Annotated in this window: 66 protein-coding genes and 3 pseudogenes; 29 read left to right on the forward strand and 40 right to left on the reverse strand. The window is 54.2% G+C overall.

Features of this window, described 5'->3' with window-relative positions:
• Window positions 1-615: 615 nt before the first annotated feature.
• The 3 genes from FN828_RS12005 to FN828_RS12015 all read right to left on the reverse strand — a co-directional run bounded on the left by FN828_RS12005 (window position 616) and on the right by FN828_RS12015 (window position 5,497).
• A complete protein-coding gene (locus FN828_RS12005) occupies window positions 616-1,920 on the reverse strand; it encodes a glycosyltransferase family protein (RefSeq protein WP_185959004.1) in 1,305 nt (434 codons plus the stop codon).
• Window positions 1,921-2,014: 94 nt separating this feature from the next.
• A complete protein-coding gene (locus FN828_RS12010) occupies window positions 2,015-4,438 on the reverse strand; it encodes a glycosyltransferase (protein WP_142493723.1) in 2,424 nt (807 codons plus the stop codon).
• Between the two features lie 6 nt (window positions 4,439-4,444).
• On the reverse strand, window positions 4,445-5,497 hold the full coding sequence (locus FN828_RS12015; RefSeq protein ID WP_142493724.1) for a class I SAM-dependent methyltransferase: 1,053 nt from the start codon (window positions 5,495-5,497) through the stop codon (window positions 4,445-4,447).
• 701 nt (window positions 5,498-6,198) lie between these two features.
• On the opposite strand from FN828_RS12015, the gene FN828_RS12020 reads away from it, so the two are divergent.
• The 7 genes from FN828_RS12020 to FN828_RS12050 all read left to right on the forward strand — a co-directional run bounded on the left by FN828_RS12020 (window position 6,199) and on the right by FN828_RS12050 (window position 18,407).
• Window positions 6,199-11,523 carry a DUF4214 domain-containing protein gene (locus FN828_RS12020; RefSeq protein WP_142493725.1) on the forward strand — a complete coding sequence of 1,775 codons (5,325 nt, stop codon included), beginning with the start codon at window positions 6,199-6,201 and terminating at the stop codon, window positions 11,521-11,523.
• A 123-nt stretch (window positions 11,524-11,646) separates the two neighbouring features.
• Window positions 11,647-12,426, forward strand: coding sequence for a SapC family protein (locus FN828_RS12025; RefSeq protein WP_268987210.1), 780 nt, complete (start codon window positions 11,647-11,649; stop codon window positions 12,424-12,426).
• Between the two features lie 110 nt (window positions 12,427-12,536).
• The gene (locus tag FN828_RS12030) at window positions 12,537-12,770 is read left to right on the forward strand and encodes a DUF6447 family protein (RefSeq protein WP_142493727.1); all 234 of its coding nucleotides are present in this window, start codon (window positions 12,537-12,539) and stop codon (window positions 12,768-12,770) included.
• Between the two features lie 235 nt (window positions 12,771-13,005).
• Window positions 13,006-14,736, forward strand: a complete 1,731-nt coding sequence (locus FN828_RS12035; protein WP_142493728.1) for a type I secretion system permease/ATPase — start codon at window positions 13,006-13,008, stop codon at window positions 14,734-14,736.
• A gap of 65 nt (window positions 14,737-14,801) precedes the next feature.
• On the forward strand, window positions 14,802-16,091 hold the full coding sequence (locus FN828_RS12040) for an HlyD family type I secretion periplasmic adaptor subunit (protein WP_142493729.1): 1,290 nt from the start codon (window positions 14,802-14,804) through the stop codon (window positions 16,089-16,091).
• Window positions 16,092-16,284: 193 nt separating this feature from the next.
• Window positions 16,285-17,946 carry a hypothetical protein gene (locus tag FN828_RS12045; protein ID WP_142493730.1) on the forward strand — a complete coding sequence of 554 codons (1,662 nt, stop codon included), beginning with the start codon at window positions 16,285-16,287 and terminating at the stop codon, window positions 17,944-17,946.
• Between the two features lie 152 nt (window positions 17,947-18,098).
• Window positions 18,099-18,407 carry a helix-turn-helix domain-containing protein gene (locus tag FN828_RS12050; protein ID WP_142493731.1) on the forward strand — a complete coding sequence of 103 codons (309 nt, stop codon included), beginning with the start codon at window positions 18,099-18,101 and terminating at the stop codon, window positions 18,405-18,407.
• Window positions 18,408-18,490: 83 nt separating this feature from the next.
• On the opposite strand, the gene FN828_RS12055 is transcribed toward FN828_RS12050, so the two are convergent.
• Window positions 18,491-18,973 carry a hypothetical protein gene (locus tag FN828_RS12055; RefSeq protein WP_142493732.1) on the reverse strand — a complete coding sequence of 161 codons (483 nt, stop codon included), beginning with the start codon at window positions 18,971-18,973 and terminating at the stop codon, window positions 18,491-18,493.
• A 201-nt stretch (window positions 18,974-19,174) separates the two neighbouring features.
• Between FN828_RS12055 and FN828_RS12060 the strand changes: the two genes are divergently transcribed.
• Both FN828_RS12060 and FN828_RS12065 read left to right on the forward strand, forming a co-directional pair.
• Window positions 19,175-20,593, forward strand: coding sequence for a glycosyltransferase family 4 protein (locus tag FN828_RS12060; RefSeq protein WP_142493733.1), 1,419 nt, complete (start codon window positions 19,175-19,177; stop codon window positions 20,591-20,593).
• Window positions 20,594-20,668: 75 nt separating this feature from the next.
• Window positions 20,669-21,922 (forward strand): glycosyltransferase family 4 protein, encoded by a 1,254-nt coding sequence (locus tag FN828_RS12065; RefSeq protein WP_142493734.1) that lies wholly within the window; start codon window positions 20,669-20,671, stop codon window positions 21,920-21,922.
• A 5-nt stretch (window positions 21,923-21,927) separates the two neighbouring features.
• Here the strand turns inward: FN828_RS12065 and FN828_RS12070 are convergent, their stop codons facing one another.
• On the reverse strand, window positions 21,928-22,845 hold the full coding sequence (locus tag FN828_RS12070; protein ID WP_142493735.1) for a glycosyltransferase family 25 protein: 918 nt from the start codon (window positions 22,843-22,845) through the stop codon (window positions 21,928-21,930).
• 121 nt (window positions 22,846-22,966) lie between these two features.
• Here FN828_RS12070 and FN828_RS12075 point away from each other — a divergent pair, with 121 nt between their 5' ends.
• On the forward strand, window positions 22,967-24,760 hold the full coding sequence (locus FN828_RS12075; protein WP_142493736.1) for an ABC transporter ATP-binding protein: 1,794 nt from the start codon (window positions 22,967-22,969) through the stop codon (window positions 24,758-24,760).
• A gap of 11 nt (window positions 24,761-24,771) precedes the next feature.
• The gene (locus FN828_RS12080) at window positions 24,772-25,239 is read left to right on the forward strand and encodes a bactofilin family protein (RefSeq protein ID WP_235891473.1); all 468 of its coding nucleotides are present in this window, start codon (window positions 24,772-24,774) and stop codon (window positions 25,237-25,239) included.
• A gap of 20 nt (window positions 25,240-25,259) precedes the next feature.
• Here the strand turns inward: FN828_RS12080 and FN828_RS12085 are convergent, their stop codons facing one another.
• Window positions 25,260-28,205 carry a DUF4214 domain-containing protein gene (locus FN828_RS12085; RefSeq protein ID WP_142493737.1) on the reverse strand — a complete coding sequence of 982 codons (2,946 nt, stop codon included), beginning with the start codon at window positions 28,203-28,205 and terminating at the stop codon, window positions 25,260-25,262.
• 849 nt (window positions 28,206-29,054) lie between these two features.
• Window positions 29,055-30,380, reverse strand: a complete 1,326-nt coding sequence (locus FN828_RS12090) for an RNA-guided endonuclease InsQ/TnpB family protein (protein ID WP_328592210.1) — start codon at window positions 30,378-30,380, stop codon at window positions 29,055-29,057.
• Here FN828_RS12090 and tnpA point away from each other — a divergent pair.
• The 3 genes from tnpA to FN828_RS12105 all read left to right on the forward strand — a co-directional run bounded on the left by tnpA (window position 30,339) and on the right by FN828_RS12105 (window position 32,490).
• The gene (tnpA, locus tag FN828_RS12095) at window positions 30,339-30,800 is read left to right on the forward strand and encodes an IS200/IS605 family transposase (protein ID WP_142493739.1); all 462 of its coding nucleotides are present in this window, start codon (window positions 30,339-30,341) and stop codon (window positions 30,798-30,800) included. The genes FN828_RS12090 and tnpA overlap by 42 nt on opposite strands.
• 1 nt (window position 30,801) lies before the next feature.
• Window positions 30,802-31,191, forward strand: a complete 390-nt coding sequence (locus tag FN828_RS12100; RefSeq protein WP_185959006.1) for an NYN domain-containing protein — start codon at window positions 30,802-30,804, stop codon at window positions 31,189-31,191.
• An 873-nt stretch (window positions 31,192-32,064) separates the two neighbouring features.
• Entirely contained in the window at window positions 32,065-32,490 is a 426-nt protein-coding gene (locus FN828_RS12105) for a helix-turn-helix domain-containing protein (protein ID WP_185959007.1), read from the forward strand.
• A gap of 182 nt (window positions 32,491-32,672) precedes the next feature.
• Here the strand turns inward: FN828_RS12105 and FN828_RS12110 are convergent, their stop codons facing one another.
• The 5 genes from FN828_RS12110 to FN828_RS12130 all read right to left on the reverse strand — a co-directional run bounded on the left by FN828_RS12110 (window position 32,673) and on the right by FN828_RS12130 (window position 38,600).
• Window positions 32,673-32,804 (reverse strand): helix-turn-helix domain-containing protein, encoded by a 132-nt coding sequence (locus FN828_RS12110; protein ID WP_142493742.1) that lies wholly within the window; start codon window positions 32,802-32,804, stop codon window positions 32,673-32,675.
• Between the two features lie 39 nt (window positions 32,805-32,843).
• Window positions 32,844-33,221 (reverse strand): hypothetical protein, encoded by a 378-nt coding sequence (locus FN828_RS12115; protein ID WP_142493743.1) that lies wholly within the window; start codon window positions 33,219-33,221, stop codon window positions 32,844-32,846.
• Window positions 33,222-33,534: 313 nt separating this feature from the next.
• On the reverse strand, window positions 33,535-33,732 hold the full coding sequence (locus FN828_RS12120) for a helix-turn-helix domain-containing protein (RefSeq protein WP_142493744.1): 198 nt from the start codon (window positions 33,730-33,732) through the stop codon (window positions 33,535-33,537).
• Between the two features lie 88 nt (window positions 33,733-33,820).
• Window positions 33,821-36,619, reverse strand: a complete 2,799-nt coding sequence (locus FN828_RS12125; protein WP_185959008.1) for a sensor histidine kinase — start codon at window positions 36,617-36,619, stop codon at window positions 33,821-33,823.
• 217 nt (window positions 36,620-36,836) lie between these two features.
• Complete coding sequence (locus tag FN828_RS12130; protein WP_142493746.1) at window positions 36,837-38,600, reverse strand: DUF262 domain-containing protein; 1,764 nt, start codon at window positions 38,598-38,600, stop codon at window positions 36,837-36,839.
• Window positions 38,601-38,811: 211 nt separating this feature from the next.
• Here FN828_RS12130 and FN828_RS12135 point away from each other — a divergent pair, with 211 nt between their 5' ends.
• A complete protein-coding gene (locus FN828_RS12135; RefSeq protein WP_235891474.1) occupies window positions 38,812-39,090 on the forward strand; it encodes a helix-turn-helix transcriptional regulator in 279 nt (92 codons plus the stop codon).
• A gap of 1,399 nt (window positions 39,091-40,489) precedes the next feature.
• On the opposite strand, the gene FN828_RS12140 is transcribed toward FN828_RS12135, so the two are convergent.
• From FN828_RS12140 to FN828_RS12150, 3 genes are all read right to left on the reverse strand, one after another.
• The gene (locus FN828_RS12140) at window positions 40,490-41,785 is read right to left on the reverse strand and encodes a hypothetical protein (RefSeq protein WP_142493748.1); all 1,296 of its coding nucleotides are present in this window, start codon (window positions 41,783-41,785) and stop codon (window positions 40,490-40,492) included.
• Between the two features lie 219 nt (window positions 41,786-42,004).
• Window positions 42,005-42,199, reverse strand: a complete 195-nt coding sequence (locus FN828_RS12145) for a Flp family type IVb pilin (protein WP_142493749.1) — start codon at window positions 42,197-42,199, stop codon at window positions 42,005-42,007.
• Between the two features lie 510 nt (window positions 42,200-42,709).
• Window positions 42,710-43,030: a hypothetical protein gene (locus tag FN828_RS12150; protein ID WP_142493750.1), complete on the reverse strand. Its 321-nt coding sequence runs from the start codon at window positions 43,028-43,030 to the stop codon at window positions 42,710-42,712.
• A gap of 373 nt (window positions 43,031-43,403) precedes the next feature.
• On the opposite strand from FN828_RS12150, the gene FN828_RS12155 reads away from it, so the two are divergent.
• From FN828_RS12155 to FN828_RS12190, 8 genes and pseudogenes are all read left to right on the forward strand, one after another.
• Window positions 43,404-46,835, forward strand: coding sequence for a glycosyltransferase (locus FN828_RS12155; RefSeq protein ID WP_235891475.1), 3,432 nt, complete (start codon window positions 43,404-43,406; stop codon window positions 46,833-46,835).
• Window positions 46,832-49,357, forward strand: a complete 2,526-nt coding sequence (locus tag FN828_RS12160; protein WP_185959009.1) for a DUF3131 domain-containing protein — start codon at window positions 46,832-46,834, stop codon at window positions 49,355-49,357. Before FN828_RS12155 ends, FN828_RS12160 begins: the two co-directional genes overlap by 4 nt.
• A gap of 79 nt (window positions 49,358-49,436) precedes the next feature.
• Window positions 49,437-51,353 (forward strand): acyltransferase family protein, encoded by a 1,917-nt coding sequence (locus FN828_RS12165; RefSeq protein ID WP_142493752.1) that lies wholly within the window; start codon window positions 49,437-49,439, stop codon window positions 51,351-51,353.
• Between the two features lie 135 nt (window positions 51,354-51,488).
• A complete protein-coding gene (locus FN828_RS12170; protein WP_142493753.1) occupies window positions 51,489-51,725 on the forward strand; it encodes a type II toxin-antitoxin system CcdA family antitoxin in 237 nt (78 codons plus the stop codon).
• 83 nt (window positions 51,726-51,808) lie between these two features.
• Window positions 51,809-51,958: pseudogene (locus FN828_RS12175) on the forward strand (transposase domain-containing protein); the annotation flags it as partial.
• Entirely contained in the window at window positions 51,955-52,557 is a 603-nt protein-coding gene (locus FN828_RS12180) for a plasmid pRiA4b ORF-3 family protein (RefSeq protein ID WP_142493754.1), read from the forward strand. The pseudogene FN828_RS12175 and the gene FN828_RS12180, both read left to right, overlap by 4 nt.
• 358 nt (window positions 52,558-52,915) lie before the next feature.
• The gene (locus FN828_RS12185) at window positions 52,916-53,890 is read left to right on the forward strand and encodes an NAD(P)H-dependent glycerol-3-phosphate dehydrogenase (protein WP_142493755.1); all 975 of its coding nucleotides are present in this window, start codon (window positions 52,916-52,918) and stop codon (window positions 53,888-53,890) included.
• A 167-nt stretch (window positions 53,891-54,057) separates the two neighbouring features.
• A complete protein-coding gene (locus FN828_RS12190; RefSeq protein ID WP_142493756.1) occupies window positions 54,058-55,629 on the forward strand; it encodes a choice-of-anchor L domain-containing protein in 1,572 nt (523 codons plus the stop codon).
• A 2-nt stretch (window positions 55,630-55,631) separates the two neighbouring features.
• On the opposite strand, the gene FN828_RS12195 is transcribed toward FN828_RS12190, so the two are convergent.
• The 22 genes from FN828_RS12195 to FN828_RS12305 all read right to left on the reverse strand — a co-directional run bounded on the left by FN828_RS12195 (window position 55,632) and on the right by FN828_RS12305 (window position 78,838).
• Window positions 55,632-56,027 (reverse strand): VanZ family protein, encoded by a 396-nt coding sequence (locus FN828_RS12195; RefSeq protein ID WP_142493757.1) that lies wholly within the window; start codon window positions 56,025-56,027, stop codon window positions 55,632-55,634.
• Between the two features lie 178 nt (window positions 56,028-56,205).
• Window positions 56,206-58,047: a dihydroxy-acid dehydratase gene (ilvD, locus tag FN828_RS12200; RefSeq protein WP_142493758.1), complete on the reverse strand. Its 1,842-nt coding sequence runs from the start codon at window positions 58,045-58,047 to the stop codon at window positions 56,206-56,208.
• A gap of 170 nt (window positions 58,048-58,217) precedes the next feature.
• Window positions 58,218-59,639 (reverse strand): mannose-1-phosphate guanylyltransferase/mannose-6-phosphate isomerase, encoded by a 1,422-nt coding sequence (locus tag FN828_RS12205; protein WP_142493759.1) that lies wholly within the window; start codon window positions 59,637-59,639, stop codon window positions 58,218-58,220.
• A 15-nt stretch (window positions 59,640-59,654) separates the two neighbouring features.
• Window positions 59,655-60,617, reverse strand: a complete 963-nt coding sequence (fcl, locus tag FN828_RS12210) for a GDP-L-fucose synthase (RefSeq protein ID WP_142493760.1) — start codon at window positions 60,615-60,617, stop codon at window positions 59,655-59,657.
• Window positions 60,617-61,741: a GDP-mannose 4,6-dehydratase gene (gene gmd, locus FN828_RS12215; protein ID WP_142493761.1), complete on the reverse strand. Its 1,125-nt coding sequence runs from the start codon at window positions 61,739-61,741 to the stop codon at window positions 60,617-60,619. The genes fcl and gmd overlap by 1 nt, the downstream gene beginning before the upstream one ends.
• A gap of 416 nt (window positions 61,742-62,157) precedes the next feature.
• Window positions 62,158-63,405: a capsule assembly Wzi family protein gene (locus tag FN828_RS12225; protein WP_185959010.1), complete on the reverse strand. Its 1,248-nt coding sequence runs from the start codon at window positions 63,403-63,405 to the stop codon at window positions 62,158-62,160.
• Window positions 63,406-63,448: 43 nt separating this feature from the next.
• Window positions 63,449-64,375: a UDP-glucose 4-epimerase GalE gene (galE, locus tag FN828_RS12230; RefSeq protein ID WP_142493763.1), complete on the reverse strand. Its 927-nt coding sequence runs from the start codon at window positions 64,373-64,375 to the stop codon at window positions 63,449-63,451.
• Window positions 64,306-64,773, reverse strand: coding sequence for a hypothetical protein (locus tag FN828_RS12235; protein ID WP_142493764.1), 468 nt, complete (start codon window positions 64,771-64,773; stop codon window positions 64,306-64,308). Before FN828_RS12235 ends, galE begins: the two co-directional genes overlap by 70 nt.
• A 284-nt stretch (window positions 64,774-65,057) precedes the next feature.
• On the reverse strand, window positions 65,058-66,236 hold the full coding sequence (locus tag FN828_RS12240) for a nucleotide sugar dehydrogenase (protein WP_142493765.1): 1,179 nt from the start codon (window positions 66,234-66,236) through the stop codon (window positions 65,058-65,060).
• Between the two features lie 31 nt (window positions 66,237-66,267).
• Entirely contained in the window at window positions 66,268-67,134 is an 867-nt protein-coding gene (gene galU, locus FN828_RS12245; protein ID WP_142493766.1) for a UTP--glucose-1-phosphate uridylyltransferase GalU, read from the reverse strand.
• A gap of 14 nt (window positions 67,135-67,148) precedes the next feature.
• Window positions 67,149-67,517, reverse strand: a complete 369-nt coding sequence (locus FN828_RS12250) for a MarR family EPS-associated transcriptional regulator (protein WP_142493767.1) — start codon at window positions 67,515-67,517, stop codon at window positions 67,149-67,151.
• Window positions 67,518-67,742: 225 nt separating this feature from the next.
• Entirely contained in the window at window positions 67,743-69,905 is a 2,163-nt protein-coding gene (locus FN828_RS12255) for a polysaccharide biosynthesis tyrosine autokinase (protein WP_235891476.1), read from the reverse strand.
• A 66-nt stretch (window positions 69,906-69,971) separates the two neighbouring features.
• Window positions 69,972-70,409, reverse strand: a complete 438-nt coding sequence (locus FN828_RS12260) for an arsenate reductase/protein-tyrosine-phosphatase family protein (RefSeq protein WP_142493769.1) — start codon at window positions 70,407-70,409, stop codon at window positions 69,972-69,974.
• A 7-nt stretch (window positions 70,410-70,416) separates the two neighbouring features.
• Window positions 70,417-71,478, reverse strand: coding sequence for a polysaccharide biosynthesis/export family protein (locus tag FN828_RS12265; protein WP_142493770.1), 1,062 nt, complete (start codon window positions 71,476-71,478; stop codon window positions 70,417-70,419).
• 357 nt (window positions 71,479-71,835) lie between these two features.
• On the reverse strand, window positions 71,836-72,672 hold the full coding sequence (gene kdsA / locus FN828_RS12270) for a 3-deoxy-8-phosphooctulonate synthase (protein WP_142493771.1): 837 nt from the start codon (window positions 72,670-72,672) through the stop codon (window positions 71,836-71,838).
• A gap of 2 nt (window positions 72,673-72,674) precedes the next feature.
• On the reverse strand, window positions 72,675-73,466 hold the full coding sequence (locus FN828_RS12275) for a 3-deoxy-manno-octulosonate cytidylyltransferase (protein ID WP_142493772.1): 792 nt from the start codon (window positions 73,464-73,466) through the stop codon (window positions 72,675-72,677).
• Window positions 73,463-74,434, reverse strand: coding sequence for a KpsF/GutQ family sugar-phosphate isomerase (locus tag FN828_RS12280; protein ID WP_142493773.1), 972 nt, complete (start codon window positions 74,432-74,434; stop codon window positions 73,463-73,465). The genes FN828_RS12275 and FN828_RS12280 overlap by 4 nt, the downstream gene beginning before the upstream one ends.
• A 52-nt stretch (window positions 74,435-74,486) precedes the next feature.
• A complete protein-coding gene (gene rfbA / locus FN828_RS12285; RefSeq protein ID WP_142493774.1) occupies window positions 74,487-75,365 on the reverse strand; it encodes a glucose-1-phosphate thymidylyltransferase RfbA in 879 nt (292 codons plus the stop codon).
• Window positions 75,362-76,210: a dTDP-4-dehydrorhamnose reductase gene (gene rfbD, locus FN828_RS12290; RefSeq protein ID WP_142493775.1), complete on the reverse strand. Its 849-nt coding sequence runs from the start codon at window positions 76,208-76,210 to the stop codon at window positions 75,362-75,364. The genes rfbA and rfbD overlap by 4 nt, the downstream gene beginning before the upstream one ends.
• Window positions 76,207-77,259 carry a dTDP-glucose 4,6-dehydratase gene (gene rfbB, locus FN828_RS12295; RefSeq protein WP_142493776.1) on the reverse strand — a complete coding sequence of 351 codons (1,053 nt, stop codon included), beginning with the start codon at window positions 77,257-77,259 and terminating at the stop codon, window positions 76,207-76,209. Before rfbB ends, rfbD begins: the two co-directional genes overlap by 4 nt.
• Window positions 77,256-77,825: a dTDP-4-dehydrorhamnose 3,5-epimerase gene (gene rfbC / locus FN828_RS12300; RefSeq protein WP_142493786.1), complete on the reverse strand. Its 570-nt coding sequence runs from the start codon at window positions 77,823-77,825 to the stop codon at window positions 77,256-77,258. Before rfbC ends, rfbB begins: the two co-directional genes overlap by 4 nt.
• 20 nt (window positions 77,826-77,845) lie before the next feature.
• The gene (locus FN828_RS12305; protein WP_142493777.1) at window positions 77,846-78,838 is read right to left on the reverse strand and encodes a replication initiator protein A; all 993 of its coding nucleotides are present in this window, start codon (window positions 78,836-78,838) and stop codon (window positions 77,846-77,848) included.
• A gap of 455 nt (window positions 78,839-79,293) precedes the next feature.
• Between FN828_RS12305 and FN828_RS12310 the strand changes: the two genes are divergently transcribed.
• Genes FN828_RS12310 through FN828_RS21005 form a run of 3 tightly spaced genes read left to right on the forward strand, consistent with a single transcriptional unit; the run spans window position 79,294 to window position 82,187 of the window.
• Window positions 79,294-80,688 (forward strand): AAA family ATPase, encoded by a 1,395-nt coding sequence (locus tag FN828_RS12310; protein WP_142493778.1) that lies wholly within the window; start codon window positions 79,294-79,296, stop codon window positions 80,686-80,688.
• A 59-nt stretch (window positions 80,689-80,747) separates the two neighbouring features.
• A complete protein-coding gene (locus tag FN828_RS12315; RefSeq protein ID WP_142493779.1) occupies window positions 80,748-81,803 on the forward strand; it encodes a ParB/RepB/Spo0J family partition protein in 1,056 nt (351 codons plus the stop codon).
• 57 nt (window positions 81,804-81,860) lie between these two features.
• Window positions 81,861-82,187 carry an IS1096 element passenger TnpR family protein gene (locus FN828_RS21005; RefSeq protein WP_185959011.1) on the forward strand — a complete coding sequence of 109 codons (327 nt, stop codon included), beginning with the start codon at window positions 81,861-81,863 and terminating at the stop codon, window positions 82,185-82,187.
• Between the two features lie 8 nt (window positions 82,188-82,195).
• Here the strand turns inward: FN828_RS21005 and FN828_RS12325 are convergent, their stop codons facing one another.
• Window positions 82,196-82,489, reverse strand: a complete 294-nt coding sequence (locus tag FN828_RS12325; RefSeq protein WP_142493780.1) for a helix-turn-helix domain-containing protein — start codon at window positions 82,487-82,489, stop codon at window positions 82,196-82,198.
• The gene (locus FN828_RS21010) at window positions 82,486-83,001 is read right to left on the reverse strand and encodes a type II toxin-antitoxin system RelE/ParE family toxin (protein ID WP_268987208.1); all 516 of its coding nucleotides are present in this window, start codon (window positions 82,999-83,001) and stop codon (window positions 82,486-82,488) included. Before FN828_RS21010 ends, FN828_RS12325 begins: the two co-directional genes overlap by 4 nt.
• On the opposite strand from FN828_RS21010, the pseudogene repC reads away from it, so the two are divergent.
• From repC to FN828_RS12345, 3 genes and pseudogenes are all read left to right on the forward strand, one after another.
• Window positions 82,915-83,121: pseudogene (gene repC / locus FN828_RS12335) on the forward strand (replication initiation protein RepC); the annotation flags it as partial. The gene FN828_RS21010 and the pseudogene repC overlap by 87 nt on opposite strands.
• Before the next feature lie 64 nt (window positions 83,122-83,185).
• On the forward strand, window positions 83,186-83,461 hold the full coding sequence (locus FN828_RS12340) for a ribbon-helix-helix domain-containing protein (RefSeq protein ID WP_142493782.1): 276 nt from the start codon (window positions 83,186-83,188) through the stop codon (window positions 83,459-83,461).
• Window positions 83,448-83,801: a type II toxin-antitoxin system RelE/ParE family toxin gene (locus FN828_RS12345; RefSeq protein ID WP_142493783.1), complete on the forward strand. Its 354-nt coding sequence runs from the start codon at window positions 83,448-83,450 to the stop codon at window positions 83,799-83,801. The genes FN828_RS12340 and FN828_RS12345 overlap by 14 nt, the downstream gene beginning before the upstream one ends.
• Window positions 83,802-83,904: 103 nt before the next feature.
• On the opposite strand, the pseudogene FN828_RS20870 reads toward FN828_RS12345, so the two are convergent.
• Window positions 83,905-84,078 (reverse strand): annotated as a pseudogene (locus tag FN828_RS20870) (tyrosine-type recombinase/integrase); the annotation flags it as partial.
• Window positions 84,079-84,311 lie beyond the last annotated feature (233 nt).

The raw sequence follows: 84,311 nt of genomic DNA on the forward strand, positions 1-84,311 counted from the left end.
CTTCAATGCGGGGGGTGTCTTCGTGTGCGTCCATAAGGACACTCGTTAAACCCTCGCGAAATCAGCCCGCCAGACGGCCCTCGGCGTAAGCTTACGTTGTTCGAGTATTTCACGGTGAATATGGTTAGGAAGAGCGGTGTCCGGAACCAGTATTGGGGATGAGGACTCACGGACACTGCTCAAAGCGACCTACATATAGGGACTCGTTTATTACGTAGGCGGACCTTCGGCCCCGATTTATGAGAGAGCGAGGCAGAAGAGCCTCACAGGTGTTGCAGATAGGAACTGCTGGGTAAAGGTTACCCTCTGTGGTGTGTGCAAAATCTTTGCACACGGTGTCTTGGCAGCAACATCCTAAGCCTCGGGCAAGTGGACCACTTACCCGAGGCTTAGGTGGTACATGTATGCGTACCAGTGAACACTTCTATGAGATTCTGAATGCGGATCGGCTGGTTGTGGGCGCTACAGGTCAAACGAGGTAATAATTGACCGGTTGGCGAGGGTCACAAAGCCAAAAGCAACAGGCTCCAAGTGCGTTCGCTGCAGTGCAGTGATGGTCTCTATTGATAGGTTTGGCAAGCAGAATGCAGGATTGATAGATTATGTCGAACGCCTTCAATCAATTTCTGCAAGGACATTGCGAAGAAGCTCCTGACTGGCGACAGAGTGCTGCAATGCGTTGTGCGCGGCTTGCCCGAGAAGGGCTTGTCTTGCATCTTTGGAAAAGTTGCTTGCGACATAGGCAATCGCTTCTGCGTATCTTGCCGGTGTATGATATTGTTCCAGATGAGTGCGTCCGGCGGCTCCGATCGCGTGACTGATTTCACGGTTTTCTGCAAGACGTCTGACCAGTGCTTGTAAGTTGTTTCGTTCGTCGTCCAGAGAAATTTTGAATACGGTTTCTGTGGGAAGAGAGCCATACCAGCCTAAGTCGGAGACAACTGCAGCTGCCGAGGCATTCCAGATACGTAGCTGGCTGCCTGATGCCTCACCCATTGTCGGGTATCGTAGATTAAACACAAGATGTGCGGAGGCTAACGCCGCATCAAGCTGACGCTCTTCTACAAAGCCTCGGATTTTTACACATTCTTCCAATCCGAGGGCGTGGATACGGTCGTTGATGTGAGTTGGGTTCCAGACATTTCCCATGATATCGAATTCGAATGGGATTTCGTCACGTAAAGGGGCGAGTGCTTCCAGGACCTGTTCCAGACGCCGATTTGGGCCAATGTAGCCAAACTGTACAAACTTTAGGGGGCCAGTGGTGTGACGGCGTGGGGAGGGGGCTCTTTTGTGGGGTTGAAAGGGTAAATCAAGAAGATAGGCGGGTGTTGTTGCCTTGCTCCGAACGGCTTCGAAAGCGGCCGGGGTATGAGCGAGGACTGCTATCGCATTTTTGAGTGTTAATTCAAATCCGGGGGCGAGAGAGGCTACGTCCAATGCGCGCACTTTGCCATCAAATAGCTGTGCTGCAAGGTCCCGTCCCCGATCTCCATGCCAAAGCTCCATATCTTGTAAATATGCCTCTTTGTCGAACAACCCATTGAGAATGGCTTCGTAGCAAAGCTCCTGAATTGCCAGATCATGCAAGACAATAATGGAAGGAATGCGTCGGGCGAGCCGAAGCAGGCCGCTGTGAAACACCCAAGAGTTTCCGATGTGGATAAAGATTGGATCCGCTGCGTTCTTGATCGTTCCGGCCGAAGCAAAATCCTTCGGGGTAATGGTGTCCGGATCTAGCCGTCGGACCTCGCAATATTGCTCCAGATTTCGATCCCACCGCTCAGCATCAGTCCAGAGGATCAGATCGGTGCGTGCTGATAAATCTGGGAGAATGCGCTGTGTGTAATGGGCGATATCCGTTTCTGCCGGAGGGAGAGGGGAAACCCAATGTACCCGTGGTTTGCTGCGGTCGCTCATGGAGCGGATTCCTTTACATTAGGGGGGAGAGGCCCTGGCGTGGCGTTCTTTAATGTTGGTACTCTCAGCTCGGAAAAAGATATGTGCTTTCTTGCTAGGCACTCGTCGTGGGAACGGAACGCACAAGGTGCAGAAATGCGCTTTCTGTGCATGGCAGAGTGATGGGGGCGGCGCGCCCGCTGCCTGTGAAAACACCGACACCTTGCTGAAAAGCGTGGAGTCGGAGCAGGCCGCTGGCGGTGTTCTGGTCTGCTGGGAGCAATCTGATGGAAAAATCCCTCATCTCATTCGGGCCAATCGGGCTTGTGAATGGCTGGAACAAGTGCTGGTGGCGAAGATCCCCATTAGGATCGATCCATTCGGCGAGCAGGCACGTTGCGCGGTCCCCTTTGATCGGCCACCAGGCAGAGGATTTGTTTTTCAACCCAAGATGCGTCAGCCCGGTTTTCTCCTCCGTGTCGTAGTGACTGAATTCGGCTGACATAAGTACAGGATTGCCATGATAGAAGTTTTCCGGTGGGGTTGTAGGCTTTCCCACTTTACGTGCGAGATAGAAGATGGTTTCGCCACGAAGTGTCAGGTCGTCGCCGCGAGATTCCAGCATTTCCGCTGTGGCGGGATCGACATTGCGGTCGTAGACATCGAATGTGTTCAGGCGCTCCATTTCAAAGCCAGCGGCTTCACCAAGGCGCACCAGCTCTGGCGGGGCGTATTCACGGTTGTGGCGGCCATAGACGCCGCCTGACGGTACGAAAATTCCAAATGAATATGGCGCGATGCCATTGAGCATCTTCCAAACCCCGCGATGGCTGACGACATTTGGTGTCGTCAGCAGCAAATAGCCATTGGGCTGTAAGACTCTCGATGCTTCGGAGAAGAAGAAATGAGGGTCAAGCGCCAGATGTTCCAGGATTTCCATACCTGTTACCAGATCGAAGCTTTCGTCGTCGTAGGGCCACCGATCTCGTTCGCTGTTGGCCGGTTCCAACCTGATATCAAAGTTTGGATAACTGGGACTGCGGCTTTCGATGTGTTGACGGTAGGGGTTGGGCCCTTCCCATAGACCGCACATTTCAATGTCAGGGAACTTGTTGGCGAGCATGGCCTGAAAGACCAAAGGTGGGAAGACGCCAACATCCAGAGCTCGCTTGGGGGTTGTGCTCTGCAACATGTTTAAAGTGGTTTCGAAGCGGGTCCAGTGCGCGCCAAGGTAGCCTGCAAGGCCCGGATCGACAGGGGTTTCGGGTTTCCCTATTTGCTTGGGGAGTTCTTCGAAGGCATAGGCGCTCAAGACATCCGTGATGGATTTGAAGGGGTAGCCCGTTGGTGGCGGTGGGGGAGCAATAGCGGCTTGGAGTTTTTCCACTGCAGCATCTTGCGGGTCCCGCTGCTCTGGCTCCTTGGCTTCCTCAGCGGTTGCTGAGCTGGCTGTAAGCGGCAGTTTGGATTCTTCGGGCAAGGAGTTCGCGTGGCCAGTCAGCGTTCTGACGATATGCTCCCAATGGATGTTAAGAGCATGGTAGCGGGTATGTCCTTTGAGGCCCATTTGCTCTGCGTCCGTGCCGCCTTCCATGACCTCATTGAAGGCGAGTGCGAGAGATCGGGGCGTTGGGTCTGCAATCAGACCGTTCTCTTTGTGGGTGATGAATTCCAGAGGGCCGCCGGCATCGCTGACCGTGATAACAGGCTTTGCAGAGAGCATAGCCTCAAGCGTGATATAGCCATAGTCCTCGTCTTGGGGGACAAAGACGACGGCTTTCGCTCCTGCGTACTTTTCCAGAAGCGTGTCATCATCTACTGGACCCAGCCACTCCACCTGGCTCGATATTCCGAGCTCCAGAGACATTTTATAGAGCTTTTCCTGATAGGCGGGGTTTTCGGGCACGCCAGCAATGACCAAACGCATTTTTGATCGCGTTTCTGCCAAGGCCCGGAGGATCAGTTCGAGACGCTTTGAGGGATTGATTCGTCCGGGAGCGAAGAGGTAGTCACCATAGCTTCCCATGCGCATCAAATCGGCAAGTGGCGGGGGATGATAAAGCGCGGTGGATGCGATCCCAAGAAACTCCTGCATCCGTTGGGCGACATTCTTTGAATTCGCATAAATGGGATGGGGGCTCTGCGTGAAGGCCAGTCGATCTTCTTCGTGGATCAATTGCCTAAGGGCACCGCCTTGATCATCGTGCAGAAGATCGGAGTTGCCTAGTTTCCACTGATCATATGCCTGACGGTGTTGGTGGATGATCCAGAATAGCTTGTTAGGATGTGGTATAAGGTAGGCGGGGAATTTCAACCCGATCACCATGTCCACGGGAACCCCTTCGACTTCGGAAAGGTCGAGCATTTTTGCGGCCAGAATGTTGCTGGCGAGTGTTTTTCCCGGATACCACTTAAAGGGTAGTGTGATCTCGACGGCCTCGTGGCCGTATTGATTTAAAGCAGCGCAAAGACTGGCCGCGTGACGTTCCGCTCCACCGTTGACAAAGGGAACTTGTGTTCTCAGGATACCGATACGCATCACTTGTTACTCCTTGCAGGGTTTTGTCCCCAGAATTGCCAAGTCTTGGGGGCCAAACAGCAAAAATGCCAGTTCGTCATTAAAATCGGGATTGGCCAGAAATTCATCCAGTCGCTCATGGGGGCTCAATTGTCGGATGTCGACGGGATGATAGCCTGCGGTTTCAAACAAGACGCCCAATACCTGCTCCGGCATTGGCTTGAGGTGTGTGGGGTCAGTGTGGAAGGTTGTCGCGCCGACCAGAATATTTCGGGTATTGGGAGTTTCGAAGAGCAACAATCCTCCAGGAGCGAGAACGCGCATTGCTTCGCGTGTTATCCAGGCAACCATGTCGAAGGGCAGGTGTTCTATGACATGATGTGCGGAGATGACCGACAGGCTGTTGTCTGTGGCAGCACTCAGGAAATCGAAGACATCAGCAAGCTCTACGTTGAGGTCTTGTGTGCGTGCATCTTCTAGTTGAGCTGCATTAATGTCGATGCCCTTGGCATCAATATCCATATGTTTGAGCAATTCAAGCCATTCGCCGCGCCCGCAACCGATATCCAGCGCAGGCATTCCATCCGTTCTAGCAATTGCGGCCTCCACATCAGGCAGGTAAACGCGCAATCTGTTCGCGATTTCCTCCCGTGACCCGCGATACTTTTGCTCCAGGCGATAGTAGAAGGTGTCCTTGAAGCTGGAGAAGCCTTCTGCCGTCAGAGCACTATGAGGGGTGTGGATGGTGGTGGTCGGGCTTGCGCTATGCGCCGGAGCGATTGCGAAATAGGTGTCGAGGCGGCGGGTAATGTCGCTGATGCTGCGAGCCAGAGCGGCATTCTCCCCTGATGCTCTGCCAGCCTCAATTGAGACGCGTTTGTCCAGATCGTGTTTCAGCCATTCTAGTTGGCCGCGTAGTTCGTCTATGCTGTGTTGCAGGGATCGACCGTGGCCTTCAGCATGATCGAGGCGTTTCTCAACATCGCCGAACATCCGAAATGATTGTTTGGCCATCCATTCGGTGCGACCGAGCTTGAAGAAAGCCGTGATGTAGCGTTCGAGGCGTTTGAGGGGCTTCATTTTGGCTCTCCTGTTCCCCGCTGACACCGGGGATGATTTCTTTATGCGTCGTGTCTGCCCCTTTCGTTGGGGGGGCGTGGCCAAAGCCTGTTTGGGGAGTGGGGCCTGCAGGCGTTCCGCCATCTTGGGGTGATAAGCATCTACGACAGAAGGAGGGAGCGCGTCATTGTCCGATTGGGCAGCCTGTTCGGGTGGGGGCACGGTCATTCCTCTCGCCGTTCTTGCTATCGCAGGGGTGTATCGTCGCTCTTTCGATTAAATGACGCGTAACGCCCCGGCAAGGGTGTGGCGGATATTGTGCTGTCTAGGATGTGGTTTCTCCGCGATGTGTGGGGAGTGGAGGGTACTCGAGGGTGTGGGTTGTGGTCGCTTGGGGGGGGAAATCGGCCAGCCTGAGCGTGAATCTGGGAGAGGCTTGCCTCTGCAAAAGTGGCGTGGCCGAGGTTCTTTTTTCTGGGTCAGTTGCAGGAAAATCACATAATTCCGGGAGATGATGAGATATCAAAATCATTTATTATCAAATGGTTATTTAAACTCTCATCGGTATATAATTTACTATACAAAAAGCTTGTTTGATTATCTTTCGATAGGTATAACGTTGGTGATCTGCGCCCGCAAAGGGCTTCTTGTGCTTTGTGGGCGCAGAAGAGTTGAGAGATCTTTAGGGGCAATGCCGCTCCGAACGATAGAGGAAGGTACTCATGGCGTATTCTCTTGCTAGCCTATCCGCCGGTCAGGCGATTCAGGCTATTTACATTGGCTATTATACACGTGCGGCTGATCCGTACGGCTTCGAATTCTGGCTGGACCTGTATCAGGAGCATCTGGATGGCGACGCGGATGGCGACGCTGGTCTGAGCTTGGCCGGGATTGCAAATGATTTTGCGACCCAAGCTGAGACCAAGGCAGCTTATCCCTTCTTCGAATCGCCGAACCTGGCTTCCGCGACCAACTTCATCACTCAGGTTTACCTGAACCTGTTTGATCGTGTGCCTGATCAGGCTGGTCTGGATTTCTGGGCGGGCGTTCTAAGCGCTGGCACTCTGCCGACCGGTGAGATCGTAATGGCGATCATCGAAGGTGCAGTTGGTGGCGATATCGACACCCTGAGCAACAAGATTGAAGCCGCAACCTACTTCAGCCAGCAGGCTGCAGAAAACGGTATCGGGACTGAATCAAATCCGATCACCAATGACCCGGAAGCAATGGCTGCGGCCAAAGCTGCCGTTGATGGTGCCGGCAATGACGGCTTCGGCGCGGACGATCTGGCTGCTTCGAAAGCAGCGACCGATGCCTTCATTGGTGACTACGGCGTTGTGACCCCTGATGATGAGACCTTCATCCTGACCAGCACCACTGACGTGGTTGTCGGCGGTGACGGCAATGACACCATTCTGGGCAACGAAGCGACGCTTAACAACAGTGACGATCTGGACGGTGGCGCTGGTGACGACATTCTGAAAGTGTCGGTTTCGGCTGGTTCGGGTGATCTGTTCGTAGCTCCGACTCTGTCGAATATCGAGACTGTTGAAGTCAATGGTCCGAACATTGACTACACTCAGGACATCACGATTGATCTGTCGAATGCTGATGGTTACTCGACCCTGCGTTCGTTCCAGACCACTGTGAACGCTCCGTTCACGCCTTGGATGCCGGTTGTTGCATTCCGCGACATTCAAAACGTTAATGGCACCGATATCGAAATTATCGATACCGATGTTGATCATCTGTACACCTACGACACCAACGCTTACGCGACTCTGGGTGGCGGCTTGGATGATGCAGCTGACATTCTGGTGCAAGAAGTCGATGGCTCGGATATCATTCTGGCCAACGAAGATGGCGGTCGCTCGGACGTCGATATCGTGAACCTGACCTCGCTGGATCGCAGCCAGGTGAACTCCACGACCTTCAACTACATCCATCGTCTGGAAGTTGGCGCGTCCTTCAACGAGTTGAACGTGACCGGCGATGCCGACTTGGAAATCGAGCATTTCCTAGATGAAAACCTGAACGATGTTGATGCATCGACTCTGGATGGTGACTTCATCGTTGACCTGATCGGTCAGGGTGAGCGCGTTGCGCTGCCTGATGTTGGCGATCCCCAGACTCTGTTCAACGTTGTTGGCGATCTGACTGTTCTGGGTTCCATGGGCGACAACCGTGTGGATGTTTCCGGTGACACCAATGGCACTTTCATCTTCCAAGATGGTGATGATGTGCTGCGTGTGGGCAATGCCTCGGACACCGGCTATCAGCGTCAAGACGTTTTCGGTCATCTGAACGTTGCTACTCAGGGCGGTGATGATACCGTTGTTCTGAATGCAACTGGTGTACAGCAAGTTCTGCTGGGTGATGGCAATGACGAACTCTACGTCAATGGCAATGTCGACGATCTGAGCACCACTGCTTACAATGATGGCCAGAGCTTCATCGATGCCGGTGCAGGTAACGACTACGTTGATCTGGATGGCCAAGCTGACATCTTCACCAAAGACGTCGAAAATCTGGACAACGATTACCAAGTTCTGCTGGGCGACGGTCACGACACTCTGGTTGCAAACCAGGGCGGCGACCACATCGTTGATGGCGGTGACGGCGATGATGACATCATCATCAACGGCAACGGTGATCAGGTCGTTACTGGCGGTGACGGCGATGACCTCGTCAATATCATGGGTGATGGCGATCAGACCGTTGACACGGGTGCAGGTGATGACCAGCTGTTGATTGCTGGTGATGGCGATGCGTCTGCGGGTGGTCGTTTCGGTCACATCATCTCGATGGGTGACGGCAATGACACGGGCACCATCCTAGGTGATGGCGTGCATGACATCGACCTCGGTGCGGGTGATGACTGGTTCTACATTGAAGGTTCGCGCGTTCCCGACAACAACATCGATAATACCATCGAAGATCGTCAAACCACGATCAATGCTGGTGACGGCGATGACTATGTTGGCGTGAACGGCGATCACTTCTTGTTGGCTGATCTCGGCGCCGGTAACGACGCTATGGAGCTGAATGCTGATGAGCTGTCGGCTGATGATGCTATCAACGGCAACGAAGGCATCGACACTCTGATCCTGCATAACTCTGAACGTACTCTGCAGGGCGGTCGCGTTGGTGCATCGGAAACGAGCAGCACGCAAAGCATCGAGATTTTTGATCTGCGTGAGGCCAACTTTAATTTGCGTCTGACGTCGGACAATTTCGACACCGCTCAGGACAAGCATATCACCGTGCAAACTACGCAGGCTGATGAAATTGGCCTACCGGCTATTCCCGTTGGGAATGGTAGCTTTGCGTATCTGAGCAATGGTATGTCGCGCGCGGATTACAACTCGATTGCGACTCAGTACTTCAACTACAGTGGCAACAGCCTGAATGACTACCTGCTGGCAAATGGTGTAAGCTCGATTCACTTTGTGGATGAGAATGCCGATGGCGATGCCGATGTCGTAAGCATGTCGGGGCAGCAATTTGCGGCTGGTGACAACACCGATACCGTAGACTTCTATGCTGAAGTGGCTGGTTCCCAGACTGTTGACATCACTGATGTACCGCTGAGCATTGGTTCGGGCCGTTCGTTCGAACTGCAAGGCGGCAACATTCGTGACATCATCGTTGCGGACGACGCGTCTATTAATGGCCGTTTGATCCTCGACTATGATTACAGTGCTGATACTAATCACTCGGCTCTGGACACTCTGCAAGTGATCGACGGTGCCCAAATCACCGCCGCAGATTTGCGGAATGTGAATGGTCTGGAAATCATCGAGCTGATGTCGGCATCGAATGACTCTCAAATCTGGGACATTGAGCTGAATGATCGTGTGATCAACCAGACCACCGGTAACGCACCGCTGATCATTCGAGTTGACCCCGATGTGCCGGAAGGCAGTGCGGTTCATATCCAACTGGATCCGAGCATTTGGAACAACTCCGCAACCAATGACGTGATCATTGAAAACGTTGCGAATGCCGAGATTTACATCGATGGTGTTCTGGTGACGGAGCCTGATTATGGTGTGACCGACTACAACCCGAGTGGTTTGGCGTCGATCATGGTTGTGCAGCGTCTGGTCTTCACTGAAAACACCGATAGCTTGGTAGGTCGTGATGATGTGTCCGATATCTTCTGGGCTGATAGCCTGAGCGAACTGCAAGATGCAGATAGCGCAGATGGCGGTATCGGTGGTCAGGACGTCCTGTATCTGGACAACGTCACGGTTTCCGACCCGGACGAGTCGTTCCACAGCCAGATCAATTCCCCTGAGTTGGTTGGCTTCGAAGAGCTTGTCTTCGACACCGGTATGAACGTTGAGATGGAAGGTCTCGGCGGTGCTCTGACCGGTGGTGACAGCGATCTGAACACTGTTCGGACCGGTGCTGGCAACGACAATCTGGAAGAAATGGAAGCAATTGGCTCGGATTGGGATGAAGGCTACTTCCTGAACGGCGGCGACGACTTCTTCGAAACCGAAGGTGACGACGGCGACTACTATGTCGACGGTGGCGCTGGTGACGATGTGGCTGAAGTGGAAGATGACGACGATATCATGGCAACTGATATCGAAACCATCTACCTCGAAGGCAACGCCGATGCCGTGGTCCGTACCATCATTGGTACAGATGGTAACACCATGACCATCACGGGTCGTCCGGATACCAACAACAACAACTATGTACAGTTGGATTCGGATATTATGGCTGCCGCTGGTGGTCTGGCGACGGTTCAGCTCTTTGATATCGAGGAAGTGGTCGATACCGGTAACAACAACAACAACATCGTTCTGGACAATGATCGTCAGGGTCCAGATGGCGATGCCCTCGTTGTTCTGAATGGTGGTAACGATAACCTGACCGTGACCAATGTTGATGAGCTCGAAGTTAGCGCTCAGACAGGTACGAAGACTGTTAATGTGGGTGGCGGTATCGCCTCCAACGTTGAGACCTTCTCGTATACCGGTGGTACTGGCGTATTTGCTGGTGTTGACAATGTTACCTCGGTGACTGACGACGACACCAACATTTCGACGGGTGATCTGGCTGACACCATCAATGCAACCACGACGCAGGATGGTGACGTGACGATTGATGGTGGTTCGGGTAACGATACCATCACTGTTGATGCGGACGGGTTTGCTTCTGTCATGGGCGGTAGCGGTGACGACTCGATCTCCGTGTTCGCTGAAGACGGTGCAATCGTCAACGGTGGCTCGGGTGATGATGTCATCTCTGTTGAAGTGGCTGCCGGTTGGACTTCGGCAAATGCTGAGGTCAACGGTGGTGATGGCGATGACTCGATCACGGTAACTGTCCGTGGCGATGAGACTTCGTCCATTGATACTGGTCTGGGTATCGACAACGTTACGCTGCTGGATGATGTAAACGGTGGTGAAGATAGCATTATCTTCGGTAACATTGTTTACGATGCACAGCAGGAAGTGGCTGCCGGTACGACTCAGAACTTCACGCAGCACGGTGTTGACGATGCCGGTTATACCGGTTCGGCAAACGACGGTGTTGACGTGATCACTGGGTTCAACATGGAAGGTAGCGGCGCTGGTGATGAGGATATCCTCGACTTTAGCGCATTTGTGACCGACGATGAACCAGGTCTGAGCAACGATGATGACATCGGGTATGGTGATTGGACTGGTGGTAACATCAGCAATGTCAGCAACATCGATTATGACTTCTTCATCATTCCCTTCATTGATGAGTACAAGGAAGTTGCTGTGGTCGCTGTCGATGATGGTTTCGTGCTCGATGCAAGCCACATTGTGGAAAGCGGCTCTGGTGATGCAGGTATCGAAGTCTTTGACGATGGTGCCCGCGTTGTGATCACCGCCTACGATACCGACAATGATGGTGCCTTCGACACCGCAGACATCTACTATGTCCAAGACGTCGACCAGGATGCTGGTCAGGCTTGGGCCGTGGATCACGTGGCTACCGTCGAGTTCGCCACCGAAATCGGTGCGATCACTTCGATCGACGTCGACAACTTGAACTTCTAATCTATGAGGTGCGATCCTCCCTTGTGGGGGTCGCATTCATAGGAGAGAATTGGCAAGGCCCCGCTGGAAAGTGGGGCCTTGCGCTTGAATATAGGGAGAACTGTTTTGTTAAATTTCCCATCTGTGGCAATATCCCATGCCGTCCACGCGGATATGTTTTTCGTGCCACGTACTGACTTCAAACCGTTTTTGGCGACAACATCATTTCCAGTGCTCATTACTGAGCTGGCGTCCATTATTGGACAATATGTGTTGGCTTTTCGTAAAGGGGAGGCCGGGTTTGAGCCTATTGTGTTGACGGATATTGGTTTTGGGAGGAACCTTTATGTCCGTCGCGACGGGAAGTGGATGTCGCGCTATCAGCCGCTTTGTTTGCAGGGATATCCATTTCGGTTGGAACTTTCTGAGCAAGGGAAACAGTGTTTGCATCTTGCCAAGGAGCACCTTGTTTCCGCATCGACCCCCGAAGGGCATCCTATTTTTGATCAGGATGGGGAGTATACAGAAACTGTTCAGAAGTACTTCTCGATATTAGAAAAGATGGAAGTGGCTCATCAGAGGACACTACGGGGATGCCATATCTTGGAACAGGAAGGCTTGTTTGCCGAATGGGATCTCAAGATACGTATGCAACAGGATACAGATCCTGTTGGAATTCCTGGATTGTACAAGATTGATCCTGAGCGACTTTTGAGTTTGTCGGGACAAAAGCTCGCATATCTCAAGGATAACGGTATTTTGACCTTTGCTCTGTCACAACCCATGAGCATGAAGCATGTCAGTATTTTGATGGAGCGAGCTTCTTATCTGATGCGTCAGGAGGCTGGGGAGCGGAAAGTAACGCGGCCATCCGGGCCCAAGCCAAGTTTCGATCTGTCTGATGATGAAATGATCAGCTTTTGACGGTAGCGTCCTCTTGTCTCTTTGTTCAGATGGCACTTGGCTTGTCGCATCTGAAAGAATAGACCCTTGTTTTGAGAGATTTGGCATACTTTTGATGAAAGGCAAGGAAAATGGCTAAAGCAGCAAAACCCGGTAAGACAGTACGCACAGTGAAGATTGATGGTGTGGATTATGAAGCAGATCAGCTGTCGAAAGATGCGCGTCAGCAAATCGTGAACCTGCGCTCCACGGATCAAGAAATTCTGCGTCTTGAGCAGCAGCTGGCAATTTTCCGCACGGCTCGTGCAGCCTACGCGCAGGCTTTGAAGACGATGCTGGCAGAGAAGCCTGCAACCGAACATTGACAGATTAGAGGCCAGCTTTGACACGCGTCAAAGCTGGCCTGCTTTGGGTAAGAAGAGCGCACTCTCTATCTCGAACTTTGGGGGTGGCACCAATGCCTCACCAAAGATGTGGCAAGTTTTAGCCTATATACAGAATGGCGTAGATCATATATGGCTCTGGCACCAGTGAGATGCTGGTGCTCGGCCGTTAAAAATATGGTATCTTGAAGTACAGCGTGTACTGGAGCAGGGGCGTATGGCAGAAAAAAATTCATTGAAAACAGCATACGGAAAATTCAGAGCTGCATTCATAGCCACGATGGTTTTCAGCTTTTTTCTGAACCTGTTGATGTTCGTGGGACCGCTCTACATGCTCCAGATTTATGATCGGGTGTTGTCGAGCCGGAACGAAACTACCCTGCTTATGCTTACGATCATTGCTGTCAGTTTGTTGATCAGCTTCGGGGTGCTGGATTTCATCCGCTCCAAGCTCTTGATCCGGGCTGGCATGCAGTTCGATGAGGTTCTGGCAAAGCCGGTTTTCCATCGCGTGGTAAAACAACAGATTGCAGCCCCAGGGTCGGGTGGGCATGTGGCCCTGACCGATGTCGATAAGGTCAGGGAATTTTTGACGGGTCAGGGTATCATCTCATTTTTCGATGCCCCTTGGGTGCCATTGTTCTTGGCTTTGTGTTTTGCATTCCATCCTTGGTTGGGATTGGTGGCAACAGGCGGTGCTGTTGTGATTTTCATTCTGGCTTTGCTGAATGAATTTGGCACGCGCAAGCTTTTGCAATCAGCCGGGCAATCGGGACAGGGTGCGCGGCATTTTGCATCCACGACCACACAGAATGCCGAAGTTATCCGTGCTATGGGAATGGAAGGTCCGCTTTCCAAGCGTTGGCAGGACCAGCATGACAAGATGCTGGCTGATCAGGCCGTTGCGAGCAGTCGTGGCAGCATGGTTATGTCATCCTCTAAGTTTATCCGTATGACATTGCAGGTCATGATCTTGGCGACTGGTGCTTATTTGTCGTTGATGCGGGAAATTTCGCCGGGGATCATGATTGCAGCATCCATCATCATGGGGCGGGCACTGGCACCGGTTGAGCAGTCTGTAGGGCAATGGAAGCAATTTATTGCTGCACGACAATCACATCGCCGGTTGACGGCGCTTTTTGATAGTTTCCCTGAGGATAAGGCTCGGACAGCGCTGCCAACACCGAAAGGCAAAATTGACGTTGAAAAGCTGATTGCATTCCGCCCCGGTACCCGTGAAGCGCTGTTGAAGAGCGTAAGTTTCAGTCTGGAACCGGGTGAAGTGCTGGCTCTGATCGGACCGAGCGGCTCTGGCAAGTCGACCTTGGTGCGGCATCTGGTTGGTGCGGTCCAGCCTGCAGGTGGCACCGTGCGTCTGGATGGCACTGAAATCGGTCATTGGGACACTGAGCAACTGGGCGCGCATTTGGGGTATCTGCCGCAGGATGTGCAGCTCTTTGCGGGAACTGTCGCGGAAAATATCGCGCGCTTTCAGGATGGTGCCAAGGATGCCGAGATTGTTGCGGCCGCAGATCTTGCGGGTGCACATGAGATGATTCAGAAGTTGCCCGATGGGTATGAGACGAGTGTTGGTGTTGGAGGCGGATCGCTTTCTGGTGGGCAAAAACAGCGTGTGGGTTTGGCACGTGCTGTATATGGTATGCCCAAGCTTATTGTCTTGGATGAGCCGAATTCAAATCTTGATAGCCGGGGCGAGCAGGCTCTGCTCACCTGCATCGCGGAGTTGAAGGCACGTGGCGCTACGATTGTACTGGTGACACATAAGACCAGTTTGCTTTCGGTATCGGATAAGACGTTGATGCTGGTTGATGGGGCCGTTGAAAAATTCGGTCCTACAACAGAGCTTTTTCAGCCTAAGGCTGAGAAGAGCGCTGTTGCCGATACGCCTGTGGGTCCGCAGCCTGTTCTCAAACTTCAGAAGACCTGATCGGGCGTGGATATGGCCTTCGGCCGAACATGTCTGTGTTGCGTAGAACGCGAGGAGAAGCCTGAATGAAGGGCAAGAGCATACGGCCTGTCGTTATTGCAGGCAGCATTGTGGTGTTTCTCACATTTGGAGTTCTCGGAGGATGGGCCTCCGTTGCTAAGCTCGATAGTGCTGTCGTTGCTCCGGGCACCATTACTCTCGATAGCAATCGGAAAGTCATCCAACATCTGGAGGGTGGGATCGTCGAGGAGATTTTGGTGCGTGAAGCGGATCAGGTGAAGCAAGGAGATGTTTTGCTGCGCCTGAACAATATTGAGGCGCGCTCAAATCTGGATGTGATCCAATTGCGCCTTAGTGTGGCGCGCATCACGGAAGCGCGTTTGTTGGCGGAGCGGAACGTCGAAGAGGACGTGCAGTTTCCTGAAGAATTCTCGGGTGATCTTTCCACAGCAGTGAAAGCGGCGCTGATGGATCAGCAGGAGTTGTTCGAAGACCGTCGCAATATTCTGCAGTCTCAGGTTGAGATTTTTGAGAGTCGTATTGCGCAGACCAAAGAGCAGATCGATGGTCTGGGTATGCAGAAGTCTGCACTCGAAAGGCGTCTGGAAAACTACCAAAGTCTGGTAGAGCGCATGACAAGCGGCGAGGAGAAGGGGCTGGTACAAAGCAACTTGCTTTCACAGCGGCGTGATGAGTTGATCGATATTGAGGCTAATTTGGGGCGCATCGTATCTGAGATTGCTCAAGCCAAAAATGCGGTGAGTGTGACCGAGCTGGAGCTTTTGCAAGCCAAACAGCAGTATCGGGAACGTGCGAATACCGACCTGGAGAAGGTTCGGGCGGAGATTTCCGAGTTGAAAGAGCGCGGAAAAGTCGTCGAAGATGTGTTGTTGCGTACTGAGATTGTCGCACCGGAAGCCGGAAATATTCAGAATCTGAAGGTGCATACACTTGGCTCGGTCATCCGCCCTGGTGATATCTTGATGGAGCTTGTGCCTGATGATGATGAGATGATCATTACGGCTCAGGTTTCACCGACGGATATCGATAACGTTCATCCGGGTCTGATAACCGAAGTGCGTTTTTCGGCATTCAAGACGCGCCTTACGCCGATTGTGCTGGGTAAGGTTGAGACCGTCTCAAGAGATGTGATCACACCCTCAAGTGGTGATGCACCGCCTTATTATCTGGCGCGGATCAAGGTGCCGGATGAGGATATTCCGGAGGATATCCGTGATCGGATTACGGCAGGGATGCCAGTGGATACTGTGATTGCGACCGGGGAGCGCCGTGTGGTGACATATCTTGCTGCGCCTGTAATGGATGCAATTCGAAAGAGTCTGATTGAGGAATGAGGCAAATCGTTGCCGATAGTTTGAAGAACTAGGCGGTGGAAGATTAATGTTGACTGGCCGGTATGTCGTAATTGCTTTATACTTCCGGCCTGTGGATAAGTATGGTTCGGTCCATGTGATAGGGACTGATCGTCCGTGAGGGAAATTCTACGCTTCGATATAGAGCGTGGTGGGTTGAGAGAAGCAGCAGCAGATGACGAAAATTCTGACGTTCCCAAAACAACGGGTCGCTTCCTATGCCTCTCAGCAGACTGCTGAGAAGGCTGACCTTGTGGTTTTTGACGATGATGGGCTGCTCTCATTTTCCAGACCGGATCAGTTGCACAAAGATGTTGCGCCATCCCGTTATGTTTCGTCGCGGGATTGGTCTAATCAGGAACTGGCAAGTATCTATCGGGTCAAACACCTTCTGGATGCGGCACATATCCAAACAGAACTTGATCGTGGTGTCAGTGATGAGGGTGATCCATGGTGCGTTTTTTGCACGATGGAAGGAGATGTTTTTATCCACCTGAGCCGGATCGATGGGTTGTATTGGCTGGATAGTCCGAACCTGACGGCTCCGCTGAATGGTCAATCCTTTGACGATCTCGTCAGCGGCTTCACGAATTCCAAACGGGTTGGCCATCTCTCTGATGAGGCAGAGGGGCCTGCAAAGGTTGTCCGTTTGCGTAGCAGTGACGCGCTTTATTTGCATCCGTCTGTGATGCTCGCGGCGCTGGTCTGGAGCCTGTATTTCGGCTCTGAAGATCTTCTGGTTTTTGGTGCGAAGCACGACGTGGAGGAGACTCCAAATACAGATATGGTTGAGCCATGGTTGGCCTCGTTCAATGCGGAGCATGAGAAGGGGGGGCTTCCTAAGGAGCTGATGCTTGACAAGGGAGAGCATGGTCTATGGTCCGGTGCTCAGGAGGGCGATGAGCATAAGGCGCTGGCATCCCTTGGTGGCCAAGCTCCTATTAGCATGATGTTGGGGCTCGGCTCGATTGCTGTTGCCAGCGGGTTCATCTTGGAAAGTCACTGGAAGGCCGTGATCCTTGCGGTTCTGCAGGTTGGCGTAGGCGTGTCCCCCGAGGATGCGGATATCCCTCCTGCCGCTGCGGTGTTGGCCCAATCAATCGGGGCGATTATGGATTTCGTGTCGCCGGATGTCGCGGCGAGGTTTGTCGCAGACGGCGGCGCGGATAATCTGAATCCGGTTGAGGCGGCGCATGCCGATGCTCTTTTCGCCCAAATCGCCCAGCTTGTCGGACTTTTGGAGCACCAGGTGATTGGTGCCTCGGAGACCGCAGCTCCGGCGGAGATGGTTGAGAAATTAGAGGGGGTTGAAAACTCTCTGGAATACGCTGTTTTGGATGGCAGTGGCGATGAGGTCTTTCCTCATGCGGCATCTGTTTCAGCACAGAGCTTGATTGAGGTTTCCAAGTCGGGGATCATTGTCAGCCTGATGCGCGATATCTTCAGTGATGCTGACGTTGCGCCACTCGAATTCGGCGGGGCTACTTATTTGTCCGATTTTGCTGGGACTGATATCAGTCGTGAAAGCCTGAATCTGGTTGAGCAAACCATCCTCAGTGTGGACACTGGCAGTGCGCGTGGCGGCGCGGATGTTGTTGATGCGGCATCCGCCTTTGCCGCTTTCGATGCGCTGGCCAAGGAGTTCGTGTATAGTCAATTGGCACGCTCCGATGATATCAAATTCGTCTCCAGCGTGAGCGAATTGGTGTTTGTTGATCTGGCCGCTTACGCTGATACTGGCGCTGAAGTGACCTCAATGGTCTGGGATACGGGAGATGGGGGAACGGTTTCCTTCATTGGTCTGAAAGCCGATTTCATGGAATTCGGCTTGATTTGATCGATTGGTCGCCCTGGTCAATAGGGGTTTGGCCTCTATCCTTATGGGGCGTTGCACTTCAGAAGCCAGTAGTGTACAGTGCTTTACTGAACGTATATCTGCCATAGGTTCTCTTGTCCGAGAATCCTCATTCGCTGCCCGCGAGGATGACAATGTTAGCTGAGACGCATAAGACATCGCCGGAAGAATTGAAGGAACAGCGCGTAGCGCTGGGAACGTGGATGCGCGAACTCAGGGAAGACCGCGGTCTGTCCCAGCGTGATCTCGCGGATCTGCTGTCTTTGGATTATTATACGTTCATTTCGCAGTTGGAAAATGGGCGTGGGAAGATTCCGACGCATCGATATGCAGAATGGGCGGCTGCTCTTGGGCAAGATCCGAAGGTTTTTGTGAAAAACCTGCTTAAGCATTACGATCCCATGACGTATCAAATCCTCTTTGATGAGGAAGATGCCGCGTAAGCCTGAGCGGAGGACATAACTTTCCATCTAGGCTTTGTCCCGCCTTCAGGATTGAAGGCGGGTTTTTATTTTTCAGGCTGACTTCAGGAGGCGTCGGCGTAAGCTGCATTCTTCACGATCAGATCCCGATACACCAGATCGGCCAGAATTTGCATCAATCGCGAATACGCATCGTTCTTCAGAGATTCCAGCGTTTCTGCGGGAATGTTATAAGCTGTAAAATTTTCTGCGGACCCGCCATAGAGTACGGTCTGGTCTGACATTGAAATGACCTTGTAATCCACCTTTCCAACCAAATGGGCGCGATAGCCCTGAAGCATGCTCTGCTCGTAAACGTAGAGGGTATATTGAAGCATTTTATCTGGTGCGCTTGCGCGCCCGATATGCGTTTCCAGATTTTGCACGAACAGATATTCATTTCTGTTGGCAGGTTCTTGAACGGTTATACCCGAGAATTGCTGCTCAATCTGAGAATTGGGGCCATACACAGGTGTGAAGCCGCAGGCTGATATTGCCGGAATCCAGAATAATACTGCGATCAATCGTAAAAGGGTTTTGTTGTTCATCGTTCCTCCCTTTGTGTGCTGGTGCCCGGTCGCGTACTGGAGGCTGTCCTTTGGGCCCTATCGCGACGGGGGTATGACACAAGGCTATGACTTTGAAGACTTGAAGCCACTGAATGTAGTGTGGTGGTTTGGTATTTACCCTATAGGGTGTTGCTCTTAGAAGGCCAAGATGCGGCTGTTTTCCATAATACGGGCTAGACCATGACACAGTATTTTTTCGATGTCACCGATCTGCGTCGATATCTCAAGAGTAATGCCCGGCTGTCTGGTATCCAACGCGTCAGTGTGATGACGATTGCGAAAGCGGCGCAGCAGGTTGTTGATGCGCCGATTTGGCTTGCCTATTCGGATCGCCGCTCCCGGTCGTATAAGGCCATCTTGTTGCCAAGGGAGATGGGGGTCGATCTTACCCATATCGAAACGCTGTGCGACCTTCTTGGTGTCGTGCGGGGCCCTCAGGCGTTGCCAGCTATGGGTAAATATACGGAACGGCCTCTGAAGCGTCAGTTGTATATCTGGAAGAGAGATCTCTATGCAATCTTTGGACACAAAAGCCATTTTACGCGGAATGGGCTAAGCGCTCAGGAATGGCGCGCGGCGCGGCGCGGCAAGAGGGCAGGCGCTGTTGCGCGTGTGGGTCAACCCAGAGATTTCGGCAATGTCGCTAAGCCAGGGGATCAACTGATCGCACTTGATAATGTCTGGTTTCCATCTGATTTAGAGCCGTTTTTGGTTCAGGCACATGCGCGGGGTGTCGAGGTGTCTGTGCTTTTGCATGACCTGATCCCCCTTGTGGTGCCGCAATATACCGAAGGTGATATTTGTCGCCGTTTTGCGGCCTGGTTGGAGCGTTCAACCGGTTTTGTGACTCATTATCTCGCCAATTCGCGCAGTACAGGCCGGGATCTTCAGGAATATTTAGAGAGCCGATCAGCCACCCAGAAGGTGACGGTTGTGCCGCTCGCCCAGTCCAGATTGTCCGGGGCTGTGACTGTTGAGGCTCCCGATATGCTTCACGAGAGATATGAAGCCTACCGGTATGGGGCTCAGATGCCAGATTATCTGCGCAGCATTACCAAGACGGATTATGTCCTTGTGGTCGGGACGATGGAGGTTCGAAAGAACATCTGGCGTGTTGCGACGGTTTGGGACCGGTTGCGGCGGCAGGGGGAGAGGGACTTACCCAAGCTGGTTTTCGCGGGCCGCCGGGGCTGGCTGATCGACGATTTCTCGGCGCTGATGTCTGCGACGGGCAATCTGGGAGGATGGGTGGAAATTGTTGAATCTCCAACGGATTCGGAGTTGGAATATTTGTATCGCAACTGCCTCTTTACAATCACTGCGAGCTTTTACGAAGGGTGGGGGCTGCCGATCGGGGAGAGTTTGGGTTACGGAAAGACGGCGGTTGTCTCCAATACGTCCTCAATGCCTGAAGTGGGGGAAGATATGGTGGAATATTGCGATCCACACAGCCTCAGCAGCATCGAGACGGCCTGTGTGAACCTCCTTGAAGATTTGGATTACCGAAAAGCTTTGGAAGCCCGTATCGCACAAACCGAACTGCGCAGTTGGGATATGGTGGCTTCAGACTTGCTGGCTGCGGTTAGAAAGCCTGAATAGTATCCGAATGGGTGTAGCAGGATCGGGCGACCCCCTGCAGCGCAGAGGCGCATTGTGAAGCGAAAGGCAGAGAAGATGCTCATTTACTTTGATTTGACGGAACTCTTCTATGCGATGAGTGAAAAGGTGCCGTATTATGGTATCGCACGCACGGTGCAGGAGGTCGGTTACGAATTGGCTCTCATGAACGAGAATGTCAGGTTTGTTATCTTCTCGCCCTATCACAAACGGTTTTTCCAGATTGCCCCCATCATTGATGAGACGGACCCTGATCGTATTCTGGATCTGGATCTGCCTCCCCAGGCTCGTCCGAAGCGGCTTCGTCGGAGCCGTGCCCATGTGCGTCATTGGCTGGAAAGGGTGGTTTCAGATCTTTTGCGTCGCGGTTCTGATCAGCAACGGTGGGAGATGATCCCGTCAGCGCGGGTCAAAGAGGTGCATATGGATGGGAAGGTGCTGATTTCATTGAGCCAGCCACGTATCATATCCGATTATATGCATTGTCTTAAAGAACAGGGGCAGCGGCCGCGGTTATTGCCGATGCTGCATGATCTGATCCCTTTGCATGATATGAAAAAGCGCAAGTACAATGAGAATTTTCTGAAGGATAATCGGTATATTCTCGAGAATTGCGAAATGGTTATTGCGAATTCGGAATTCACCCGGGATGAGATTTTGCGTTTTGCCTCTGCAGGACTTTTGCCTGAGGCCAAAGACGTCCGCGTGGTGCCACTGGCCTATGAGCTTCGAGGATGCTCCGAGCTTGTCACAGAGGGTGTGCTGGCGTTGAAGGATTACATCCTTTGTGTCGGGTCGATGCCAGGGCGTAAAAATCTCGAAATTGTTTTAGACGCTGTTTTGATGTTGGAAGAGGCTGAGCAAAAAGCGCCTGATATTGTGCTGGCTGGAGCCTATCGCAAGCGGGTCATGCGGCTCATTGACGAGCCCAGATATGCGCGCATCAGGGATAAAATCACTACGGTGATCAGCCCGGAACAATTAGAGCTTGGCTTGCTTTACAAAGGAGCCCGGGCAGTTGTGTTGCCGAGCTATATAGAGGGATGGGGGTTGCCCGCTGCTGAGGCGCTTTGGCTGGGTACGCCAGCGATCGTTTCGGATATCCCGGTCATGCGGGAGGTGGTGCAGGATCTGGGATTGTATTTCGATCCTGAAAAGCCTGTCGAACTGGCAGCGCATCTGATGACGGTTTTTGAAGACGAGAGCTTTTATGCCGATCTGAAGGCCAGAATTTCGCAGCATGCTTACAGTATGCGTTCTTGGCGGCAAGTGGCAGTGGAGCTGCGTGGCTTTGCTGGACGGCTGATGTAGGGACGCTATTGCTTGGCGTCAAAAGCTCGTTTTTGCCTATATGCGTTGAAGATGCACTTGGCCTGGCGGGTGAACTCCTTGATGCGATAAAAGCTGACCTTGGCGGGCTTTTCCCATGTGGGGGATGCCGCCATGATATCGCTATCTTCATCTGTGAACCAGAAGGGAGTGTGGCTCAATCCGAGGCCTCGACCGGTTTCACTGACGTATTTGCGGAATAGATGGTCGATTGGGCAAAATGGTATCGCGTGTTGCTCCACGAAACGGGTGGCCCCAGTTCTGCTCCACATGATCGCGGCTGCTCGGGTTGGGAAGTAGAACGCATTATAGAGTTCTGTTCTGTCGGAGCCAATTTCGATCATATGTATCGGCGATTTGAGGCCAGAGCCAGAGACTTTACGCGTCAGATTGATCAGGTCCCAGTCTCCTAGGACTCCTTCTGTCGCTAGGGCGGAGACAGCATCAACGATCTCCCAGCAATGCGCCTTGCAAAGGAAATCATCCTCTAGGATCAGGCAATGCGAACGACCTGAAGCGATAAAGGTTTGGAGTGCTTTGATGTGGCTCAGGTGGCAGGCGATCTCGCCCCCTGTCATGTCGCGCCCATAATATCGCCGACTGCTGCGCGCGTTGTATTCCGGGAAGTCTGCGCAGGTTCGCCCCTTGCCGTTAATGGCGGAGATACGGTGGTATGGGATATGGTGTTGTGCGAGCTGACGCTCCGAGGTTTCCAGACGCTTGGTGCTGTCATCCAGATTGATCAGATAGACGGGATAGGCCACCTTCTGCATTTTTGGGGGGTGATCAATCATGAGAACGCTAAGCTGTGCCTTGTGAGTCTGCGGGTAAAGCCCGTCCGTGAAACCTGTTGCTGCTATAGTGATAAAGCGTTCTGAGTTGAAGAGACTTGTCGGCCTGGCCATGCTTGCTCAAAGCGGAACGGCCCGGTAAGAGCAGCCGAGAAAGTATTTCTGCGCCTGAGGCTGAGTAATAGCGGCAGCGGGCAGTGAAAGGCACCAAGGGCCGATAGGGTTAGAAAAGCGCATGAAGGTCAATCTGTTCCGTAAGAAGTCGGCGAAACGCTCTCGCTTTTGGACGGATCGGGATCGGGAAAATGTGCTGTGGTTCTGGCATAGCTATCTCAAGCAGAAGACGCCTTGGCTTTTTGTCGTGCTGGGCATGATTCTGGTGCAGGGGTTTGTCTATCAGCAGTTTCTGTCTCTGACGGAGAATGGCCTGCGGGTGATTTTTGAGAGCGGGGAGCTGAAAGATCTGGTCAGGGTCTGCCTGATGGTGTTTTTGCTCTTTGTTTTGCGAGGGGCGATGTCATACGCCGTGCCGCGCTTGTCTGTCTGGTTGGCAAGTGATGCTGTTTTGCAAATGCGCCAGCATCTGATTAACCATCTGTTGACGCTCGACCTCAAATATTTTGAGCGCACGACACCGGGTGATATCATCTTGCGTGTGGTGAGCCAGGCTCAGGACCTCAGCCATTTTGTCGGGCAGGCGACGGTGAATGCCGTGCGTGATGCCGCTTCAGTTGTGATCATTTCTTCCTATCTGATCTACAAGTCCCCGGTACTGTTTTTGACGGCGGCGATTATTTTGCCAGTGATCATTCTGATCATGCAGAAAGTTTCTGATCGCATTAAGTATATTCAGGCAAATGCTGAAAATGCGATGGGGGCGTATATGGGGCGCATCGAAGAGATGGCCAACGGTATGCGCACGGTCAAGATCGCCGGGCAGGAGCCGCAGGAGCGTAAACACCTGTTTCGGGCGACGCAGGGTATCAAAGATTTGTCCATACGCCTGCAGGCCGCGCAGGCGATGGTCTTGCCTTCTGTCGATATGGTGTCGGCCGTTGTCTATGTGGTGGTGATCGGTGGAGGCGGATATATGGTGCTGAGCCCCGATTATGACCTCGATGGGGCGGCCATTATTGCATTCCTGCTGGGCCTAGCGCTGGTTTTTGATCCTGCCCGACAGCTGACCCAGTTTTTTGTGCGGCTGCAAAGCAACCTAGTGATCCTTGAAAGTATCTGTTCTTTGTATCGTGAAAAGCCTTCGATCTTTGATCGGGAGGGTGTTGTCGAGCGTTTCGACCCTCATGCGGATATTGCGCTTGAAGATGTGACCTTTTGCTATCATCCCGAGAACCCGCTTTTTGACCATCTGAACATGACGTTTCAAGGGGGGAAGACCACGGCGATCGTCGGGCCGACTGGCTCAGGTAAAACGACGGTGCTGGGTCTGTTGTCCCGCCTCTATTCGATACAGGGGGGGAGTATTGAGATTGGCTCCACGCCAATCGATCAGATCAAGATTGCCAACCTGCGCAGCGCATTTTCGGTCGTCTCGCAGGATATTGTTATTTTCAACAGTTCGATTTGGGAGAATATCAAATATGTTCGTCCCGATGCATCTGATGAAGAAATCTGGGAGGCGGCCGAGGCGGCTGAAATTGCGGATCTGATCCGGGTGCGTGGGGATGCGGCGCTAGGACCGAAGGGGAGCCAGCTTTCTGGTGGGCAGCGTCAGCGCATTGCGATTGCACGTGCGTTTTTGCGCTCAGCCCCCATCTTGCTTCTGGATGAGGCGACCTCTGCGCTTGACCAAAAAACGGAAGAGAAGATCAAGCGTGCATTCAATCGTCTGGCAAAAGGAAAGACGACGATTATTGTTGCGCATCGGCTTTCTGCAATTACACATGCAGATTGGATTTATGTGCTCGATGGCGGCAAGGTCGTCGAGCAGGGCAGTCATGCGGATCTGATGCAGGCCGAAGGCCTTTATTCGGGCATGTATGTGTCACAGCGGCAAGGATATGGGCGATAAGGGCGCTGGATGTGAGCGCCCGACTTTGCCCTGTGGGGTTGACGCTGTATCCTGCCGATCAGCATATCGAAGGGTGGCAAGCCATGTTCAGCAAATCAGACAAAGGGACGCAAATGGGTCGCCCTCAAAACACCACTCAGCAGTCTGTCAATGTTGTGGCTCGACGGCGCTCGGTTATTCAGGACGATATCACCATCAGCGGGGATCTCGTTGCAGATGGGATATTGGAGTTTGGTGGGGTTATCACCGGGGATGTGACGGCTGATACATTGGTGCTCTCCAAAAACGGGGTCATCAATGGCAATATCCGTGCGCGGAATGTTACCATTGAAGGAGTGCAGAGTGGTGGAACCATTACAGGCGAGGCTGTTTCCTTGAAGGTTACGGCACGGGTTGCGGCAGATATTACATGTCGGAATCTTGAGATTGAAAGCGGCGCTCAGGTAGAGGGTTATCTTCGCGTTCAAGGGGCTCGATAAACGCGAAGATAACCCTCCCCTCAGGTTTCCGTGATGAAAGGGCTTTCCAATACGCCGATGAGGGGCATCAGGAACTCGCCAGTGTCTGCGTCAAGGGCAGTGGTATGGTAAAGTTCGATCGCGGCGATTGCGGTGTCAATGCTGTCCGTTGACCCATCGAACAGTTCCATCACTGTGCTGGCTGTGCCCACATTTGACATTCCTTTGTGTACGGCGAAATACGCGCCGATATCCACTTTCGTTTCCAGATAGGCGCGGTCTGCCAATTGTTGGGCAATGAATTCGGGAGGTGCGTCAATGGGAGGTTCAGCATGGGCTCCCCGCAGAACCTCCAGAATAAACTGGTCTCGGCTTACAGTACCACCCTCCAACAGGTCGACCCAGAATTCAAATCCGGCCTGATCCGGGATGCGACCAAGAACATTCTCGTACACTGCAGTGGCGAAATCTGCGGATGCTTGGGTGGAGGGGTAGGTTCCACGGGTCTCTTCCTGATCGATGAAGAGGCTGGCGATTTCCTCAAGTGTTGTTCCTTCCGCAAAGGCGGTCGCCCAGAAAAACAAACCGACGGCGTCCGGTGCGCGGTCGAAATATGCAATGTAAAATTCGATGAACGCGGAGAGGTCGTCTGCTGCGATGCCAGCAGGGCCGGCAAACTTTGTCAGATCAAAGTCAAACGCAAAGGCCTCAATCTCAAAGTCGAGCAGTTCCACATTGATCAGGGTATCTGTGCCGTTGCCGTTTTCCCGACGATCCGTGAGTAGTATTTCCGAAGGGCTTAGCGTGAGCGTGTAGCTCGTTTGCGCACCACTGTAGAAAGCCGTGTCATATCCGGTGCCGCCATCAAGGATATCGTTCGCGCCAGCCCCGGTGAGGTGATCGTCATCTGCCAGCCCCTGTAGCGTGTCATTTCCAACCGTCCCAATCAGTGCGTCAGGGTCGGGGGTTCCGATGATAAGCTCTCCGGTGGATGTGACGGGTGGTGTGGGATTTGAGCGAACCTCTTCCAATGTGCCCAGCCCATCCGTGTACTGAACGATCAGGCTGATCTGGGTGCCGATGTCGGCCTGTGTCAGGTCATAGATGTCGTCATCGGCACCAGGAATGACGGCCCCATCCCGCAGCCATTGATAAGACAGAAGCCCGAGCCCGTCGGGATCCTCCAGGGTTGCGCTGTCGATCCACAGCCGTTGTCCTTGTTGCGCGGTTCCGAGAATGCCAACAGAGCCGGTTGGAGGGTGGTTGAGAGCCGCCACCGCTTCGGTGGGATTTGAGCGAACCTCTTCCAATGTGCCCAGCCCATCCGTGTACTGAACGATCAGGCTGATCTGGGTGCCGATGTCGGCCTGTGTCAGGTCATAGATGTCGTCATCGGCACCGGGAATGACGGCCCCATTCCGCAGCCATTGATAAGACAGAAGCCCGAGCCCGTCGGGATCCTCCAGGGTTGCGCTGTCGATCCACAGCCGTTGTCCTTGTTGCGCGGTTCCGAGAATGCCAACAGAGCCGGTTGGAGGGTGGTTGAGAGCCGCTACCGCTTCGGTGGGGGCGGATAGAAGTTCTTCTGGTGTTTCAAACCCGTCAGTGTAGCGCACGTAGACGCTGATTTGGGCGCCAACATCAGCCTGGGTTAGCCGGTAGGTGGCGTCAGTGGCATTTGGGATGATGCCTCCGCTGCGTAGCCATTGGTAAGACAGAAGCCCGAGCCCGTCGGGATCCTCCAGAGTCGAGCTATCGACTCGTAATAGTTCTCCCATTCTCGTCAGGCCAAGAATGGTGATATCTCCGATTGGCGCATCGTTCAGATTTTTGATCGGCTCGGTGGGGGCGCTTGACAGGCTTTCGGGCGTACCACCGCCATCCACATAGCTCACGAAGACGCTGATTTGGGTGCCGACATCAGCTTGGGTCAGGTCATAGATGGCGTCAATGGCGCCGGGGATGGCCGTTCCGTCTCGCAGCCATTGGTATGATAGAAGTCCAAGACCATTGGGATCGTCCAGCGAAGAGCTGTCGGCGAAAAGCTGGCTGTCTTCAACAGCATCCCCGGAGATCAGAATGCCACCGGTTGGTGTGATGTTTCCACTTGTGGAGGGGATGACGAGAAAGCTGGCGAGTGTCAGGGGTGTGCCGACTTGGCTGCTGTGATAGATGTCCAGATAGCTGCCATCGCTCAGTTCAATGCGTGAGATATCGGCTTGTGGCTTGCTGATTGCAGACAGGGCTTCAGCGGCAGAGGTAAATTCACTGTCGATGAGGCGTATGATGTCCTGCCCAATCTCAAAATCGGTGATCGTGTTGGCGCCATACCCGGGGGCGAGAATGAAGGTGTCGTTTCCGGCACCGCCGGTCAGTGTATCGTTTCCGGCCCCCGCGTAAAGCTCGTCATCGCCCGCTCCGCCATTGAGCTCATCGCTGCTTTCGAGGCCATAAATGCGTTCATCAATCTGGATGCCGATCAGGATGTCGGCATTATCGGTGCCCAGAACATCACCATTGGGCGGTGGGGTAATATCCGAGACCATATCGGAGTAGTATTGAATGCCAACGGCTTGCGAGCTGCTGATGCCAACGGGCAGGTTGGTATAGGGATCAAGTCCGGTGCTGGCAATCATTGCGCCGATGTAGCTGTTAGAGTTCGTACCGAATACCTGATATTCGTAGGCATTGGTCTGGAACTCCCGGGAATACCGGACCATGATGGCCCAAGCTTCGTCATCGCTCAGGCCGTCAAATTCAAGCTTTGTCGAGTTTCGATCTTCAGGTGAAAGACCGCCGCGGGCATCCGGAGAAACATCTATAGGGGTATTGACCTCTATCAGCATGAGGCTGCTGAACACAGAACCGGAGGGACCAGAGCGTAAAATCCATTCATTTCCGGTGGCATCGAGATAGACAAGGTAGAGGTGGACGGTGCCGAGCAGATCCAGATCTTTGGCCTCAATATATATGCCGGGCTCACGCATGACCTAAATGACTTTCCTGTAACTGTTGAAGCGAGAACTATCGGTGAGGCAGAGGGCCAAACCGGAAATCTCCGGCCTTCAGGCCGGGGAAGATGTTAAGCCTCACTATGTCTTTGCTGAGGCGAACCGATCAAGGCTGGAATCCAAAGGATTTTCGACTGAAAAAACCGACTTTGGGGATCCAAAGCATGGCCAGATAGTTTTTTCGGCTTTTTTGCAGATGTTTTGACAAGTAGGGTCCGGTGCTTCTGGAATGATTCGGTGTGGTCCGAGATGGAGGAAAAATGAATTTTCTCACAGGCGGCAAAATGATCTGTTTCAGCTGCAAATTAGCAACATATGATTAAAATATCAATTTATTTCATGGGGTTAATTTGCATTCAAATGAAACGATATGACTACGATGTGACTACGCCAAAACCGGGTTTTCGTTTCACGCAGCAAAACTCAATTTTGCACTTCAACCGTTTCGCAGTTTTTTCTGATGGGCATTTCTCAAAATCAGTGGCCCGGTCAGGCATCCTGAGGGAGAGAAATAAATCAGTAGCGGGCTGGAAGAGGATTCAGGGAAGGTGCATAGTATCTTCTTGTTAAGGTAGGTGGTCTGTCTGATGATACTAGTTTTGATTTTTTTGAGCCTGTCACTCATCGGCACTGTCGTTGCGGCGATGCAACCTGTCTATTCAGATTGGTTGCTGCTGACGGGGCCTGTCGCCATAGCGGCTGCACTCATTCTGATCCGGCATCTGTTATGGCGTGGTTCGCATCAAGAGAGCGGTGAACTTATCATCGTGGATGGATCAAATGTGATGTATTGGCAAAATAACAGTCCTGGGTGGGCGCCTTTACTTAACATCTTCCCCGGCCTGAAGGCCGGAGATTTCCGGTTTGGCCCTTTGCCTCACCGATAGTTCTCGCTTCAACGGAGACCCAATAGCCTTCCTCCACGAACATAGACGCCGTGTTCCGACGCAAGATCACCTTTGCCGCATTGGTGTCGGCGTTTTCAAAGTGGCCGCAGCTTGTGCAGACAAAGCTCGCTTGGTTCTTGCGACTCCGACTGTCAACTGCACCACACGCCGAACACGTTTGGCTCGTGTGCTGGGCGGGAACCCTAATCAGTTCTCCGCCCCGTTCTTCCAGCTTGTAGCTGAGTAAGGTTTCAAAAATATGCCAGCCCTGATTGAGAATAGACCTGTTGAGACCAGACTTCTGGCGCACCATGCGCCCCGGTTCTGCAACAGTGCCTTTAGCGCTGGCGGTCATGCCTTTGGTGTTGAGGTCTTCAATCACGACAGTCCCGAACCGCTTGCTGAGCTCAAGGCTGGTTCTGTGGTGCCAGTCTTTGCGGATACGGGCGCGACGGGCGCTCAGGGCGGCCACACGGCGTCTGGCCTTGGCGTATCGTTTGCTGCCCCTTTTGCGGCGGCTAAGCGCCCTCTGGGCGCGTCTCTGGCGTTGTTCGAGGGCTTCGAGGCTGGCCGGGACGGAAAGCCGCTCACCCGTCGACAGGGCCAGCGTATTTGCCACGCCGCGATCCACGCCAACCGCCGGGGCGATACTGGCCGGGGCGTCATGCTCAATCGCCAGTACAAAGGAGATATGCCAGCCGTTCGGGGCGAGGCTGATCGTGGCGTTGTTCAGCTTGCCGACAAGTTGGCGGGTGTCACGAAACCTAACCCATCCGATCTTGGGCAGGCGCACCTCAGACCATTTGTCGTTCAGCTTTCGCACCTGCACTTCCCTGCCCTGAAAGCGGAACGTGTCGTTTCGACCCTTTTTGCGCGGACTGGGGTATCTGGCAATGCCTTTGAACCAGTTCTGATAGGCGCGATCGAGATCGCGCAAGGCCTGCTGCTGACAGGTTTGAGAGACGGCGGCAATCCAGTCGTATTCCGCGCGCAGACAGGTCAGTTCCCGCGCCTGGCTGGGGTAGCTGATGCTGTTCTCGGTCTGGCGCTTGAAGGCTCGCCAATGGTCGCGGCGCTGCTCCAAGGCGAGGTTGTAAATCAGGCGGCACACCCCGGCACACTGCGAGAACAGCCGATCTTGCGCAGGCGTGGGCTTAAGTTTGTAACGGTAGCCGCGTTGGATCATAGTGCCAGTATAGCAATTGGTCCAAGGGTAGCAAATATGGATTACAGAACTGGACGGCATGTAGTTTACATGCTGCATGCTCACTTGGTCTTCGTTACGAAATACCGCCGCGATGTGCTGTCGGAGCCTGCTATCCGCGACCTTCGCCACATCTTCGCCAAAGTCTGTCGGGATTTCGAGGCGGAATTGATCGAGTGCGACGGCGAGGACGATCACGTCCACCTGCTGGTGCATTATCCGCCCAAGGTTGCATTGTCACGGCTGGTCAACAGTCTCAAGGGTGTATCAAGTCGCCTGCTGCGCGAAAACCGCCCTGAAATAACCGGTCGCTATCACAAGGGTGTCCTTTGGTCGCCGTCATACTTCGCTGCAAGCTGCGGCGGCGTCCCCCTGTCGGTAATCGCCGAATATGTCAAATCACAGCGGGAAGCGGCCAAGGGCCGCTCTCGCGTTCCTCCCCACCCTGAAGGACGGGGTATCCCACGAGGTTTCACATGATTTGTTACACCTGCTGGATGAGATGGGATTTTCTCCAGCGCTCTTTTTTGACGCGAATGCAGGCTATCTTCTGAGTGGTCATTACCAGCATGATCAGCGGATGGCTGAAAAGCTTGGTTTATCCCGTCAGCAGGTCACGGTTGTCCCGAAGGGCGTGCAGGCGGATGGCATGATCCTGGAAACGGCGCGCAAACATGGGGCATCGATTATCACGAATGACCGCTATCGGGATTGGGCAGACAGGTTTCCTGAACTCCGCGAGGAGGGGTGGCTTGTCACGGGTGGGTATCAGGCTGGAGAATTGCGGCTTGATTTGCCTCTGATGAGCCGCTTGACCAGTCGCCCTTCTCCCTCGCATAATGTTCGGCGGCGATGGAGCGCAGAACGATGAAAACTTTTTTTCTTGATGGACCGGAATTGAGCTATGTGACCCGGCGGGTTGAGAGAGGTGACTATCGGGGCGTTCATGAGGTTATTTTGAATGGGCTTTATCTTCTGCAGCAGGCAGAGAAGGAAGACCCTTATGGCAGACGGTCGCATAAGCAGGTTGTCCGCTTTGTCCAGCCCCCAATAATCTCGGTGCCTGCAGGTCCTGTCAAATCTGTCATGTGAGCTTCTCCGTGTATGGGCGGACAGTCCCACTTACTCCAAGAGTGGGGTCAGAACCTTGCCCACTTCCCACTGATGCGCAGTGGTGCCAATCTATTCCTGCATCTGTCACGCACTTGCAGGGGTTGATCGCGGGGCTTTTCTGCCAGGGATAATGATCGATGGCTGCCTTGCAGTTGCGTGTGAGGGGGGCTTTCTTCAGGAACGCGTCATTTCATCGCTGAGTGCTGCTTGCGTGTTTTAGCTGCCCCGCGTCGCTTTTCAGTAAGGTCGCGCTCTGGCATGGGTCCTGTGCGCTCTGCGCATGGATGTATTGCGACGTGCGTATATGCGCATCTTTTTCTTGCTATGTGTCGCTCAGAGGGTTGGGGGTGCGAAGAGCGTAGGACTCCAGGGGGCTGCCACCTCACTGGGACGCTCTTCGCTGCGACATAATTCTTTAGTTTAGGGGTATGCCGCAAGGAAAGTTTACCATCGGTTTTGCTGCAGTGTAAATCGGATTTGGTGCGTGGTGGATATGCGCCGGATCCGGGCTGGTTGTCCTGCAGTCTGTGCGACTGCTTTGGGCCGCAAAATAATGACGGCTTCGCACTGAGGCTGTGTGTGTGCTCACTATCAAATGTCATCAGAAAAAATCATTCGAAAGGAAACTCTGATGACAAAAACTGCCACAACGCGGATGCTGGCCAAAGCAATTGACGCCTCAAAATTCACCCAGCGCGAGATCGCCGATCGGGTCGGCTTCAACAGCCAGAATATGCTCTCACAACTCAAAAGCGGTGAAGCTCGCGTGCCATTGGATCGAATCCCTGCGCTTGCCAAGGTGCTCGAGATGGATGAGCGCCAATTTCTGATGACCGCGCTCGAGGACTATCATCCGGTGGTGCATGCTGCGCTGCTGAAAGCGCTGAAAGCTCCGCTCTCAGATGCTGAGATCGGTTTGGTCATGATGCTCCGCATGCTGGGGGTGCAGGCCGGGGCCGAGGATGAGTCCCCTTTACACCAAGCCCTGAAAGGTATCAGCGCCTTGTTGGCCGCGCAGGGAGATGATCCACAAACGGACGTCGGGGCGTCGGACTGAGCTTTTGGAAGGGTGGGCGTCTCCCATCCGCAGATTGCTCCGGAACACCAATGGTGATAAATGCGAAACCTGAACATCCTTTGTAGGCTTGGGACGTTCACGAAGGGCTGTGCGCCCCCAAAGCGGCGCAGCCCTTCACCCCCTTAATTATTTTTGGTGCAGTTTTCGGCTCTGGCTCTCGGCTAGAGGTTAATCTCCAAGGCCGACAGCAGCTTAAGATAGGTTTCGATGGTGGCCGGCATTTTGCCGCGTTCGATTTTTGACCGATTGCTCTGATCTACATTGGCACGGGCTGCAAGGTCGTCCTGATTCATTCTCAGCGCCCGGTGCCCTGTGCGATGCAACCTCACCGATCAGGAGCAATAGCCCGCCTGTTGCATGGCATCGGCCACATCTTTGCCATTGGCACTGCATTGCCCCAGCCAGATTGCCCCCTCCTTGCCTGTCAGATGACAGACCATATTGGTGCGCAGATATGTGTTCATCAGAGCCTTCGCTGCGCGTCCGGGTGTTGTCTCCGGGTCTGGGCAGGTCAGTCCTTCCAATTTCATGTCGTAGCCTCGTATCATGACATGATCGCCGGAGATGGCATAGGTATCCGTGGCGGTTTGCCAGAGCGGCTCGGGCCGGGCGGCGTATGGCGCGATATCTGCCAGTGTCATGCCGGGCAGCATGGCGATGAACAGGGTGGTAGGGGTCAGATGGCGCAGGGGTGTGGGTATAGCGTGCATGCCAGTGTCATGGGGGTTTTCGCCGGCGTTTATCAAGAGATGTTATGCGGCTGCGGGGCAGGATCGGCGGGAGATTGCGTGTGGGGGGGGGCGCAGGATTTGCCCGGACGCTCCGGGTGGGAACGGGACGGGTTGGGCCTGTATAGAGCCACTTATAGAACTGGGAAGTCCTAGAGGGATTGGCGGGGCTATTGGGGGCTGTCCCGGTCGCCGGTGTGCGGCGGGGAGCTATCCTTGGGTTTGTGTAATCTGTTGAGCTTCTTGTGTATGATTTAATCTCGAGTACTGTATAGTGATACTTTGGCTATGTATGTCAGGCTGGCAGATCGCATAGCATGAGGGACTCTTCCCCTACGATTTCCCGAAGCGCACCCGGGTTGGAGATGTCGATCCCGTCTGCCATCGTTTGGATGCCATGGGCTTTCAGCTTTGCCAGATTGCGTGAAAGGCTTTCGGATTGAATCCCCAGATACTGCGCGACCGGATGTTTTTCAAAAGGCAGTTTGACCATAAGCGTTTCTCATAGGGTCTGGCATGGCGCAGCAGCCCTGTCAGGCGGCAGGACAGACGTTGTTGCAGATCAGGCGCTGTGTTGTCCGCTAGCCTGCTGCGGCTTGTTGGTCCGTGGGTTGGACTGGCAGATAGAAAATGAACCGTGACCCGTGTTCTGGCTCGCTTTCCAGCCGGATTGTGCCGCCCTGCAGATGCAGGAGGTCCCGGCAGATCGACAGGCCGAGCCCAACCCCTTTATGGGTCCGGGTGCTGCTGTTATCTGCCTGAACAAATCGATCGAAGATCCGAGCCTGCTGTTCTTGGGGGATGCCTATACCGGTATCGGCCACATCAAAGCGGATCTTGTCGCCATCCTGCCTGCAGGTGACGGAAACTGAGCCGCTTTGGGTGAATTTGATTGCGTTGCCGACAAGATTGAACAGAACCTGGCGCAGGCGTACGTCGTCGCCGGCGACCGTGACATCTTCCGCGTCCCAAGTGAGTTCGAGGCCTTTTTCCGTGGCAAGCGCCTGCATCTGTTCAACCACGGATTCGATGAGAGGTTGAGCCTTGATGGGCTGAATGTCGAGCTTGATCGTGTTGGCTTCAATCCGGGCCAGGTCCAGAATGTCATCGATCAGGGTTTGCAGTTGTTTGCCTGAAGATCGCATTTTCTGTGCGAAACCTGTCACTTCTGTTACCAAGGTGTCGACACCGGCTGCGATGCCGGGGTTGGGTGTTTCGCTGAGTTGCTTTTTCAGGGTCTGGTAGCCGGCAAGCATTTGGGTGTTAGAGAGCAGCGAGCTGTATCCGATGACTGCGGTCAACGGGGTGCGCAATTCGTGGCTTATGACGCTGAGAAATTGCGTTTTGGCTTCATCGGCATGCTCGGCTTTCTTCAGGGCCGAATAGAGTTGGGTTACATCTGCGGCAACGCCGCGATAGCCCTGAAATTCCCCTTCGGGGGAGAAGATGGGATTGCCGCTGGTCCGGATCCAGATATCTTTGCCCTCTGCCGTTGTCAGCAGATAGATAAAATTACGGAAAGACTCTTGTCTGGCCATGACAGATTGAAGCGTTTCAAGACTTTCATTGGGTGTTGCGGGTTCGCTTAATTCTTCCCGGATGAACCCGACGATGTTGTCGGGGGACAAACCGGTGGCCCGTTCAAAACCGCTTGAAAGGAAGGTGATGCGCATCTCGCCATCCTGCTCCCAAAACCATTCGCTACTGGTATTGGCAACATCTGCAAAACGCTGTTCGAGAGCGTTCTTTTCCGCCAGCGTCCGGCGCAGTGTGTCATTGGTGGTTTGCAATTGCTGCTTGTTGCGTTTGATATCTGTAATATCGACGCAGATGATCACGATGCCGCCTTCGAAGGTGCGATGGGTGAAGCATTTATATTCGATATCGCCATCCAGCGAGAGCAGGAACTCACAGGATGTGCTGCGGATATGCGGCAGCAAGGCGCGCAAAGAGCTTTCCTGACGGTCCGCGAGTTGGAAGCGGGGATTGTTGCGCCAGGGCAGATCCGCGAACTGGCCCAGCGTCAGGGGGCCTGAGGCGGTGACTTGAGACGGGTCGATGAGCTCTGGCAGCTTGTTATAAATGACAAGTTCTTCGCGCTGATTGAAGAGGCTAAAGCCCACAGGCAATGCCTGGATGGCCTCTTGCAACCGGCGTTCGGCCAGCTCGGCGCGCTGGCGGCTTTCGACTTGTTCGGTGATATCGACCCGAATGCCGACGCGTCCGCCTTCGGGCGTGGCGCGCTCATAGATCCGTAGCCATTGACCATTTGCGGTTTGCTGTTCCAGAATCGAGTTTGCGGCATTATGGGCTGCCAGCCGTTCTCGCAGCCAAGCCTCTTCTCGTCCGACGGCTTCGGGATATTGACCCTGTTTCAGCCCAAAACGCAGTAGGTCCTCGAATTTCTGGCCGGGACGGATGGCGGGTGCGCTTTGGGCATAGATTTGACGGTAGCGGTTATTGCAGAGGACCAGACGATCTTCCGTGTCATAGAGGGCGAACCCGTCGGGGAGCACTTCTATTGAGGCCCGGAGGCGGGCGGAGCTTTGCCAGGCTTCTCGCCGCAGATAGTCGAGGTACCAGACGATGAGCAGGGCGAGGCTGGAGAAGATCAGGAGGAGAATCTGCATGGGGCGCCCCGCCCACGGGGCGATGGCCTGTGTTGTGTTGGGGGCCAGGGCTATGGACCAGGTTGTCGTGCCGCTTTGAAAGTCACTGATTTGTGCGTCAGACTTGAAGAGCGCGGGGTCGCCGAGGACCTGAGAGACCGGTTGGGTGCCGGATTGGAACCGGACAGCAATGTCGAAGCGATCCGTCAGGGCGGTCAGGCCGAGGTCTTCCAGTAATGCGTGTTCTTCGAGCACAACAGATGCGGTACCCCAAAACTCTTTTTCGCCATCTGGTCCTTGCAGGAAAATCGGTTGGCGGATGATGTAGCCGGGCACGCCCTGCAAGAGTGGCATAGGGCCTTGCAGAAGAATCTGATTGGTTTGCTCCGCAGCCTGCAGAACGGCCATTTGCTCCGGGTTCTGCTGCAGGTTCTGACCGATCAGGGCATGGTTTTTCTCGAAAGGATAGACATGCGTGACCTTGTGATCCCTGATCGTGGCGATGTCGAGGATGGCGGGTTCGTCCAGCATCAATGTTTGGGCAAATGCCGCGAATTCGGTCTGGTTGATATCCGGGTGCAGGATGATGGCGCTTTTCAGGACCTGGGCAATAGAAAATTTCCGTCCCAGGTTCTCGGCGATCCGGTTGGCCGTCGCTGTCGCCAGATGGTTGGCATCCTGCTGTTGTGTCAGATTGTGGCGGATGGTTGCAACCTGATGTTCCACCAGAAAGAAAATGACAACAACAATCAGAACAGCCAGATAGCTCACCCAGGATACCAAGCGGAGGCCAAGGGGAAGGGAGGTCGTTTTGGGCGAGGGCATGTAGACTCTGTTTGACTGTTATGAACACGCTGTGCGCCGGAATGCTGCGTAGACCCCCTCCTATCGGATAGGTCATTTCAATGCCCGAATGAAGTGTTGTTCGCGTTATTTTCCGAAGGCCTGTTGCATATTGGTAGCGTCAGACCGATTGACGTAGGGGCAGCTACGCGACCATCCGGGATGTCAGCGAGAGCAGGCGCTCACGGATCAGCGTTTCCCGGTTTTCAACGAATTCGGGCAGCATCAGCGGGTTCCAGAGGTCTGGCCGGTCACTGATCAGATGGTGTTGGCGGTAGGTGTCGGAGCGGCTGCTGATCCAGGCTTCAAAGGGCATGTCGCCTTTTTCCAGATTCTCCTGAGCGGGGAGTAACTGCAGATTTCCAACCCGGTTTACGGCAGTTTCGATTGCCTGAATCCGTGTTTCCGGCACATTCATGCTCATCAGCAGGCGCCGTGCTGTTCTGGCCTGAGCGATGATATGATCGATATGATAGCTGGTGCCATTCCAATCGAGGCCTTCATAGAGCAAGGACAGGATCAGGAAGGTTTTGGGTTTGCCGTAGCTGAGTGCCAGAAGATCTTCGATGGCCCGCTCATCCACCTGGGTTTGTCGCCCACCGATGGCAAGTGCATGATAGAGTTGCTGTTCGGGGAAATCCCGATTGCTTTGTCCCGCCTCGATCAGGGTCTCGCGGGCAATTTTCAGAGTGCGATCCGAGGTGCCGGCAAAGACGCCCATCAGGAGGCTGTTGAGGAGCCAGCGCTGGATGGCGCGGGCATTTTGCTGCTCAAAGATCGAGGAGCCCCGCAGGGTGAGGCCGGGGGTTTGGTACATGTACCAGACGATGGGCAGGACGGCGTTCAGCGAGGTCAGGTTTTCGGCGGAAATGCCTAACCCATTGAGGAAGCGGAAGGCACGTTCAACGGCATCCTGGATTGCGTCCCATTCGCGCTCAATATGTGCGATGGTTTCGGTGGTGAAGCTTGAGATGTTATATTGCACGTTCCTGGTGCACAGCATGAGACAGGCTTTCAGGACGAAATCCTTATTGATGGCATTGCGGGCGCCCAGGGATTTGTTGATGTGGTCCACGAAGCCGTAAATTTTTTCGCGGGCCGAGCCGTTTTGCCATTTTGACGTGATCATCGACATCAGCAGGTCGGATTTTGACAGTTTGACACCACCGTCATTGGCCCGGACAAAGATATCGAGCACCCGCTCCAGGGAGTCGCTGGTTTCCGTGAAGTAATTGACGGCTTCTTCCTGCCAGATCACCTGATGGAGGCGTTGCAGCGTCTTGCGGACCAGTTTGCGCTGGAAAGGGTGGACGCCGTGGTGCAACCGCATTTCGGTTCGTATCAGCAGCTGTTCAAGCTGATCGGGTCGCGATGTGTTCAGGATGTCGCCAAGCCGGAACCAGTGGTGCCGGTAATCACTGCGGGGCGGATGGGTATGAAATCGCAGCCCGTAGCTGACCCCGAGGTTAGCGTCCTCATCTTCGTTTTCCTCCTCCGGGTCGTGCAGCAGATCGATATAGAGTGTTTTGGTCTCCCAGGCGTCCGGATTTGCCCGACGCTTGAATTTGGCTTTCTCGGCGAAGGTACCTCGCAGAGCGATGAGCAAGGAGGTCATACGCTGCTGGCCGTCGAGCACCAGAATTGCGTCACGTCCGTCAGCGCTGGTTGGTGTATTCTGCAGTCCGGGTTGCCAGTTTTCAATGAAATTATAGATCCGCAACTCTTGCTTGAGTGGTTCTGTGATAGCCCAGAACATGAAAGAGCCGATCGGGTAGCCTTTCAGAAGGGAGTCCATCAGCGTGATCACCTGGTCTGGTCCCCAGACATAGGGGCGTTGAATGGCTGGAAGAAAATAGCGGTGATTCACATCGGCGAGTAATGTTCCGATCGTGGCGGTGGAATAGCTCATTGGGTACCTGACTGAAAAGGCGGACCGATGCCGGATCGGGAGGGTCACGCGTTACGGTGCAAGGGGAGGGGCAGGTGCAGGCCGGTCGGTGGAGCTGGCCAGGCCTTGGCATTAGGTCGTGATCATCGGGCATCCGGTCATTTTGGGCATTTTGACCTAATAGAACAATTGTTCGTGGTGGGGTGTCAAGCCATGCGGGATGGCTAACCGCATGAAACGACAGAACGAAGATTTGCTGATTGCCTTCTCGGTGGTGCTGTCGCAACTGCGTCAGCGTGCCAGCCTGACGCAGGAGGAATTGGCGGAACGGGCTGATGTTTCAACGCGGTTCGTGTCGTTTCTGGAGACGGCGCGTCGTCAGCCTTCGCTTTCGGCTTTATATGCTCTCAGTTCCGGATTGGGTATTCGGTTGCAGGATCTGGTGATTGAGGTGGAGCGGCAATATGAACAGATGGATTCTGGCGTGCAGGAGCCATCCGAACCGCAGTGATATGGGTTTTTTGGGGGGGATGACCGGACTGTCGTGCTGACAGAAAAGGGCATATTCTGCGGGCCGATTTTTCAACTTTAGCGTGATATGACTTGTGTACAGTGCTGATGCTGGTGTGGGTTTTTATCTGGCAGCTCGGAGGGGGCCTGTGACAGTTTTTTGGCGTCAGGGGATGGGCCAGGTGTCCGCAGGGTGGATTTTGGATGGGTGACGGGATATTGCATTAACGTTGCTTCAACGTAAATGGGAAAGCGTTTTGTCATGTTGCTTTGTTATGTTTTCGTTTCTTATGGACCCAATCCGACATTGCGACCGGAATCTTATCTGGAGGGTTTGCCGCAAACGCGGGCTTTGCAGGCTTGGGTTCAGGAGAGGCTGCCGGATCAGGTGTGTAGGTATTATTGCGATTATCGGAGGAGGGTGCGTTCGTTGTCGGACTTGCCCAGGTTGAGGGCGGTATTGACGGTGGCGCGTGAGGTGGACGCTCCGGTTTTTATCGATGATTTTTCGAGAGTGTTTGCGCGCTGTGAGACGATTGAGGGTGCGGTGGCGTTGGTGGAGGAGCTGCGTGCGTTGGGGGGGCGGTTTTATGATTTGAAGCGGGGGAAGGTGTTTGTTGATCTGACGCAGGGGGAATTGGGGGATTTGCTGAAGCTGGCTTTGGGGCGGATCGGGTTGGAGGGGGTACGGAAGGCGCGGGGGGCGTCTGGGAATGCGCAAACGGCGAAGGCGACGCAGATGTCGCTGCGGGTGCGGAGGATCAGAGCGGATCGGGTGGCTGAAGCTTTGTTGAAGTTGCGTGATCGATTGCGGGAGGAGCATGGAGCTGTGGGTTTGCGGCAGCTTGCAGAGGCGGCGAATTTGGAGGGATTGCGGACTTCTCGGGGTGGGATGTGGTCCGTATCGACGGTTCAGCGGAGTTTGAAGCGTCTGGAGGGGGGAGGCCGCTCTGAGTGAATTGCCCGTGTCCGCTATTTTAAAAAATTTTAGAATGAAAAATGGTCGAAGGGGAGTGTGGGGGAAGAAATAAGCTAATAGGGAGCGCTTTGAGGGGGTTGAGCGATGGTGTCTGTTTGAAACAATGCAGCTAGCTTGAAGTGCTGTGCTTGGGGAGACGGAGAGGCGTCAGAAATTTGTTAAGAAAAGTTTTCGGGGCGGGAGGGTCTGGATTGGATTGGGGCTGTCGATATTTCGGACTTGGGCTTCTTTTTCTATGAGCTGGGCTGTCGAAAAACGCGTCTCTGAGTGCGTTGCTGAATTTGAGCGTTTGGGGTTACTGGGGTCACGCGGGCGCACTCAGCGCGCGTCTCAGCGACCCTCAGGGGCATTCCAGTCGCGGTGCTGGGTGTATAAAGATGGGGTGGTCTTATGCAGATCGGGGTAGCTGGTTGAAGTGAGGTCAGCCGTGCCGGTTCCAGTCTGTGCCGAGTTGTTTGAGGGCGCGGTAAATCTTTTGATTGAAGGGGCTCCAGGCAACCAAGCGACCCTTTTCGTACATCCGCGTTGGGCGGGAGGCGATCAGCCTTTTTGCGTATCTTTGACTTTGAAGGTCTTCGATAGCACGGTGGAGCCGATCAAGACCGTACACGCCACTGCGCGCAAAAACCTTTTGCTCGGTTGATGTCACCTTCACGTCGAGTTCTTTGGTGGCGCAGGTTTTGCCGAAACTTGGCAGAAAAAAATCGAAGAAAGGCTTGCGAAGTTCCTTGAAGCTGTGCCGATACAATGCGCCGATCGTATTCAGGTGGACGGCCCCGTGCCCACCGCATTCATCGGCGGCACCGGTCAGTGTGACCTCGAGGCGGCTGCGTTGACGCTCAAGGGGTAAAGTTACAAATGTCCCTTTTAGGGGATCGCGCCGATCCGTGATTTTGTCCATCGTGCGCAACATTACCAACCCTTTTCTCGGCCCGATATATCCGGTTTTGTCAACTTTGGGTTGAGCGTGCTGTTTGAGGTCCAAGGCTGTCAGGCGCTGCTTGTCGAGACCCAATCTGGCGGCCAGAACAATCAGGCCGGGGCTCAGATCTTTGCCCGTCGGATTGACTAAAAATGTTGCCTTTTCCGGATCATGCGGTGCCCCGTGAAATCTAGGCCAACCTTGTTCCATTTCGGTCAAGACGGGGGCCGGACGCAGATGACGACGCAAAATATCAGTCATTTGCCAGCGCAGCAGATTGGCCTCATGTGGTGCCATCGCATGGGGATGCTTGACGTAGATATCCACAGATATCTCGATCCCGGTGATAGGGATATTCGCTGCGGATGTCGTGATTGCATATTTGTCGATGATTTGTTCCAGGACCGGGAGCAATGTTTTGGGTTCAGGCTGCTGGAATTTTACCAGGAAGTCCCTGCCAATATATCGCCTCTCTTCTTTTGGGCCTGACACGTAAACTGTTCCGTTTGCGCCCAGAGCTTTCAGCATGTTGGTGATGGCCGGCTGCATGTTGCGAGCCTGATGAACTTCGGGGGTTGCTATGCGGATTTGCACCCAGTCGATGACCGCCTTTTGTTTGTAAACGTTCAGATCGACATCTGGCGTCAGAAGACTCCGACTGCGCAATATAGGTTGAACCTTGCCATCTTTACTCGGGCAATAGGGGCTACTTTTATAGTGCAGGACTGGGGGAGCGAGGTGGGCAGGCCATTCTGGAGCTGCGTCAAAAACCAGAGGAATGTCCAAATCCATCATGCGCGGCTCATTGGTCTTGTGGTTGCTCAGAAGGGTGATTTGGGGGGCTGCCGCAGCCGGATCAAGTATCATGTCCCGGTGTATAGCTACATTTTGAAGTGTTTTTAGTGTAGCATCCGTCCGAAATGGGGGGAGGAACCATTAGAAAAAGGCCGCGGTATTTACCGCGACCCTTCGTGACACTTCCGAAAGGATACTTCTCGGACTCAAAGTTGGTTATTAGCCGCCGATGGTGGTGGTGGCGTCAGCGCCATCCAGAGCCGTGGTCATTTCGGTGGTCAGACCCGAGGTCGAGGTTTCCACAGCACTGAATGCTGCGATGGCCAGACCCACAACCGCTGCGGTCAGCACGACCCAGTCAACCGTTACGGCACCGTCTTCGTCATTGCGGAAGTTCTTGATGAATTTGATCATTGTGATGTCCCTCTTCAGGTTAAGCTTGAACCGCTTTGACACTGACAGGCCCCTCATCTTTTGCCTTACCATCGCGGTATGGAGCTAAGATGACGGCAGAATCGGGCGAGAATGAGGAGGGATCTGTGCGTTTTAGAGGAAAATTCCGGACTTTTTTCGCATCAGCTTTCCAGCATGTAAGTGGCAGCGTTCCTGCTAAATACTGGCTTATGCCAACAGCTCAACTGGGTTCTATAAGAGCTGGCGTAAGGATAGGGGGTGACTGACAAATAAACGCTGTAGCGATATCCCACGAACCGTTGCTTAGGCGATACGAGCGGCTGCCTGATAAAAACCCTGATCTACCGTAACCTTAACCAAGCTGCATTTTGGTCGAAAAAACACGGTCATCCTCAATTTCGCGCGCAAGGGTGATTCCATCCCTCAAAAGCCTCGCCCTTTTGCAAGTGGTCTTCCTTACCGGCAACTTCACAATCATCACGGAAGGCAAGCTGGCATCGCTGCAATTCCTCAGTCGCGGGCCTGCACATTTTGAGCCTGTGTTGCGACCACATTTCTGAGAAACCCGTTTGGAGATGTGGTGGCTGTTGCCAAGACAGCAGCCGTCAGCCCAATAAGGGCGGAGGCGATCACGACCCAGTTCACGGCCACAGCGCCCGATTGGTTGCGACAGAAATGTTTGATAAGGTTTATCATGGTAAAATGCAGGTGTCCTAGTTTTGAGGTTGGAACTGACCTCACCATCCGATGCAGGCAAGATTGCGGCAGATTTCGTGCATTTTCTGGCACCGGAAAGGCAGCTGGGTGCCTGATTTCCAGTTCAAATGACATCTCTCCTAACTTTCGATTCTGAAGGGTTTCCCCTTCAGGGGATGGAGGTTAGGTGCTTTCTGGAAACAAGTCGGAGATTCATTCGCCATTGTCTCCGGAAGAGGGATGGTTGTCACTTTAAAAGAGGCGAAATGACGTCATTTCTTGCCATAGTTATGCCTTATTCCTTAGGGTGAGCAGGTGCCAGGATTGCAGTCCAAGTATTCTCAGGCACCACTTTGGTATCAGTTCTGGGTGGGGGCCCAACTTTTTACCGGCAGTGTAACAAGTTCGGGGGGCGTTGGAATGGTCGCAGATTGCCATGAGAGGTCTGTGATCATTTCCTTCACGTCATCTCGCCACGGTTCGGTGCATGATATGGCGGGTTATCCGAATGGCGCTCGGGGGCTACAGTTTCGTTTTCGATGTGGATGATGAGCATGGTGCCAAGGTGTTTCATGATGGCACCCGGCATCGTGGGAAACGCGTCAAGCGGCTGACTGTGGCTATTATATGCATCTTTCTGACTTGGTTGATGTTGTTTCTGGACGGCACAATCTCTCTGTCAGGTCTCTGGAACGAAGTTACCCTGCGCTGGCAATTAAACCGATTGACCGGTTCGGTTGCCCAACCAGCCGCAACGACGGGCTCTCCAGGCCACATTCATGATGCTTTGCCCGTTGCCGCGTTCACTGATCGAGGCCCCCATTGCATGCCACAAAGACCGCCAGCCTATGCAGCCATGGCGGGCGAGGCGGGCCACAATCAATATTTCGGCCATATTCCGACAGCGCTTGAGTGGTCGACCCTTTCCCTGAAGAACAGCTGTGACATGCTGAATGTCCTGATGCCTGACTGGGTTGTTCTGCGTGAGGGGACGCGGAAGATTGAGATCGATATTGAGGATACCAGCGTCCGAGGGACCGTGGAAGACTATATGGCGCGGGCTGTGCAGCATCCGCAGTTGCTGCCAACCATCACGCTTGAGTTTGCCTCTGCGCCAGAGTCTTTCGTCCAGCAGATTTTACATTCAGATCAATCGGGGGATCTCAGTCAAAACCTGTCAGCGATATCGACTGGCCTGGAGGCCTCCGGGCTTTGTTTGGACTTCCGTCAATTGGACGCTCAGGCTCTGAAACAGCTGACCCCGTTTTTAAACAGGTTCAGCGCAAAATTCCGGGCAGATGATCTGCGCTCGTGTCTGGTTTTGTCCGTCGACCAGAAGATTTGGAGCGATAGGGCCCTGATGGCGTCTTTCAACCATGTCATTCTCAAGGCCTTTCGAGAACCTTGGGCGGGATCTACACCAGCCCCTCTTGCGGATCCGGCATGGCTGGAAGCGGTTACCCGGGATGCATTGGCCTCGATAGATCCGGATCGGTTGACCATCGCTCTGGGTAATTTTGCGGTAGAATGGCAGTTACGTGACCCACTGCCAACTCTTCTGCCTTATGGCGAAGCGGTCTCCCGGATTGCTGAAGCCGGCGGCCAATTGCGCTTCAGCGCCGAGACGGGGAACAGTTTCAGCAGCTTTCGGGACGATCAAAACCGCAGTCACAAATTATGGCTGATGGATGCGGTTTCTGTGCATAATCAGCTTCAGACCCTCAAAGGACTGGGAGTGCGCAACATTGGTATCTGGTCCCTCGGCAAGGAGGATCCGGGCCTCTGGAACGTGTTGGCTGAGCAGTATCAGGATCCGGCATCGCTGATGGCTCAGCTTTCGCCAATGAGCTTACCCAATTACATCTCTTACGAAGGGAAAGGGGCCTTTCTGGAGGTTACCTCCGAAGCGGAACCCGGTTTGCGTTTTGTTTCCTTTGACACTCAAACCGGTTTTGTTCGCGATGTTGAGTATCAGAAACTGCCCAAGCCTTATCGTTTGAAACGATATGGTCAGCCAGCTGCGCACAAGCTCGTTCTGACCTTCGACGATGGACCGCATGCGGATTATACCCGGGCTATTCTCGACACTCTGAAAGAGACCCAAACGCCGGCAGCTTTCTTCGTAGTGGGCGCGCGCGTTCTGGAAGAGCCCGACTTGTTGAAGCGCATGATTGAGGAAGGGCATGAGGTTGGCTCGCATACATTTTCCCACCCGCGTATGGATCAGGTCTCTCAGTCCCGGACTGCGCTTGAACACGGGATGATGAGCAAGCTGATTGCAGGCTATTCCGGGCATGAAACGAAACTGTATCGAGAACCGTTTCTGCGAGCAGGAGGGCCCATTGAAGCCAGTCGCGTGCGGTCTTTGATGGACGTTCAGGCCCGGGGCGGGATCATTTCCGGTATGGATATTGTCCCTAAGGATTGGGAGGGCCTGACCACACAGGAGATCGTTGATTATGTTGTTGGCGAAGTAAAGCGGGGGGCAGGAAATGTTATTTTGCTCCATGATGGTGGCGAGGATCGCTCCGCATCGGTCGCCGCTGTGCCGCTCCTGATCGCAACACTGCGCACGGAGGGTTATGAGTTTACAACATTGGCCGATCTGCTCGGAACGACCCACAGTGCCCTGATGCCGGAAACCGGGGGCAGTTGGTTGCTCTTCGACCGGCTTTCTTTTGAGTTCCTGTCAGTGAGTTGGAGCGGTCTGGAGTGGGTGTTCTGGGCCGTTCTGATTATCGGTGTCGTCCGGATGCTCAGCATTCTGGTGCTGGCGATCATCCGTCAACGCACGCCTCCCCTCAAAGCCGGATATCATCCGAAGGTAACAGTCGTGATTCCAGCTCATAACGAAGAGAACGTCATCGTGAAATGCGTCCGCAGCGTGCTGGCCAATGATTATGCGAATTTTGATGTGCTGATCGTTGATGATGGTTCAACCGATGGCACATTCGACCGGCTTTTTGCGACATTCTGCAATACGCCCCGGGTACGTTTGCTGGCGCAGTTCAATCGCGGTAAATGGGCCGCATTGAACACTGCGATTGCAGCAGTGAAATCTGAAGTCATCGTCTGTATTGATGCGGATACGGAAGTTCGGCCCGATGCCATCCGTCATCTTGTGCAACAGTTCAATAATCCGCGCGTCGGTGCCGTGGCTGGCAAGATTGCGGTCGGCAACCGCAAGGGCTTGCTGACCCGACTGCAAGCGCTCGAATATGTGACATCGCAGAACTTTGATCGTCGGGCCTATGATCTGCTGAATGGTATGTTGGTTGTTCCGGGGGCACTCGGAGCCTGGCGCGTCGACGCCATTCGCAAGGCCGGGCTCTATTCGCGCGACACAATGACTGAGGATGCCGATCTGACCATCGCGGTCACACGGGCGGGGTATCGGGTCACATATGAAGAGCGTGCTGTCGCTTATACCGAAGCACCCGGCAGCATCCGCCAATTGCTGACACAGAGACTGCGGTGGTCCTTGGGAATGCTGCAATGTGCCTGGAAACACAAAGGAGCGATCAAGGAGCGCCGCGTGATCGGATTGCTCGCGATTCCCGATCTTGTTATCTTTGGTTACTTATTCCCGTTATTGGCCCCGATTGCCGATATTTTCGTTGTTATTCTGCTCTATAACGTGCTGGCAGGTGTATGGAGCGGAGAGGTTGGTGTGGCGGTGACCTCCATGCCCACCCATCTGCTTTGGGCCTATCTGCTTTTGCCGATGCTGGATTTGGCGACAACGGCCTATGCGCTCAAAACAGACCGAGATGAGAGTCTCGGCATGTTGCTGCTGTTCCCATTCCAGCGCTTCTTCTACCGACAGCTGCTGTATTTTTCCGTCTATCGCTCGTTGTTGCGCGCCCTGACAGGCAGTCTTGCAGAATGGGGACGGATGAAACGGTTTGGGACGAACGGCATTCTGGTGGAGGCGACATGAAGCGGCGTATTTTTCTACTCGGTTCAACAGCGGCCCTGTTTGCGGGGCATATACGCCCTCGCCCGGCCCACGCAGCCATAGAGACTGCCTCGGTGGCCATTGTGCTTACCGATATTTCTGCTCAGACCGATGCTACGCGGATCAAACGCATTGCAGCCTTTTGTTTCGACAAAGGACTTTGGCTGACATGCGGTGTTAGGCTACCTGAAAGTGCAGCGGACGCTCAGACACAGGATTACATGAGCTTGCTGCGGGCGCTCGGGGATTTTGGAAATGGTCTTGAGCTGGCTGTTCAAATTCCCGATCTCGCACTGCGCCCTGCCTATGCGCAGGCGCGTGTCGCACATGATGCACAAGCACAGCTGAGCCAACTCCTTGGGCGTCCAGCCTATCTGCAGAGTTTGATCTGTGATGATCAGGACGCGCTGGATGTGCCGACAGGTGTGCGTTCAGCGGGTATTCGTAACATATTGCTGCGCCCTGACACTCTTCGCGAAGCGTCTTCAGAAACCTGGCCTAATGGGCTGGTGCGTTTCTTCGGGGGAGAAAACCTGGTGCCTGCTGCAAGTTTTCGCTTTTCCAAACGGCGGCCGGGGCCAGAGAACCACTACATCTATTATCTTTCGGCGAACACATTTGACCAGATGCCCGAAGCGCAGCTGATGCAGTGGATGTCCGCTTTTGTCGACGAAATACTGGATCAGGAGCTTGCCGGTGAGTTGGCCCTGATGACGGCCGCCGAATTGCAGATGCGCGGTTATTTCGAATTTCGCAAACAGATCGCAGTTCGCCTTGTTTTGCCCGAAGCAGCTTTACCCGCCCAGCAGGCGCACAGCAAAGCGGTCCAGGCTCAGTTGGCCAAATATGGCATTCCCAGTTTTATAACCTCTGTCGCCAGATCTAAAGACACACAGGATGCGCAGCATTTCTGGGTTCCTCAACCTCCCACTGCAGGTGCCCCTCCCCCAACAAAGGATGTCACGCCAGTCACATTGATCTGCGAAACCAACATGCCGCTTACCCTGCAGGCCAAGACCGATTTGCCCCTCGGCTCACTCATCTCCTTTGCGCCAATACAATCCGGAGCCTTTGGGGTTGATGCATGCAGTATTCTGCAGATACCCAGCCTTTCGGGATTAAATGCATCCAAACAAGATATCCGCGCGGCATTGATCCAGGCCGGCAATGTTGTTCTGGAGATTGATTTGTCGGCTCCTCCGGCTTTGCTGAACGTCGAAAATCTGGTCAAACGGCTGGCATCGCTGCAACAGGATGTGGCTACGGAATTCGTTAGTCTCGACACTCTGGCAGCCTCCCTGTCGACCGGCAGCACGGTTGAAGCCCGACACCGGAAGACACTCCTGGCCAGAACCAAAAGTATTGAGACTGCCTCCGGGGTCAGTCAGGCGGAGCGGGCACAATTACTGGAAGATGCCAAGTTGGCCTGGCAGTATTTCGACAAATTCACCAACCCTCTGACTGGCCTGTGCCCTGCCACTGTGGGGGGGACCTCCGAAGGAGATATTCTGCGTAACGTTACGATGTGGGACGTCGGTAGTCACATCAATGCATTGGTGGCGGCAACGGAGTTAGGCTTCATCAACAGAAAAATGCTGGAGCGGGCGATGGACCGTATCCTGCCTAATATCGCCGGACGGCGTTCAGAGGACAGGTTGTTGCCACAGGGCTGGATCCGGACGGATCGCAATAAATGGGGCACCCGGAACTTTGATGGTTCCGATGCCGGTCGTTTGCTATCGTCGCTGGACAATCTGCGCCGCAAATTTGGCATGGAAGAGCAATTACAGGCTCTGGTTGGATCCTGGGACCTGCCAAAGATCATCCAGAACGGGGAAATCCATTCGGTTACGGATGGTGTGTTACAATCCATCTACGTTTCGCATTCAGCCCATTATGCTGCCCGGGCTTTTCGGCGCTGGGGATTGAGTGTCAGTTCCCCCTATGAAACATTCGACAACAGAACCCGGGCGGATGGTGAGATTGCATTGCTGGAAGCTGCCGCCCGGATCGGCCCGATCGGTGCTGAGCCGTTGCTCCTGGAGGCTATGGAGCAAGGGATGTCTCAGGAGAGCGCCTATCTTGCTGAGGTTTTGTTCCATGCCCAGGTTGAGGAATATGCCGAAACAGGTCGGCTGCTCTGTGTGTCAGAAACTCCCATCGATCAAAGCCCCTGGTTTATCTATCAGGGTTTGTTGTTGAGCGCTGAAGGCCGTAGATGGGCTTTGGATACGGTCGGGGGGATGCCGCAATATCAAACCGAGGCTGCCGCTGAGGAATATCTCGCGGTGAGTTCAAAGGCGGCTTATCTTTGGGCGGCTTACCGGCCCGGTGAGTTTGCCGGGCGACTGGTGCGACTTGTCCGGGAGAAAGCCAAAACACCGTTTGGCTTCGCCTCCAGCATCAACATCAAAACCCAGCGCGCCACAGAACTTTATTCTGATCTGAATACCAATGCCGTCATTCTGCAAGCCATTGCATATCGTCTGAAACAGACAGGATAAATTGTTATATCTTGTGGCATCAAACCTGTAAGACTGGCAAAACAACTCCGACAGTCAGAGTGATCAAGGGGTAGGTGACGTGGTAAAGCAGCATCGGCTGGATATTGACGGGCTGCGCGCCTTTGCTGTTTTTGCTGTCATCATCAATCATGCCGATGCCGGAGCCCTTCAGTCGGGCTTTCTGGGCGTGGACATTTTCTTTGTCATTTCCGGCTACGTCATCACGCGATCCTTACTGGGACAGCCTGACAACTCTCTCAGAAGGTTTTTAACCGGCTTTTATTCCCGACGTTTCAAGCGCCTCATGCCGGCGCTCCTCCTTTGCGTCACAGTGACAGTTGCAGTGCTGTTTTTGGTGGATCCTGATCCGGCCATTTCATTCCGAACTGGTCTGTTGGCCCTCCTCGGTCTGGGCAATGTATTCTTGTATATCCAGTCTCTGGATTACTTTTCAGCCGATATTGCGTTCAACGCTTTTACGCATACGTGGTCGCTGGGGGTGGAGGAACAGTTTTACCTCGTCGCACCTGCTCTCATCTGGTCCGGGTTGCGTTTGTCGGGTCCCGGCTCCAGACATGTCCTCTTCACCGTAATGGCCACCTTATCCGCCCTGTCGCTGCTGCTGTTTCTGACTTATTGGAACCGGCAACCCCTTGCGTCTTTTTACCTGCTCCACACCCGATTGTGGGAACTCGGTGTTGGCGTACTCCTCGCCCTCACCTTGCCCTCAGACAGGGCTGACAAGACGAAACCTCTGCGCTGGTTTGGTTGGCAGACAGGCATTCTGGTCCTTTTGGTCGGTAGTTTGACGCTTTCTGATATGGATGGCCGATGGCTTATTTTACTCGCGGTTTCGGGAACTGCCGGGATCATTGCGGCCCCGGATCGGTCGCGCTTTCTGCACAACAGACCAGCAGTCTATCTGGGTGCCATTTCCTATTCTCTCTATCTGTGGCACTGGCCTTTGCTGGTCTTCCGTAATCTGTCTCCAGATCATGTCCTGACTTCACCGGAATTTCTGATTGGGTTGTTATTTCTGGCAGCTACCCTGTCCTATCATTTAGTCGAGCATCCACTGCGCCACAGACCCTGGTGGCCGAACCGCCGCAGTGCGGCAGGCACTATCTGCCTTGGTCTCTGCATCGCATTGGGGGCGCTCAGCCTGTGGCAAATCCCAGTGGGTCAACAGCGGAATCTGTCAACGCTGGAACGCCCGACCCTAATGCTGCCGACGGGGCTGCCACATGATCCGACCTGTGTCGTTGATGACGGCCGGCGCCCGCTCAGACCAGGAACCTTCACGGATTGCACCTTCCCTCCCCTGGATGGATCAGAAACCCGCACAATCTGGGCGATGGGTGATTCCCATATTGGTCATTTCCAAGCATTGCTGGTCGCATTACATGAAGACACCGGAGTTGGTTTCCACCTTGTTGAAACACCGGGGCAGCTTTTTCCCCCACCGACACATATGACGACCAGTTCCCGGGACATTTTACTCGATCAGATGAAGCGCCATTTGCAACCCGGTGACATTATCTTCATCAGCCGTATTTACCTGACCAGAACAGTTGCACCCGCTTTACGGGATGACATCATCCCCGAATGGTTGCCGGTTTTGTCGCAATTCGCGGAAGACATGAAGAACCGCTCAGTTGAGGTGATCGTGGCCGGTCCTCCTCCGATGTACAACTTTGCCGACATACGGATATGTCAAAGCACGGCTTTCAAAAGCTGCGCTGTGCCTCGCCGTCACCTGGAACCCGTCATCACCCAAACCGAAGCACTACTGGCACAACTTGCAGAGCAGCATGACAATCTGAAAATCCTGCGGGTGTTCGATCAACTCTGCCCCCCGGATAAACCCGTTTGCCTGCCACTCAGGAATGGGTTTTTGACGATGCGGGATCGTGACCACTTGAATGCTTTAGGTGCCTTGCTTCTGAAAAAAGATTTCATGAAAATTGCGGGTTTGACGACACGACCGTCACACTGACGTTGCTCAATGCCACCCTTTGGACACAGCTCTGCTACCTAAAGCGAAGCCACGCGGAAAAGTTTGCCACAGAGCCGGTGGGGATTGATCCAAAGAACTGTGCGCATATATCATGCGCATGAAGGAGATGATCAGATGCAAACTCCAACCGTTCCCAAGAAACCCACCAATCTGTCTCTGGACCAGGGCTTGTTAAGCGAGGCCCGGTCCTTCGGGGTAAATCTCTCTCAGGCCGCAGAGGCGGGTTTGCGACATGCGGTTCAGGATGCAAAGGCGGCGGCATGGAAGCGTGAGAATGCCAAAGCGATTGAATCTTCCAATCAGTGGGTCGAGGAGAACGGCTTACCTCTAGAGAAATATCGGCCCTTTTGATGGCGCGCTTTGATATCTATCCCAGTCCGGACGGGGCGGGCTATTTGCTCGATGTTCAGGCCGACCTTCTGGACGCTCTGAATATCGTCACGGCAAAGATGAATGACATCGACCCGCAGGCATGGTTGGCCGATGTGCTGGCCCAGCTACCGGATATGCCGATCTCGCGCGTGCATGAATTGCTGCCTTGGCATTGGAAGGCCGTAACCGAAATGAAGAGGATTGCCGCATGATCCTGGTTGCGCGCCTCAAGGTGACATTATCTGACGTCGAGCCTCAGGTATTGCGGCGCTTCGATGTGCCATTGAAGATTAAACTCAACCGCCTGCACGAAGCGATCCAAGCCGCCATGGGCTGGACAGACAGCCACCTTTACGAGTTCCGGGCCGGCGGCGTTGGCTGGGGGGTGCCAGATCCTGACGGCTATTACGATGGCCCGCTGCCGGCCAGCAAAACCAGCCTGCTCGACGTGCTCGAGGATGTCGGCACCAAGACCATCCATTACATCTATGACTTCGGCGACAACTGGCACCATGTGATCAAGGTCGAGAAAATCGACGATGCCATGCCAGGTGCCGACTATCCGCGCCTTGTCAGGGCCATCGGCGCCTGTCCGCCGGAAGATGTGGGTGGGTTCCCCGGCTACGCCGACTTCCTTGACGCCATGGCAGACCCCAAGCACGAAGAACATGGCCGGATGGTGGAATGGTATGGGGAAAAGTTCGATCCCGATGAGGCTGAAATCGGCCGTATCCTCGACAACTTCGAGCGCCTCGCCAAAAAGTGGACCCCCAAGCCACGCAAACCAAAGGCCGCACCCAAAAGCCTCTGATCAATCTAGCGCGGCTGCGGCCTTCGCCGGAGGCCTACTATTGAGACTTCAAACGGTGTGCTTCACGTGCTTGACGGCATGATCTTGCCGAAATAAGCTAGGTACGAGCCAAAGAGTACCGAATGGGTCGCCTGTAAGGGCGGCCCGTTTTCCATTTTGCAGCATGCAGTGAATATGTTATCTGCACTCTCAGGCGCCGTCTGTGTCTTCGAGATGATCTCTCCAACATCATCACCCCGGAAGGCAGTGCACAAGGCAGATGGTGCCTACCTCACTTTCCATCACCTTCTTCTCAAACTCCATTGATCTTCGCGCGGCTTTGCGGGATGTCTGTCGCAAAGCAGAAGGAAGACAGCCTATGTATTCTGATGGGGTCGCTGTAATCGGGGCTGGGGCTTTTGGAACCGCTCTGGCCATCGCCCAGGCTGCCAAGCAGCAGAATGTCATTCTCTGGGGGCGTGATCCGGACACGATGGGCACTATAAATGCGCTTCGGGAAAATAATGCACGTCTCCCGGGCCTGAGGCTTCCGGGTAACATCACGGTCACTGCGAATATGGCATCTCTTCATGGTCAAATGACCGTGCTGCTTTCTGTTCCGACCCAATCCTTACGTGGCTTCTTGCAGGAGCATGCACAGTGGCTTGCGTCTCATATGCTGGTTGTTTGCTGTAAGGGCGTCGAGCGAGGCACCGGTCTTTTACCAGAAGAAATCGTAAAAAGCGTCCTTCCGCAGGCGGTTACAGCAGTTCTCACAGGCCCCAGTTTCGCCGATGACATCGGGCGCGGCAAACCGACGGCCCTGACGCTTGCAACGGATGTCCCATCTGGTGGGGAGCTTCAGGAAACGCTTTCCACACCAACCTTACGGCTTTATCTGAGCGACGATCCCCGAGGGGCGCAATTAGGGGGAGCGTTGAAAAACGTGGTGGCACTCGCGGCAGGGATGGTGATCGGGGCAGATCTTGGAGAAAGTGCCCGCGCGGCGCTGATGACCCGTGGATTTGCCGAAATTGTCCGTCTGGCCCAAGTTCAAGGCGCACATCCGGAAACGCTTTGGGGCCTCTCTGGGTTTGGCGATCTGATCCTGACGTGCTCCTCGGAAAAATCCCGTAATTTTTCCTATGGCGTCCAGTTTGCCCAAGGGCACCACATGATCGACGGCGTGACCGTTGAAGGTGTCATGACAGCCCATGCCATATGTGAGCAGAATCTCGATATAGATTTGCCCGTGATCTACATGGTGTCACGGCTTCTGAAAGGAGAAGTCTCAGTGCCGCAGGCGATGGAAACACTGTTGCAACGCCCTTTGAAATCCGAGCGTCTGCTATAGCTGTTGACTTCCGTTGAAAACGGCCCCGGTATTTTCACCGAGAGTTACTCCTGCATGTGACGTCTAAGAACTGATCACGCAGGCTTGCAGAGTCATCAAAAGTTGTATTCTTCTCATCACACAGGGCAAAAATCTAATACGCTGCCCGTCATTGAGGGGAGTAGAATATGCCTGTAGCACAGGAACTGCCAATCGATACCAATGCGTCCGCAATGGATATGGCGGAAACCATATTCGGCAACGGCGTATCAATTGTCTCAGCGAGTTACACCGGGGCCTCTGCATCTTCAGGCATTTACTCAAACGGTGATACGGTAGCCCCTGATCTCACGCCCGCAGATAGCGGCGTTATTCTTTCAACCGGGTATGCCAGTTCCATAACAAACAGCAGATGGGACGCCAACAGTTCCAGCCGAACCACCGGCAAAATGGGTACAAAAGGGGATAGCGAACTCAGCGAGATTGCCGGGGCCAAAACCTATGACGCCGCGATCTTTGAGGCCAGCTTTGTGCCGGATGGCTCTACCCTGACAATGCAAGTGACATTCTCATCGGAAGAATATCTGGAATATGTCGGCACCGGCTTTAACGATGTGGTCGGTATATGGGTCAATGGTGAAAAAGCCGAACTGACGGTTGGCGATGGTGACATCACAATCAACAACATTAACGATCAGTCAAATTCCAACCTCTACATCAATAACCCCGCCTATGCGGAAGTGGCCAATACCGAGATGGATGGTTTCACCGTCACATTGACACTGAAAGCGCCCGTTATTGCCGGGGCCGAAAACACAATCCGCATCGGGATCGCAGATGCGGGGGACCAAAGCTATGACAGCAATCTCCTGATCGCCGGGAATTCCATTCAATGTGCGCTGGTTGCAGGCGATGACAATATCTCGATTCAGGCGGATGGCACAGCGACCGTCAACCTTCTGGCCAATGACGTATCTACCGCCGGTCCGCTACTGACAATCACCGCAATCAACGGCCAGGCCGTTGTGGCGGGCAGCACCATTGCCCTATCGACCGGCGAGATTATCACACTCAACCCTGACGGTACTATCACGCTGGAAGCCGGCAGCGCAGCTGGCACCAATGTATTCACCTATGAAGTCTCTGATGGGGCAGGTAACACCGATACAGGCTTTGTCACAATCGACACCACGCCTTGTTTCACAGCCGGAACACTGATTGAAACGCCCCATGGCTGGCACCGCATTGAAACCTTACAACCCGGCGATCTTGTCCTCACAATTGACAATGGCTTGCAACCGCTGCGCTGGATCGGATTCAGTATCCGCAAAGCTCAGGGACAAGATGCCCCCATCCGTTTCGCCCCTGGTGCATTGGGGGCGATCGACATGGTGGAAGTCTCTCCCAATCATCGGGTACTCTACAGATCGGCCCGGGCTGAGTTGCTCTTTGGGGAGCCAGAAGTGCTGGTGAAGGCACAAGAACTCGTCAATGGGCACACCATCACCCAGCGAACAGATGGCACGGATGTAACCTATATTCATCTGCTTTTTGACAGGCATGAAATTATCAATGCAAACGGGCTCTATAGCGAAAGTTATCATCCCGGTCTGGAAACCCTTGATGCTTTCGATGCAGACACCCGGGACGAAGTCCTGCGCCTGATGCCCGGCCTGTCCAAGGCTTCCACGGATGATTACGGCCCGGCAGCTCGCATGTCTTTACGCAAATACGAAATCAAAACGCTTCTTGCTGTCTGAGGTTAGGCCTTGATGCGCATCAGGCGGCGCAACGCGGCCCGCATTGCCAGACCGACCGAGGCTCCCAGCAGAATGCCCAAACCATCGGCCAGCAGATCAAGCGAATCCGCCGAACGCCCGACCAATGGCTGGATAAGCTCGATGAGACCTCCATAGGCCAATAGGAAGAAGCCCGCAGGACGCAACAGTTGCGGCAACAAACAGGCCGTTGGCCATATCAACGCCGCAAAAGCCAGAATGTGGTAGACTTTATCTATTCCGACGCTGCCTTGTTTGGACCAATCCGGCATAGGCATCAGGGTCAGGACAGACACAATTCCGACCAGACATAAAGAAAGAAACAACCAGACGGTTCTGGGGTGCCGCACGAAATTCACCGTGACCTCTTTCCATAGCATTGCAACTCAGATTGCCTGTCCACAAGACGCTCCGCTGCGCATATTATGCCGAACTGATACCCCCGTCATGGGGGTATCAGCTTTTATGGTTCAAAGTGGCACATAACAGCCGAATACACAGCCTCACATGCCGGAAAACCCGGCAGCGGTTGTGTCTCGGCGTCAGATCCGAGCAGGGTTACTCACTGCCGGGCAGGATACGCACACCGCCCTGAGCCGCACTGGAAGCGAACATCGCATAGGCTTTGAGGGCCGTTGAAACCGCACGTTTGCGCGGTGCTGCCGGTCCCCAGGGCAATGCCCCTTTGGCTCTCCGGCGATCATCCAGAGTGACATTGGCAACAGCCAGATGGATGAAGCGGTTCGGGATATCGATCTCAATCGTATCGCCGGTTTCGACCAAGGCGATGATCCCCCCTTCGGCGGCTTCCGGGCTAACATGGCCGATCGACAGGCCCGACGTTCCCCCCGAGAATCGTCCATCGGTCAGCAGGGCGCATTGGGCTCCCAGACCTTTTGATTTCAGATAAGAGGTCGGATAGAGCATCTCTTGCATACCGGGACCGCCTTGAGGCCCCTCATAGCGGATGATCACAACCTCACCTGCCTGCACCTGACCCGTCAGAATGCCATTCACAGCATCATCTTGAGATTCAAAGACCCGGGCCTTGCCGGTGAACTGGAGGATTGAATCATCCACCCCGGCAGTTTTCACGATACAGCCGTTTTCTGCCAGATTTCCAAACAGGACCGCCAAACCGCCATCCTTGGAGAAGGCATGATCCATATCCCGGATCACTCCGGATTGCCGATCAGCATCCAACGCCTTGTAGCGGTTCGTCGTCGAGAAAGCCTGCGTGGTACGTACACCGCCCGGGGCCGCGCGATAGAACTCTTCTACCTTGGGATCATTGGCCGTTTTAATATCCCATTTTGCAATAGCTGCAGACATCGTATCGCTGTGTACGGTCCGGACATCTCCATGCAACAGACCACCCCGATACATTTCCCCCAGAATACCCATGATCCCACCGGCGCGGTGCACATCTTCCATATGCACGTCTTGTTTTGCAGGCGCGACCTTACAGAGCACCGGCACCTTGCGTGACAGACGATCAATGTCATTCATGGTGAAGTTCACCTTGCCCTCATAGGCAATCGCCAGAAGGTGCAGCACGGTATTGGTCGACCCCCCCATTGCGATGTCCAGCGACATGGCATTTTCGAACGCTTCGAATGTGGCGATCTCACGCGGTAGGAACCCCTTTTCCTCACCTTCATAATGGCGCTTGGTGATCTCGACAATCTTGCGTCCGGCTTCGAGGAAAAGCTCCTTACGGTCCGCATGGGTTGCCAGCACCGACCCGTTCCCCGGCAGGGCTAGACCCAACGCCTCAGCAAGGCAGTTCATCGAATTAGCGGTGAACATCCCCGAGCAAGACCCACAGGTGGGGCACGCATTGGCTTCAAATTCCGCAACCTGCTCATCGGTGTAACTATCATCAGCCGCCACGACCATCGCGTCAATCAGATCGACCGCTTTTTCCAGATCGTTAATCGTGACCTTACCCGCTTCCATCGGCCCACCCGATACGAAGATAACCGGGATATTCAGCCGCATCGCCGCCATCATCATACCGGGAGTGATCTTGTCACAGTTGGAGATGCAGACCATGGCATCTGCGCAATGCGCATTCACCATATATTCCACACTATCCGCGATCAGTTCCCGGGAGGGCAATGAATACAGCATGCCATCATGGCCCATCGCGATCCCGTCATCGACAGCAATCGTGTTGAACTCTTTGGCAACGCCCCCGGCCTTCTCAATCTCACGGGCCACCATTTGACCCAGATCTTTCAGATGCACATGACCCGGAACAAACTGCGTAAAGCTGTTCACGACTGCGATAATCGGCTTTCCGAAATCGCTGTCGGTCATCCCCGTTGCCCGCCAGAGGCCACGGGCCCCCGCCATGTTGCGGCCGTGGGTGGATCGCCTGGAACGGTAATGCGGCATGGTATCTTCCTTCGTGACTATAGGTGGCGCACAGGCCCTGTCCGGCGCAAGGGATATCGCAGTTTGCCGGGGCTGAACAATGGCTGAACCGTCAATGTTGTGAAAAACAGCCCAAAAGCAAAAGGCCCCCGGGGGAAACCGGGGGCCTGCATCACTGCTACGAAGCAGAATTAGTTCCGTGAGTAGATGTCTTCGTAGCGAATGATATCATCCTCACCGAGATAGGAACCCGTTTGCACCTCGATCAGGACCATCGGCACTTTGCCCGGGTTTTCCAACCTGTGCTTAGCCCCGAGAGGAATGTAGACAGATTGATTTTCTGTGACAAGTTGCTCCGTCTCGTCAATCTGCACTCTGGCCGTGCCTTCCACAACGATCCAATGCTCCGCCCGGTGATGATGCGACTGCAGGGACAGGGCTGCGCCGGGATGCACTACGATGCGCTTCACCTGAAAACGGTTGCCGATCACCAAACTTTCGAACCAACCCCAAGGACGATGATCCTTCGGGAAAGCCGTCGCCTGTTTGGCCTGCTTGGCCTTGAGCGCTGCAACCGCCTGTTTGACATCCTGCGCACGGCTGGCATCCGCCACCAGCACCGCGTCCGGCATCGCAACCGTGATAATATTCTTCAGCCCGATCCCAACCAGTTCCAGCCGCTGATCCTCAGAGCGCAGCAAGCTGTCTTCGCAATCCAGAGCTGTCGCATGGCCATGTGTCACCACACCGTGCGCATCCGGATTGGTCTCGCGCCAGACCGCATCCCAGCCACCGAGATCGGACCAGCCCGCAGCAAAGGGAACAACTGACAGGTTTTCAGCCCGCTCCATCACCGCATAGTCAATCGAGATATCCTCGGCCCGGCCCCACGGCTCCGGTGCCAGGCGCAGGAAACCCAAATCCGTCTGGGCATCTTCAACGGCCTGACCAACCTGTTTCATGAGATCAGATGCGTGTGCCTGAAACGCAGCCAGAATGGCTTTGACCGAAAAGAGGAAAATGCCTGCATTCCACAGGTAAGTTCCGGCCTGCAGCATTTCTTTCGCCCGTGCTGCATCCGGTTTTTCCACAAAGCGCGACAGTTTCAGCGGACGCGCCTCGCATTCGCCTGGGTTCTCTGCCAGTTCCAGATAGCCATACCCGGTCTCTGCATGGGTCGGGCGAATGCCGAATGTTACCAATTGACCAGCCTTGGCGGCGGGCAGGCCTGCGGCGACTGCCGCCCGGAAGGCAGTGGCATCAGGCACAACGTGATCGGAAGGGGCCACAAGCATCAGCGCATCAGGATTGGTTTTTTCCAGCCAAAGCGCGGCGGCCAGAATAGCCGGGGCCGTATTGCGCCCCTCCGGTTCAATCAAAATTGCACCGGGATCAATGCCGACTTCAGTCATCTGTTCAGTGACGATGAAGCGGAAATCTGCATTGGTCAGAACCATTGGGGCTGCGAATTCCGGCCCCGAAAGCCGTTGTGCGGACGCCTGAAATAGCGACGTCGTTCCCACCAAGGGCGAAAACTGCTTGGGATAGCTCTTACGGGACAGCGGCCAGAGCCGCGTACCGGAACCACCGCAAAGGAGAATAGGGGTAATCATCGAAAGTCCTGTCGTCTATTTCGCCCGAAGTGCATCGGGGGCCTGGTTCAAGAACCACTCATACGTTTCCTTGACCCCGGTTTCGAGGGGGATTGTCGCCTGCCAACCCAAACGCTTGAGACGGCTGACATCCAAAAGCTTACGCGGGGTGCCATCCGGCTTGCTGGTATCGAAACTGAGCCGGCCTGCAAATCCAGTCACACGGGCGACAGTCTCAGCCAATTCACGGATCGTGACATCTATGCCGGTTCCAACATTGATATGGCTCAGCATCGGCTGGGTTTCCTGACTATACTTGACCCGATCCAACCCCATGACAAACAGCGATGCTGCCGCCATGTCATCGACATGCAAAAATTCACGCCGGGGCGTGCCGCTTCCCCAGATCACCACGTCTTCCTGCCCATCGCGAACAGCCTCATGAAAGCGCCGGATAAGAGCGGGCAGCACATGTGAATTCTCAGGGTGAAAATTGTCGCCCGGACCATAAAGATTGGTGGGCATAACCGAACGGTAATCTGTGCCATATTGCCGGTTGTAGCTTTCACAGAGCTTGATCCCGGCAATCTTCGCAATCGCGTAAGGCTCATTGGTTGGCTCCAACTGTCCGGTCAGCAACGCATCTTCCGCCATCGGCTGTGCTGCCAGCTTGGGATAGATACAGCTAGACCCCAGTTGCAGTAGTTTCTGAACACCGGCTTTCCAAGCCGCATGGATAACGTTGCACTCCATCATCAGATTTTCATAAATGAACTGAGCCGGATAGCTATTATTCGCCAGAATACCCCCAACTTTGGCCGCAGCCAAGATCACCGCATCCGGGCGCACCTCCTGCATGAAGGCCGCAACCGCGCTTTGATCCGTAAGATCAAGTTCTGCAGAACTGCGCGTAATCAACTCATCCAGACCCTGCGCCTCCAACTGGCGCAGAATGGCACTGCCCACCATGCCACGGTGGCCTGCAACATAAATCCGCATCAGCCGTTCTCCAAGGACACGGGCAAGTCCAATCCATGTTGTTTCAAGAGCGCATGTCGGCGGGCCGCTTTCAAATCTTCCCTCACCATTTCAGCGCACATTTGCCGCGCGGTAAGCTCTGGCTCCCAGCCCAGCTTTTCCTTGGCTTTGGTTGCATCTCCAAGCAAGGTTTCGACCTCAGCCGGACGGAAATAGCGTGGGTCAATCCGCATCACGACATCTCCCGGTTTCACTGCAGGCGCGGCTTCTCCCCTCACGGCTTCCACGACCGCGTTCTCATCCAAGCCTGCGCCCTCAAACCGAAGTGTCAGCCCAAGCTCAGCGGCCGTCCAGATAATGAACTCCCGCACGGAGTATTGGACCCCGGTGGCAATCACAAAATCTTCCGCCTGCTCCTGTTGCAGCATCATCCACTGCATACGGACATAATCTTTCGCATGTCCCCAATCACGCAGAGCATCGATATTGCCCATATAGAGACACTCTTCGAGACCTTGAGCAATATTAGCGAGCCCTCGGGTGATCTTGCGCGTCACGAAGGTCTCCCCACGTCTCGGGCTCTCATGGTTAAAGAGAATGCCGTTGCAGGCATACATCCCGTAGGCCTCGCGGTAATTCACCGTGATCCAATAGGAATAAAGCTTGGCGACGGCATAGGGGCTACGTGGATGGAACGGGGTTCTCTCAGTCTGCGGAATTTCTTGCACCAGACCATAAAGCTCAGAGGTAGAAGCCTGATAAAAACGTGCCCTCTTCTCAAGTCCCAGAAAACGGATTGCTTCCAGCAGCCGCAGCGTCCCCATCGCGTCCACATCCGCGGTATACTCAGGAGCTTCGAAACTGACGGCCACATGGGACTGCGCTCCGAGATTATAGACCTCATCCGGCTCGACCTCACGCAGGATGCGCGTCAGGTTGGAACTGTCCGTCAAATCTCCGTAATGCAGTTTGAGCTTTGGGTCTGGCGTATGCGGATCCTGGTAAATGTGATCAATCCTGCCCGTATTGAGCAAAGATGTTCGACGCTTAATCCCATGGACCTCATATCCTTTCTCCAGCAGAAATTCTGCCAGATAAGATCCATCCTGCCCGGTAATACCGGTGATAAGTGCTCGTTTTGACATGTGTATTATCCCTTGGGGATGAATTGCCCCAGTTTCGAGGCATTTTTCATGAAGAGGGTACCGACACCACCCGCACGATTGCGTCGGATGGCTCGAAAATCTTCGCGGCTTTTCTGGATGAGATTACTCAGGCTACGATTGCTTGCCCCACCCGCGCTTCAACTTGCCAGGCCGATACGCCCCAGAACGCCAATGTCGTACAATCCGCGATGTATCTTGCGCGGAGACATAATCCAAATCACCGTAAACCCCATCGATATCCACGCCAGTCTGGCTTTGAACAGACTGCATAGCCTCGCCAATGGTCGCGGCCCGGTTATAGACCGCCGTTACAACAGAAATTTTCACAAAATATCTTTCCGGAGAAAACGGAAACTCGAAGCAGTCATATCAAGATTGCTCTTCAGATACGGCGCTCAGAAGCTCATGGATGCCGCAACACCAACACTGACCCCGCTGGGAATGTCGGCACGGTCGAGATCAAACTCCTGATAAGACAGGCCCCCACGGATTTGCAGTGCGTCTCGTTGCCAAGACAAGCCAACCGAGCCAGTCCAGCCTTCTTCGCGTGTCGAGGACAAACGGTGCCCACCCCAATTCGCATCATTCACGACCACATATCCCAGCGAATAATCAAGGTTCAGGATCGGGGAAAGCTGCGTAACACCGAAAACTTCCAGCGAGGTGCCTTCCGTATCGATGGGTGCCCCCATGACAACATCATCATTCGTGTATTGATAGGTGTTGTTGTTATAGGCCGTGTTGGGGCCGCAATACCCACCAGAGGTCCGCTTGATGCGTGTATCCACATATTCAAGCCCAAGCACGGTAGGCCGACCCGAGATCGCCCCCGTCCATTCCAATCCCGCCAGATGCATGAAACAGTTTGGAAGACCGCCAGCTTCATCTTCGCCGATGATTTGGCCGTATAGCCTGATCGGGGCAATGGTTTCCGGCAGCTTGTAGGAAAATCCGATGCCCGCGAGTTGATCGATATTTGCGGCTGAGCCTTCATTCGTATTGGCAAACAACGCGTCGGTAAAACCCGACCAACCGCTATCGTAACCTGAGCCACCCCAATGCGCCGTACGAACAAACTCCAGTTCAAGCCCTGCGACAGGGGCCATGGTCAATCGCATACCCATCACCATCGAGTCGTCAGGATTTACGCTGCTTTCCGTCACGCCGTTGAAAAACTCAAAGGACCACGGCCCCATCCAAGACAAAAACCGTGCGCGAGGAGCCTCATCGGCATCGAGTTTCATGTAAACCGAAGCCGTAGGACGTGCATTGGAAGACAGGATCAGCGAGGTGCGTGGCGAATAGGACCAATGCCGATCAACCGCCCCAACGCCAAATGTGGCAATACCAGCCGTGTATTGGATAAACGATCCATCTAACGTGAGGTCATTTTCATCGTCGAAGTTCAGAACGAAGCGCGATGACATACTGCCGAGGCTATATCCGACGCCAACCCCTGCTGCCGTTTCAGACAGAGTGCCAAACCGTTCTCGTTGCCCAAGAACTTTGTCCGAACGCAAAACAAGCCAAGCATCTGTGCTCAGCACCCCTTCTTGGGCATAAACCGTGGAAGCACTCCAAACCGTCAGCAGGGAGATACCCAAAACAGCTGGTAAACCGCCTTTGTTCATGAAACGCGCCATACTACCCCCGCTCCTCATGTTTTAATAATGGTACACGCTTGGATTACTTTACGTAAAGCCCTGTCTGGTGCCAGCGCCAGGCATCTGTGATCATTTGGTCAAGCGTTGACCGTTTCGGCTCCCAACCCAGTTCATCACGCGCCCTGATAGAGCCTGAAACGAGCTTGGTACAATCGCCAGCCCGGCGGGGACCTTCCGTGTATGGCACTTCGCGCCCTGTGACACGCGCAGCTGCGTCCATCACCTCTCGAACAGAAAACCCGTCCCCCGTTCCCAAATTGAAAACTCGGCTGCCTTTCCCTGCTTGCAGCCATTTCAGACCCAGAAGATGCGCCTCAACGAGGTCCATTACGTGCACGTAATCCCGGATGCAGGTTCCATCCGGTGTGTTGTAATCCGTGCCAAAGATCGTCAGAGCATCACGCCTGCCATCAATAGCATCAAGGATGAGCGGGATTAAATGTGTCTCGGGACGGTGAAACTCACCAACTTCGGCATCTTCATCAGCACCCGCGACATTAAAATATCGAAAAATGACAGAGTGCAGGCCGTGGCTCGCCCCGAAGTCACGCAACATGTCCTCAATCGCTCGCTTAGACGCCCCATAGGCATTGATCGGTTGCTGAAGGCTGGTTTCATTCAGAACGACATTATCCTGTTCACCGTAAGTGGCGCAGGTGGAGGAGAAGACAAAATTCTGGCAGCCAGCGGCGACAGCGGCTTCAATCAGGTTAAGAGACCCACAAACGTTGTTAAGCCAATATTTACCCGGGTCTGATATGCTTTCCCCAACTTGGGAGAGAGCCGCAAAATGCATGACAGCAGCAGGTCTGTACCTGTTGAAAACATCCTGAAGACGGGCATTGTCGAGCAAGTCTCCTTGCTCAAAAGGCCCGAATTTTACAGCATCTTCCCAGCCTGTAAGCAGATTATCGAAAGTGACAGGGACATACCCGCGCTGAAGGCACAGCGGATGTGAAACTCCTTGAGGGAAAAGGCGATGGCCGAAAAGCCGATACCCAGCACGAAGAGACCAATACCGGCAAAGTGCTGGAGGACCGCCGCAGTAGCTACGACGAGCGCCGCCGCTCCAGCAGAGGTCAGCATCATCGCGGCGTAGACCTGTGCGGGAAACCGAACATGATCCTCGCCGGGAGCGAGCACGATATACTGCGTGGTGAAGAACCCCTGCCAGAAGCCGTTCAGGACCATAACGATGGCAAACCCAATTCCAAACAGCCCGAACTCTTCGAAAACCATCGTCCGCATAAGATAAAAGTTGAACACGAAATTTGTCAGACTACCGAACGCTTGGGTGACCATTGCGGCCGACATGGCTCTGAGCGTCGTGACGCCGCGATTCAGCATTTTTCATGCGCCCATTCAACCATGCCTTGACGCAGTGCGCTCTTTCTCGCATCACTCCCAGCCAATTCATCTCGCAGATACGAACTGATCCAGCTACATTGCATCGCACTCATAAACCAGTCTTAGGGTTGATCTCCATCTCCCGACTCAGCTGCGCGATCGCTGTATTGCTGCTCTGACCGCCTGCGGGTCGTGGCGCTGCCATGACGAACTTGTCCCATAGTGCTTCCTTCCATTCAAACCTTGGGATCAAGCACCTAGGGTACGGCCATCCACCCAAATTTTTAACCTAATCCAAAGAGGTCCCGCGAGAATACTTTTCCGCGCACCCCCCCTAGACCATCTTCCATCCGGTTGCTCACGATCAGATCAGCTCTCTCAAAAAAAGTCTCCCGATCACACACAACCTCAGAATTGAAATAGCGCTCATCCGTCAGCAAAGGCTCATACACAATCACTTCAACGCCTTTGGCCTTCAGGCGTTTCATGACCCCCTGAATGGCTGAACTGCGCATATTGTCTGAGCCTTGCTTCATAGCGAGACGATAAATCCCCACAACCTTCGCATCCCGCTTCAGTATCTCGTTCGCAATGAAATCTTTTCTCGCCGAATTCGCATCCACAATGCCTTGGATAATATGCTGCGGGACATCTTCGTAATTGGCCAATAGCTGCTTAGTGTCCTTCGGCAGACAATATCCACCATATCCAAAGGAAGGATTGTTATACCCCGCGCCGATACGTGGATCATGGCAAACACCCTCGATGATCTCACGCACATCCAGCCCTCGCGACAGCCCAAAACTGTCTAGCTCATTGAAGAACGCCACGCGCATCGCAAGATAGGTATTGGCAAAGAGCTTGATCGACTCCGCCTCTGTCGATCCTGTCAACAACACGGGCACATCAGGCTCCAAAGAGGCCTCTTTCAGAAGAGCGGCAAAACGTTCTGCCTCTGCACTTCGGTCTCCCACGATAATCCTGCTGGGATGCAAGTTATCCTCTAGAGCCTGACCTTCGCGCAAAAATTCTGGCGAAAAGACAATCCTCTCATCTCCGCGCTCAACCCGCATTTCAGCCGTGAACCCAACCGGGATCGTGGATTTGATGACAATCGTCGCAGTCCGATTGTATTGCCGCGCCTGCTCAATCACCTGTTCAACCGAACTGGTATCAAAGTAGTTCTTCTGAGGGTCATAATCCGTTGGCGTGGCGACGATGATGAACTCAGCATCCCGATACGCGACTTCTGGATCAAGGGTTGCAACCAGTGACAGCATTTCAGATGCCATCACCTGCTCCATCAACCTATCGGCAACAGTTGGAGAGCCGGCGTTCACACGCTCCACACGCTCCGGGTCGATATCAAGTGCTACGACGTCTTGAGTGCGCCCCAACAGGACAGCCAGAGACATCCCGACATAGCCCAACCCAACAACCGTGATTTTGGTTTTCTCAGTCATTGTAAACAGACACGGGATACGCCCGCAACGCTCAGCCCTTGACCAGCCGTTCAGCCAGCATGGCCCCAAAGCGATCCCGAAACTCCAGATTATCCAAAGCAAAGTTGACGATAGCTTCAAGATAACCAAATTTGGACCCGCAATCGTAGCGCGATCCCTGAAGTGGCACACATTCCACACGACCAGCCTGCGCCAGACGGTTAATCGCATCAGCCAATTGAATCTCACCACCAGCTCCAGGTGCTTGATCCCGCAACAGAGCGAAAATCTCCGGCTCTAAAGCATAGCGACCGATTGACGCCTGCAAAGAGGGCGCATCTTCAGGCTCAGGCTTCTCAATAAGCCCAGCCACACTCCCCGCATCCTCACCGGGCACAACCATCCCGTATTTTGAAGCCTCTTCCTGAGGCACAGTCATGACACTTAACTGGCTCTTGCCAGATTTCTCATAAGCCTCAACCAAGGCTTGCGTCGGGCTCACCCCGCCCCGGACAACATCATCCGCAAGCAAGACCATGAACGGCTCTGGCCCAACTACAGATTCAGCACACAGAACAGCATGGCCCAGCCCCAGCGCCCGATGCTGACGAATAAATATGCAATTGACCCCAGACGGGACAATCTCCGAGATCATATCCGCCACATCATCTTTGCCCTTATCCCGCAACTCACGCTCCAGCTCGGGATTCGCGTCAAAATGGTCCTCAATCGCACGCTTGGTGCGGCCTGTAACGAAAACCAGATCCGTGATGCCCGCCGCCACAGCCTCTTCAACGGCATATTGAATGATCGGCTTATCGATGATGGGCAGGAGCTCTTTCGGCATAGCTTTCGTTGCGGGCAAGAACCGTGTTCCCAACCCGGCAACAGGAAAAACTGCTTTTGTGATCTTATTCATTACTCGTCCAAACCTCATGTCTTATCCGGAAATATCGGCATCATTTCTGCGCCAAGTTCCAGTTCTTTTTGTAACGTATCAATCTCAGCTTTGAGAGCTTCATATTCTGCCATCTTGCGCTTCAAAAACCGCGCGGTCAGGGTTGTTTTTTCCCGTATTCCCTTCGGGGTCAAAATATAGGCATAGCGTCGCTTGTCGTCTGATGCGGTGAAATTTCCCAACTTCACCATGCCTTTATCAATCAAGGCTTGCAGACAGTAATTAACAGCACCCAGACTGACCCCTGCACTCTCCGCAAGCCGACGTTGACTCATTTCCGGATTCTCGTCGAGCAGCCTGAGCAAACGATACCGCATATCTTCTTGTAGTGCGGTTCGCCTCATAGCCTCTTTCCCTCAATACAAAACACGACAGGCTTGCAGGCTACCGCACAAGGAGTGGCACGATGCCATCCTCGGGATTTTTGAGCCTGATATTTAACGACAGAAAACCCATATCGTTCAATAATGAACGATGACAAAGTCATCGCCAACATTCAACCCTTAGTTAGCCCCGGAATTTGAAAAAATTACGGCAAGAGCGTACAAACCATGCAGGTCAGTTGCCTGCTACTTTTCAGTCCGGTTTTGATAGGAATAGCCATAACCATACCCGTAGCTATAGCCATAGCGGGACTTCAAACGCTTTGGATCAAACCCGTTCAGCACAAAGCCAGCAACCTGCAACCCGTTGGTGGCCAGAGTGCCCTCCATTGCATGTACATCGCCCATACTGGTCTTATCCTGACGAGCAACCGCCAAAAGCGTGCCAGCAGTTTTGCCAATAATCACAGGGTCCGTCACCGCCAGCACTGGCGGACAGTCAATGATAATGACATCGAACCATTCCTTGAGGCGTTCCAGAGTGTGTTTGAAGCTGGGCCGCATCAGCAGTTCAGCCGCATTCGGTGGATGCTTCCCGCTTGGCAAAATCGCCAAAGACGGCTCAGGTCCCAATACAAGCGCCTTTTCAAGCTCGATATCGCCAGCCAACACCTCAGCCAATCCGACTGAGCCTTTGGAGATGTTGAAATACTTCCGCAAAGCCCCCCGCCGCATGTCTGCATCAATCAAGCACACACGCTGACCCGTTTGAGCGAGCACCACGGCAAGATTAGACGAGACGAAAGTTTTCCCCGCTTCCGGTGCCGGACTGGTGATAGCGATCGCGGGGAGCTCCGCATCCAACATGCTGAAGTGCAGGCTCGTACGCAGTGAGCGAAACGCTTCGACGGCCAAATCTGTTGGATCCTCAATCGCCAAAAGCTTCGGTTTGGAATGTCGCCCTTGCAGTTGGTACTTGCTCGCAACCTGTCCGATCGTGGCAAAGACAGAATAGCCCAATGTCAGAATATCATCAGGGCTTGTCACATCCCGACGCAGCCTGTTGCGCAGCAACACAACACCCATCCCAACCACCAGCCCCAGAATACAGGCCAGAGCCAGAATGCGCATCCGGCGCGGCTCAACAGGAATGCTGTTGCCTTGGGCACGATCAATGATGCGCACATTCCCAATGCTGCTTGCCTTCAACACGCTCAACTCCTGAGCCCGGTTGAGCAACTGGACATAGACCGCCTGCGCAATCTCCAAATTACGCGTCAGGTTGAGAATTTCCCTTTGGGTTTCCGGCAGCGCGCTGGTCGCTTTGCGCAGCTCCGCGAGCTCTGCGGCGATACGCTCACGCTCAGCCAGAAGTTGACGATAGACCGGGTGGTTCGGGGTATAGAGTTCCTTGATATCTTGCTCTTGCGCATCCAGCTCACGCAATTTGCTTTCGAGGGCTCTGATCTGCTCCAGCAAGCTCTGTGTCTCAAGCTCGATATCAACCGATTGCTGCTCGGACTGATAAGCATTCAGCGCAGCTTCCGCCTTCATAACAGCCCGTTCTGCCTCGGGAAGCTGCCCACGCACGAACTCAAGGCTGCTTTCAGCTTCGGCCGAACTGCGCGAAACATTCTGGCGCAGATAGGCATCAGCCACAGCATTCAACCGCAACTGTGTTTCTTCTGGCGACTCCCCTGTCAGCCGAAGCTCCAATACCCCCGTCCCACGGCCCCGCTCGGAAACCGACAGGGCCTCCCGAAGAGAGCGGGTCGCGTCCAGTTGATTGATCTGTACAAGGGTGAATTCACGCCCGACCCCAGCTGTCAGTTCAGAAAGCTTGACACGGAAACCGGATTTCGGGTCGGACACCAACATGCCCGCTTGTCCCCTCAGGCGATGGCCATCCGGCAGGAAAATATCGAATGCCTCATGTCCTTTGGAAACAAGCAGAATCTCGGTATCGAGCCATTCTGGTGGAACCTGCAATTCCTCCAGAGCAGCCCCTTCCCCATAGCGAATATAGGGCCGGAGAACTTCGAAATCGGGGAGCGGAAACGGGTACCTATGAAACGCCGATCCCAACACGGGCATCAGGGTCGGCGTCATCCGCCGGTCCAGCCCAAGTATCGCAGAGGCACGGGAAAGCACCAAACGGGATTTGATAATCTCAATTTCAGTTTGCGTTTCAGGGCTGTTATCCACAAGCTCCGTCATCGCTTCCGGGAGCGCCAAACGCCCCGCCCGCGCTTCCAACTGCAGTAAGGCATCCGCTTGATACACTGGTGGCTTTGCGACCGCATAAACCAACCCGACAAACGCAAAGAGCAGCACGAAAAAAGCAATCGTCCACTTGCCTTGAAAGAATTGCCCGGCAATCTCCAGCAGATCGATTTCATCATCCATCATAGCTGCATCTTGAGACGCTGACGAAGTCGAGGATTTCGCAGCGGGAAAGGGTCGTTTCATACTCTCTTACCGTATCGTCAGACGCTTGATCCAAGCCGAAGCAGCTTGTTCCAAAAGGTTATAAACCGTCTCATGATACTCATGAGATTTGCGATATGGGTCAGGAACTCCAGCGCCCCCGCTCCATTTGTCAAACTGAAAGACTTTGCCAGATGCAAAGGGCCATTTCGTCATCATATGTGCGAGATGTTCTGCCTCCATCACAAGCACAAGATCGGCCTCGCGGATCATATCGGCCTGAATCTGCCGAGCGGTATGACCCTCTAATGACAACCCATGCGACTGTGCGACTTCGGTCATCGTCGGATCGGCGGGATGATTGGCCAAAGCCCCCATCCCCGCCGATGAAACATGCGCTTCAGGCAAGCTTTGCGCCAATAACCTTTCTCCAACCGGAGATCGACAGACATTCCCGACACAGACGACAAGTATATTGTTCAGCACCGGAGTCTCACTCCGCAATCCGGTCCACAGAATAGACCGCGTTGACCGTCGGCAAGATACGCGTAATCGTATCGTTCCACTTCTGCAGCGGCGAGCGGGTCACATAAACCACATCCCCAGGCTCCAGCATGAAGCGTGTTCCGAGCAACAGCCCCGCTGGCGACGAGGTCTCCAACTGATAGACATAGGTGGTTGCCGGGGCAGCGCGGAAGACAAAGACCCCACGCGCGTCGGCTCGTGCCTCGCGCAGACCACCCTGACGGGTGAGAGCCTGCGTCAAAGTCACCGGCTCTTTAGAGAGATCAACCGTGCTCGGTTTGGAAATCTCCCCCAGCAGGAAGGCTTCAAGCGTGCGCCGGGGCGGCACGTTCACAATATCTCCATTGCGCAGAACAGGGTTATTCTGACGATAGCCGCGCTCCAGGAAGCCAGTCAGGTCAACACGAGCAATATATCCATTCCTCTGAATGGTAATCCGGCCCGGATCGGCATCTTCGGTCAACCCTCCTGCGGCATTGACAGCCTCCAACAAGCTCAAAGGCACAACACTCAGTCTTTGCGTGTTGGGAGCCTTCACCTCACCATTCAGGAAAACACGCTGAGAATTATACTCCGCAACCCGCACCTCGACCTGCGGATCATTCACATATTTTGCCAGCCGTCCGGCGATATCATCCCGCACATCCTGAACCGTCCGGTTTGCTGCAATCACATCCCCGATATAGGGGTAGTAAAAGCGCCCGTCGGACTGCACCGTAAAGCCCGTTTGCGAGGCCGGTTTATCCGATCCATTGGCAACGCCCCCCAAATCCGGATGCCCGAAAACTGTCACATGCAAGATGTCACCGGCTCCAAGCTTATACTCCCAACGCGATGAGCCAAGCACCTGGGCGGCCTGCGGCTGTGTCGCAGAAACCATATAACTGCTGATATTGGATTCAGTCAGACGGATGATGGTAACATTTTCATCCAACTGTTCCTGCTGCTCGCGCGTTATCGGAAAGGTTGTAAACCCATCCGAACATGCTGCCAAAAACATAAAAGCTATGGTGAATACTGCTCGCTTCATCCCGTACCACTCTTTGACCTTGCTGGGCGCCCTGCCTCTTGTTGCGTGGCAGCATACGGGCACACCATAATTTGAAAACCGTTTATGGCTGCTAGCCGCAAACTTTATCAGATTTGTTGCAAAAATCTCTTTTCACACAACCCTGAGGCTTTGCCGCAGAACAGGAGTTCGAGATCGGAATTCACGGAAAATATGCCACATATACGCAACTCTTGGAAGAGTTCCGCAAGATATCGCCCCATGCCGATAGGGTGACTCAGGGTGTCAAAAGACACCCTGCAAATATGAAAATACACGCTGTTTTCGCAAATCGGCGGGTGGCCCGCAGCCAGATCACGAATCAAAAGGGGCCATGCCTCAGCTAGGCATCCCTTTTGCCAACGCATCGAAAGCCCGCAATGTCTTGATCAGTTGCCCCATCTCCTGCACCGGGATCATATTGGGGCCATCACTCGGGGCGTGATCCGGGTCCTGGTGTGTCTCGATGAACAGGGCAGACACCCCGACCGCACAGGCCGCGCGCGCAAGAACCGGCGCAAACTCCCGCTGGCCACCACTGGTTGTGCCCTGCCCACCAGGTTGCTGCACCGAATGGGTCGCATCAAAGACAACCGGATAGCCCGTTCGGGCCATGATCGGCAGGCCCCGAAAATCAGTCACCAGCGTGTTATAGCCAAAAGAGGTTCCACGATCACAGAGCATGATCCGTTCATTGCCCGTGCTGGCAATTTTATCTGCGACATTATCCATGTCCCAAGGAGCCAGAAACTGCCCTTTCTTCACATTGATCGCCGCACCGGTTTCACCGGCGGCCAGAAGCAGATCGGTCTGACGACACAAGAAGGCAGGGATTTGCAGCACGTCACAAATTTCAGCGGCAGGTGCGCATTGACTGGCGTCATGCACATCGGTGAGCACAGGTACACCAAACTCTTCCTTGATACGCCCCAATATTTCGAGGCCCTTTTCCATTCCCAAGCCTCGTTGTGTGGAGATAGAGGATCGGTTTGCCTTGTCATAGCTGGCTTTGAAGATGAACCTCGTACCCGTCGGCGCACAGGCCTCACTAATGGCTTCCGCCATCATTCGGGCGTGATCCAGGCTTTCAAGCTGACAGGGGCCGGTGATGAGCGCGATCGGGTTCTGCCCCCCGATTGCGATGTCCCCAACGGTAACGATCTTCGACTCTGACATGCTTACAGTTCCTTCAGAACGGCTTCGATACGCGGAACATCCGCAGGGTTGTTGAGCTCCCAGAACACGCGCCCGCGTCCTTCAACATTCACACAGCGCACGGTCTGTCCATTTTCAAGAAAGCGCAACTGCTCCAGGCCTTCACGCTTTTCGAGTTCTCCCTCAGGCCAGGATGTATACGCCGTAAGAGCAGAAGGGCGATAGGCGTAGACACCGACATGATGATAGACTGGGATATCACGCTCCGGCACTTTCGCAGGGTCGATATAGGGTATGACCTCCTTCGAAAAATAGAGCGCGTGTGCATTTCTATCGAACACAGCCGTCGTACCCCCAACACGCCCGACTTTGCGATCCTCGACAAAATGCCCATAAGTCAATGGATCACATTGCAAAACAGGGGTCGCCACCTGCGCTGCCGTATCGTCCTGCATGGCCGCAATCAGATCTTCCACAAACCATTCTGGTGTCAGCGGCGCATCGCCCTGCAAGTTGACCACCAAATCGGCGTCAACATGCCCATGCGCGACAGCTTCGGCGCAGCGTGCTGTCCCATTCTCACATTCGGGGCTGGTCATGATAACTTTCGCACCGAAAGCTTCAGCCGCATGCTGAATACGTGCATCATCCGTTACAACATAAACCTCAGATACACCGCGCACGCGCATGGCAGCCTCCCAGCTCAGACGGATCAGGCTTTTTCTACCGCCATCAGGCAGAGCCAATTCCACAAGTGGCTTACCGGGGTAACGGGTCGACGCATAACGCGCCGGAATCAAAATAACAGTTTTCATGCGACACCCGCGCGTAAGAGATCATGAAGGTGGAGGATGCCGGTCGGGACACCGGCCTCATCCACAACAAATAAAGTTGTAATCTTGCGCCCATTCATGATCGCAAGCGCTTCAGCAGCGAGCATAGCCCCGGACACTGTCACCGGATTCAGCGTCGCCACATCAGCAGCGCGACAGCTCATCAGATGCTCCATGTTACGCCGCAAATCGCCATCAGACACGACCCCCCGCAAGACACCGCCTTCAACGGCACCCGCCGCACCGAATCCTTTCGAGGTCATCACCAACAGGACATCTTTCATAGGCATATCCATAGGTACCAAAGGTATGCTGTCTCCGGTATGCATGAGCTGGGCCACCGTTGCCAGCTGTGCCCCAAGCTTCCCGCCCGGATGAAAGGTTCGGAAATTTTCGGGTTTGAAATTACGTTGCTCCATCAACGCCACAGCAAGCGCATCCCCCAAGGCCAGCGTCAACGTTGTCGACGTCGTTGGTGCCAACCCCATAGGGCACGCTTCAGGCGCTTTCGGCAAAAGTAGCTTGTAATCAGCAGCCTGCATCAAAGTGCTGTTGAGCTTTGATGAGATCGCAACCAAAGGAATAGAAAACCGTCGACTATGCGCCACGACATCCCGCAGTTCCTGCGTCTCGCCGGAATTGGAAATAAGGATGCAAATATCATCCGGCGTGATCATCCCCAGATCACCGTGGCTGGCTTCGGACGCATGCACAAAAAAGCTCGGCGTACCAGTACTGGCCAAAGTCGCGGAAATCTTTCGACCGATATGACCCGACTTACCAATCCCGGATACAATCACGCGTCCCGTCGTCGCCAGCATCAGGCGCACAACCGCGCAGAAATCTTCGGGAAGTTGATTGGCCATAAGTTGCAAAGCCGCCCCTTCGGTCTCCAGAACCTGGCGAGCGACAGTGACGATTGCGCGATTAGAAAGCATATCCTGTGTCATGGGGCTGGAATGTCACAGGACAGGGAACCGATCAACCGCGAAGAAGAGGCACCTACGGCTCCTTTAGAAGCCCAAGCAAATACCTGCCATACTCATTCTTGGCAAAGAGCTCTGCGCGCGCCTTCAACGCATCGCGTCCGATCCATCCCATATTAAAGGCGATCTCATCGGGGCTACCGGTCTGAAGCCCCTGACGCTCTTCAAGCGTGCGGACAAAATTCCCGGCATCCAGCAAACTGCCATGCGTCCCAGTATCCAGCCATGCATAGCCCCGCCCCATCTGTCGGACAGTTAAAGCCCCCTCCTCCAGATAGCTTTCAAGTAATGATGTGATTTCCAGCTCCCCTCGCGCTGAAGGGGTGAGCTTCTTGGCCCGCGCAGGCGCACTTCCATCCAGAAGATAAAGTCCGGTTACGGCATAAGGAGAAGGGGGATACTCCGGTTTTTCGATGATCTGCGTCACCTGCCCCTCCGCATCGAAGGCCACAACGCCGTATCGTTCCGGATCCGTGACATGATATCCGAAAACTGTTCCGCCCGTCTGCTGCGCATCGGCTTCCCACAAGAGTTCCGGTAACCCATGTCCAAAGAAGATATTATCCCCCAAGACCATGGCACTGGGCGCTCCGGCCAGAAACTCCTCGGCTAGAATATAGGCCTGCGCCAAACCGTCGGGGCTGGGCTGCACGATATAAGTGAGTTGCAGACCCCATTGGCTCCCATCCCCCAAAAGACGTTGGAACTGCTCCTGATCCTGAGGGGTTGTGATGACTGCAATCTCCCGAATACCCGTCAGCATCAGAACAGACAGCGGGTAATAGATCATCGGCTTGTTATAGAGTGGCAGAAGTTGCTTGGAGATGCCGAGCGTCACCGGGTACAAGCGCGTCCCCGACCCACCAGCCAATATGATCCCTTTGCGTTGCGTCATTTCGCATACCCCAACTCAGTCAGCACATCCCGCAACCCTGCACGCCAATCCGGCGCTCGAATCCCAAAATCCGCTGCAATCCGTGAGCAATCAAGTCGCGAATTGAGCGGACGTCTGGCAGCCGACAGATAGCTGCTGGAAGGGATACCCTTTACCTCTACCTGACGCCCGGCTTGCGCAAATGTTTCGCATGCGAAAGCTTTCCAACTCGTCCAGGGTTTGCCCGCATAATGATAGGTGCCACCCGGATGCCCATCACACAGGGCTTCCGCCATCTTCAGCAGCGTCGCCGCGATATCAGCTGCTGGTGTGGGTTTGCCGATCTGATCCTCAACAACATTCAAAACTGACTCGGTTTCGGACAGGCGCAGCATGGTTTTAACGAAGTTGTTACGATGCGCAGAGAACACCCAGGATGTCCGCAGGATCGCATGCACACCACCTGCCGCCCGGACCCCCTCTTCGCCACGCAGCTTGGTTCGCCCATATACATTGATCGGGTTGACCGGGTCTTCTTCCCGCCACTGGCCATCTCCGGAGCCATCGAACACATAATCGGTCGAGATGTGCAGAAAGGGTATTTTATGAATGGCTGCAGTCTCGGCCATGATCCGTGGGGTCGTGCTATTGATCAGGGTTGCTACCGCCTCTTGGGACTCGGCATGATCCACAGCCGTATAGGCTGCCGCATTGATGATAACATCCGCATCTGTTGCATCGAGTACAGCCGCGCATATAGAGGGGTCTGTCAGGTCAACCAGGTCACGCCCTAAGGCGACGACCTTGGCTTGTCTTTGCAACTCAGTGGCAACTTGTCCGGTTTTGCCGAATACGAGGATTTTCATGCGGTTCTAACCCCTAAACGCTCCCCAACGCCCTGCCGTTTCTGCAAAGGGCGCCACCAGCTTTCGTTTTCAAGATACCATTGCACCGTGAGGCGCAGCCCCTCTTCAACTGAAACCGAGGGGCGCCACCCCAGTTCTTTACGAATACGGGCTGGATCGATTGCATATCGCGCATCATGTCCGGGCCGATCCGGCACGAATGTAATCAAATCGGTATACGTGCCAACGGACCGGGGCTGGAGCTCATCCAAGATGGCACAAATGGTCCGAACCAACTCCAGATTACTGCGCTCGTTTTCACCGCCAATATTATAGGAGCGCCCGACCCTGCCCTTCTCCAGCACAGTCAAGAGCGCATCGGCATGATCCTCAACATACAGCCAATCGCGGATATTGGAGCCATCGCCATAGATTGGTAGCGGCTTTCCCGCCAAAGCATTGAGGATAATGACCGGGATCAGTTTCTCAGGGAAATGATACGGGCCGTAATTGTTGGAACAGTTACTCAGCAAGACTGGCAAGCCATAGGTTTCGTGCCAAGCACGTACCAAATGGTCGGAAGAAGCTTTTGATGCAGAATACGGGCTTCTCGGGTCGTAAGGTGTGTCCTCGGTGAACTTGATCGATGGGTCCTCTGGCAAAGACCCGAACACCTCATCTGTCGAAATATGATGGAACCGAAACCCGCCTGGCCTCCCCTGATGCTCCCAGAGGCCCCGTGCCGCTTGCAACAGATGATATGTCCCGATCACGTTGGTCTCGATAAACACACCAGGCCCGTCGATAGAGCGATCCACATGGGACTCTGCCGCCAGGTGCATAATCACATCTGGCGCATGCCGTCTGATGCAATCCTCAACCGCCTCTGCATCACGGATATCAATCTGCTCAAACTGATATCTCGGATGTTCAGAAACAGCTGCGACATTTTCCAGACAGGCAGCATAGGTCAGCGCATCAAGATTAATGACGTCATGACCTGCCGCCACAGCCTGCCGCACCACAGCAGAACCGATAAACCCTGCCCCTCCAGTCACAAGCAGCTTCATAGCTGAGCCTCGTAGATGAAAGGCGAAGAACACTCAGCCAAGGTTGGCGCGGTTCGGTCTTTTTCTGACAAAACAGCAAGCTCAGGTAAGATCCCCCAATCAACCCCGATCTCCGGGTCATCAAACCGTACAGACCGATCACAGTCAGGCGCGTAGTAATCCGAACATTTATAGATGATCTCCGTGTTTGCCTCGCGCGTGACGAACCCATGGAGGAACCCTTCAGGGATCAACAACTGCTTTCCATTCTGAGCAGACAACTCGACGCCGATCCAATGCCCATAGCTTGGTGAGCCCTTACGAATATCAACGGCAACATCATACAGACACCCACGACCACATCGTACAAGCTTGGCCTGAGCATGCGGCGGCGTCTGGAAATGCAGCCCCCGCACAGTTCCTGCCTGCACGGACAAAGAGTGGTTATCCTGTACAAACTCAACAGCGAGACCAGCGGCTTCCATACGCTTGCGATTCCAGCTTTCAGAGAAGAAGCCCCGCTCATCCCCGAAACGGGCAGGCGTCAGGATCAACACCCCCTCAAGAACAGTCTGCTCGATTTTCATCATCCGCCCCCCAACATCACTCACTCGCGTTTGACCAGCCAACCCTCAAATGCCTTGTCTGGTGAGTGTAACCGAATAGCCCCGCGCTGACGCCAATGCTCCAGCCACTCCGCCTGTAGCGCATAAACGTCGACACCTGGACGTTCTTGACGCACTTGGTCCAAAATTTCTTGCGACAAAACAGGCTCCGTTCCCGCCGCGACCACCACATCCCGCCGTACAAATCGGATCAAATCCCCGGGTTCTTCTTGCATCTCATAATCAGGCAAGACATCTGCAGCGATCATGTCCCGGAGCATCTTGCGAAACACTCGCCTAGGGCTTGAGGAACCAGACTTCTTGAGGAGGGTTTCGACCGAGACCACCCATTCTGCCTGACGCCCACAATGCTTTCGGGCTAGCTCGTACACACGCCGCTCCAAAGGCTTTCGCAAGCGAAAGTAATCCCGTGAGAGTGTCAGCACAGATTTGGACAGCACCGCCCGGAACAACCACTCAGACAGCGTCACGGCAACCGAGATCATACGTCCTCCCCGAGTCTTACGCACGATCTGCCAACTTTCGATCAGCCCGAAACCTGTTGTGACTTCCTGACCACCAGTCTCGTAATTCGTTGTGATCCGGGTTCCCGCCAGCCGCTCCAACGCATCCCTCAGCCTTTTATACCCATCGCCCGATGTTTCACGGTTTGTCGCAACGAGCAAATCATAGGCTTTGAACTGAAGCTTGCGCGTAATGGTCCGCCCCGCATTGAGCGCCGCCATCAACTGGCTGATGCAATAAATCAGAACATCCTTATCGTGTATTGTCGCCAGACCCCGCATCGAAGGGATCACTTGAATGCCCACCCCGTTATGCTCGTAAGACAACATACGCCGATCCGGTCGGGTCGACAGGGTGAACATCGGATGCTCCATAGAACCCATGTCATCCTTAGGTGCGGCATCAAAAATATCGCACACAAAGAAATCTGCCGTGGGGTGATGGTCAGGCAAAAGCCCACCTACTGTCATGGCCTGTCCTGTCCCGCTTCCAGGCCCGGGTTGTTCCCAAATCCTCAGAGGCGAATCTGCTTCGTGGTTTCAATTACACTGAGCATAAAGTTATCCACAGGCCACGTCCAGAAACCACACAGTCTGTGACGTGGTTTCGGATTCACTCCAGCGTGGTTTCAGAGTCACTTTAACGTGGTTTCAGATTCACCTTAGAGGACAAAATCTGCTTCAACTCATTCGAAATAAAGCCAGAATTTTTAGGGTTATGATCCCTTAACTATATATAACATAAAAATAACTAGAAATCAGATCTGGTTCGATACCATGATGTCAAAACCTTTTGATTAAAGTCACCCATAAAGCATTGAAAAAGCTTACTTAATAACAACACCTCCAGCAATGTGACGAAATATCATTGATGTAATCACTTTTTGATAATATCGTATAAAAAGCGATACATCAGAGGTACTGACATGGCGAATGACGGGTTCGAGCTACCGCCCTATTTCAACATCAATCCAGATACAGCGAGAACAGAGCTGGGAAAATCCGTGAGTGCTGAAGGCTTCGCGCGGATCGCCGAACGGTGCCGGCAAGGGCGAGAAGATCTCGCAAGTCGAGGGCTCAGTGAGGAGGGTTCGAAAGAACTACGCAGGTTTTCAACTTGGGAAATCACCCGCTATCTGATCCCAGTTGCTCAAGCCCACTTTCGGCGTGTCTTGCGCCAGAACCCCAAGCTTCCCCAAGGTACATCCGAAACCGAAGGAGGGGCCAAATGGTTCACAATGGAGGAAGTCCTCATATTGCGAGCGCATTTCGCTGCGGAAGGTTCAAAGGCAAAAGAATACCGCCCCTACCGCCCAGAAGGACTACCAGCGAAACTGGTCGCGGTTGCAAACTTCAAAGGCGGTGTTGGTAAAACTTCAACGGCAGCCCATCTGGCGATGTCGGCTGCGCTGGACGGGTATCGCGTACTTGTAATTGATCTCGACAGCCAAGGATCGATGACCTCTATCTTCAATGGCCGCGTTGAGGATGAATGGCAAACAGTCTTCCCGCTTTTGGCACGCCACTATGCAACATCCCTACAAGCTGAAAACCGTTCCCGACTTGAAAGAGGCGACGATCCCAAACCCATCGATGATACGCTCGTCGAAGCCCTGAAGGTCAAAGCGCCGGACCTGGTTCAGAAGACTCATTGGCCAAATATCGATCTGATTGGTGCCCAGCTGAACCTGTATTGGGCTGAGTTTCAAATCCCAGTCTGGCGCATGCAGGGCCGAGGATGGAAGCTTTGGGATGCATTGACAGAAACACTGGAACAGGACGGTATGCTGGAGGCATATGACCTGATCTTTATAGATACCCCTCCTGCCCTTGGCTACCTGACGATCAATGGATTGGCTGCAGCAGATATTTTACTGGTCCCCCTCGGCGCCTCGTTCCTAGAATTCGATTCAACAGGCCGGTTCTTTGATATGCTGCACTCAACTTTCGCAAGCATCGAGGAAGGCGAGAACATGGCAGCCCGCGCTTTGGGGCAACCCGAACTCAGCTTTGAGTGGGATGCTGTCCGTGCTGTCATCACGCGGTTTGACGCGTCGCAACAGGCCGAGCTCGCTGCATTGATGCAGGCTTATTTCGGTGAAACCTTGTCCCCTCATCGTCAGGACTTCACAGCATTGATCGGCCAGGCTGGGGAGCAAGCCATGGGAATTTACGAAGCCGATTATCGGGACTTCAATCGTGAAACCTATGTGCGTGGGCGCGCCACATTTGACCAGACCTACGCAGCTTTCAAACGGTTGCTCTTGGGAATTTGGCGCCGTGAAGAACTGGAACGTGAAGATATGGCTGAAGCGGTATAAAACTGCCCCGAGCGGCACAATCGGTGGAATGATGCCGGAGCTGAAACGAGGAACAGTAAATGGCTAAACGTAAGCGTCTGACGCCCCCCCGGCCCGATTTTTTTTCCGCAAGCTACTCTGAGGATGCAACTATTCCCAGTGTCCAGAATGCGCCGGGCCGTGTTCCGATCGCCCAAGTCGCTGGGGATGCCGCGCTGACAGCAGCCTTTGAGAAAGTACAAGAAGAGCTACAGGCTGCGCAAAGAGAAGGACGAATGATCCTTTCATTGCCGCTGGACGCGATTCAGGAAAACCACCTTATCCGGGATCGTCTGGTTTGCGCAGAGGAAGAAATGGCGGGGCTGAAGGAGAGTCTACGCAGCAGAGGACAGCAAACGCCGATTGAGGTTATGGACCTTGGTCGAGACAAATACGGTCTGATTTCTGGCTGGCGACGTCTGAATGCACTTAAAGAGCTCCTTAAGGAAACCGGTGAAACCGAGCGTTTCGGGACGGTTCAGGCCCTACTTCGTGTCCCACAAGATCGTTCTGCGGCTTATGTCGCGATGGTCGAGGAAAATGAAGTTCGGGCAGATTTGTCCTTTTATGAACGCGCACGGATTGTCGTTCAGGCTGTGGGATCAGGGGTGTTCGACACAGAAAAGCTGGCCTTGCAGCGCCTGTTTGCATCAGCCTCGTTTTCCAGACGATCAAAGATCAAATCCTTTATACCACTTGTGGAAAGACTGGATGGCGTATTGCGTTACCCTTCCCAGATTCCGGAGCGCCTCGGCTTGGCGCTTTCGAAGGCAATCGCTGAAGATCAGATTTTTTTCCGGGATATCTATCACGGGTTATCCCGGAAGGCTTACATCTCAGCGGAGGACGAACGAGCATTTCTTGAAGAAATGCTTGCAAAGCAGATCAGGGTGAAGGATGCAAAACTCAAACCGAAAGTCTCTAAACCAAAGGATAGAGACGATATTGAGCCAGTGCGCTTCATGATGACATCCCCCGTCGAGATTGCACAAGACATCCAACTTACTGTTGGCCAAGGGCAAGCGGTTCTGTCTGGCCCAGGGGTTACGCCGGAGCTGCTTCAGGATCTGACAGATTGGATCAAAACCCGCACCTAGACTCTATTTCTGATGCGAAACCTTTCGCGTGCGAAAGGTTTGTGAGAGACACCGGCCATGGTTGTTGCTGAAATCCAGATTACCCTCGTTGAGGTTGTTCCAACAGTTACCCGCATTGTGCGTGTGCCTGTGGGGATGCGCTTGGACCGGGTGCATAAAGTCCTGCAAGTTGCGATGGGCTGGGCCGATACCCGTGGTGTCACCCAGGTGGTCTTCAAACCCGACTGGAAGAGCCAGGGCAAAGCCGCTCCCTTCAAACGCAACGACAAGATGCTCGAAACCATGCCGCAAGGTCTGATCGCCACCCCCGGATCGGGCATCACCGAGAACATCGTCGACAAGGCCCGCAAGCTCGGGATCCGCATCAAGAGGATCGGGGCTTAGGTCCCGGTTCATACTCCGCGCAAAAGATCCTGCACAACGGAAGGTTTCTTGGCGATCAAGGCCAGAAGAACTTGTGCTGGGCCGGTCGGGTGTCGGCGCCCATGTTCCCAGTTCAGAAGCGTGCCCTTCGCGACGCCAATGCTCTTGGCAAATTCCGCCTGGGACAGGCCCGTCCGTTGCCGGACTTCGGCGACATCGACTTCCACCACGGAAACTTCATGGACCTTCGCGCCGGCCAAGTCGCCATCTGCGAAGGCCAGCGCCTCTTCCAGCCCCTTGGAGATGGATTCGAATGCACTCATGTTGCGTCTCCATATTTCGCGACAAGCGCCTTGCTCATCTCTACTGCTGCGGCCTGTTCGGTTTTCGACAGGTTAGCTTTCTCATTCTTGGCGAAGACCGTGATCAGGAAGATCGGCATATGGGTCCCGCCAAAGACATACACCGTCCTGAAGCCGCCGCTCTTGCCGCCCCCTTCTCTCGGGATGCGGACCTTGCGCAATCCGCCACGAAGAGAGATGCCCGCTTCCGGATTGGCGGCAATGAAGCTGATAGCGGCCTCCCGCTCCTGGTCCGACATGATTGCCTTGGCGCGCCTCTGGAATTCGGGCAGTTCGACCACTGTTTGCAATCGTGTCATCTTCAGTCCCATATAGGTTTCGGCGGCGTATGTGTCAATGACGTATAGTCTGCGCATCCGAAGCGCAAGACGACAACTGACGCCATCGTCTGCCGTGGCACCTGGAACGTGGCGCAGGAGCGCTTGGGCAAACAGGTGGCGCCAGCGGCGCTGGCGTTGGTTTTCGAGAAACATTGTGCAGGCGAGGTTTCCTCGCCGGGCGGCTATCTGCGCGGCATGGTCGAGAAGGCCGGGGCAGGGGAGCTGCATCTCGAGCGTAGCTTCTATGGCAGGCTGAGCGGACAGGCGGCGTAAGACGGCGATCCTGTCTTGAGTGCGGTGCTACTAAGTGCTACCGTGGTGTCAAAGGAGGACTGGCATGACTGTGAAATCATCGATCTCTTTGTCCGACCCGCAAGATCGGTTTGCCCGTGGCCTCGTTGAATCCGGGCAATATGCCAGCCTGAGTTCCGTCCTTCAGCATGGGCTTGATTTGCTTCGGCAAAAGACCGAGGCCGAGGAATTGGAACTGGCTGCGTTGCGGCAACTCGTCGACCGGCGCGTGTCGGGACCAAGGATTTCGTCTGCAGACATGGATACCCGGATCGAACAGATGATTGCGCGCAAACAGCAGTCGGGCGATGTGGGATCTTGAGTTCTCCGCAGAAGCGGAATGGGACTTCGAGCTGATCTTCGACCATCTCGCGAGCTCATATGTCGAGTTGGGCGATGAGCCAGATGCCGCACTCATACGGGCGGGCGATCGGATCCGCGGGATCCGCGCTTCGGTGAATCTGTTGGCGCAATCGCCCTACATGGGAACGTTGCGACCCGATATTCGGGTGGGCCTTCGCTTCGTGCGCCTGGAAAAGACCGTCATCTGGTTCTTGCCGGATGAAGAACGAAGCTGTGTCATCATAATTGCTTTGTTCTTCGGAGCACAGGATCACATCCGGCACATGCTGGCACGAATGCTCGCAGGGGAAGAGGCGTAATTTTCCGAAATCCAGAACGGCCTTCTGGAAGGGATGGTCCAAGCCAGAGCGTGTGATCTTGCCGAGCGCACGCATCCGCACGAGCCTGTCCTTTCTGACCGCGTCATGGCCCTGCGGCTTTGGTCAGGTTGACCCGGAACCGGTCTCTGTGCCGTTGATAGCGGCGGGTCATTTCGGCGCTGGCGTGCCCCAGCTGCTTCTGGACGCAACGTTCGTCGACTTCGGCGGAACTCGCTAAACCTGCGCGCAGGCTGTGGCCTGAGAACAGGGCGGGACGACTTGAGGCTCGCCTGCCATCGGGCGCTCGTCTCATCTTCGGCAAGGAAATCAGCCGCGATCTGATCGGGCGGCTATGGTAGTGAGTTTTTAACCTATTTCGCGAACGATACCTTGTTGCGCAGAGATGTTTTGAAGCGTAAGGTTCCGCCGAGGGCCGTCTTGCCTCAGCAGCTCTTCTCGTCGGCCATGATGCTCTCGACGACTTTGGGATCACACTGTTCGTCGCGCAGG

This window comes from Thalassovita litoralis (genome assembly GCF_900182725.1).
GTDB lineage: Bacteria > Pseudomonadota > Alphaproteobacteria > Rhodobacterales > Rhodobacteraceae > Thalassobius > Thalassobius litoralis.

Excerpts from the sequence above, each read along its gene's own strand:
- FN828_RS12005 (WP_185959004.1), bottom strand. The coding sequence starts at position 1,920 with ATGAGCGACCGCAGCAAACCACGGGTACATTGGGTTTCCCCTCTCCCT.
- FN828_RS12010 (WP_142493723.1), bottom strand. The coding sequence starts at position 4,438 with ATGCGTATCGGTATCCTGAGAACACAAGTTCCCTTTGTCAACGGTGGA.
- FN828_RS12015 (WP_142493724.1), bottom strand. The coding sequence starts at position 5,497 with ATGAAGCCCCTCAAACGCCTCGAACGCTACATCACGGCTTTCTTCAAG.
- FN828_RS12020 (WP_142493725.1), top strand. The coding sequence starts at position 6,199 with ATGGCGTATTCTCTTGCTAGCCTATCCGCCGGTCAGGCGATTCAGGCT.
- FN828_RS12030 (WP_142493727.1), top strand. The coding sequence starts at position 12,537 with ATGGCTAAAGCAGCAAAACCCGGTAAGACAGTACGCACAGTGAAGATT.
- FN828_RS12035 (WP_142493728.1), top strand. The coding sequence starts at position 13,006 with ATGGCAGAAAAAAATTCATTGAAAACAGCATACGGAAAATTCAGAGCT.
- FN828_RS12040 (WP_142493729.1), top strand. The coding sequence starts at position 14,802 with ATGAAGGGCAAGAGCATACGGCCTGTCGTTATTGCAGGCAGCATTGTG.
- FN828_RS12045 (WP_142493730.1), top strand. The coding sequence starts at position 16,285 with ATGACGAAAATTCTGACGTTCCCAAAACAACGGGTCGCTTCCTATGCC.
- FN828_RS12050 (WP_142493731.1), top strand. The coding sequence starts at position 18,099 with ATGTTAGCTGAGACGCATAAGACATCGCCGGAAGAATTGAAGGAACAG.
- FN828_RS12055 (WP_142493732.1), bottom strand. The coding sequence starts at position 18,973 with ATGAACAACAAAACCCTTTTACGATTGATCGCAGTATTATTCTGGATT.
- FN828_RS12060 (WP_142493733.1), top strand. The coding sequence starts at position 19,175 with ATGACACAGTATTTTTTCGATGTCACCGATCTGCGTCGATATCTCAAG.
- FN828_RS12065 (WP_142493734.1), top strand. The coding sequence starts at position 20,669 with ATGCTCATTTACTTTGATTTGACGGAACTCTTCTATGCGATGAGTGAA.
- FN828_RS12070 (WP_142493735.1), bottom strand. The coding sequence starts at position 22,845 with ATGGCCAGGCCGACAAGTCTCTTCAACTCAGAACGCTTTATCACTATA.
- FN828_RS12075 (WP_142493736.1), top strand. The coding sequence starts at position 22,967 with ATGAAGGTCAATCTGTTCCGTAAGAAGTCGGCGAAACGCTCTCGCTTT.
- FN828_RS12085 (WP_142493737.1), bottom strand. The coding sequence starts at position 28,205 with ATGCGTGAGCCCGGCATATATATTGAGGCCAAAGATCTGGATCTGCTC.
- tnpA (WP_142493739.1), top strand. The coding sequence starts at position 30,339 with ATGGATTACAGAACTGGACGGCATGTAGTTTACATGCTGCATGCTCAC.
- FN828_RS12090 (WP_328592210.1), bottom strand. The coding sequence starts at position 30,380 with ATGCAGCATGTAAACTACATGCCGTCCAGTTCTGTAATCCATATTTGC.
- FN828_RS12105 (WP_185959007.1), top strand. The coding sequence starts at position 32,065 with ATGACAAAAACTGCCACAACGCGGATGCTGGCCAAAGCAATTGACGCC.
- FN828_RS12110 (WP_142493742.1), bottom strand. The coding sequence starts at position 32,804 with ATGAATCAGGACGACCTTGCAGCCCGTGCCAATGTAGATCAGAGCAAT.
- FN828_RS12115 (WP_142493743.1), bottom strand. The coding sequence starts at position 33,221 with ATGCACGCTATACCCACACCCCTGCGCCATCTGACCCCTACCACCCTG.
- FN828_RS12120 (WP_142493744.1), bottom strand. The coding sequence starts at position 33,732 with ATGGTCAAACTGCCTTTTGAAAAACATCCGGTCGCGCAGTATCTGGGG.
- FN828_RS12130 (WP_142493746.1), bottom strand. The coding sequence starts at position 38,600 with ATGAGCTATTCCACCGCCACGATCGGAACATTACTCGCCGATGTGAAT.
- FN828_RS12135 (WP_235891474.1), top strand. The coding sequence starts at position 38,812 with ATGAAACGACAGAACGAAGATTTGCTGATTGCCTTCTCGGTGGTGCTG.
- FN828_RS12140 (WP_142493748.1), bottom strand. The coding sequence starts at position 41,785 with ATGATGGATTTGGACATTCCTCTGGTTTTTGACGCAGCTCCAGAATGG.
- FN828_RS12145 (WP_142493749.1), bottom strand. The coding sequence starts at position 42,199 with ATGATCAAATTCATCAAGAACTTCCGCAATGACGAAGACGGTGCCGTA.
- FN828_RS12150 (WP_142493750.1), bottom strand. The coding sequence starts at position 43,030 with ATGTCATTTGAACTGGAAATCAGGCACCCAGCTGCCTTTCCGGTGCCA.
- FN828_RS12155 (WP_235891475.1), top strand. The coding sequence starts at position 43,404 with ATGGCGCTCGGGGGCTACAGTTTCGTTTTCGATGTGGATGATGAGCAT.
- FN828_RS12160 (WP_185959009.1), top strand. The coding sequence starts at position 46,832 with ATGAAGCGGCGTATTTTTCTACTCGGTTCAACAGCGGCCCTGTTTGCG.
- FN828_RS12170 (WP_142493753.1), top strand. The coding sequence starts at position 51,489 with ATGCAAACTCCAACCGTTCCCAAGAAACCCACCAATCTGTCTCTGGAC.
- FN828_RS12180 (WP_142493754.1), top strand. The coding sequence starts at position 51,955 with ATGATCCTGGTTGCGCGCCTCAAGGTGACATTATCTGACGTCGAGCCT.
- FN828_RS12185 (WP_142493755.1), top strand. The coding sequence starts at position 52,916 with ATGTATTCTGATGGGGTCGCTGTAATCGGGGCTGGGGCTTTTGGAACC.
- FN828_RS12190 (WP_142493756.1), top strand. The coding sequence starts at position 54,058 with ATGCCTGTAGCACAGGAACTGCCAATCGATACCAATGCGTCCGCAATG.
- FN828_RS12195 (WP_142493757.1), bottom strand. The coding sequence starts at position 56,027 with ATGCTATGGAAAGAGGTCACGGTGAATTTCGTGCGGCACCCCAGAACC.
- ilvD (WP_142493758.1), bottom strand. The coding sequence starts at position 58,047 with ATGCCGCATTACCGTTCCAGGCGATCCACCCACGGCCGCAACATGGCG.
- FN828_RS12205 (WP_142493759.1), bottom strand. The coding sequence starts at position 59,639 with ATGATTACCCCTATTCTCCTTTGCGGTGGTTCCGGTACGCGGCTCTGG.
- fcl (WP_142493760.1), bottom strand. The coding sequence starts at position 60,617 with ATGCGGATTTATGTTGCAGGCCACCGTGGCATGGTGGGCAGTGCCATT.
- gmd (WP_142493761.1), bottom strand. The coding sequence starts at position 61,741 with ATGTCAAAACGAGCACTTATCACCGGTATTACCGGGCAGGATGGATCT.
- FN828_RS12225 (WP_185959010.1), bottom strand. The coding sequence starts at position 63,405 with ATGGCGCGTTTCATGAACAAAGGCGGTTTACCAGCTGTTTTGGGTATC.
- FN828_RS12235 (WP_142493764.1), bottom strand. The coding sequence starts at position 64,773 with ATGCTGAATCGCGGCGTCACGACGCTCAGAGCCATGTCGGCCGCAATG.
- FN828_RS12240 (WP_142493765.1), bottom strand. The coding sequence starts at position 66,236 with ATGACTGAGAAAACCAAAATCACGGTTGTTGGGTTGGGCTATGTCGGG.
- galU (WP_142493766.1), bottom strand. The coding sequence starts at position 67,134 with ATGAATAAGATCACAAAAGCAGTTTTTCCTGTTGCCGGGTTGGGAACA.
- FN828_RS12250 (WP_142493767.1), bottom strand. The coding sequence starts at position 67,517 with ATGAGGCGAACCGCACTACAAGAAGATATGCGGTATCGTTTGCTCAGG.
- FN828_RS12255 (WP_235891476.1), bottom strand. The coding sequence starts at position 69,905 with ATGATGGATGATGAAATCGATCTGCTGGAGATTGCCGGGCAATTCTTT.
- FN828_RS12265 (WP_142493770.1), bottom strand. The coding sequence starts at position 71,478 with ATGAAGCGAGCAGTATTCACCATAGCTTTTATGTTTTTGGCAGCATGT.
- kdsA (WP_142493771.1), bottom strand. The coding sequence starts at position 72,672 with ATGTCAGAGTCGAAGATCGTTACCGTTGGGGACATCGCAATCGGGGGG.
- FN828_RS12275 (WP_142493772.1), bottom strand. The coding sequence starts at position 73,466 with ATGAAAACTGTTATTTTGATTCCGGCGCGTTATGCGTCGACCCGTTAC.
- FN828_RS12280 (WP_142493773.1), bottom strand. The coding sequence starts at position 74,434 with ATGACACAGGATATGCTTTCTAATCGCGCAATCGTCACTGTCGCTCGC.
- rfbA (WP_142493774.1), bottom strand. The coding sequence starts at position 75,365 with ATGACGCAACGCAAAGGGATCATATTGGCTGGTGGGTCGGGGACGCGC.
- rfbD (WP_142493775.1), bottom strand. The coding sequence starts at position 76,210 with ATGAAAATCCTCGTATTCGGCAAAACCGGACAAGTTGCCACTGAGTTG.
- rfbB (WP_142493776.1), bottom strand. The coding sequence starts at position 77,259 with ATGAAGCTGCTTGTGACTGGAGGGGCAGGGTTTATCGGTTCTGCTGTG.
- rfbC (WP_142493786.1), bottom strand. The coding sequence starts at position 77,825 with ATGAAAATCGAGCAGACTGTTCTTGAGGGGGTGTTGATCCTGACGCCT.
- FN828_RS12305 (WP_142493777.1), bottom strand. The coding sequence starts at position 78,838 with ATGACAGTAGGTGGGCTTTTGCCTGACCATCACCCCACGGCAGATTTC.
- FN828_RS12310 (WP_142493778.1), top strand. The coding sequence starts at position 79,294 with ATGGCGAATGACGGGTTCGAGCTACCGCCCTATTTCAACATCAATCCA.
- FN828_RS12315 (WP_142493779.1), top strand. The coding sequence starts at position 80,748 with ATGGCTAAACGTAAGCGTCTGACGCCCCCCCGGCCCGATTTTTTTTCC.
- FN828_RS21005 (WP_185959011.1), top strand. The coding sequence starts at position 81,861 with ATGGTTGTTGCTGAAATCCAGATTACCCTCGTTGAGGTTGTTCCAACA.
- FN828_RS12325 (WP_142493780.1), bottom strand. The coding sequence starts at position 82,489 with ATGAGTGCATTCGAATCCATCTCCAAGGGGCTGGAAGAGGCGCTGGCC.
- FN828_RS21010 (WP_268987208.1), bottom strand. The coding sequence starts at position 83,001 with ATGTTTCTCGAAAACCAACGCCAGCGCCGCTGGCGCCACCTGTTTGCC.
- FN828_RS12340 (WP_142493782.1), top strand. The coding sequence starts at position 83,186 with ATGACTGTGAAATCATCGATCTCTTTGTCCGACCCGCAAGATCGGTTT.
- FN828_RS12345 (WP_142493783.1), top strand. The coding sequence starts at position 83,448 with ATGTGGGATCTTGAGTTCTCCGCAGAAGCGGAATGGGACTTCGAGCTG.